This window comes from Halobacillus litoralis, from assembly GCF_020524085.2.
GTDB lineage: Bacteria > Bacillota > Bacilli > Bacillales > Halobacillaceae > Halobacillus > Halobacillus litoralis_E.
The window spans coordinates 1,758,217-1,873,559 of the sequence record NZ_CP129016.1; the positions used below are offsets into that span (position 1 = coordinate 1,758,217).

Consider the following 115,343-nt stretch of genomic DNA (forward strand, 5'->3'; position numbering starts at 1 on the left):
ACGCATCCTACAGCTGACGTTTTCGTATATAGTGATTCTGGTTATGGTCACGATCATCCTATACCCGATTCTATGGATTGTCGGATCATCCTTTAACCCGGGGAACAGCTTGTCAGGTTCCTCGATCATTCCTGAAAATGCAACGTTGAAACACTATAAAGAATTGTTCGACCCAGCACAGAGCGACTATCTGATCTGGTATTGGAACACGATTAAGATCTGTGTTCTGACGATGCTGTTCTCCGTGGCGCTTGTGTGTATGACGGCTTATTCATTCTCAAGGTTCCGTTTCGTTGGTCGTAAAAATGGTTTGATGACTTTCTTGATTCTGCAAATGATCCCGAACTTTGCTGCCTTGATTGCTATTTATGCTTTAGCGAACTTGACGGGCTTGCTTGATACCCACCTAGCGTTGATTCTCGTTTACACAGGTGGAGCGATTCCAATGAATACGTACTTGATGAAAGGGTATTTGGATACCATCCCTAAAGAGCTGGACGAGTCGGCTCGTATGGACGGTGCAGGGAACTTCCGTATTTTCTGGCAGATTGTTATGCCACTTGCAAAGCCGATGATTGCGGTTATCTGCCTGTTTACGTTCATTACACCGTTCACAGATTTCATCCTGGCCCGTATTCTGCTGCGTTCGGAAGATAAATTCACACTCGCAGTAGGACTTTATGAAATGATTGCCGATCAGTTCGGGAATGAGTTCACACTGTTTGCTGCCGGTTCTGTATTGATTGCGGTGCCGATTTCCTTGCTTTTCTTATCCTTACAGAAATATTTCGTTACTGGATTGACAGCAGGGGGGACGAAGGGATAACCTTGAAGACATATGTATGGAAGGAGAAGCGGAGCAGCCCTCCGGTTCTCCTTTTTTAATAAAAGAGAGATGAAAGCGTCCACATGATACAATGAACATAGTATGCAAATAGAAGGTGAAAGTTATGGCGGTAACCATTAAAGAAGTGGCCAAAGCGGCAGGGGTAGCTCCTTCCACCGTGTCCCGTGTCATTGCAGACCATCCAAGAATAAGCCCGGCTACGAAAAAACGAGTGAAAAAAGCCATGAAAGAGATGGGGTACCATCCGAATGCCAATGCAAGGAACCTGGCGAACCGTTCGACACAATCGCTCGGTGTTGTCATGCCTTCGAGCGCAGACAAAGCGCTTCAAAACCCCTTCTTTCCAGAGGTTTTGCGTGGAATCAGTGCGGTCGCTCATGAGCTTGATTACTCGATGCTCTTATGTACAGGAGAGACAGATGAAGAAATGCTTGAGGCCGTCAAGCGCATGGTGTTCAGTAATCGTACCGATGGCATTATTCTTCTTTATTCACAAGTGGATGATCCGATCATGGAATTTTTATTGGAACAGAATTTTCCTTTTGTCATCGTCGGAAAACCGGCGACACGTGTGGATGAAATTACGCACGTGGATAACGATAATATCCGGGCCGGTAAAGAAATTACCAATCATCTGATTGATATTGGACACGAACGCATTGCATTCATCGGTGGTTCTGAGGACCGTATTGTAACCATTGACCGTATGCGCGGGTATGAATTGGCTCTAGAAGAGGCTGGACTTTCGTACTTGGATGAGTACCGGATTCACACGGAATTCTTAAAATCCGGCGGACGTCAGGCGGTGCATGAGTTGTTCGCCCTTCCTAAACCACCGACAGGCATTGTGATCGCCGATGATCTCATGAGCATTGGTGTGGTGAACATGCTGGAGGAATTTGGGAAGCGCGTACCTGACGATATATCGATCGTCAGTTTCAACAATGTGTATTTATCCGAAATTACCCGTCCTCCTTTGACGACTGTTGATATTCACATTCATGGCCTAGGCAGCCAGGCAGCCAAGTGTCTGATCGAAAAGGTGAAAAACAAAGAGGAACCAGCGAAACGGATTATTGTGCCATTCGATATCAAATATCGTTCCTCCACAAAAAGAAATCAAACCACAGCTGGAAGGCTAACCTTCCGGCTGTGGTTTTTTTGTTGGAAAGAGAAAAGTTGTACGGTAATAATGTAAGAAAATGTAAGACCTAGTCACCTATGTCTTATATCCCTCCGCACTTGGCTGTGGTTTGTGTGGCACTCAGTATCGGTGTGGCCATGCTATCCGGTCTCAAGCCAGCCAAAAAAGCAACGCGCATTGATGTAGTGAGCGCTTTAAGAAGAGATGTATAAGTGTGGATTTTACATCCATTTATTGTAAGGCCTATTGTAAGACCAGGTCATCCAAATATTGGATGACCTGGTCTGTATATAATTTCCTCCTTCTTTTTTCCTTGATTTTTTGCATGTTTGCTCAATCTTCGGTACTCTAGTAGAGTTGAACGTTTATGAATTAAGAGAGGGATTTATATGAGTAAGGTAAAAAGAAATGACCCATGTCCGTGTGGAAGTGGGAAGAAATATAAGAAATGCTGCATGAATAAAACAAATGAAGGTGTGGGGTCAACAAGCCTTCATGAAGAGTTGAAAGGGCACTATAGTCACTTTATGGCCTATGTGAACCGTAACTATCCGAATGTTACGCCTAACGAAGAGCGTGAAACGCATGAGGAAGAAGTAGAAGCGGCTTTCCGTATGGTACAAGGTGTATTTATGGAGCGGCAAGAAGATGGAACAACGCTTTACGACGAATTCTTTGAAAAGAAACAGGACAAAATCGTCCGTCCAGCCACTCTAGCGTCTATGGAAGCATGGAAATCACCACTTGCAAGTGTTTTCCGTATCCAGGAGATTCAGTCCGAGCAAACCGTTATGGTTGAAGATGTGTGGAGCGGTCTAACGTACGAAGTGAAGCGTGACGGTATTCCATTGAAAGAAGAAAATTATTCGCACATGCCGTATGTGATTGGAGTTGTTCTTAAATGGGGACCAATCTTCAATTTTGTACCGCTTGCGATTCCAAACTATGAGGAATCCTACCAAACTTTCAAACAGACGATCGAGGAGAAATTCCAACAAGCTGGATATGAATCCATCCACGCCTACATGCAGGCAACACTTATTGAGCAGTTGAAAAACTGGATGTATATGAATAGTTCTGAAGAATCCTCGGAAGACCAAGAGGTGCAGGAAACAGAAACTCCAGCTACCGGGGAGGATGAAGTGCTCGGCCTTGTCGACAATGAGCTGAAAACAGAACCAACTTTTGAGAGGTTGCGTGAAGCTTGGCTTTCTTATAAACAGGAAGAAGATCCGACGTTCCGCAAACCGGAAGTGGTGTCTGCTGCGCTTGAACACATCTATCGTACTTCTGAAGAGTTCCGCACAGAACCCGAGAAGGTGACGAAAAAAGCAGTAGCGACGAAATATGATGTTAGTCCGAGCAGCATGAGTAAGCGGATTACTCAGCTGAAAGAATTTATCGAAGGTTGATCATTTTTAAGCTTAGAGCAAAGTGCTCTAAGCTTTTTTTGTAGGGATGCTGATAAATGTTTGAAACTCACTGTTAAAAGTTCGAAAGTCACTGTTAAAAGGCTAAAACTCACTGATAAAATTCATGAAGCCACCGATAAATTCTCAAAGTCGCTAATAAAATTCCAAAACCCGCGAATATAATCCTGAAAGTCGCTAATAAACCTCTGAAAGGTGCTAATAAATTCCCGAAACCTGCTAATATCCTTCCACCCAAGATTCATTTCCTCTTTTGGAATAAAAAACCTGAACTCAGCAAAAACTCTTCCTATACAAAAGAGGAGGGAAAGGTATGGATAAACATGAGCAAGGACCAGGAGGAGCAGAGGATCAGCGTTTTTCTGAAGAAGAAAACGAAAAGACATTAACGACGAGACAGGGGCATCCTGTCCGCACCAATCAAAATTTGCGTACGGTCGGTAATCGCGGACCAGCGACGCTTGAGAATTATGATTTTATAGAGAAAATCTCTCACTTTGATCGTGAGCGGGTTCCTGAGCGAGTCGTGCATGCCCGGGGTACCGGAGCGCATGGATACTTTGAGACGTATGGGAAAGTAGGGGAGGAGCCTGTGGAGAAATATACGCGGGCGAAGGTGTTCTCTGGTGCTGGAAAACAAACGCCTGTCCTCGTGCGTTTTTCTACCGTGACGCATTCAGCCGGGTCTCCGGAGACGTTACGTGATCCGCGTGGGTTTGCGGTGAAGTTTTATACAGAAGACGGGAACTGGGATTTGGTGGGAAACAACTTGAAGGTCTTCTTCATCCGTGATGCGATGAAGTTTCCGGATCTGATTCATTCCTTCAAGCCGGACCCTGTCACGAACATCCAGGATAGTGAGCGGATTTTCGACTTCATCAGTCAAACGCCTGAGGCGATGCATATGGTGACATTCCTTTTCTCCCCGTGGGGAATTCCGGCAAATTACCGGCAGATGCAAGGTTCGGGTGTAAATACGTATCGCTGGGTGAATGAAGAGGGCAAAGCTGTCCTCGTGAAATACCACTGGGAGCCTCTGAAGCACGGAATCAAAAATCTGACGCAGGAAGAGGCGAACGAAATCCAGGGTGAAAATTTCAATCACGCTACACAGGATTTGTACGAAGCGATTGAAAGTGGAGATTTTCCAGAGTGGGAACTTTGTGTTCAAATCATGGATGATCATGAGCATCCGGAACTCGATTTTGATCCTCTTGATGATACGAAAATCTGGCCGGAGGATCAGTTTCCATTTTTGAAGGTAGGAAAAATGGTGCTTAATAAAAATCCGGACAATCACTTCAATGAAATCGAGCAGGCGGCCTTCGGTACAGGGGTGCTCGTGGACGGGCTCGACTTTTCCGATGACAAAATGCTTCAAGGCCGTACGTTCTCTTATTCCGATACGCAGCGCTATCGGGTGGGGGCGAACTATCAGCAGCTGCCGGTGAACGCACCGAAGAAACATGTGGCCACTAACTATGAAGGTGGGAACATGTCTTATTTTACAGATCGTCCAAAAGACGCGAATCCACATGTGAATTATGAACCTTCGTCACTAAATGGGTTGGAAGAAGCCACACCGAAAGCGAAACCGCATCAGCCTTATACAGAAGGCAAGTTGAAGAAAGAGCCGATCGATCGCGAAAATAACTTCAAGCAAGCTGGCGAGCGTTACCGCCTTTTCAAAGACTGGGAGCGGGATGATTTGATCATGAACCTCGTTACTTCCCTCAAACCATGCCAGCCTCACATCCAGAAGAAAATGATTTCTCTTTTCTCCCAATGTGATGAGGATTATGGTAAAAGAGTAGCCGAAGGGCTTGGGATGAATGCAGGGAATATGAACGCAGAAGTAGCGGATGAAATAACTCCGACCAAAGGAAAGCTGCCGAAAAAAGGAGGCTCTCCAATCGGAAGTGCAGGAGCTGCGGATGCTGTTGAGCAAGCGCAGGAAAAAGGACACGAAGCGGATCCGTATTGATCTTGTAAGCCTGACTCAAATAAGAGTCAGGCTTTTCTTTTTTTCTACTCCCGTGCATAAGGTAAGTAGGGGAGGGGATCACATGAAACGCAGCCGTTCACCAATGATAATCATCTTTGTTTTAGGCTTGATTCTTATCCTTGCCATTGTCCTCACCATTTTCTTCATGACACGACCTGGCCAGCGTGCAGAAAGTACCATTGAGCAGTTTTATCTGCATGAACAACAAGGGAAGTTCTCCGATTCGTGGGAGCTTTTTCACTCCCAAATGAAAGAGAAATTTACAAAAGGACACTACATACAAGACCGTGCGCACGTGTTCATGAATCACTTCGGCGTCGAAAGCTTTGAATTTGTGATGGGGGATTTGAAAAAAATTGATCAATGGACCATGGAGAAAGGGGCTAAGCCTCTATCGCCCGTTTATCAAACGACTGTGATTCAAACCTATAAAGGAAAGTACGGTCTTTTCCGCCTGCATCAAGATGTTTATGTGGCCGAAGAGAAAGGGGAGTGGAAGATACTATGGGATTATCATAAATAACAAAAAGCTTCCTACGCTTAAGTAGGAAGCTTTTTTGTCATGCGGCTTCGTTCATGGCTTGCATCCGTTTCACCGTTATTTGGTATTCGTTTTGGGGGTCAAAAATGAAAATATATTCCCCGTCTGCTTCGGGTGTGAAGCGGAGGTTATCGCCTTCGAGCCATTCACCGTCACGGACAAATTTATATTCCACCGTTTCTCCTGCTGTCAGTTCAATCGGCTCACTTTTCCAAAGGGCATCCTGTTCATCGAAGGTCAGCATGTTGTCATCACTGGACCAATCGAACGGGGCAGATCCACGCAAGACGACCTTGTTGTATTTCTTTTCTTCTGAAGGCGCCTCATAGCGCAGCTTCCCTTTGACATCATAAATGGCAACAGAAGCTGCTTCGCTTGTCATCTCAAGCTTGCCTTTATGACTCTTCAGTTTTTCTTTTTCAAGAAGGGAAGTGAGTTGCACTTTGTTTGGTGTCTGTTGATTGTAAAGGTCAATGATATCCAGCTTCCGTTCCTCTTCGCCGAGGTTCATGACGACAAGCACTTTGTCCTGTGGCACGGAACGTTCAAACACGAGGACGTCATCATCAGAGTAGATGATGTTGAAATCTCCATGCGTTAAGGCAGGCTGGTCATTTCTTGCATCAATCAACGTCTTGTAATGGGAGAGAATATCCTCGTTCTGTTTTTCTTCCTCCCAAATCATCATCTCACGGTAATAGCGGTCTTTCCATTCGTCCACACTGTTATGATCAGCGCTTTGGGACAAGCCGACCTCATCTCCATAGTAGATGATTGGTGCGCCAGGTAACGTAAACTGAAGAGCAGCCGCGTTTTTCAATGTGTCTTCGTTCCCATCCGCTTCGAACAAAAAGCGCGGCATGTCGTGACTATCTAAGAAGGTTGCCGCAACGAATTCATCCCCATAAGTCCCGAAGGTCTCTTCGAGTGAGGACGCTAGTGCGTTTACGGAACCATTTTGAATGAAGGCATTCGTCATAGCTGAATGCGTCTCAAAATCGATCGCTCCATCCAATTTCCCTTTGTAAGAAGAAATGGTGTCAAGATTGTCCCACACTTCTCCGAAGATGAAGGCATCTTCATCGAGCGATTTTACTTTATGACGGAAATCAACCCAGAAGCTTTGGCTTGGACCTTTGGCATAATCCAGGCGGAACCCGTCAACTCCGATTTCATTCATCCAGAACGGAACGACTTCATCGAGCATATATGCGCGCGTTTCCGGGTTGTCGTTGTTCAACTCAGGAAGCTCTTGAATCCCGTAAAATGTCTCATATTCATTCGGGTAATTCGTAAATGTGTACCAATCATAGTAAGGGCTGTCCGGACCTTTTTCTAAAGCATCCTGGAAAAAGTCGTGCTGATCGGATGTGTGGTTTGGCACAAGGTCATAAACAACTTTCATGTCACGTTTGTGCGCTTCAGTGACAAGTTCCTTCATGAGCTGGTTGCTGCCAAAACGAGGATCGATGTTCATAAAGTCTGTCGGATGATACCCGTGAGAGTAGGGGCCTTCATAAATCGGTGAAATCCACAGTGTATTCACACCAAGATCCTCGATATAATCCATTTTTTCAAGAACACCTTGAAGGTCGCCGCCCATCCAGCCTTTCAGCTGCTCATCGTAGGGCTGTTCAGGGTTTACAGACGTATTGTTCTCTGTACTTCCATCACGGAAACGATCCACGAACACTTGATAAATGACCGCTTCTTTCGCCCATTCCGGAGATTCATAAGTGTCTACATAATAAGCGAACTCTGTAGCTTCATCAGAACTCAACACATTGTTATCGGCAAATTGAGAGCCGTCACTGTTGGAGTTCCAAACATCGAGTTTATATTTTACGCGAGTTTCTTTTTTCTGAGAGGGAATAACACCTTCCATGATTGATGTTTTCAATCCATCGGCATTCTCAAACGTATCTGTCACTTGTAAAGGAACGGTTTGTCCATTAAAAGCTTCTCCTCGTTTTCCATCAGGAGTGGTACCGTCCATCGTGTAATAGATCGCCCCTTTGTCGATCGGTCCAAAGTGCTGGACTTCGACTTTAACCGTTACATCATCACGATGATCCGGAACGTATGGGGTATGGTTATAATCGTGAGTGACCGATTGGGCGACAGGTACTTTCTTCCACTGGGTGACCGTGTCTTCTTTGGTATCGCCGGATGTGGATAATGTTACTGTTCGAGGTTCGTCGAGGTCTTCCTTATAAGACTCCCCGGCAAGGCTGTAAAAATAAGAAACTTCTTCGCCTGATTGTCCTACAATTTTAGTCGTGTACGTATTTTCAGAGGTTTTCGTCATAGGCGCGGCTGTGTAATGAAAGCCATTTTTGCTTGAAGCGACTGTAGGTGTTACCCACTCAGGGGTTCCCTCAGGTGCGGTTAGCTCAAGCTCCACACTGGCTTCGTAAGTATCAGCGAGACGGATGTCCACTTTGCGTTCGTCTTCCGGGTGAAAAGCAAAAATGTACTCCGCATCTTGAGGAGCAGTGTATGTCAAATTCGCTCCAGGCATCCAATTTCCATCATAAACAAACTTGAACTCTGTTACTTTTCCACCTTCCAAAGGAATCGGCTCACTGAGCCATACTCCCTCCTCGGCATTGTAAGTCAGAGGGTTGTTATCCGAACTCCAATCTAAGGTTTCAGCGTTTCCTCGCAAAACAACATCATCGTACGTCTTTGCATCTGCATAGGTTAATGCAACCGGTTGCGCAAATGACAAAAATAAAAGCGCGATACCGATCAGCCATATCCAACGTTTTTGAATCAAACGAATCCCATCCTTTCAAAATTTTAAGTGAAATCGCTTTCATATTAAAGGAGTGGATAAAGATTGTCTATAGGGCGATAGGATTAATTGTCTGAAAAGAAAGAAAAGTCCCGCTTACTCCAAGAGCAAACGGAACAAGTAGACCCCTATTTTTACATATTCGGTAAACGTCATTCTGCTTTCATCTTCTGTCATTCCATCAGAAGGATTGAAGAAAGAAGAGTCAAAGGAGTAGCCCAACTCTATTTGGTCGTCATAAATATCATCAAATGTCATTTTCGTACGCCGGGAATGGTAATCGCTGGTCACAACCAGGGCAGAACTAAAACCTTCTTCTTCCATTATATTTTTAGATAGAGTGGCATTTTCGTATGTACTGGTAGCAGAAGGTTCTTCAAAAATCGCGCCTTGAGGGACTCCCATACTCATGGCTTCCTCTGGTGTTGTTCCACTTTCCGTCGAATTCGTTAAAATCATATGATCTGCCAAACCTTCATTGAATAGATCGACCGCATGCTCAAGGCGTTCCCCATTTCCACTCAAAACAACAATCGCATCATATTCTGAAGAGGAGTCCAGGGAATCTTCAGCCATAAGAAATTCTGGTCCCAACAGAAGAGGTGTCATCACTCCTGCTGATAGGAATAGAATGAATATTAGGAAGGACGTAAGGATGATCTTTTTCGTTTTCTTTATATGAGATGCCATAAAAAACCCCCAATTTTTGTATAACTCCATAATCTTGTATATATCTCTGGAGAAATTTATTAAACCTACTATTGTTTTACTTGTATAATCTTGTCGAATTTAGTAACATATATTGTAAAAGTTTTGTTTGAATTGTTTGTTAATTTATTGTAAAGTTTATTCAAAATACGAGGAAGAGAAAGGGTAGAGAGATATGATACAACCTGATGATCGCATTGCCACTCCAGGGCAAATCGTAACGTTTGAGAGAAATGACATCATTTTCAAAGGAAGGGTCATTCCGAGTCAATGTCAGCAATCCGTTATTGTAGATTTGACGATTATGGATAACTTAGATGAAATCGATTTCGAGTATGATCGAACGGTTGTGGCTCATACCAATTATCGTATTATAGAAGAATAGCACAAATACCCTTTCCTATAAATGGAAAGGGTATTATTTTGGTTAAATTACTTGGTTAAATATTCCTTTATAATTAATAATTACTAGTCCCATGTGCTGTTTCGGGCATACGGATTTACAGATATATTAATAGAAGGAAAAGAAATTGCGTACGATTGATGAGAGGGTGTAGTCATTTGCCGCAATTAACCAAACTATTATTAGAACATAAAGAATTGACATTACGTGCACGTTACAGTGTTCGTATCGATCGAACGATTGTGATTGAACCTTTGAGACAGTTGACCGAAGATACGTTTAGAAATGTACTGAACAAGAAAAGTGTACATAAGATTGCCATTATGAACGCAGATAATGCATCTATAGAAAAGTATGAAGGGCCATTTCGATTCTGCCGAATGAATGGCATCCTCATTTTTAAACCAATGGCATGAAAAAAGGACTTCCTCTAATGGAAGTCCTTTTTTTTGACTCAATTGAAAGAGTCATCATAGGTTTTGTCTTCAGCTTCAGGTACGGGTAGATCTAATGATTTCTTCAACTCGCGTTTCGTTTCTTCAAGACTTTCTTCATTGGGGACAAAATAATACAATCCGTCATTAAGACGTTTATTTTCACCGTCTATTTCCGAAGTGTCCACGGAAGTACGATCGGAAGAGAAGGCTTTTCTTAAACTGAGCATCTCACCAGGGGTTAGGTTTGTGCTTACGTTTTCTCCTATGACATCTTTCATTTCGCCTACTTTAAATAGTGTACCTGGAGACAAAGCTTCATTAATGCTGGCCTTAATAAACTGTCTTTGCCTTTCATCTCTCGTATAGGATACGGCTACATCACGCTTTCTCATCCTTACAAAAGCGAGTGCTTCTTCCCCATCCATTTTCATTGGACCTTCTTCAAATTCGATCTTTTTATAGTAATCTATGCTGCTTCGTTCCCAGAAACCTTCTTTGACATCAACCGTCACTCCACCGAGGAGATTGACAATTTCAATGAAACCCTCAAAGTTGACGGTGGCATATTTATCAATAGGGATCTCTAACAAATCTTCGACGGTTTCTACGGTCAATTTTTCTGAGCCGTACCCTGTCACTTCACCTAATGTGTAGGCAGCGTTGATTTTGTGAGAACCGGCATATTTCTGGCGTACTTTTGAAGCGGGGATCTCCACGAGTGTGTCCCTTGGGATGCTCGTCATCGTCATTTTATTTGTGTCAGGATCAAGGGTTAATACAATTTGGGTATCTGCGCGACCGGCTTTTCCGTCTGTGGAATAATCCTCTACGCCCATCAAAAGGATGGAAATCGGATCTTCCAGGGCATCAACCGCTTCTTCTCGTAGATCTGATTTATCTCCTCGATCCAGACCTTCATAGGCAGCGGTGTACACTTGGGTCACATAGTAAAAACCTCCGCCAGCTATTAAGGTTATTAAAAACAATAGAGCCGCGATCAGACGTATCTTCTTCTTCTTTTTACGTCTGCGCACTCGTATGATTCTTTTCGTCAAAATAGAACACCTCAATTTCTAACCTCTCGATTATCTATTTTACCACAGTTGGAAACATCCGATAGATACGCATCTTTTGTCGGATAATTTGTAAAACAGCTGTTATAAATAGTCGTTTTTTCACGTGTCATTGGGAACATTTACATTTTTTTACGGAAAATAAATATAAAATCTATTCTGAATTTTATATACTAGACCTGATTGATATTAAAGACAAAGGGGATGCCTTGTGAAAAAACTATTACATTTGTTGTTAATCGTATCATTAGTTTTCAGCTATGCTGTTATACCTACTTCTTCAGCAAAAGCTGAAGGGATGGACGACCTGATTATTTCTGAATACGTAGAAGGTTCGGGTTTTAACAAAGCATTGGAGATCTACAATGGTACCGGTGAAGATGTTGACCTATCCGCGTACACATTGGAGCTATATTCCAATGGTAGTGTGGAATCATCTCGAATGGAATCTCTAACTGGAACACTGGCTTCAGGAGATGTGTATGTGGTGTCTGATAGTCAGGCTGGCGAAGAAATTCAGTCTGTTACAGATCTGACTAGTAGTGTGACAAGCTTTAATGGGGATGATGTCTTAGTTTTAAAAAATGAGAATGGCGTCACACGGACAGCATTGGACAGGTAGGCGGTAGTGATATTTTTGGTAAAGATGTCACCCTCGTAAGGCAGCCGGAAGTGATGACTGGCGACCAGGACCCTAACGATGCCTTTCAGGTAAGTGAAGAATGGGATACGTACGCAAAAGACACCTTCGACTATCTTGGAAGCTACGACGTACCTGAGGAAGAAGAAGTCGAGTTACAAACGATAGCCGAAGCTCGTGCTATGGATACCGGAGCAACTGTACGCGTGGAAGGAATCGCAACAGCAGCTTTCGAAGCGGGTGGACAGACGAACCTTTACATACAAGATGAAACAGCTGGCATCATCGTCCGTGCCCCAGGTCTCAATATCCAGGTGGGGGACCGTGTAGAAGCTCAAGGGGAAAATAGCGATTATTATGGAATGGCTCAAATTTTATCTTCTTCAGCTAATGTAGAAGTTGTAGAAAGTTCAGCCGGAGTTCCTGATGCTCAAGAAGTCAACAGCTCTGCCTTCACCGGTTCCAATGGAGAAGCAATTGAAGGGGAGTTTGTACAAGTAAATCAAGTAGAAGTTATCGACAAAAATGAATTTGGTGATTTTACTGTTCAAGATGAACAAGGAACTTTTGTGGTTCAACCTCAAAACGAAGACTTGTTAAGCGTAGGGGATACGTTTGAACAAGTAAAAGGTGTAGTGGATTACAATTACGGGGAGTATAAGCTGCTTCCTCGTTCACAATCTGATTTGATTGAAAAAGTATTCGCTGTTACCGCAAATCCTGCTTCAGGATCAGTGGTGCAGGGAACAGAAGTTACGTTGAATACAGCAGAGCCAGACGCCACTATTCATTATACGGTAGATGGTTCTGAGCCAACTGCCGAAAGTACGGAATATGAATCACCGATTTTGATTACGCAAGATACCGTCGTTCAAGCAGTTGTTGTTCGGGCAAACGGCGAAACGAGTGAAGTCGCTTCTTTTGAATACAAGGCATTAAAAGCATTGGATGACGTTGAGATCCATGATATTCAGGGAGCCGCTCACACGTCTCCGTATGAAGGACAAAACGTTAAAGGTGTTGAAGGAGTTGTTACGAAGCTCGATGGAAACAACGGTTTCTATGTTCAATCTTTGAATCCTGATGACGATATTGCCACATCAGAAGGAATTTATGTGTATAAGCGTTCCTCTGGTGTAGAAACCGGTGATGTCGTATCTGTGAACGGAAAAGTTACCGAATGGCGTGAAGATGGCTACTCTGATGCAGCCGATCTACTAACGACACAAATGAGCGCCAGTGAGGTTACGGTTCTCTCTTCTGGGCAGTCTTTACCTGATCCTGTTGTCATCGGTGTGGACCGTGAACAACCGACAAAAGTGATTGAAGATGATGGACTGGAATCCTTCGATCCTACTCAGGATGGTCTTGATTTTTATGAAAGTCTGGAAGGGATGCTTATTGAGCTGCCAGAACCTAAGGTCACTGGCCCTGTTAAATATGATGAACTGCCTGTTTATGTAGAAACAAGCGAGGACCAGGATTTCACTAGAGCCGGAGGGTTGTTGATTTCACCGGAAGACTACAATCCTGAACGAATGCTTGTTGACGTCGATGGATTCGATGTCGATGCGAAGACAGGAGATTATTTCAAACAATCGATTACGGGTGTTGTCAGCTATGACTACAGCAATTTCAAGATTCGTGTCACTGGTGAGCTTCCAGAACTTCAAGATGGAGGAACAGACAGGCAGTCCGCAGAGCTTGAAGGTTTAAAACCGAAAATGACGGTGGCCACTTATAACATGGAAAACTTCCATGCAGGTACAGATCCTGAAAAGGTTCAGCGCATTGCTGAGTCGATGGTTGAAAACTTGAACACTCCAGACGTTGTAGGGCTTGTAGAAGTTCAAGACAACACGGGTCCGACAGATGATGGAACGGTCGAAGCGGACGAAAGCTATCAAACATTGATTGATGCGATTGTAGAAGCTGGTGGTCCGGAATATGAATTCACAGACATTGCACCACTTGATAAAACAGATGGTGGGCAGCCTGGCGGAAACATCCGCGTCGGTTTCATTTATAATCCTGATCGTGTCACGTTGACAGACAAGCCGAGTGGAGATGCTACAACGGCTGTAGATGTGAATGAAGACGGATTGACGATGAACCCTGGACGCATTGATCCGACAAACGAAGCTTTTGACGATTCCAGAAAATCGTTGGCTGCAGAATTCGAGTTCAACGGTGAGAAAGTGGTTGTCGTTGCGAACCACTTCAACTCCAAAGGCGGCGATGATGGGTTGTTTGGTGCCAATCAACCAGTCGTGCTCGGAAGTGAAGTGCAGCGTTTGAAGCAAGCAGAAGTGATCAATGGTTTTGTTGAAAAAGTAGAGGAACGTATGGACCATGCTAACGTCGTGGTTCTAGGCGACCTGAATGACTTCGAATTCTCAGCACCTGTTGAGACCTTGAAAGGGGACGATCTCACGAACATGATGGAGGAGCTTCCGGAAGAAGAACGATACACGTACATCTACCAAGGAAATTCTCAAGTGCTGGATCATATTCTTGTCAGCAATCACCTGGCCAAGCGTACGAAAGTGGAAACTGTAAATATTAATGCTGACTTTTCTGAAGCGGATGGTCGTGCGAGTGACCATGATCCGGTCCTTGCACAAATTCATTTGAAAAAGTCGAAGCAAGGTCCCCCTGCATGGGCGAAAAAAACGAAGCATCATAAACATCATTAAAACAAATTCCCCCCGCTAGAGATAGCGGGGGAATTTTTATATTTCTTCTTTTTCTAATATCAGATAGTTCATTTCTTTCCGGTCGATACTGTTGTATCGTTTGGCGTTGAAAGCGTAGAAAGCAAAACCCAATGCGACCCAAATCAGGAGAGCAATATAAGACTCTTTCCCGAGTGAAGCGGGGGAGAATGGGAGTAAAAGTAAAGCTAGGAACCCTACAGCACTAATCATGCCGATCAGCGAGAACAATTTCTTCCAAGGGGCAGCCGTACGTGATGATTCGGCATTTGTTTCTTTCCAAGAGAAGAACTTGTAAGCAGTTGCCGTACAAAAGAAATAGGCGATGGCTACACCTGTGGAAGACATATCTACTACCCATAACAATGCTTCTCTTCCAAACCATGGAGCAATCAGACAAATGAGCATTGTGAAAAGGATTCCAACGTAAGGGGTATTGTATTTCGGGTGCAATCTTCTGAACAAGTCTGGTAAAATCCTTGCTCTTCCCATCGCAAACGTCAGTCGGCTTGCGGATATGTAAAATCCATTCAGCCCTGTGAAAATCCCCATACAAACAGCTACAGCAATAATCCACACACCTGCTCTACCGAGGTAACTTTCAATGGCGTCTCCTGTGCCCCACACAGACTGGTTTTCCGATATGTTCAATAGAAGCTCCTGCCACGGCATCGTGCTTGCGGTAATGAGGATCATCGCACTATAAGCAAGCCCTGCAGCAAGGAGAGACCAAATGATCAGTCCGAATGCTTTTTTCGCTTCGAATTTAAACTCCTCAGCTGCCTGAGGGATGTTATCAAAACCGACGTAAGCAAAAGGAGCAATCGCTAAAATCGTCAGTATGGAAGCGAGCATAGACTGATCCGGATGGAAAGCAGGTCTAATGTTTGCTATCTGCGGCCCCTCTGCAATGATGGCTCCGATCGCTAATAGCACAATGCCTGCAATTAAAATTAAACTGAAGATAAATTGAGTCTGCCCTGAAAAACTGGCTCCGCGAATATTCAAAACCGCAAAAGCAATCAGAGCAAGGCTTGCGATCGCGATTTGAATGATGGACACTTCATAACCAGCTACCGTATAGAGGTTACCTGTCCGAACTAAGTCAGGGAATAAAAATTTCGTAAGTAATGCCAATGCCGAGGCATTTAATGCGACGATACAGATGTAGCCAAGCGTCAAAAACCATCCCGCCACAAATGCGAATTGTCTTCCGAAACCTATATAAGCATACGCGAATTCCCCGCCGGTGACCGGGAATTTTTCAATAAGGAATCCGTAACTGACCCCAATAATCATCATAAGAATGGCCCCGAGTAAAAGGCCGGTCACTACGCCTAGAGGCCCGGCCTGACTGATCCAGTCTGTCGGCAGAACAAAAGCCCCCCAGCCAATCGCTGATCCAAATGCGATGGCCCATACCCAATGGGGCTTCAGTGATCGCTCTAATTTTCGTCTCTCTCTCAAATCCATGACCTCCCTTTTTGAAAAAAGATTGTAAATTTTCATATATGTGTAAAATTTTCCAATCCTATCTGTTATGATGAGAAAAGCTGTAAATGCTTGATGAATTTTGCATGATTATAGCGACTTTTGTCAATTTTTTCGTCTTATCGGTGGTTGGATTTTGGAGGAATTTAGCGTTACTTTACATTGAAATGTTTCAAAAAGTGGGGGTTTGGCTAAAGAAAAGTAAATAAATCGTTACAATCAAAACCGGATTCTTGTGATATAATTTTTCACGGTTAATATGTAGCAAAACCGATGTAACTATACAGACAAATATGGAAATTATATATCAGCTTATGACCTCTGGGAGAGGACATAATAAACCTGAGGAGGATCTTTATGGAGTACAAGGCCTTGCTATTTTGCTTGATCGCTTCGATTTTAATTACACCCCTGGTCAAGAAAATAGCCGTGAAAATTGGTGCCACCGATCAACCGAATCACCGTAAAGTTCATAAAAATGTGATGCCACGGTTAGGCGGCTTGGCGATTTATCTGAGCTTTGCTTTAGGAATTTTATTTTTCTTTCCAGAGAGCGATTATACCTGGCCGGTATTTATAGGGGCAACGATCATTATCATTACTGGTGTCCTTGATGATCTTAAAGAGTTATCTGCCAAAGTAAAACTCGGCGGACAGTTATTGGCTACCTTGGTTGTTGTTTTAGGTGGCGTTCAAATTGATTTCATCAACCTGCCTTTTGGCGGTCAGATCGAATTTGGATATTTGAGCATTCCTATTACGATATTGTGGATCGTTGGGATTACAAATGCCATTAACTTGATTGATGGCCTTGATGGATTAGCTGCAGGGGTATCAGCGATTGCCTTGCTGACAATCTCTGGTATGGCGATTACCATGGGGAACGTATTCGTCGTCTTTGCTGGTTTAATGATGCTTGGAAGTACAATTGGGTTCCTTGTTTATAACTTTTACCCAGCGAAGATTTTCATGGGGGATACAGGCGCGTTATTCTTAGGGTTCATGATTAGTGTGCTCGCCCTTCTTGGTTTTAAAAATGTCACATTGTTTTCCTTCATCATCCCGGTCATTATATTGGGGGTACCTATTTCTGATACCTTGTTTGCGATTGTGAGACGAGTGATTCACCGAAAGCCGTTATCAGCTCCTGATAAATCACATTTGCATCACTGCTTATTGAATTTAGGTTACAGCCATCCTGAATCTGTCCTGATGATTTATGCAGTCAGCGCTTTGTTTAGTCTGGCAGCCGTTATTTTCTCGCAAGCGACGATGTATGGTGCAGTCATTGTACTTGCCATGTTGGTGTTGATGATCGAAATGATCGTAGAAATGACAGGATTAATCGGCAAAGATTACAAACCGATCTTGAATATGATTAAGGGTCCAAAAGAAAAATAAAAAAACGGCTTCCTATTTGGAAGCCGTTTTTTCTTTACATGGATTCTTCAACTTCATCCGGTTGGCTTGTGGTAGAGGATGGATCTTCAGATGCAAGAGGATTTCCTAATCCAAGGTGATTCTTTAATTCGTTACTGGTGTTTTGAATATCTTCCTTTGCTACTTGATAATACCATCCTTTATCTGTAAAGCCGCCCTCACCATCCAGTTGCATTTTCTCGAAAGTGAAGCCTTCTTTTTGTAGGAAGTAATCTTTAAAGGTGATGATTTCTTCAAACGTTAAGTTTGTGCTCATGTTTTCACTGACCGATGACAGTATATCATCGAAATTATTTAAGCCACGGGTTGAAGCTGTTTCACGGAAAATTTTTTGTATAATCTCCATCTGTCTCTCTCCGCGCGCCAAGTCACTATCGTATTTACGGGTTCTCGCTAAAGCCAGAGCCTCTTCTCCGTTCAACGTTTGTTGTCCTTCCTCAAGCTCAATTGCACCTGCGAGGTCAGAGCTGTTTTGTTCCGTAATAGGAAAAGGTACGTCATAGGTGATTCCGCCAATAGAATCAACGATCTCTACGAAAGACTGGAAGTTCAAACGCACATAATAATCGACAGGCACGTCAAGCATCCGCTCCACCGTTTGGACAGTAGCGTCAATTCCACCGAAAGCATGGGCATGAGCGATTTTATCCTCGTAGCCTACTTCCGGGATGTAGGTCAATGAATCGCGGGGGATGTTCAGCATTTTGATGGATTTATCATCATCGTTGAAGGTGGCTAGAACGAGGGCGTCCGAGCGGGATGCATTTTCAGACCGTACCTCACTATCATCAATTCCTACAAAAAGAACCGATGTGTGGTCTTTGGCTGGATTTACATCTTCCACACGCTTTTCCGATTTGTCGCCCCGGTCAAGTTCATGGTGGGATTCCGAAGCTGTTTCTTTCACTTGATCGGTAAGGTAGACGGCATAGCCAGTGGCAGCGCCAACACCGATTAACACGATGAAAGCCACGGACCACATGAAGATCGCAAGCTTGCTGTGTTTCATGTTGATGTGAGCTCCTTTACTCAGGTGTGACATCAAATTCCACGTAGGAAGCGTCTCCTCTTTCAAGTGTGGTTTGACCACTAGTCAAGTCAGTCATCCAATGTTCGAACTCTTCTTCAAGACCGCTTTCTACATATACTATTAATTCCACATTCTCCAAGTAATTAATCGTCTCCAATGTGTAGGTTGAATTTCTTACTGCGTTTTCTACTTTACCGAGCAGGTGGTATTCAATCTTCACTTTCATCTCCTGCATCAATTGGCGCTTCACAACACCCGTCGTATCAATTGCAGCTGATGTTGTTGATCCATAGGCACGAATCAGCCCTCCAGCTCCCAGCTTGATTCCGCCAAAGTAACGGGTGACGACTACAGCCGTGTCCTTAAGGCCTCTTTTTTTCAAAACTTCAAGCATCGGAACGCCAGCAGTGCCGCTCGGTTCTCCATCATCGTTCGCTTTTTGTATAAGGTCATTTTCACCAATCATGTAGGCGGAGCAGTTGTGGGTAGCGTCATGGTGCTTCTTTTTTATTTGTGCGATAAAGTCCTGGGCTTCTTCTTCGGTTTCACAGCGTTTAACATAGCCGATGAAGCGGGACTTCTGGATCGTCACTTCTTCTGATCCTTCTGGTTTTACGGTATAATAGCTTTCTAACATGGTCTTAAAAACCTCCTAAGGTTTTATTATATCGATGGGTAAAAAATTCGGCAAACGCTTGAATTCCCTGTTCATTATTTTACAATTTTTACTGAAAAACACCCCCATAAATGGACATGGGACTTACGAATGAGTATGTGAATATTGATGGAGGGACTAATGATGAGTGTACAAAAGACTGGGGATATCGCCCTTGACCATATCATTGATGAAATGGTCGATACGGTCACCAATAGCAAGGATGAAATTTTCCAAATTGGTGAAGAATCCCGCAATGAGTTTGAAAAGTTGAACAGTGAGCTAGCTGACACCAAAAAGCAGGTCATCTCCCTTATTGATGAAGGGGACAAGCTTGAACAGAAAGTCCGTTTTTCAAGGGTGCGCTTATCAGAAGTCAGCAAACAGTTCCAGACGTATTCAGAAGAAGAAATCCGTAAAGTGTATGAACAAACGCATGGCCTCCAAATGGAGTTATCCATGAAGCGTGAAAAGGAAAAACAGCTGCGGGAACGAAGAGATGATTTAGAGATAAGACTTCGCAATTTAGAAGAGACGATCGGCCGTGCAGAAGCTCTTGGTGGCAAGATTTCTGTCGTTCTCAACTATTTGACAGAAGATTTCAAGCACGTCAGCGATGCGCTTGAAGATGCTAAAGAAAAGCAGGAGTTCGGTCTTCAGATTATTGAAGCACAAGAAGAAGAGCGGAGGCGACTCTCTAGGGAAATCCATGATGGTCCTGCACAAATGCTCGCAAACGTCATGCTTCGGTCTGACCTCGTTGACCGCACCTACCGTGAGCGTGGTGTGGAAGAGGCGATGCAGGAAGTGAAAAGCGTAAGAGCGCTCGTACGATCAGCATTATACGAAGTGAGAAGGATCATTTACGATCTACGTCCGATGGCTCTTGATGACCTTGGACTTATTCCTACGCTGAAGAAATACTTAGCGACCATCGAAGATTACAATAAAAGCATTCACATTTCCTTTGCTTCGTTTGGAAAAGAACGACGGTTAGACACAAAATACGAAGTTGCTCTTTTCCGTCTGGTACAGGAAGCCGTACAAAATGCGGTCAAACATGCAGAGCCAAAGGAAATTAAAGTGAAAGTGGAGCTGAAGTCGAACGCAGTCATGATTGTCGTTAAGGATGATGGAAAAGGCTTCGACACGACGCAAAAGAAAGAGAAATCCTTCGGTTTGGTCGGAATGAGGGAGCGCGTCGATATGTTAGACGGCGAACTTAACATCGACTCAAGTGTAGGAGAAGGGACAATTGTCACGATTCATTTACCAATAAATTGATATTGCAACGAAAAACTATGTAAATGGACTTGAATCGTTTATAATAGGGAATAGGATTAGGGTAGATTCACATTTCTAAAAAATAGAGAAATAATAATAGAGAGATAGAGAATAGGTTAGGGGAACAAAATCCCATTCTATGTATGAGAAACAGGAGGAAATGACCATGACGACCAGAATAGTCCTAATTGATGATCATAAATTATTTCGTGAAGGCGTAAAGAGAATTTTGGATTTTGAATCAAGCTTTGAAGTTGTAGCTGAAGGTGATGATGGGGATACAGCGGTTAACCTGATCGAAGAACATATGCCGGATGTTGTCCTGATGGATATCAACATGCCGAGCATGAACGGAGTCGAGGCGACAGCTGAAATCACGAAACGATATCCAGAAATGAAAGTGATCATTCTATCTATTCACGATGATGAGAACTATGTAACACACGCACTGAAGACAGGGGCGCAGGGTTACCTTCTTAAAGAAATGGACTCAGATGCCTTGATTGATGCAATTAAAGTTGTAGGTGCTGGTGGTTCTTACTTGCATCCGAAAGTCACACACAACTTAGTGGCTGAATATCGTCGTCTGGCAGATAGCAAAGGTGGCAGTGCGTATCGTACGATCGAATATCGTAAGCCATTGCACCTTCTGACGCGTCGTGAATGTGAAGTGCTGCAACTGTTGGCGGACGGAAACAGCAACCGTGGTGTAGCAGAATCTCTTTATATTAGTGAAAAGACTGTAAAAAACCACGTTAGTAACATCCTACAGAAAATGAACGTTAACGACCGTACCCAAGCTGTAGTAACAGCAATCAAAAACGGCTGGGTCGAAGTCATCTAAATAAAATATTCTTAAAAAGAAGGGCTGTTTTTTTAGGGTGCAGAAATGTATACCTAAAAAAACAGCCCTTTTTGGTGTGTGGATTTGCTGTTGAAATGGAGTTGAGTTGGGATTATTTGGTGTACCAGGTCATCCAGAATCTGGATGACCTGGTACACCAAATATAGACATGCGGACAACTGTTTTCGTATTAGTTGGTGCATTGTGGGTGGGGTTCATGTAAAATAGATAGAGAGAATATCGGAAATTATTTTACATATATTCATAGAAAAACGATAAAGAAAACAAGGAGTTGGATCGGATGAAAACAGCGGTAATCACAGACAGCACAGCTTACCTTCCGAGAAATGTACGTAAAGCCAACAACATACATATGGTTCCGTTGAACGTGATTTTTGGTCATGAATCCTATCAGGAAGAAGTAGATATCAACGCCGATGACTTTTACGATATGGTGAAAGAAGGCGGAGAACTTCCAAAAACTTCCCAACCCTCGATCGGCAACATGACTCAGAAGCTCGAGGAACTTTCTAAGGACTATGATGCGGTCATTTCTATTCATTTATCCAGCGGCATCAGTGGGACTTACCAAGCGATGGTCACTGCAGGCGAGATGGTCGAAGAGATCGATGTTCACGTGTTTGATTCAGAAATCAGCTGTCACATGCAGGGATTTTATGCACTGGAAGCTGCTGAATTAGCGGACAACGGGGCAACGCCTGATCAAATCATCAGTCGACTCAATGAAATGAAAGAATCGATGAGTGCTTACTTCATGGTCGATGACCTCAGCCACCTACAAAGAGGTGGTCGATTGAATGGTGCTCAGGCCTTTGTCGGTAGTCTTCTTCAAGTGAAGCCTGTTCTTCATTTTGTGGATACTAAAATCGTACCTTTTGAAAAAATCCGTACACGGAAAAAAGCGATCAAGAAGATTGTTTCCCTTTTTGAAGAAAAGGTGCAGGAAGGCGGAACGTACAAAGCCTGCTTGATTCATGCCAATCGACCGGAAGAAGCGGCTGAACTGAAAAAAGAATTGGAAGAAAAACATGATAACGTCGAGGTCGTCCTCAGTTACTTCGGTCCCGTTATCGGTACTCACCTCGGTGAAGGGGCCATGGGCCTTGGGTGGTATCGTCAATCCTAAATAGAAAAGAGCCTGTTTGTGAGACTCAAACAGGCTCTACTTTTCTATAGGATGGTGGTTGCATGTTCAAAACGGTTAAGAAATACCTTCGAAAAGACTTCTCCTGGATTCCTCATGAAAATCCCACTCATAACTACGCTACTCTTGCCGGAAAACTCCTTCTGCGTCACGAAATCCCTTATGAAGATGAAAAAGTAAATCAGCTCATAGCCCAATCTATTCTGACAAAAGTAACCAGCATCGAGTCCTATCCCTGGGGGCATCGCTGCAGGCGTTGCGGAAACACGAAATCCTACCTTTTTGCGAAAATGCCCCACGCGACATGCGGTCAAACGTGTGTATATTGTCGTTCCTGCATACAAATGGGCCGGGTGATTGAATGTGAACCGTTATACTATGGAAGTTCTGGTTATGAGTGGATTTTCCATGAACATCCCTGCCAATGGAAAGGGGAATTGACGGTACATCAACAAAAAGCGGCAGATGAACTTGTGGCACTCGTCCGATCAGGTAGTGGTGAAAAACTAGTGTGGGCGGTTTGTGGAGCCGGAAAGACAGAGATTCTTTTTCCTGCCCTAACGGAAGCACTGGAAAAGGGGAAGCGCATTTGTCTTGCTACGCCTAGAACGGATGTTGTGAGAGAGCTGCTCCCTCGACTGCAAAAGTCATTCCCTGAGGTGAACATCCAGGCTCTATACGGAGATAGTCCGGATAAAGCTGGCGATGCTCCGTTTATTATAGCAACTACACATCAGCTCCTGCGTTTTGCGCATGCCTTTGATGTTATGGTTATTGATGAAGTCGATGCCTTCCCTTTTCATAACGATCCATCTCTTCATTATGCCAGTGAACGAGCGGCCAAGCCCCAAGCCGCTATCATCTATTTGACGGCCACACCAAGGAAGAAGCAGAAGCGGAGGATTCGTTCCAAAGACCTTCCTGTCGTTTTCATCCCTCAACGTTTCCACGGGCACCCTCTACCCGTTCCTCAACTGAAGCTTGCTCCTACCCTTCATCGTTATTTACAAAAAGCAGAACTCCCACCAAAAACTCTTCAACAAATTGTCCATCAGCAACAGACACCGAGGCAACTGCTTCTTTTTCTTCCCTCGATAAAAATGGCTGAACAAATCGCTGACTACTTAAAAGAACGGAACTATGAGGTGCAATCCGTTCATGCGGAAGATAGTCAGCGGGCAGAGAAGATCCAGGCATTTCGAAAAAAAGAATACCGTGTACTCATCACAACGACTATTTTAGAGCGGGGAGTGACTTTTCCTTCTGTCGATGTTTATGTGATTGACGCGGGGCACGTTGTTTTCGATGAGGCAGCGCTCGTTCAGATCGCAGGAAGAGCGGGTAGAAGTCCAGATGATCCTACGGGAGATGTGGTTTTCTATCATATAGGAAAAACGGATGAAATGCTGGATGCTGTGGAGTCGATCCGTTATATGAACAAACTGGGGCGGAAACTATGAGGTGTCTCATCTGTCAGATTGAAACCATTCCTGATGTCACGTGGGGAACGTTTTGGAAGCCCCCTGTACAGAAAAAAATATGCCAAGAGTGTGAGGAACAAATGGATAAAATAGGCCCCCCTTTTTGCCCTGGATGTCATCGTCCAGGGCATGAAGGAGTGTGTCACGACTGTGAAAAATGGGAGAAAACAAACCCTGGCCTATTAGAACGGAATGTTGCTGCTTTTCCATACAATGCTTTCAATAAAGACCTTGTAGCCCGCTTGAAATACAGAGGAGACTATGCGGTGTTGGATGCTTACAAGGAACACCTGCAAAACGTGTGGTTAGCTTCAGGATATGAAGGGAAGCTGGTTTTGAGTGTCCCACTCAGTAGCAGGCGTCTTCATGAGCGTGGATTCAACCAGTCAGAAGCCATTATCCACGTGTTGGAGGAAGTACCTCTCTCCATTTTTGAACGGTCGCATAGTGAAAAACAGTCGAAAAGAGGAAGGAAAGACCGCATGCAATCTGAGAACCCATTCCGTCTTTCGAATCCAGTTACAGACCCTGTCGTCATTGTTGATGATATTTACACGACAGGGAGAACGGTCCGTCATATGGCTTCGTTACTAAAGGAACAAGGGTGTCCCTCTGTGTCTTCGTTTACTATTTTTCGCTGAATGGGCGATAGGACTTTTGAATCTCTCTTCTTGTGCCGATATAATAGATAAATAGAGAACATGGAGGACGATGAAGATGGGGGAATTAGCGAATTGTTCACGTTGTAACGGACTTTTCTTGAAAGGGTCGAACACCGTTTGCCCTGAGTGTAGGAAGCGGGAAGAAAAGGACTTTCAAACGGTCTACGCCTTCTTAAGAAGAAAACAAAACCGGACAGCCACAGTAGAGGAAATTGAGGCAGAGACAGGGGTTTCTGAACGGCAGATCCGTAAGTTTGTCAAAGAGAAACGCCTTCACCCTGCTCACTTTCCGAATGTGAGCTATTCTTGTGAGAAGTGTGGAGCGTCCATCAGAGAAGACCGTTTATGCGTGGCCTGTAAAGAATCGATCCAAAAAGGACTCGATGTGCAAGAACGTAATGAATCTTTGGAAGCTAGAAAAGAAGAGAAGGAACGGGAAAAAGCAAACAGGACTTATTATTCATGGTGAAATGAATCTTAAGCATGATTTATATCTTCATGAGCCTTGTCGATATAAGGAGTAATAGACAATCGGAAGGAAATGAGGTGCCAAAATTGAAAATCAACGGCCCGAATCAGACGAATTTAAATCCATATCAAAAGCAGATGAATAAACAGGCAGATCCTGGACCGAAAAAACAAATGACCGATAAAATCGAGATTTCTGAGACCGCCAAACAGATGCAGGAATCCGGGAAGAGCGATTCTGTACGAAAAAAAACTGGTTAATCAAGTGAAATCAGAAGTACAGCAAGGAAATTACCAGGTGGACGCCAAGGCGACCGCTAAAAAGATGCTTGATTTTTGGTCGAAGTAATTATAGAGGAGAATCATCATGACGATCGATCCGGTCATCAATCATATGAAACAGCTTCAGCAGTTGCATGAGAGTCTTTTGTCTTTGTCTAAAAGGAAGACAGAGGCATTAAAAACGAACGATGTAACAGGAATTCAACAGCTGTTGATTCAAGAAAAGAAGCATGTGCAGGCGATTGAAAAAATCGAAAAACAAAGAGAGCATTCTGTGACTCAGTGGGCATCGGAAAAAGGGATCCCTCCACGTGAGCGGACTGTATCCGAACTTATTGAAATTCTTAATGGAGAGGAAAAAGAGAGGCTTCAGAACGCGTATGAAGCTCTCATTCTCGTGTTAGCTGACTTGAAGCAACAGGAGAAGTTGAACACAGAACTGACACAGCAATCGCTGCAGTTCATCAACATGTCGCTCGACCTTCTCCAACCATCGATTCAGTCTGTGAATTATGGTGGAAAAGAAGCTAATAATGGGAGCACAGTTAAACGTTCCATCTTCGATTCAAAAGCATAAAGCAGAGGAGTAACCATCATGGGATCAACGTTTCACGGATTGGAAGTAGCGAAGCGCGGGCTTTTCACTCAACAATCCGCTTTATATACGACAGGACATAACATTGCCAATGCGAATACAGAAGGATACACAAGGCAGCGTGTCAATTTTGAACAGACGGGACCCTATCCGCCGGCTTCACGAAACCGGCCAGAAATACCAGGACAGGTCGGGAGCGGTGTGGAAGCGGGTTCGATTGAACGGGTAAGAGTCGGGTTCATGGATCAGCAGTATCGTGGCGAAAGCAGTAAATCCGGCTACTATGACACTCGCTCTAATGCTTTAGGAAGGTTAGAGAGTGTCATGAATGAACCTTCTGAAGATGGTCTTGCGCGAACGATGGATCGTTTTTGGCAATCTTTACAAGACTTGTCTGTTAATCCGGAAGACTCTGGTGCGCGCTCTGTCGTACGTCAACGTGGGCAAGCTGTAGCAGAAACATTCAACTACCTATCAAACACAATTCAATCGATGCAGAAAGACGTCAAAACACAGGTTGGTGTCACAGAAAAAGAGATCAATTCATTGGCGAACCAAATCAATAACATTAATCAGCAAATCGCTGAAGTGGAACCACACGGCATGGTTCCGAACGATTTGTATGATGAACGTGATCGATTGGTCGATCAATTATCACAGCATGTGAATATTGAAGTGAAATACGAAGATACACCATCCTCCGCTGATCCACTGGCAATGGGTAAGGCGAGCATTTCGATTGTAGGTAACAATGGGCAGCCACTGGATCCACCGGCCACGCTTGTGGATGGAGCAGCGAATGAAGTGAACACCCTAAAAGTCAATTATGACGAGGGAGAAGTTCACGCAAGCAGTATCCAAGTCGGTGACAGTGCTTCCTATGCGATAGAAGACTTTTCTTCCAAAGGTAAATTGAAGGGTTTGCTTGATTCCGGGGGATATATGCAAGGTGATGAGAAAAAAGGAAGCTATTCACAAATACTCTCGGATCTGGATAGGATGGCGACAGGATTTGCCCGTGAGTTCAACAATGTCCATACACAAGGGGAATCTTTAAATAGTATCAAAAACGGGGATGAGGTTCCTAACTTTTTCAATATTGATATGGAAGCAGAAGGAGTCATCGAAGGTGTAGCAGGCACCATTGGTTTGACTGATGAAATTAAAGCAGATGGGGACAATATTGCCGCAGCTGTATCAGATAAAGCCGGAGACGGAGAAAATGCTTCGAATTTAGCGGATGTCCAAAGTGAATCGAATGCAGTTTTTGGTGAAGAAACTTCTATGGACAGTTTTTATGAATCGATGATTGGTTCGATGGCTGTAGAGACACAGGAAGCTGAAAGGATGTCACGAAATGCAGGAACACTCAAAAGCTCTGTAGATGAGCAAAGGCAATCCGTCAGTTCTGTGTCATTGGATGAAGAAATGTCGAACATGATTAAATTCCAGCATGCTTATAATGCCGCAGCTAGGAATATTACCGTCGTCGATGAAATGCTTGAACGGGTCATTGATCAAATGGGGCGAGTGGGAAGGTAGGTGAATGACTAATGCGTGTAACTCAAAGTATGCTTTCAAATAATATGCTGCGAAACTTGAGTGATAGTTACGGAAATATGGGGAAGTACCAGGAGCAATTGTCGACAGGGAAGAAAATTTCCCGCCCTTCCCAGGATCCTGTGGTAGCTATGAAAGGAATCAACTATCGCCAGCAAGTAACCGAAGTGGAGCAATTTCAGCGTAATATCGGCGAAGTCCATAACTGGATGGACAATAGTGATGCAGCCCTTGATAAAGCGACACAGGCGATGCAGCGAGTTCGTGAACTGACCGTTCAGGCGAGTAATGATACATATGATGAAGGTCAACGTGAAAATATAGCTAAGGAAATTCGTCAGCTGAAGGAACATATCGGATCAATCGCTAATACGAAAGTGAATGATAAGTATATTTTCAATGGATCGAATACAACGGAAGCTCCTTTTGATATGGAAGATTTAGAAGGTTCCGTACCACCTGGGAACGATCCGGTCAATATCGAGGTTTCATCTGGGGTTAAGCTTCAGACGAATGTTACACCTGGGAATGTGTTCAATCAGAAACTTTTTGAAGATCTCGAGAATTTCGCATCTGCACTCGAGGGTGATACAACCCAGGGAGATCTCGGGGGTTTTATTGAATCATTCGACGGTCATATCGGAAATATCGTTAACGAACGCGCTGATTTGGGGGGCACGGATGAACCGTGTGGAGTTAATTGAGGATCGTTTGGAATCACAAAAAGTAAGTGCGACAAGAATGATGTCCGACAACGAAGATGCAGATATTGAAAAAGTGATCACGGACTTAAAAACACAGGAAAGTGTCCATAGAGCGGCGATGGGCGTCGGAGCCCGGATCATCCAGCCGACGTTGATGGATTTTCTTAGATAAGGCTGTCTCGATTTGAGACAGTCTTGTTTTTTGAATAAGCCTTTCATTGCAAGGCACCTTCATGAGGAGGGACAAGGATGAATTTCCCTAAGCTTCAGATGCAGTCCACTCCAGGACGGATTGGGCTGAGGATTAATAAGCCGGAGCAAACGATCAAGCAGCATCAAGTAGAGCAGTCGATTCAACAACCAAAAGCGGATATGAAAATTGAACAAAAGCCTAGGAAGCTAACGATTGATCAGACAAATGCCTGGCATAACCTTGATTTAAAAAATGTATTGGTACGTACAGAAGAACTTGTTGGGATTGCGAGGAATCTATGGATGGAAGGTCTTGCTCGTGTCTCTCGCGAAGGTGACGAGCTCATGCGCATCGAAAATGGCGGAAATCCCATTGCTGCCCAGGCGAAACGGAATGCAGGGTTTGATTTTACTTTTTCACCTGGGGGCCGTCCTACATATGACCTCATTCAGATGAACTATCAGTCAGGAGAAGCAAAAATTGATATTCAACGGCGTGAACCGATGATTGAAAATAAGATACACGCCCCTGAACATCACTACCGTCCCGGTAAAGTTGATGTGAGGGTGGAACAGATGCCAGATATGAAGATAGATTGGAAGGTGTAATCATGAGGATCGAAACGAAGTACTTTGGTGCGATTGAGATTGAGAAGGAGGATTGTATTGAATTCCCTGCTGGACTACCAGGGTTTGAAAGCTATCATTCTTTTGTTCTTTTACCTGTGGATGAGTTAGGTACATATTTTGCGTTACAGTCTGTGGAAGAAGCAGGTCTGTCGCTCATCGTCACAAACCCTTATCATTTTTATAAAGACTATGAGTTTGACATCGATGAAGAAAAGTTGGAAATTAAACATCCAGAAGATGTCGCGGTCTATAATGTGGTGACATTGCGAGACCCATTTTATTCGTCTACGTTGAATTTGCAGGCTCCCATAGTTATGAACACGGATGTAGGGACTGCGATGCAGTTGATTTTAAATCAAACAGAATACAAAACGAAGCATCCATTGATTCCTTCCGGGAAAGGTGATTCTCATGCTCGTCCTTAATCGCAAAGAAGGAGAAACTGTTAGAGTAGGAGATGATATCACCATTACAGTGGTCGGTGTAGAAGGTGGACAGGTGAAATTGGGTATAGAAGCCCCTAAAAGTGTGGGAATTCATCGTCAGGAAGTGTATATGGCGATTGAGAAAGAGAATGCAGAAGCGGCGAATGTATCTGGAGATTTGCTGAATCTATTAAAAAATGCAAAAAAAGATTAAAAATTTAAGAAGTCGGTCGATATAAGTAATGTAAAACATTACATAAGTCGGCCGACTTTTTGTTTTGTAACTAGAGGATGCCACAAGGATGTGGGGTCACTTATTTCAAGGAGGAATTTTTAAGATGAGAATTAATCACAACATCGCGGCGCTTAATACGCACCGTCAACTATCAAGTGCTAATAATGCCAATCAAAATTCAATGGAAAAGCTTTCTTCAGGTCTTCGTATTAACAATGCATCTGATGATGCAGCAGGTCTAGCAATTTCAGAGAAAATGCGTGGACAAATTCGTGGACTTGAGCAAGCACAAACCAATGCTCAAGATGGTATTTCTATGATTCAAACAGCTGAAGGTGCATTGAATGAAACGCACGATATTCTTCAACGTATGCGTGAACTAGCAGTACAATCTGCCAACGATACGAACACTGATACAGACCGTGGTGAACTTCAAAAAGAGGTAGATCAATTATCTAAAGAACTTACACGTATTGGTGACAATACGGAGTTCAATACTCAGAACCTTCTGGATGGATCTTTAAAGAGTACATTCCAGATTGGTGCTAATGAAGGTCAAAATCTATCATTAGATGTTAGTGATATGAGAGCATTAAGTTTAGGAGTAGTTAGTGATATCTCAACAACGATTGATTCAAGTATTGCTGCTGCTCCTGGAACTACTTCAGATGTGCAAGATGGAACTTATACAGTAGCTAAAGATGGTGATACTTATCAACTTAAAGATACTGATGGTAACGTGGTTGCTACAGGAACTGATGGAAAAACATTCACGGGTACTGGAGCAGATAACGATGGTTCTACTTTTGGAGATGATGCAATTACCTTAACGGATACAGCTAAAATTGGAGGTAAGGTCGAGATTGCCTCTGCAACAGTTGAGTCATTTGATGCAGAGCTTTCCAATACTACGCTTGAAGCGGGAGACTATACGGCTTCTACTACTGAATTAACTGATTCTAGTGGGAATGTTATTGCAACTTCAACAGATGCAACAAGTTTTACCAATTCATCAGGAGATACAGTGTTATCATTTGGAACTGCTATTACAGCAGATACTTCACTGTCAGTTGGTGGTATAGATATTTCTAGTCAATCTGCAGCAGATTCTTCCATAACTAAAATCAACGAAGCTATTGAAACGGTATCTGCTGAACGTTCTAAGCTAGGTGCAGTACAAAACCGTTTAGATCACACAATCAATAACTTAGGTACATCTTCTGAAAACCTAACTGCTGCGGAATCTCGTATCCGTGACGTAGATTATGCTTTAGCTGCATAAGCTAAGCACAGTCGTCCTGGCTGGTAACGGCCAGCGATTATAATCGGGTGAATTGCTGGAAACCCCTGAGAACTTTTCTTACCACAACGAAGTTGGAAACGACAAGCGTGAAGGTTGAAAAAAGAAGAGATTGGGCAATCAGCAGCCAAGCTCCTGTCTTGAAAAAGTGGAGAAGGTTCAACGACTAGGATAGACCACCGTTTTAGGTGATGAAATCCGTAGGTGAAACAATGGTCATCAGCATTGTGAATCCGAAGTGCCCGACCCCTTTCTGTAAAAGGGTGAAGATATAGTCTGGTCATTTATGAAAGTAAATGTTCGCGCGATGGCGAAGGAAATGATGAACCAAACGAAACAAAGTATTCTTTCACAAGCTTCTCAAGCTATGCTTGCAAAAGCAAATCAACAACCACAAGGAGTTCTTCAACTTCTACGTTAATAAAGTTAAAAAGGCCCTCAATTTTGAGGGTCTTTTTCTATGTACAGAGATAGTTTCATTAATAAACTGTAAATGTTAAAGGGATCTTATGTGCTGTTGTTAGTTATTATTATTACAGTGTCCATAATTAGTGATAAATCCCCTTAATACGTTTAATTATTATCTCCTCTAACCGATATAAAAAGAAACTACATAGCAATTAGGAGTTGTTGAAGGTGGATGTAAGAGATCTTATTACCCAATCACAACTTCTGCAGAGAAATAATTTACAACTTGGTGTCCGTTCAACTGTTCAGAAGAATGAGTCAGTAAAGACTGAGAGAATGAATGAAGACTTTAAAGAATACACGACCGATAATCAAAAAGAAAATCTGAAACAGGCAGCAGAAGATATGAATGTGTTTTTCAAAGCTGTAAATACCTCCTTACGATTTCAGTTTCATGATAAATTAGAAGAATACTATGTAACCATCGTAGATAGTGATACAGAGGAAATAGTGAAGGAGATCCCTCCGAAAAAGCTGTTGGATATGTATGCTTCGATTGCCGAGCGACTTGGATTTATTGTTGATGAAAAAATATAAGCAGGTGATAGAATGAGTGATATGCGCATTGGTGGTCTTGCTTCAGGTATGAATACGGATCAGATTATTAAAGATCTGATGAATGCTGAGAAGCAGCCGCTTAATAAAATGGAGCAGGATCGTGAATGGCTTACATACAAAAGAGACGCTTACCGTGATGTGAATAAACAGCTTTCAGAGTTAGATACAATGGCTTTTGACATGAAACTAGAGCGTTCTTATAACTCAAAAGATGTCAGCTCTTCAGGTTCAGCTGTATCTGCGACGGCGCTGTCGAGTTCTGATGAAGGCAGCTACAAGATGGAAGTTTTAGAACTCGCAGAGGCTGCTTATAATTACAGTCAAAATGGCATTAGTAACGGTGAGTTCGATCCAGACGATACTCTGGCTAATCAGAAAGATAATCTAATTAATGGAATAACTCTTGATGATACTTTTTCCCTTACCACGTATGGTGAGGGAGGAGAAGAAACAACCGTCTCTTTCAATGTTACTGGTAATAAATCTCTTAATGACATTCTGGGTGAGATTAACGACTCTGAACTAGGTGTACGTGCTTTCTATGATAAAGGAGCAGATAAAGTGATGCTCGAACGTACGGAAACAGGGGATTTTAATACAGATGAAAGTAAATTTCTCGGAGCGGAGATTGGCTTCAATGGAACGTCAGCGTCTTTCTTGGCTGATACACTCGATATCAAAAATGGTAAGAATGACGGAACGGGCTGGGTACTGAATGAAAAAGGTGGAACGGATGCCCGATTCACTTATAACAATTCATTCGAGATGACTTCCCGTAACAATGACTACTCTCTGAACGGTATGAATTTTACGTTCAATGAGGTTGGCACATCTACCATCTCAGTTTCTAACAATGTTGATGATTCCTTCGAAAAAGTGATGAAGTTTGTTGAAAAATACAATGAAGTAATTGAAGATTTGAATGGGAAAACAGAGGAGAAGCGGTACCGTAATTTCCAACCTTTGACTGCGGAACAAAAAAAGGATATGGAAGAGGAAGAAATTGAGCTTTGGGAAGAAAAGTCTAAAAGCGGAATGCTCAAAGGGGATTCAGTAGTCAGTGGTGTCCTGAGCAGCATGCGTCAAAATTGGTATGCCCCAGTAGAGACAACTGGGAAATATAACATGGCCTCTCAGATTGGAATTACCACCACATCCAATTACCGCGAGGGTGGGATGTTGGAAGTTGATGAGGATCAATTGCGTCAAGCATTAAGAGACAACCCAGATTCCGTTACCAAGCTTTTCTCAGGGACAGACACCAACCCAGGAATTGTCAGGCGTCTGGAAACCTCGATAGAAGAAGCGACTAAATCCATCGAACGTAAAGCCGGGAAACCTACCAGTTTAGATAACAATTTTATGTTGGGTAGGCAGATTGAAAGTATTAATGATGAAATGGATTCCTTTCAAGATCGCTTGAATGCTATTGAAAATCGCTACTGGCGTGAATTTGGGGCCATGGAAAAAGCTATACAAAAAATGAATTCGCAATCCGCTTTTATTATGCAAAACTTCAGCGGTGGAATGTAACGATAAAAGGAGTGCTGGCTAGATGTCTATTCAAGCCTATCAAAATAACTCAGTAGAAACAGCTTCCCCCGGGGAACTCACTTTAATGCTTTATAATGGATGTATTAAGTTCATTAGAATCGCTCGAAAAGCAATGGAGAATAATGAAATTGAGAAGAAAAATACAAACATTCAAAAGTCACAAAAGATCATTCAAGAGCTTATGATTACGATGGACCAGCAATATGCAGTTACACAGGAAATTATGCCATTGTATGATTATGTGAACCGTCGTTTAGTGGAAGCAAACACGAAAAATGATGTTGAGATTTTGGACGAGGTCGAAGGACTTGTGGTAGAGTTTCGTGATACTTGGAAGCAAGTCATTTTAGAGTCGAGAAAAATGCAATTTGGTCAAGGTGGAAATGCCTGATGGGTGTATGGACTGAGTTTACCTCTATTACAAAGAAGCTGGATGAGGTTGTCCATCAACCAGTTAATGAGAAGAATCGAACATCTGTATTAGAGGAAGTGGAGACTCTGTTAGATAAGCGGACAGCCATGCTTGAACAATTATCAGAACCTTCTCAGGAAGAGAAGTCGATGGTGAGAGAAGTTATGAAACGTGATTTAAAGATCAATCAAAAGCTCGAGTTCCTTTTTGACAGGTTGAAGAGCGACATGCGTAATGCAAAAAAACAAAAGTCCAGCAAACAGCGCTACGTCAATCCCTATCAAAGTGTTTCCGGCTACGACGGAATGTATTTAGACCATAAAAAGTAGAATAGGTGATTTTTTGTCAGAACTTACAGCAGAACAACATGAAATGCTAGAGCGGTATGATGAGCTGTTAAGTACCATCAGTGAAGGGCTCAAATATTTAGAGGACCATATGAAAATAGAAGAGACTCCAATGGCAAAGCAAGTGTTTCAGGACGTGCTCCTTAGCCTGGAACAAATCAGCCGCAGTCATGATCAAATGGAGGTCCTTTTTAAAGGGAACGAAGATCTTCAGACTTTAGTCATTGATTTTCACGGAATCGTCAATCATCTGCAAGGGTGGTTCGAGCATGACACCGCACAAGAAAAACATCATTTGTTGGTGGAGCATGTAGTCCCTGCATTTGAAAGTTGGCGGACGCGTATGGAAGCATTCGTGAAACCCTATACGGCTCATTAAAAGAAGCATCCATGACGGATGTTTCTTTATTATGGTAGATTTTGAGATAAATCTCCTATATGATCCCACAGTGGATGGGTGAATGAATCATTGGTAGGTTTACCGTTGCGAAGTACTTTGATATGGAGACGCAGTCCGTAAGTCTTGCAACAGGTTAAAACTTCGCAGATGCTTTAGCTGGGTCTGTACATGCAGTGAAAGAGCCATTGCTGCTGACACCGAAAAGTAAGCTTGATGAAGAAGTGAAGTAATATTTTATTGACCATCGAACGACATACTTACAAATCTTTGGCGGATCAGCAGCCGTTGGTAAGGGTGTAGAGGAAGATATTTGGTCGATATACGCATAAATATTTAAGGAGTCTATTTTACATAGGCTCCTTTTTTATCTAGTATATTGACAAAATATCATGTAGAAAAGACCTCCATTTCTATTCAAAGGTACACCTTCCAACAATTACCGACACAAATTAGACAAAATATTTCGAAAGTTTATGCAGGAAAGGCCGTGGGTATGATAGAATATATATCACATAAGGATGAAAGGAGGACACTTCTAATGCTACAATACAACATTCGTGGTGAAAACTTGGAAGTGACGGATTCTATTAAAGAATATGTGGAGAAAAAGGTGAGCAAGCTCGAACGCTACTTTGATACTCCGCCGTCTTCCGAGGTACACGTTAATTTAAGTGTCTATAATGATGAGCAGACAATCGAGGTCACAATTCCGATGAAGAATCTACTTCTTCGTGCTGAGGAACACAACACAGATCTATACGCTGCCATCGACCTTGTGGTAGATAAATTGGAACGACAAATTCGTAAGCATAAAACGAAAGTGAATCGTAAGTTCCGACAAGAGGGTGCTCCGAAACATGTCTTTGCCGAGCTTGAACGCGAGGCGCAACAATATCAAACGCAAACGATTGATGATGAATTTGATGTAGAAATCGTGAAAACGAAGCGATTTGACTTGAAACCGATGGATAGTGAAGAAGCGGCATTGCAGATGGATATGCTTGGTCACAACTTCTTCGTCTTTACAAACGCAAATACAGATGAAACGAACATTGTTTATAAACGTCGTGACGGCCGTTATGGTTTGATCGAAACTTGATAGCTTCATAGAGTAAACGCCTCTGCTTCGGCAGGGGCGTTTTTTGTATTTTTCCAAGTATCTGGGATGAATAAATGATTCTTTGCTAGAGAAAAATTAATTTTTCATCATTCATTAGGGTGTAAAATGGAATTTTGAGCGTTCGCTCATACTTAAGAAAAGTAGTATAAAGGATAGGACAGGAGGTGATGGCATGAATGGCAAGGAATGTGAGTACATTTATAAACGTTTAAATCAGCAGGAAGAAACGATTGCTCAGCTTGTGGAAATCATTGGAGTGACAAATCGTCGCATTACGGATTTGGACCGCAGGCAGCTCGGTGTTGAACACCAGATGATCCGTGAACGTCCCCTCTCTTTTACTCCTTCTACATAATTCTCTCATCGGTGTCCCTGGTCCTATGTAGTTGATTGTCAGGCCGCTTCTCTTAGTGTTATGATAATAGAGGATTAAACTATTCAACCGAAGTTCGGAAATCAACAGAGGAGCGGTTGCAATGCTTGGTACTATAAAAAAGATCTTTGGCGATGGAAATACACGTCAATTGAAGCGATTGGAGAAAATCGCAGATGACATCGAAGCGATGGAATCGCAAATCGAAAAAATGTCTGATGATGAATTAAAAAATAAGACAGAAGAATTCAAAGAACGCTATCAAAATGGCGAAGATTTAGATGATATGTTGGTCGAAGCTTTCGCGGTTGTACGTGAAGCTTCTAAACGTGTGCTTGAAATGCGCCCGTTCCGTGTCCAACTGCTGGGCGCTATATCCCTTCATGAAGGTAACATAGCCGAGATGAAAACTGGTGAAGGTAAAACACTGGCGTCTACGATGCCGGCTTACTTGAACGCAATTACTGGAAAAGGCGTGCACATCATCACGGTCAACGATTATTTGGCGAGCCGTGATGCTACAGAGATGGGCGAACTTTTCCAATTCCTTGGACTGACCGTCGGGCTAAACTCAAACGGTATGTCGAAGGACGAGAAGCGTGAGGCGTACAACGCGGATATTACGTATGGTACGAACAACGAGTTCGGTTTCGACTACTTGCGTGACAATATGGTGCTTTACAAGGAGCAGATGGTTCAACGTCCGCTTCACTTCGCGATCATTGACGAGGTTGACTCCATCTTGATTGACGAAGCTCGTACACCGTTAATCATCAGTGGTTCAGCTTCCAAATCCGCAGATCTTTATCAGGGAGCGAATTCTTTTGTCCGTTTGCTCGCGAATGAAGAAGATTACACGTACGACGAAAAGACGAAGAACGTACAGCTTACAGAAGAAGGAATCAACAAGGCCGAGCGCTTTTTCAAAATCGAGAACTTGTTTGATCTTTCCAACGTATCCTTGATTCACCACATCAATCAGGCGCTCAAAGCGCACACGTCGATGCAGAAGGATACCGACTATGTGGTCGAGGACGGCGAAGTGGTCATCGTCGACCAGTTCACCGGTCGTCTTATGAAAGGCCGCCGTTATAGTGACGGATTGCACCATGGCGATTGAAGCGAAAGAAGGACTCGAGATTCAGAACGAGAGCCAGACACTTGCTTCAATCACGTTCCAGAACCTTTTCCGTATGTATGAAAAGCTTTCTGGTATGACTGGTACAGCAAAGACCGAGGAAGAGGAATTCCTGAACATTTACAACATGCGTGTGATCGTTATTCCAACGAACCGTGATATCATCCGTGATGACAAGGCCGACCTTGTTTACAAGACGATGGACGGGAAGTTCAAAGCGGTTGTCGAGGATATTAAGGAGCGTCATGAAAATGGACAGCCGGTGCTTGTTGGTACCGTAGCCGTTGAAACGTCCGAAATCATTTCCCGTTACTTGACGAAAGCGGGGGTTCCGCATAACGTCTTGAACGCGAAAAACCACTTCCGTGAAGCGGAAATCATCGAGAACGCTGGCCAGAAAGGCGCGGTAACGATCGCAACAAACATGGCTGGTCGTGGTACCGACATCAAGCTCGGCGATGGTGTCAGAGAAGCCGGAGGCCTTGCTGTTATTGGTACGGAACGTCACGAATCCCGCCGAATCGATAACCAGCTTCGTGGTCGTTCGGGTCGTCAAGGAGACCCAGGAATGTCTCAGTTCTACCTGGCGACAGATGACGAATTGATGCGCCGTTTCGCTTCTGACAACATTCGCAGCATGATGGACCGACTTGGAATGGACGACTCTCAGCCGATCGAAAGTAAGATGATCTCTCGTGCTGTTGAATCCGCGCAGAAACGTGTGGAAGGAAACAACTTCGATGCGCGTAAGACGATTCTTTCTTATGATGATGTCCTGCGTCAGCAGCGTGAAGTTATTTACAAGCAGCGTTATGATGTGCTTACTTCCGAAAACTTGCGTGAAATTATTGAACAAATGATCGAGCGTACCGTTTCTAAAACGGTCGGCGCCCACACGAGTGAAGAGGAAGAAGAAAACTGGGAGCTTGAAAGCCTCGTTGAATACCTGCGTGCGAACTTGCTGCATGAAGGCGATGTAACAGTGGATGACTTGAAAGGAAAAGACCCTCAGGAAATGGAGGAGCTGATCCTTGAAAAAGTGAAACAGCGTTATGATGAGAAAGAAGAAGAATTGACGCCTGAACAGATGCGTGAGTTTGAAAAAGTCATTCTGCTTCGTACGGTTGACCAGAAGTGGATGGATCACATCGATCAGATGGACCAGCTGCGTCAGGGAATTCACCTGCGCGCCTACGGCCAAAACGATCCGCTTCGTGAATATAATTTCGAAGGGTTCCGTATGTTTGAACAGATGGTTACCAATATTGATGAAGAAGTCTCCCGCTACGTCATGAAGGCGCAGATCCGCAACAACCTGCAGCGTCAGGAAGTGGCTCAGGGAGCGCAGGCTGTCTCTGGAGGCAGCGAAAGCAAAGAGCCGAAGAAGAAAACCCCTGTCGTGAAAAAGGACCATGTTCGTCGTAACGACCCATGTCCTTGCGGAAGCGGGAAGAAATATAAAAATTGTCACGGAAAATAAGAGGTTGAGGCACTCTCTTTTTAGAGGGTGTCTTCCCTTGTTTTAAGAATCATATAGGAGTGATGGATATGGATATGGCAGAAATCCGCCATGCATTGGATAATACAGCTAAGCGATTAGCGGACTTCAGGGGGTCTCTTTGACGTCGATCAAAGAAAAACCCGTATTGCAGAACTAGAAGAACAAATGACAGAGCCAGGTTTCTGGGATGACCAGAATACGGCGCAGAAAGTCATTGACGAGGTGAATGGACTGAAAGGGTTGGTCCATACGCTTGAAGAGCATGAAGAAACGCATGAGAACCTGGAAGTTTCTTATGAGCTTGTTAAAGAAGAAGACGATGAAGAACTGCGTGAAGATCTTGAACAGGAAGTGCAGCAGCTGAAGAAGGACCTTGACCAATTCGAACTGAACATTCTCTTGAGTGAGCCATACGACAAGAACAACGCGATTCTTGAGCTTCACCCGGGTGCTGGTGGTACCGAATCCCAGGACTGGGCAAGCATGCTTCTTCGCATGTACACGCGCTGGGCTGAGAAGAAAGGTTTTTCTGTTTCGACGATGGACTACCTCCCAGGAGATGAAGCAGGTGTGAAAAGTGTGACCCTGCTCATTAAAGGGCACAACGCCTACGGCTATTTGAAAGCGGAAAAAGGGGTGCACCGTCTTGTCCGGATTTCTCCTTTCGATTCTTCAGGTCGTCGTCACACGTCCTTCGTATCGTGTGAAGTGATGCCAGAGTTTAACGATGAGATCGAGATTGATGTTCGGACAGAAGACTTGAAGATCGATACGTATCGTTCCAGTGGTGCCGGTGGACAGCACGTCAACACGACAGACTCTGCCGTTCGTATCACGCACTTGCCGACGAATACAGTCGTGACGTGTCAGTCTGAGCGTTCTCAGATTAAGAACCGTGAACAAGCGATGAAAATGTTGAAGGCGAAGCTTTACCAGCTGGAGATCGAGCGCCAACAGCAGCAGCTTGATGATATCCGCGGCGAGCAAAAAGAAATCGGATGGGGAAGCCAAATCCGTTCTTACGTATTCCACCCTTATTCCATGGTCAAAGACCACCGTACGAATGAAGAGGTCGGAAACACGCAAGGCGTCATGGATGGTGACCTTGATAAATTCATCAACTCTTACCTCCGCTCTAAAATGGATGGTTAATACGGGAAGACTCTCACGATGGTGGGGGTCTTTTTTTCTGTTCAGTATTCACTATTTTTGCTACTATGAAGTTATCTTACATACAAAGGGGCGAATAAAGAATGAAGGTGAAAAAAGCGATTATTCCTGCAGCTGGACTCGGCACACGTTTTCTACCCGCTACAAAAGCAATGCCGAAAGAAATGCTTCCGGTCGTGGATAAACCGACGATTCAATATATCGTGGAAGAAGCGATTCAATCCGGAATCGAGGATATTATCATCGTAACAGGAAAAGGGAAACGTGCGATTGAGGATCACTTTGATCATGCGTTTGAACTTGAGGATAATCTTTATAAAAAAGGAAAGCTTGATCTCCTTGAGGAAGTTCAGCAATCTGCTGAAGTTGACATTCATTATATTCGCCAAAAAGAACCGAAAGGACTTGGACATGCCGTCTGGTGTGCACGCAAGTTTATCGGGGACGAACCTTTTGCCGTCCTGCTTGGAGATGATATCGTTCGTTCGGATGAACCTTGCCTGAAGCAGTTGATTGACCAATATGAAGAAACGCAATCGTCAGTCATCGGTGTCAAACAAGTGCCGGAGGATGAAACCGATCGCTACGGAATCATTGCGCCTGAAAAACAAGAGGGGCGACGCTATCAAGTGAAGCATTTTGTAGAAAAGCCAGCCGTCGGAGAAGCACCGTCGAACTTGGCGATCATTGGCCGTTATGTTTTTGCACCGGAAATCATGGATCTACTTGCTACTCAGGAAGAAGGTAGAGGTGGAGAGATTCAATTGACAGATGCTATTGAGCGTCTGAACCTAGATCAGCCTGTGTACGGGTATGAGTTTGAAGGCGAGCGATTCGATGTCGGCGATCAGCTCGGCTTTATCAAAACGACCCTTGCCATTGCAATGGAACGGGAAAACATGCGGGACGATGTCCTTGCTCTATTAGCTGAAATTATGGAAAAACAAGAATCGATGAATTCCTAAAAGAAGCGGCGGGTCTTAGACTCGCCGCTTTTTGTATAGAAGTGCAGAGGAAACGAAAACTAATAGGAATACGAAGTCTTGCTCCTTTACCGTGTTAACACGTTATTCTACTCTCATTTACAGGAGAATGCCCTAGTGTTATACTCCTTACGGTTTAGGGAGAACGATACATAGGGAGAGTCGAACAGCATGATGATGATGGCAAAAAAATATCGACGGGAGCCGATGCCACCGGCACTCAGACAAACAATGGATTACGGCCTGGTCATTCTTGGGTCATTTTTTGTAGCTTTAGCCTTCAATTTATTTTTATTACCGAATAACATCGCCTCTGGAGGAGTAGCAGGTGTCAGTACGATCACGAAAGGCGTGTTCGGCTGGGAGCCTGGCGTCGTCCAGTGGGTATTGAATATTCCACTGTTCATCATGGGCGTGGCCATATTAGGAAAAAACTTCGGTCTCAAGTCATTCGTCGGCACCGTGACCCTGCCGCTCTTCGTCTTGATGACGAGTGACATGGCGCCGGCAACACCGAATCCGTTGCTTGGAGCCATATTCGGTGGAATGGGCGTCGGTCTCGGCCTTGGCATTGTTTTTAGAGGACGGGCATCGACAGGCGGGATCGACTTAGCCGCTCAAGTCCTGCACAAATTCACACACTTACCACTCGGCATCAGTGTTGCTTTATTGGACGGAATGATTGTCCTGACATCGGCGATTGTCTTCTCACTCGAAGAAGGATTGTATGCGCTGATCGGGTTATTTGCGACCAGTCGGACCATCGATTTTGTCCAAGTGGGATTGAACACTTCGAAAAACGTAATGATCATTACAGAGGACGTCGATGAAGTGCGTTCTGCTATTTTTGAACAAATCGATCGTGGGGTAACCGTATTAAGTGGAGCTGGTGGTTACACGGATCGGGAACGCCGGGTCGTCATGTGTGTCGTCCAGCAGAATGAATTCATCAAATTGACACAAACCGTAAAGACAGTTGACCCGGGGGCATTTGTCGTCGCTATGAACGCCACTGAAGTGCTTGGAGAGGGTTTCAAAACGTCGTGACTCGGTTATAATATCTCTATATCTCATCAAAATACGAGAGGGGATACAGGAATGAAAAAACTATTATCTGCTTTATTTTTAGGGCTGATCCTCGTCTTGAGTGCCTGTGGGGGCGGCGGAGACGAAGGAACGACGGATGACAGCGCGAACGATGAAACGACAGAAGAACAAACGGGTGAAGATTCCGGCGAAGGCACAGACGAAGGAACGTCAGACAGTGGTGACGGCGAGGCTGTTGACACAGCGGCCGCAGAAGAAGTGTACCAGAACAACTGTGCCAGCTGCCACGGCGGTGAACTTGGCGGAGGAATGGGACCATCTCTTACTGAAGTGGGTTCCAAGTATTCTGCAGAAGAGATCGTTGGCTTCATTAAAAATGGTAAGGGCGGCATGCCAGCTCAAGGTCAAGTATCTGATGACGATGCTCAACTGGTAGCAAGCTGGCTTACGACAATGGAATAAGCTTCTAGTGAAAAAGCCTGGTGACGTCACCAGGCTTTTTTTGTATCCTTCTCAATCAACTTCTTTAATATCTAGGCATCCTTTATATTGAAAGGGTGTTTACCGGTATACCCCTCCTATGAAAAACAAATGTAATAATTTCATGTCTAAATAAACCGAAAATTAATGTTATAATAAATGTGTTTGTAGACAAGAGAGAAGACAACTGACTTAACATTATGAGAGATACAGGTGATTTTACATGATTAAAATGCAAGGAGTATATAAAACATATCCGAATGGTGTCACGGCTTTGAATGGATTGGATATCCAAATCGACCAGGGAGAGTTCGTTTATGTCGTAGGGCCGAGTGGGGCTGGTAAATCAACATTTACGAAGCTGATCTACAGAGAAGAAAAGCCGACGACTGGAACGGTTCTTGTGAATGATATGGACACATCCACAATGAAACAGCGTCGCATTCCGATGCTGCGCCGTCAGATTGGTGTCGTTTATCAGGATTTCCGTCTATTGCCGACGCTGACCGTTTATGAGAACGTGGCATTTGCACTAGAAGTTATTGAAGAAAATCCACAAAACATCCGCCGCCGTGTGATGGACGTGCTTGATCAAGTTCGTTTGAAAAACAAAGCACGTTTCCTTCCGGATGAGCTTTCTGGAGGAGAGCAGCAGCGTGTATCGATTGCCCGCGCGATTGTGAACCATCCGAAAGTACTGATCGCTGATGAGCCGACAGGTAACCTCGATCCAGAAACATCGTGGGAGATCATGCACATCCTTGAGGAAATCAATACGGCAGGGACAACCGTATTAATGGCGACCCACAGCCAGGAAATTGTCAACACGATCCGTAAGCGTGTCATCGCGATTGAAGACGGCATGGTCGTCCGTGACCAGAGCAACGGAGAATATGGATACGAAATGTAAGTGCGTGAAGACTGTCTCAGTTAGGGGACGGTCTTTTTCTTTGTTTTTTGGTGAAGGGTGGCACTTGCACTTCTCCTTTTGTTGCGAGGCACTAGAAAGGCTCCTGACACCAAAAGGAAGCGAAGCGGTGCCAGGCGCGAATTTCTACGATTCTCGTTTCTGATCCAATTACAGGTAGATAGATAGGTGGGGATGTCCTATAATGAAATGGACATGCTATAGTCATTTCTGGCATATGTTAACTCATAGAACAATCGTTGATTTACGTTGAAGGAGCTTTTTTGCTAGTATAGAGGCAACATGAAATCCAAAATAGAAGGGTGAATGCGATGAATATAAAACCGCGCTACGTTGCGCTGTTGATGGCGCTAGCGGTCCTATTTGGAGCGGCAGGCTCGTACATAGGAATAGAATACTTCGCTGACGACACGAACGAACAAGCACAATCCGAACAGTATGCAGATAAAGATGCGGAGAACTTTGGGAGTCTGTCCGAAGAGGAACAAAAGGCATTCATACAAAATATGTCCGGGAACACCGATTTGAAAAAGGTGGAACAGGCATTCAGTACGATTCAAGAAAATTATGTAAAAGAAGTAGATAAAAACACCCTTGTTGAAGGGGCGATTCAGGGGATGCTCGATACGCTCGAGGATCCATACAGTGTGTATATGGACCCTGAAACGATGGAGCAGTTCAACCAGACGATTGAATCCTCTTTCCAGGGAATCGGCGCGGAAGTGAGTATGGTCAATGATAAGGTGACGATTGTCGCGCCCATTAAAGGCTCACCTGCGGAAGAAGCAGGCTTGAAGCCGAACGATCAAATTTTGAAGGTGGATGGCGACAGTGTCGAAGGTCTTGACCTTTATGAAGCCGTTCTGAAGATCCGCGGGGAAAAGGGGACGGAAGTGACGCTCCAAATCGACCGGCCTAGGGTCAGTGAACCACTGAACATCGATATCACCCGTGATGATATTCCATTAGAAACGGTTTACACAGATACGAAGGAGATCAATGGTAAAAAAGCCGGGGTTATCGAAATTACTTCTTTCTCAGAAAAGACTTCGGATGAATTCCACGAAGCATTAGAGAAGCTTGAAAAGGATGGGATGGACGGGCTTGTCATTGATGTCCGTGGAAACCCTGGTGGGTTGTTTACAGACGTTCAGGAGATTCTGAAAGAGTTCATTCCGAAAGATAAGCCGATTGTCCGGGTAGAAGACCGTAAAGGTGAGAAAACGCGTTATTTCTCTGAAAATGAGGAGAAAAAGCCGTATCCAATCACCGTCTTGATGGACGAAGGAAGTGCATCCGCTTCTGAAATCTTAGCTGCGACCATGCAGGAAGCGGGCGGTTATGATCTTGTCGGAACGAAGAGCTTCGGTAAAGGAACCGTTCAACAGGCGTTACCGATGGGCGACGGCAGTACAATCAAGCTGACCTTGTTCAAGTGGTTGACTCCTGACGGCAACTGGATTCACGAAAAAGGGATCGAACCTACGGTGAAAGTGAAACAACCGGAATACTTTTACACGAATCCAGTGGAAGTAGAAGAGTCGCTTCAATACAATGACAATGATGAGAAAGTGAAAAACATCCAAATCATGCTGAAAGGTCTAGGTCATGATCCTGACCGTACAGATGGATACTACAGCAAAGATACAGAAGCAGCAGTCCAAGCATTTCAGGAAGAAGCGGGGCTTGAAGCGACTGGCGTTGTGGACGAGACGACCGGTGGCAAGCTTGAAGAAGCGATAATAAAAGAAGTCAGAGATGAGAAAAACGACAAACAAATGCAAAAAGCGGTCGAGGTCTTGTTTCAATAAGCAGGAATTTGCCGCTGGATGACGAATTATATCCGTAGTCTGCGACTGCGGATTTTTTCGTTAATAGGTATAGACAACAGAGAGCGACACGACTTGAAAGGAGAATCATGTTGGACGTTTGGTTGATGGAATTTGCAAAAGGGCTTGGGATGATGTTCTCCCTCCCATTTTTATACATAACTTTAGCGATGATCTTCATCGTATCTGGAAAACGAGTGAAAGAGGAACGAGCGGCTTTCGGCACACGAATCTTTGATCGTTTCACCGAATGGAAAGGAACGTGGGGAACGGCACTCATCAGTGGCTTTATATTATCCGTGATGGCGGTTGGTGGAGGAATGGTATTCAGTTATCCGTTGCTTCTTCTCCTATCCGGTATTTTACTGATCATCAGTTTGACTGGCCGTCTGAGCTGGTATTCCTCTGCTTATACGCTGGGGTTGAGTTACCTGGTCCTGCTGGTTGTTCCGTATCTACCTGATTCTGTGCGTAGTCACGAATGGGTGGAAGTACTCCAGTAAACGCCTCTCCATACACTTGCGGTTGTGATGGCCGTTCTTTTATTAACCGAATCGATCCTGATGCTGCGCACGACAGCTGCTCATACATATCCCGAACGATTGAAAGGGACGCGGGGAATGTGGATCGGTCAGCATCGTTCCAGAAGAATGACGGTCGTTCCGTTTCTAGCGTTGTTCCCAGGGGGTATGATTGAACCGTTTGCCGCGTGGTGGCCAATGATTCCGCTTGGTGGAGAAACATACGGGCTGATTCTTATTCCTTTTGTTATCGGATGGGAATGGAAAGCTCGCGGTCAGTCTCCTGTCGTCGCAGCAAAGACGATGGGAAGGCACGTCTTTCTGTTGTCGATCATCGTCCTAGGGCTTGCTGTCGGGAGCTTTTTCATAGGTGTGTTGTCCCTGGCAGCTGTGATGATCGGATTGATTGGTCGTGAATGGATCTTCGTTCTGCACCGGATGCGTGAAGAGAAAACCCCGTTCTTTTCTTCTGCGAAAAAAGGCATTCGGATTCTTGGTGTCATACCTAGGAGCCCTGCCGATCAAATGGGACTCACACCAGGGGAGGTCATTGAACGAGTGAATGCGATTCCTGTACGAACGGAGAATCAATTTTATGAAGCGCTGCAAAATTCAGGAGCGTTTACGAAAATGGAAGTGCGTGATGAATGGGGAGAAAACCGCTACGTGCAGCGGGCGATGTATGAAGATGAACACTACGAACTCGGACTTGTTTTCGTGGAACCTGCCACCCATGAAGAGTCGGTGGGCTTTTTCTAAATAAATGGTATCGGAACGGTTATCTTCTCGGCTAAGGTTTTGGAAGATAACCGTTCTACTTTTTGGAGGGGGAGAATCCATGCAGAAGCTACATATTCTAAATGGTGAAGAAATGAATAAGGCCTTTAAAAGCCAGGGACTTTTCGAAGGGGAGCATATGATTCCTTTCAATGAAGCGATGTGTGCCGGTGAAACTTGTGAAACCATCTTCTCTGAAGAATTTATAAAAACAAGGGCTGTGACGCATGGAGTTTCTGAAGATGACTACAGGCGGATCACTGTAGAAAAACTGGAGGCTGTCTTCCGTGAAGGACGAGATCACCTCCAGCTATGGTTTGATGAAGATATGTTCTGCCAAATCAATCTTCTCACCTTACTGGCATGGCTGGAGCAAATCGGTTACGAAGGGAAAATTGAGCTATGTTTAACGACACAACAGTTCGAACCTCTCGCCTCATATCAGCTTCATGTAGCTGGTTACCGTGCCATGTATAAACAAGTTCTTATAAACCGGGCTCATCCTTCTGAAGTTCTTCTCCCTCCACTAAAAAAGGGCATTGAATTGTATTTGCATTACAAGGGGCTTGATAATGAACTGGTAACATTCATCAAACATCACCCTGTTTTATCGGAGGAGCAGCTTGTATCGTTGATGATTGAAACTTTTCAAAAATATGGACTGGGCGATGTTCAATATATGCAGTTGGTCAGGAGTGTAAGAGCTTCTGAGTTGTGAAGAGAAAGATCACTTCGTCGTATTCATAGAAAGTATTTACTGAAAGGGTCGCTCGTTATTTTCGGAAAGTGCTTCTACCCGAGGGAGAAGTTCTCATTTCCTAGTGCGATGCATACACTTTTCACAGCCCAGTGATGAAAATGATTCTCAAATTCATTGACAGAGTGGAACCGAGCCCATAAACTAGAAAGTAGAGAAAATATATAGATTTCGTGATTTTTCGTGTAGCTCCAACAGCGATAGATTTCGTGAGACATAAAGGAGAGGTCAGATTATGGATACCCTGTTGGCGAATAATTTAACTCTTGGCTATGGAGATTCCATCATCATAGATTCATTGGATATTACGATCCCGAAAGGCAAAGTCACTGTTCTCATCGGTGGAAACGGTTGCGGTAAGTCTACTTTGCTTCGTTCGATGGCTCGTTTATTGCGTCCAAAATCAGGAGAAGTTGTGCTGGATAGCGCGGATATTTCCAAGATGCGTACGAAAGATGTGGCGAAGAAGATGGCGATTCTTCCACAAAGCCCGACAACTCCTGAAGGTCTCAGCGTCTATCAGCTTGTAAAGCAAGGCCGTTATCCTTATCAAGGGTTCGCAAAACGCTGGTCGGACGAAGATGAGAAAGCTGTCACGCGTGCGCTTGAAGATACGAACTTGATGGAGTTGAAAGACAGGACGGTCGATTCTCTATCCGGCGGGCAGCGTCAACGTGCCTGGATTGCGATGACTCTGGCTCAGGATACCGATATTCTTCTATTGGATGAACCGACCACTTATTTAGATATGACGCACCAGATTGATATTCTTGATTTGCTCTTCGATTTGAATCAGGATAATGGACGTACGGTAGTCATGGTGCTTCATGATATTAACCTGGCCTGCCGTTATGCGGATCATATTATTGCAGTGAAAGATAAAACGGTCTTCGCACAAGGGAAGCCTGAAGATGTCGTGACTTGCGATATGATGCACCACGTATTTGAAATGCTTTGTGATGTCAGGGAGGATCCTCTTTTCGGTACTCCGATGTGCATTCCGCATGGAAAAGGACGCTGTTTGATCAAGCAAGCGCAGGCGGAAGCTCAGACTCAACAAAAACAAACGGTATAACTCTCAAAAGCAATGTGCGCTGCACATTGCTTTTTTATATATTTGGAAAGGATTTCTGACTTTTTGGTAGAAAGATACATAGAGAAGCAGGAACCAAACATGATAACATGGTATACATGTGTAAATACGATTATATGATTGAGGGGATAATCCATGGAACGAGTGAAAGAATGGATGGATCAGGGAATCATAGCAGGGATTGCTGAACGCATTCCTCATGAACACTTGTTACATATGCTTATGGATGGAATATCCGACTATATCTTTTTTATGGAAGTCGTCGGTGAGAGACGATTTAGATATGTATATATGAATGAATCTGCCAAAAACCATTCTCCAATTAAAGGAGCGGGATGGGAAGGCAAATACATAGAGGATCTTTTGGGTGAATCACAAGCGGAAGATTTAATTGAAGCCTATCAAACGGTTGTTAAGAAAAAAGAAGCCCTCACGTACGAAGATGAAATCATCATTAATGGAACACTTTTCAGAGGGCATTCCGTGCTTACCCCGACGATGAACGAGGCGGGAGAAGTCACCCACATTGTAGCGATTACGCGGAACATTACAGAAGTGATTGAAAAAGAGCGTGACCTCAGCCGGATCAATGCGATGTATCGCTCCTTAATGAAGGATACAACCGATGCGATTTTAATTGTCGATACAGCGGGTAATATTTTAGAAGCGAACCGTGCTATAGAAGAACTTTACGGCTACACGAAAGAAGAAATGCAGACGTCTTCGCTCCCTTTTGTCCCTTCGAACCGAAGAGAAGAAGCCCAGGAGCTTGTCCGTAAAGGAAAGGAAAGAGCGATCGCCCGATATGAAACGGTCCGCCAAAGAAAAGATGGAGGGCTTGTGGATGTTTCAATCAGCATTTCTCCGATTCAGAATGAAGACGGCGAAACGATCGGCATCAGTTCAATTGTTAGAGATATTTCGAACGATAAGGCCGCCCAGCGGAAGTTGGAAGCAAGCAGGTCCCGCTATCGATCGTTGTTCAAACATAACCCACAGCCAATCTTGACGCTGACGTTCGAGGGACTGATTAAGAAAGCGAACACAGCGACGCTGCGTCTTTTGGAAACCGAGGAAGATGCCCTGGTGCAAACGTCGATCATCGAGTGGGTGCCGGCAGAACAGAGAGGCTGGTTAAGGAAGCAGCTCTTAGAATCCTTTTTCCAAAAAGGTACCCGGTTTGAAACAAGTTTTTGGATGGATGGAGAAGAGCGTATTCTACGAGTCTCTCTCGTTCCGATTATTAATGAAGGTCAGAAAGAAGGAATTTATGCGATTCTTGAGGATCGGACGGAACAAGAGAGGGCTCATGAAGCTTTAAGGCAGAGTGAGGAGAAGTTCCGGCTGATTGCGGATCATTCTAATGATTTGATCTCTGTTTTCTCACCAATGGGAGAGCTGGTTTACGCATCTCCCTCACAAGAGAAATTCTTAGGCCGTGCCCCGCATGAGATGTCTTCAGAAGAACTACTGCAGCAGCTCGAGCCTGAGGATTTAACTAACCTTTCCTATGCATTTAAATGGAGTGAAGAGAGCAAAGAAGCGTTTACGGTTTCCTTGACATTGAAAAGTCAGAATGGAGAACCTGTCTGGTTTGAATGCAGAGGAACGCCGGTGGTCAGTGAACAGCATCAGGTCAGCCATTTCGTCATCGTAGCACGAGATATATCCGAACAAAAAAATTATGAAGAGAAGCTTGAGCGTTTTGCTTTTTACGATTATTTGACGGACTTGCCGAACCGGAGGCTTTTTGAAGACCGCGTCGAGCAGGCGATCGCAAAGGCTGAACGGTCCGGTGAATCATTCGCTCTCCTTTATTTAGATGGTGATGGCTTCAAGTATATCAATGATGAATACGGTCATGAAGTTGGAGATGAATTTCTATGCAATGTCGGGAAGCGGATGAAAGAATGCATCCGTTCGGGAGATTCTGTCGGACGGATTGGTGGGGATGAATTTGCGATTCTTTTGGAGGACATCGCGGATCGGGATCAAATCTATGAAGTCTCCATGCGTGCGCTTGAGAAATTGAGAGAACCTTATTTCGTCAAAGGCGAGGAAATCCGTTCCTCTTTCTCTATTGGTGTGGCCTGTTATCCGGAAGATGGACGAACTTTGGATGACTTATTCAGGTCAGCCGATAAGGCTCTTTACAAAGGAAAGCGAGACGGAAAAAATCAGGTGCGTTTATACGAGTAACCTCGATAAAAGACGGAGCCCCCAGGGGACTCCGTCTTTTCTATTCTGGGATTTCATTGAGGTTACGGATGATGTGTGTCGGGTTGATTCCAAGTTCCGGCCACTTTTGCTGTTTACGGTTCACCCAGGCCGTATGGAAGCCGTAAGAAGCTGCGCCCGTAATGTCCCAGGGGATTACTCGAAAAGAAGAGAATCTCTTCTTTTTCAAACCCTAACTTTTCGTGGGCGTAGCTGTAGGCATTCGGGTGAGGCTTGTAGACCTCAACGTCATCAGCGCTGAGTAAGTCAAAGTCTTCTTTCAGTTGATTATTTTCTAAAAGGGGCTCAAGCATGGAACGCGTCCCGTTTGAAAAAATGGTGAATGTCTTGTCTTGATGGTTCTGTTTTAATGAAGGGACCTCATCGTAAGGTTGAAGTTGTTCATATTCGTGCATCAGGTCTTCCACAACATCCGGTTTCACATCCACATCACTATAAGCAAGGGCATCTAAAAGCGCCCATCTGGTAATGTCGGTGAATGGCTTGTATCCTTGGATCAACTGGCGGACGAGAAAATAGTGAACCTGCCGGCTGCGCCACTCCTCGCTTACCTTGGGACCTTGATCAGGGAAAAATTGATGAATCTTTTTCATGACGCTATGAACGTCGAACAACGTTCCATACGCATCGAAAACATAGGCTTTATATGTCATAAGTTCAGACTCCTTTCCATGAATTAGGTTCCCCTTGGTGATTAGGGGTAAACAAGAAGTTAGGGGAGGAGAACAAAATGAATACACTGCACCATGGCTACTGGACATTTTTTGCAACAAGAAAACAAAGGTACACCGGTTGGTTTATTTTTGGGAGCCTTTCACCGGATATTGTGTATTATGTCATGTTCATTTATTTAAGTGTACGAAGACAGGCTTGGCAGGTGGTGAACGATATAGAACCGATGCGGTCTTTATTTCGTTTAGTCCATGATCTGTTTGAGCATCCTGTCGTTTTTATCCTGCGTCATGCGGGTCATTCCTTGTTTGTGTGGGGAATCTTTTTTGTTATTGTTCTGATTTGGAAAGGAAGAGGGCTCTCGAAGTGGACCGCTTTTTCCTATGGGTGGCTTGGGCATGTGGTTCTTGATATTCTTACCCACCATGATGATGCGGTTCCTATGTTTTATCCGGTAAGCAGCTATACGTTTAAAAGCCCAGTTTCCTACTGGGACGATGACCATTATGCGAACATTTTTTCTATGATCAATACCCTGCTGATTGCGGTTTCTCTTCTCTATTTGCTCATTAGTAAATTAAGGAAGAAACGCCGTTCACAAAAAGTTCATGACTCATGACGGCGCTTTCCTTTCTCTATCATCTAAAATTCATGATATGATTTACTTAGGAAACAAACAATATTCATGACACCATGATCATAGATAGAGAAAGGGTAAGACGATGAAGAAATTTTCAATTCTAACAACGTTCGTTACGTTTCTCGCGTTGATCCTCGGAAACCTGGTCGTTGCGACAAATTCAGGGGATGCGTGTGGGACGACGTGGCCGGTCTGTAATGGGAAGATTTTCCCTGATATTACGGACTATCACGTCATTATAGAGTATTCACACCGTTTGATGGTCCCATTGCTTATCATGTTAACCGGCCTCAATGCTCTAGGTGCGATCTATAAATACCGCAAAAACAAATCTGTATTTATTTTAGCTATTCTAAGTTTGGCACTGCTTGTCTTTCAGTCCATTGTTGGTGGATTGAACGTCCTTCTCGGTACACCACCAGGGTTTACGACGTTCGACGTTACGTTCAGTCAGCTGCTGTTAATCGTACTCGTGTTGTTGAGTTATAGTCTGCATGAGAAGAAGATCGAGCTGAACCGGACGAGCTGGGCATCGGTATCGATGAGTTACCGGGCTTTTCTGATCGGGTATATTGCCTACATTGCCCAGGTGATTCTCGGTGCCTTCTTTAAACACAGCCGCGCGAGCAATGTCATGATGGACATTCCAGCGATGGAGTACTTGATCACAAGTGAATCTGTTGCGAATGCCGTGTATTCTTTACACTGGGTCGCCACCTTTGTGGTCATTGTCGCAGCGATTTGGTTCGTGATCTATGCTTCAAGGTTCAAATATCACATCACGTTGTTGGGCCTATTTAATCTCTCTTCTGCTGAATGCAGTGGTAGGATTCATTATTGTCGTTACAGGCAATGTTGTTCTCGCTTCATCGATGCACATGCTCATTTCAACGGTGACGATGGTCATCGGAGCCTGCATCCTCGGAGGATACTGGTTCAAACTGCAAAAGAAAACAATGAAAGCATAAAAAAGGAAGCTGCCATATCTCGGCAGCTTCCTTTTTGGATGGGGATGGAAATTTCTGTATGACCCGGTCTTGAACTTTGTTCCAGACCGGGTCATACAGAAAATGCCAATTAAAACTTTAAAAAAGAAAAAGAGCCGTTTGGGAACGGCTCTTTATTGAAAGAGTTGTTTGATTTCTTCTTCACTTAGGGAAGTAAGCATGGATTCTCCAGGTTGGATGATTTGATCGACGAGGTCGCGTTTCTTTTGTTGGAGTTGATAAATGCGCTCTTCGATCGTACCTTCGGATATCATCCGGATGACCTGTACGACTTTTTCTTGACCGATGCGGTGGGCACGGCCGGCCGCCTGCTCTTCAATGGCCGGGTTCCACCAGAGGTCGTAGAGGATAACGGTGTCCGCGCCTGTGAGGTTCAGACCTGTACCTCCTGCTTTTAAGGAGATGAAGAACGCATCTTTTTCTCCTTCATTAAAAGCTTCAACCATTTCCATTCGTTTTTCTGTTTTTGTACTGCCATCTAAATAAAAGGCCTGTAATCCATCTTTGGCCAGTTCATCGTGCATCTTGGTCAGCATGCTCGAAAATTGAGAAAAGATCAACAGTCTGTGTCCGCTTTCTTTCAGCTCACGGGTCAGTTCTTTCAACTGTTCAAGCTTTCCGGACTGCCCTTCATAGTTTTCAAGGAACAATCCGGGGTGGCAGCAAATTTGCCGCAGTCTAGTAAGTCCCGCCAGAATCTCGAGCTTGCCTCGCTGAATGCCTTTGGTGGCAATTGTCTCTTGGATATCGTTTTGAATCCGCTCCAAGTAGGCGAGGTAGACCTCTTTCTGTTCCCGCGTCAGCTCTGAATATTGGACGGTATCAATCTTATCCGGCAGCTCATCGAGCACTTCTGTTTTCATCCGACGTAAAATGAACGGACGCGTCATCAGAGAGATTTTTTCCGGTTTCAATTGCAAAAACTTTTTCTTGCTCGTGAAAAATCCTGGCATGATTGTACGGAACAGTGACCATAGTTCCTGCAGGGAATTCTCAATTGGAGTACCACTTAAGGCAAAACGATGTCTTGATTTAATCGAACGAACAGCTACAGCTGTTTTCGTCGTTTCATTTTTAATCGCTTGTGATTCATCAAGGACCATCGCGTGAAACTTTTGCTCTTCATAAGAAGTGATATCCTGTCTGAGCAATGGATACGATGTAATCCATATATCTTTATCTGCTGCTTCGTTCAGCGCTTCTTGTCTTGCCATTGGGTCCCCAGTCAAAATCTGCACCGACAATTGGGGTGCGAATTTTTCAATCTCCTTTTTCCAATTGTAGACGAGTGAGGCAGGAGCGATGATGATGGCAGGGTCTGTCATGTTCCCTTTTATCTTTTCATCTAACAAAAAGGTGATCGTTTGGATGGTTTTCCCTAACCCCATATCGTCAGCGAGCACGCCGCCTAAACCGTAATGGCTGAGCATCTTCATCCAGCGAAAGCCGGTCAATTGGTATGGCCGTAAATCCGCCTGCAGACCTTCTGGAGGATCGATTTCAAAGGATTGAGGTGATTTCAATCGATCGACAAGCTCTTGGAAAAGCTGGTTTCTTTCTGCTTCATTCGGATTCAGGGCATCTTCCACCTGCAGGCTACGTGCAGTAGATACTTGGAAGTGGTTGTTCTCTAAATCTTTCGTGCTCAAGTCCAGATCATCAACAAGCTTTTGAAAACGGTCAAAGGATTCACTCGTTAACGCCATGAGTGCACCATCAGATAAACGGTAATACTTTTTCCGTTCAATGACGGCTTTTAGAGCTTCGGTCACATCGTCATCACTAATGCCATCGATGGTGAAATTAATATCCAGCCAATTGCCGTCGCTCTCAAGTTCAACCGATGTCTTCAGTTCGAGTGGTCGATCTTCTACAAGGGAACGGACGGAAGAAGAAAGGTAGACGTCACTGTGCTCTTTCAACTTAGGCAGGTAATGATAAAGGAATTGATCCAGTTTGTCCTCGTCTTCAATGTAGACCATCTCTCCATCAAACTTGAATTCGGCAAGCTCAATGATCTGCATGATTTCCTGTTCTGTCTGTCGATCCCGTCTTACAATCGTTTGATTGCTCAATGGCTGCTCATTGAACGGATCGATTGTTAAATCACCATATTGAAACTTCACATCAATCGTGAGTGTCCACTGTTGAAAATCCAAGTAGGCCTTAGCGACGAGCGACTCCTGCACAATTTTTTCTTGTGCGGATCGATCAAGCTGTACATCTGCGATGGTCTCAAGTTCAGGAAGAACATAGGATACAATCCCTTCCATATCATGATGGCTTACCGTGTGGTTGCCATTTGAATTGTAAGGAAGGATGGTGTAAAGCGTTTGAAGAACCTCTTCCTTCTGATTATCGACAGGATAAAAGCTTCCTTTTTTATAGAGAAGGTGGTAATCCGAAAGATAATCGTAATCTTTCAAATGGTTCATGTGCATATGAAAGTGACCTCGTTCTTCCGAAACATAAAAAGAAAGATTCGGAAACTCTTCTTCGAAACGAACAAGTCCCACGTTTTCCCCACGCTCCATGACCTCTGCCTGCTGCTTTTCTAAAAGAGGGAGCAGTTGAGTAGCAAGAGTTGGAGTGATTTTTAATACTTTCGGTTCGGCTGAATTCCACTGTTGCTCATAAAACTGCTCTTGTTCATACGCAAGCTGTAAAAGTCTTAAAATTTCCTTGTCATCAGCAGAAAAGGAGTGTTCTGCCGGATCGTATGTGAACTTTTTTGTAATGCGGTACGCCTGATCTTTACGTATATGGTCAAGCAAATCACGAATGTTTTTAATCACATAGGGATAATTTTCACCGAGCTTCATTTCCAATCCGAGACTTTTAGAACCGAGAATCGATTGGAGGTGGAGGTAATAATGGATTTGAAGAGGTTTCTTCAAATCCTGGGCTCCGCGATTTTCCTGCCGCTGCCTGAAAGCCTCGAACAAGCTGACCGCAAACATCCGGTCCTGGTTCGTCAAACCGGATTGTGATTTCCGCCCTTTTTCTGCTAGTTTCGGCGCCAGATCTTCTAACGTTTTTTCACGGATGGCGATCAGGACAGCCGCAATATGTTTGCAAGTGTAATAGGTGGAATACGCGGCACATTCACACGTTGCTTCGACATCTTCGTCCTCAAAAAAGAAAACACGGACTTCATAGTCGTGCGTACCTGCAACGACTGCCCGCCATGAACGAATCGCACTATTATGAGAAAGGCCGTACACTTTTCCACGGTCGAAATATTGCTTTCCACGTGTGTAAAAAGCCTGACCAGTAATTTTCTTTATATCGTTCGGTTGTAATAAGTAACTCTGCATAACTGGCATCCTTACTATCGTTTTTATCCCATTATAACAGGTTTGAACACCTAAAGAGAATGAGAGGAATTTAGGAAGAATTGTATGACCAGGTCATCCAGAATCTGGATGACCTGGCACACCAACATTTGGAAGGTGTTCGTTTTTGTGATTGATTTTACAAGTGGGTTATGCTAACTTTCAAAGTATAATCAAAAAATTCGACGAAGGCGCTTGAGTGTGTGAGCGCTTTTTTTATGGAGTGAATCTGCCAATGTAAAACGTATATCCTACCCAGCCTAATGTATTGAAATTCTTAATAAACGGAGGATATCACGATGAGTCTAATACAAAATGAAATGAAAAAACGCCGTACGTTTGCTATTATCTCCCACCCGGACGCCGGTAAAACAACGATGACGGAGAAAATGTTATTATTCGGAAACTTGATCCGATCCGCAGGTACGGTCAAAGGGAAAAAGTCTGGTAAGTTTGCAACTTCTGACTGGATGGAAATTGAGAAGCAGCGTGGAATTTCTGTCACGTCCAGTGTGATGAACTTCCCTTACAAAGATTATCAAGTGAATATTCTGGATACACCCGGACACGAAGATTTCAGTGAAGACACGTATCGCACATTGACTGCTGTTGACAGTGTTGTCATGGTCATTGATGGAACAAAAGGAATCGAGGCGCAGACGCTCAAGCTGTTTAAAGTTTGTAAAATGCGCGGCATCCCAATTTTCACTTTTATTAACAAAATGGACCGCGAAGGCCGTGAACCGCTGGAATTGATGGAAGAAATCGAAGAGACGTTGAATATCGAAACCTATCCAATGACCTGGCCGGCTGGAATGGGCAAGCGCTTCTTAGGCGTTTTCGACCGTGAAAATGAGCAGTTTGTTCAATACACAGGAAACGAGGAAGAAGAATACATTCCATACAGCGAACTTGATCAGCATCCTGAATTAACGGAGAATGCTACGTTCCGGGAATCGGAAGAAGAAATGGAAATGGTCGCTGAAGCTGGGGATACCTTCGATATGGAAAAAGTGATGCGCGGCGATCAGACGCCAGTCTTCTTCGGAAGTGCTCTGGCTCCATTCGGTGTGGAAACTTTCTTCAATTCATTCATTGATATGGCACCTGAACCGGCGCCGAGAAAATCGACAGAAGGTATTGTTTCTCCGGATCATGAGGAGTTCTCTGGTTTTATCTTTAAAATTCAGGCGAACATGAATCCGCAACACCGCGACCGAATTGCTTTTGTAAGAATCTGTTCCGGAAAATTCGAGCGCGGGATGAACGTTACACTTTCCCGTACAGGAAAAACGTTCAAGCTGGCACAATCCCAGCAATTTGTGGCTTCTTCCAGGGGAACCGTTGAGGAAGGGTATGCCGGGGATATTATCGGAATCTATGATCCGAACGTCTACCGAATCGGAGATACGATCGTAACTGGCAAATCCAACTTCGAGTACGATGAGCTTCCACAATTCCCACCTGAACTATTTAAGAAAGTAACGGCGAAGAACGTCATGAAATCCAAGCAGTTCAGAAAAGGGTTGGAACAGCTTGTGCAAGAAGGCGCAATCCAGTTGTTCAAACGCTATCGTTTCGAAGACTATATCATCGGAGCGGTTGGTGAGCTTCAATACGAAGTTTTTGAATACCGCATGAAGAACGAGTACAACGTAGATATCGAGTTGACTCCTCTTGGCGAACGCATCCCACGCTGGTTGAACGAAGACCAGGTCGATGAGTCGCTGTTTGATGAGCGAAACATGCTTGCGGAAGATCGTGAAGGCAACCCGCTTGTCCTCTTTAAGAACGACTTCTCTCTACGTTGGTTCCAAGATAAAAATCCAGACATCGAGCTGACCGACCTGTTCGAAGTCAACGAATACAACCAAACGTTGAATTCCTAATAAGCAAAGCACTTTGCATCCTGCAAAGTGCTTTTTTTATTGTGGGAAATGGGATAAACTGGATGACCTGGTGTGGAATTATCTTCCACACCAGGTCATCCAGTTATTTACAGAGAATATCCAAATACGAATGTTTGTTCGTTTGATGTTAGAATGGTAAACTGTTGTGGTAAACTAAAAAGTACGAGTATAGACAATGAACGGAGGTTTTCGTCGTGGAGGAGAAGTTTGAATTAGTTTCACAGTATTCACCTCAAGGGGATCAGCCGCGAGCAATTGAGGAACTTGTTCAAGGGATTGAACGAGGAGATAAGCATCAAACATTGCTCGGGGCCACAGGTACAGGAAAGACATTTACGATGTCCAATGTCATTGAGCGAGTGAATAAACCGACACTGATCATCGCCCATAATAAAACGCTTGCTGGACAGTTATATAGTGAGTTCAAAGAATTTTTCCCGAACAATGCTGTCGAGTATTTTGTCAGTTACTATGACTATTATCAGCCAGAAGCTTATGTGCCTTCGTCAGATACGTTTATTGAAAAAGATGCGAGCATCAATGATGAGATTGATAAATTACGTCACTCAGCGACTTCTGCTCTGTTTGAGCGGAACGATGTCATCATTGTTGCTAGTGTTTCTTGTATCTATGGTCTCGGTTCTCCCGACGAATACCGCAGCCAAGTGCTTTCCATAAGAACGGGTATGGAAAAAGACCGGGATGAGTTATTAAGAAATCTTGTAGATATCCAGTATGCGAGAAATGATATCGACTTTCAGCGCGGTACGTTCCGAGTCCGCGGGGATTCGGTTGAAATCATCCCCGCTTCAAGAGAGGAACATGCGATGCGGGTGGAATTCTTCGGAGATGAAATCGACCGCATCCGTGAAGTCGATGTACTGACTGGTGAAGTTGTCGGAGACCGGGACCACGTAGCGATTTTCCCAGCTTCACACTTCGTTACCCGTGAAGAAAAGCTGAAAAAAGCGATTAAGAATATAGAAAAAGAGTTAGAAGTCCGTCTGAAGGAATTGCGTGATCAAGATAAATTGCTGGAAGCCCAGCGTCTTGAACAACGGACAAATTATGATCTGGAAATGATGAACGAAATGGGCTTCTGCTCTGGAATTGAGAACTATTCAAGACACTTGACTTTCAGAGAAGAAGGAGCAACACCTTACACCTTGCTTGATTATTTTCCAGATGATTTCCTTATGATGATCGATGAGTCACACGTAACACTTCCTCAAGTCAGAGGGATGTACAACGGGGACCGAGCGCGAAAACAAGTACTGGTGGACCATGGGTTCCGACTGCCTTCAGCCATGGATAACCGGCCGCTCATGTTCCCTGAATTTGAAGAGCATATTAATCAGATTGCCTATGTTTCTGCGACCCCTGGCCCTTATGAAATTGAACATACACCGAAGATGGTTGAACAGATTATTCGACCTACAGGCTTATTGGATCCGGAAATTGATGTCCGCCCCATTCATGGTCAAATCGATGACCTTGTAGGGGAAATCAATAAACGGAAAGATAAAAATGAACGTGTCCTCGTAACGACATTAACGAAGAAGATGTCTGAGGATTTGACCGATTACCTTAAAGATTTAGGAATTAAGGTTGCTTATTTACACTCGGAAATTAAGACACTGGAACGTATTGAAATCATTCGTGATCTAAGGGTAGGGAAATACGATGTCATTGTTGGAATCAACCTGCTTCGTGAAGGACTGGATATTCCCGAAGTGTCACTCGTCACCATTTTGGATGCGGACAAAGAAGGGTTCCTGCGTTCCGACCGCTCCCTTATCCAGACGATTGGTCGAGCGGCACGTAATGAAAACGGTCGAGTGATTATGTATGCGGATAAGATGACGAAATCTATGCAGTTTGCGATTGATGAAACTTACAGACGCCGTGAAAAACAAATCGCTTATAACGAAGAGCATGGCGTCACACCGAAAACGATCAAGAAGGAAGTGCGTGACGTCATTAAAGCGACAAACGTTGCGGAGGACGAAGCTGGATATGATACAGGTAAGAAGCCTTCAGAAATGACGAAGAAAGAACGTCAGGAAATGATCGACAATCTAGAAACCGAAATGAAACAAGCCGCACGCGATCTCGATTTCGAACGGGCAGCCGAACTGCGTGATGTGCTGTTGGAATTAAAAGCGGAGGGATGAAAAGAGTATGGCCAGTAAACATATCAGTATTAGAGGAGCACGTGCTCACAATTTAAAAAATATCGATATCGACATCCCGAAAAACAAACTGGTCGTGATGACCGGTTTGTCCGGTTCAGGGAAGTCTTCTTTGGCCTTCGATACGATTTATGCAGAAGGACAGAGACGCTACGTTGAATCACTAAGTGCTTATGCACGCCAGTTTTTAGGACAAATGGACAAACCCGATGTGGATTCCATAGAAGGACTGTCACCGGCAATCTCCATTGACCAGAAAACAACGAGCCGTAACCCACGTTCAACTGTAGGTACCGTAACGGAAATCTATGACTATCTGCGTCTGTTGTTCGCCCGCATCGGACGTCCGACGTGTCCGAAACACGGAGTGGAAATCAGTTCACAAACCGTGCAGCAGATGGTCGACCGCGTGATGGAGTATCCGGAAAGGACGAAACTTCAAATCCTTGCGCCCGTTGTGTCTGGTAGAAAAGGTGAACACGCTAAAGTATTTGAGCAGCTCCAAAGAGAAGGCTATATACGCCTTCGAGTCGATGGGGAAATGCGCGAAATTTCCGAGGAAATAAATCTCGAGAAAAATAAAAAGCACTCGATTGAGGTCGTCATCGATCGAATTGTCGTGAAAGAAGGCGTGGAAGGCCGACTTTCTGACTCTATTGAGACAGCTCTTAAACTTGGCGGCGGTCATACGATTGTGGATGTTATCGGAGAAGAAGAGCTGATGTTCAGCGAACACCATGCATGTCCAATCTGTGGTTTTTCCGTTAGTGAATTAGAACCAAGAATGTTCTCATTCAACAGCCCTTATGGAGCTTGTAATCGCTGTGACGGGTTAGGGACACAGCTTGAAGTCGACATCGACCTTGTTATCCCGGATTGGAGCCGCTCCTTGAATGAACATGCGATTGCTGCATGGGAGCCGCAAAGTTCTCAATACTATCCACAGCTTCTGAAAAGTGTTTCCGATCATTACGGCATAGATATGGATAAACCATTCCGTGACCTGCCAGAAGAACATAAAGAAAAAGTGCTTTATGGCAGTGGTGAGGACAAAATCTACTTCCGCTATGAAAATGACTTTGGAAAAGTACGGGAAAACGATATTTTCTTTGAAGGTGTCATCCCGAACATTGCTCGTCGTTACCGTGAAACGAGCTCTGATTATATCCGTGAACAGATGGAAAAATACATGGCGCAAAAGCCGTGTCCGAAGTGTAAAGGAAATCGATTGAATGAAGAAGCGTTAGCGGTCTTGATCGACGGAAAGCACATCGGTATCACAACCGATTATTCTGTCACTGAAGCGAAGGAGTTCTTCGAGGCTCTTGAGTTGACCGAAAAAGAAGAAACGATCGCCCGTATGATTCTCAAAGAAATCTGTGAACGTCTCAGCTTCTTAGCGAACGTAGGGCTGGATTACTTAACACTCTCCCGTTCGGCCGGGACACTATCGGGTGGTGAGGCTCAGCGAATTCGCCTGGCGACTCAAATCGGTTCAGCACTCACCGGCGTGTTATATGTGCTTGATGAGCCATCCATTGGTCTTCACCAACGGGACAATGACCGGTTGATCAATACACTGAAGCGAATGCGTGATCTTGATAATACGCTGATTGTCGTCGAGCATGATGAAGATACAATGCTCGCCGCGGACTACCTGATCGACATTGGACCAGGAGCAGGGGCGCATGGTGGCGATATTGTCACTCAAGGAACACCGAAACAGGTGATGAAGAGCCGTAAATCCTTGACGGGTCAATATCTATCCGGTAAAAAGTTCATTCCTCTTCCAGCAGAACGTCGGAAGGCGGATGACCGCTTCCTGAGAATTAAAGGAGCCGAAGAGAACAACCTTAAAAAAGTGGATGCAGAGATTCCGCTCGGAGTGTTCACGGCCGTAACAGGCGTTTCCGGATCCGGTAAGAGTACGCTTATTAACGAGATCCTGTATAAGTCTCTTTCGATGAAGCTGCACAATGGAAAACAAAAACCTGGGAAGCATCAAACGATTGAAGGTATGGAACATCTGGATAAAGTGATTGATATCGATCAATCCCCGATCGGCCGGACTCCACGCTCCAATCCGGCTACTTACACGGGCGTGTTTGATGATATCCGTGATGTTTTCGCTCAAACCAATGAAGCGAAAATCAGAGGATATAAAAAAGGCCGGTTCAGCTTCAATGTCAAGGGGGGCCGCTGTGAGGCCTGCCGCGGGGATGGAATCATTAAGATTGAAATGCACTTCCTTCCTGACGTTTATGTCCCTTGTGAAGTTTGCGATGGAAAAAGGTATAATCGCGAAACATTGGAAGTGAAGTATAAAGGAAAGAGCATCGCTGATGTATTAGGGATGACCATTGAGGAAGCGCTCGACTTCTTTGCGAACATTCCTAAGATTAAGCGGAAACTTCAAACAGTCGCTGATGTGGGACTGGAGTATATTAAACTCGGTCAGCCCGCCACCACTCTCTCGGGAGGAGAAGCTCAGCGTGTGAAACTTGCAAGTGAACTCCATCGCCGCTCGAATGGAAAGTCCTTTTATATTTTGGATGAGCCGACAACGGGTCTGCATGTCGATGATATTTCAAGGTTATTGAAAGTGTTGCAAAGACTCGTAGATAACGGTGATTCTGTATTGATCATCGAGCATAACCTTGATGTCATTAAAGAAGCCGATCATATCATTGACCTCGGTCCAGAGGGTGGAGAAAACGGAGGTCGAATTATTGCCAGCGGCACTCCTGAGCATGTATCGGAGCAGGAAATCTCTTATACGGGACGTTATTTGAAACCGGTACTGGAACGTGACAGGGCACGGATGGATAAGAAAATGAATGCCCGTGAAAAAGTAGGGAACAAGTAGATGTTTTGACGCTTGCCTCTAAATTGAGTATCGTTAAACAAGAATCGTTTGACGGGAGGAATACGAGTGGATGCCATTCAACAGAAAGTTGTTCAAGAAAAAATTGATCAACTTGCGAATAAAGAAGTTTATGTACACTTAGAAACGACAAACGGGGCTTATGCCAGTCACTTCGATGAAAATGCCTACAACGTCGGGGCGTTTATCCGAAATGCGCAAGTCTCTTATCAACACGGAAAAATCGTCAGTACCGGAGGGTCTTACCGCGTAGGTCTGAAACTGGACATGGGCTGGGTGTATGCTGAAGGATTGACAGATTATGAAATTGATGAAAAGAATCGACTGCTCATGGCCGGTCATGACCGTGAGGGCCGTTTAATGGTTGCTCTTGAAATCAGTGAAACACCTTTTTCACATGAGGCGGATCCTGATGAGTAAAGAAAGAGTAGTTGTCATTTTCCCTCATCCGGACGATGAATCTTTCGGAGCATCCGGAACGATTTCTAAATTCCGTGATGAAGGGGTGCCGGTTACTTATCTATGCGGTACGCTCGGAGAAATGGGTAGAAACATGGGCAACCCAATATTCGCTAATCGCGAAACGCTTTCTTCTTTTCGAAAAAAGGAGCTGGCTGAAGCGGCGAAACAATTGGATATAGACGTTGAAATGCTTGGCTACAGGGATAAAACATTAGAGTTTGAACCCCGTCATCAAGTGGCTGAGCACCTGAAGGAACGTATCGAATCATTAGGAGCTACCATTATCATTACTCACTATCCGGGGTATGCTGTTCATCCGGATCATGATGCACTTGGGGCAGCAGTGATTGAGGCTGTGGAAAACATGCCTGAGGAGAATCGTCCTCAAATATGGATGCACGCCATATCCAATCAATCGGAACACGATCTAGGAAAGCCTGAGATCATTACGGATGTACGGCCTTACTGGGAAAGGAAATTGGCGGCTATCAAGGCCCATCTCTCCCAGGCTGACGGAATGATGAGTCTGATTGAAAATCATGATCAGGCTTCTGAACAATTAGAGCGGCTGAAAACAGAACGATTTTATATGTACAAATTTCAATGAACCCTTACACCTGAGAAACGAACCAAGTTTTCTCAGGTGTTTTTTAGTTTTTGAACCCTTTCGATAGGGAAAAACGTAAGAGATGAAAAGGAGCTGATTTTATGAATGAAGAACGTATGAAAATTCTACAAATGATCGAAAAAGGCACGATTTCTGCAGAAGAAGGAGCGAAACTATTAGAAGCTGTAGAAGAACCTTCTCCAAAAAGCTCAGAGCAACGCGAGAAGTCTAAATACGGGCTGAGAAATTTCATGGATGACGCGATGGAAAAGATTAAAAATGCCGATTTCGATTTTTCTTTTGGAGAATACGTTGAATTCAATGATGAAACGATTCTTCCTAATGAGGAGTTTCATGATGCCGACCTTTCTATATCCAACGGCTCTTTAAAAGTCCATACTTGGGACCAAGAGGATGTGAAAGCTTCCTATCAGGTCAAAGTCTATCAAGTGGAAACGGAAGAAGAGGCGCGGACAAGGTTTCACGATGAAACGCAAGTCGAGATTAAAAATGGTCTCCTACGCATCGCCAGCCCATCTAAAAAGATAAAAATGAATGTAGATATATTCATTCCTAATAAAAAATACGAATTCATCAAATCACAACTAACGAATGGAAATCTTAACCTAGAGAATATCAAAAGTGATCATTTCCAGATGAAAACATCAAATGGAGCCGTTAATGCGAAGCAGCTTTCTGGTGAGACGTGTAAAATGCAGACGGGTAACGGCGCGATTCACTTGCAAGAGGGTACTTTCGAAGAGTGTGAAACAGACACGATCAATGGAGCCATTACACTTTCAGGAGATATTGGAAAGACGGATGCTTCTTCAGTCAGCAGCAGTATAACGGTTGACTATAGCGGAGCTAAAGCACACACAGGTTTTTATAAGACAACGACTGGAAGAATACAAGTATCACTTCCGACGGAAAAGAAAATCGATGGTGTTCTAAGGACGAAATTCGGTCCAATACAATGTGAATTGGATAATTACAAAATTTTGAAAGATCGTAAAGATGTCGCCAACAAAATGTTGGAATTCGAAGCGTACGAACAATTCGAAGACGCATATCATATAGAAGCAGAGACGAAGACGGGTTCAGTGACCGTACAACCTCCTGTCCGGCTCTGAGAGGATATTGATTCACGAAAGGCAGGATGAAATTATGAAGAATTGGTTGATCCATATTGTCGTCAATGCCATCGCCATTATTGCGGTCGGAGCACTCTTTGATTCCGTAATTATTGATGGCGTTGGGGGCGCATTGCTCGCGGGACTCATTTTATCGATCCTCAATGCAATCGTAAGGCCGGTCTTAGTGATTCTTACTTTACCAATTACGATTTTATCGCTCGGTTTATTCCTATTCATCATCAACGCCATTACCTTGTGGCTGACGGATGCTTTCCTAGGAAGTACTTTTGAGATTGATGGCTTCGGAATGACGATCATCGCCGCCATTATCATATCTCTGATCAACCTTGTGTTGAACAGCTTAATCAAGGATATGAAAAAATAACCCCCGTACCGTATGAGACCGCTCATACGGTATTTTTATTGAATTACTTTCATCACTAACTCTTCCGATTGTTGAATACTCGTTTTCGAGATGAACAGGGGTCGTTTGCTGGTTAAGGAGTCAGGGGTGGTTGGGAAGAGAGTCATTCCCTGCAGCCCCATCCACTTAAAGAACATGTCGAAACTGAGTCTTACACAACCCTGCTAGATAGTTGAATAAACTCGCTACGATAGGGATTCTGGTAAAGGGAAATACTGCTAAAAAACCTCCCTATCCAAGATTTATTGAAAACATGCTACAATAGGGGACAGTGATTGATGAAAGAGGAGGTTGATGGACAAATGAGCAAGGTCCGTACACAAGATTTGTTAGAACAATTTGCGCTTGAACTCGTTGCCGGTGCTGACGGCGTCCACCGTGAAATACATATGAGTGATATTTCTCGTCCTGGAGTAGAAATGACTGGGTATTTCAAATTTTATCCGAAAGATCGTCTACAGCTGCTCGGCAAGACAGAGCTTTCTTACTTTAATGAACTGACGAAAGATCAGAGGAGAGAGCGGGCAGAAAAGCTTTGTACAGATGTGACACCTGGAATCGTTATTACCCGGGGAATGGATATTCCTGATGAACTTAGTGAAGCCGCGAATGAGGCGGGCGTTCCACTGATGTTGTCGCCATATAAGACGACAAGAGTGATTAGTCGCCTGACGAATTATCTGGAATCCAAGTTTGCTCCGTTTACGGCTATCCATGGTGTACTAGTCGACATTTACGGTATCGGTGTGTTGATCACTGGTCAAAGCGGTGTTGGTAAAAGTGAAACCGCTTTGGAACTAGTCAAGCGCGGTCACCGTCTTGTGGCTGATGATAGTGTTGAAATTCGACAGGAGGATTATGACACGTTAATCGGAAACAGCCCGCCACTGATTGAGCACCTTCTGGAAATTCGTGGACTAGGCATTATCAATGTGATGACATTGTTCGGTGCGGGAGCTGTTCGAAGCTATAAACGGATCACGCTCGTCATCAACCTTGAATTGTGGGATAAGAACAAAGCATACGACCGTCTTGGTTTAGAAGAAGAAACGATGAAGATCATGGATGTTCAAGTTCCGAAAGCAACGATTCCTGTTCGTCCTGGTCGTAACCTTGCTGTCATTATAGAAGTTGCAGCTATGAACTTCCGTTTGAAGCGTATGGGCGTCAATGCTGCTGAAGAGTTTTCAGAGCGTTTGACGAAAGTCATCGACCAAGATCAAACGCAGGAATAAGGGAGGAAACCGCAAATGATGTGTACACCTGAACCGTTGAACCCGGTCTTCCTCCAATTAGGTCCGCTGTCGATATACTGGTATGGCTTGATCATTGCCACAGGCGCATTTTTAGGACTATGGATTGCAACGCGAGAGACCGAACGTCTTGGTTTGAAAAAAGATTACATGGTCGATATCGTCGTATTTGCTATTCCGGCAGCCATCGTGTGTGCCAGGATTTATTATGTCATTTTTGAGTGGGATCGTTACGCTGGTGGACCATGGTGGAAGGTTTTTGCCGTGTGGGAAGGCGGAATCGCTATTCACGGAGCACTGATTGGATCAGTGCTCACCGCCTATATTTATACGAAAATTAAAGGATTGTCATTTTGGATGATGGCAGATATCGCTGCGCCAAGTATTATTCTTGGGCAGGCGATTGGACGCTGGGGAAACTTTATGAACCAGGAAGCCCACGGCGGCCCGGTATCCGAATCTTTTTATAATAACTTTATGCAGTATTTGCCTGGGTTCATCAATCAGCAAATGTGCATTGATGGTACGGTTTATCATCCGACCTTCTTATATGAATCGGTGTGGAACATCGTCGGATTTGTTTTACTGTTAGTATTGCGTCATAAGTTTAACCCTCGCCGGGGAGAAGTGTTCTTAAGCTATGTCATATGGTATTCTGTGGGCCGTTTCTTTGTAGAAGGCATGAGGACAGACAGCCTTTATCTATTCGGTGAGATCCGTACAGCGCAATTTATCTCAATCGTGCTTGTCATTGGAGCGGTTATTGCGATCATTTACCGCAGAAAGAATGGCATGGCGAATAAATATTATAACGGAAAGAAAGTAAAATAAGGGAGCAGGTAGCATGAAGGGGATTCTAAAACGCGGGAGTAAAAAGGGATTAGAGTTGACGTGGACGCTCGGGAAAGTCATTTTTCCTGTAACGTTAATTGTTACGATCCTTCAATACACGCCGGTCCTTCCTTGGGTCATGGAGAAGCTGGAACCTTTGATGGAATGGATTGGACTATCCGGTGAAGCGGCTGTTCCTCTTGTTGTTGGTAACTTTTTGAACCTTTATGCAGGGATTGCGGCCATCATATCATTCGACTTCACGGTGAAAGAAGTGTTCATTCTTGCCGTGATGCTCTCCTTTTCCCATAACTTACTGATTGAATCGACCGTGGCTAAAAGGGTAGGCGTGAGCTGGTGGTTTGTAGCCGGGGTCCGGTTGAGTCTCGCATTGGTTTCAGCTGCCCTTATCAATGTTTTTTGGAAAGGCGGAGGCGAAACAGCGAAATATGGCTTTGCACCTGAGAAGACAGCTGATCCAAATGGGTGGGCAGATATTATTTTCCGGGGCGTGCAAACCGCATTTATGGGGATCGTGCAGCTAGCATTGATTGTCATTCCTTTAATGATTTTCATGCAGTATCTACGTGAAAAAGGTTGGCTTGATCGTTTTTCAGGCTGGGTCGCTCCTGCAACAAGGTTACTTGGGATGGAACGTAACACATCCATGACCCTTGCCGCCGGGCTGACGATCGGGCTCGCTTACGGTGCAGGCTTGATGATTCAGGCTGTGGAAGAGGATGGCGTTTCCAGAAAAGATATGTATTTAGCCATTCTTTTTCTCGTTTCCTGTCACGCGGTCGTTGAGGATACACTGATCTTCATCCCGCTCGGTATTCCCGTTTGGCCCCTGCTCTTGATCCGTCTATTAACGGCAATTGTATTAACGGCAGCCGTCGGCTTCGTTTGGAACAGACTACAACAGAAAAGAAAGGATCCTTCCAATGAGCATACGTACCATTCTCTTTGATTTAGATGGAACGTTGATTGATACAAACGAATTGATCATCGCTTCCTTTACCCATACGATTGAACAATATTCTGATCGCACATATGAGCGTGAAGAAATTCTCGACTTTATCGGGCCCCCTTTAAAGGAAAGCCTGCACAAGGTGAACCCTGATAAAGTAGAAGAAATGGTCGAGACTTACCGTAAACATAACATTGAAAATCATAACCGATACGTAAAAGCCTATGAAGGCGTGGTAGAAACGATTGAAACGCTGAAGGGCCAAGGATATAAATTGGGCATTGTAACGACGAAGATGCGGAACACCGTTCACATGGGGCTTGAATTGACGAATTTGGATGGACTATTTGAAACAGTCGTCACTCTGGATGATGTCACAAATGCGAAGCCGCACCCGGAGCCGATTGTGAAGGCTTTGAACCAATTGGACTCGCAAGCTTCGGAAGCAATGATGGTCGGAGACAACACCCATGATATCGAAGCGGGGCAGAATGCTGGAACGAAAACGGCCGGGGTCGCTTGGACGGTTAAAGGAAGAAAAGTACTCGACGACTTGAACCCTGACTATATGCTTGATAATATGCGTGACCTATTAAAAATTACAGGAGGATGACTGTATGAGGAAAACGGAACGCTATCCGGTCAAAGGAGCCAATTCGCTTTGGCACATTTATAAGACGGTCCCGTTTTTCAAAGTGGTCAAAAACTTCATTGTGATTCAAATGGCCCGGTACACTCCGTTTCTTTCGATGAAGAATTGGTTGTACCGGACTTTTCTCCATATGAAGGTGGGGGATCAAACGGCCTTTGCCTTGATGGTCATGGTCGATATTATGTTTCCCGAAAAAATCAAAGTCGGGCGGAATTCGGTTATTGGTTATAATACAACGATTCTCGCTCATGAATATTTGATCGAAGAGTACCGACTAGGGAATGTTATGATCGGGAATGAAGTTTTGATTGGTGCGAATACGACGATACTTCATGGTGTTACGATCGGTGACCATGCGGTTGTATCTGCTGGTACGCTTGTGCATAAAGATGTGCCCGCAGGAGCGTTCGTCGGAGGAAACCCGATGCAGCTCATTTATACGAAAGAGCAGATGGAAGAACGGAGAAAGAACGGGGGAGAAGAATGACTTTGACACAGTCGGTTCTGCCTGCAGTAAAAAAAATCAAAGAATTTGAAGCCTTGTTAGAGAGTGAAACGGATTATATTATCCTCTTGGAGAGCCGGTTAGGTTTATTAAGGAAACTTGTCAAAATTGGACAAAAAGCTGGCAAAAAAGTTTTTGTCCATGTAGACTTGATTCAAGGTTTGAAAGCGGATGATTATGGTATGGAATACATAGGGCAGGAAGTGAAGCCGGATGGTGTCATTTCCACGAGAGCTCATGTTATTCAACAAGCAAAAAAGTATCACCTTGTTTCTGTGCAGCGGTTGTTTTTAATCGACAGCCAGGCGATTGAACATAATGTGAAGATCATTCGTAAAACGGAGCCGGACTTTGTTGAAGTTTTACCAGGGGTTTTACCGGGAATGATAAAAGAGATCAAGGAGCATATCGGCATTCCTGTCATTGCGGGAGGCTTGATTCGTTCTAAGGAAGAAGTGGATCAAGCGCTTGCCTCAGGTGCTTCTGCAGTCTCTACTTCACGTTCTGAATTATGGCGTTTTAACAGCGAGAATACATAAACACCTTTCGTGAAGAGGCTGACGATCCACACAATGATTAGATCATACTAATGTTGTGTGGTTTTTTGTACGTCAATCGTGGTACACAGAAAGGAGATCACATCATGACTGAATTCATGGGTGAGCTGATTGGCACCATGATCCTCATCATTTTCGGGGGAGGCGTTATCGCAGGTGCAAATTTAAAAGCAACTAAAGCAGAAGGGAACTGGGTGCTGATTACCATTGCCTGGGGACTTGCTGTAGCCATGGGTGTTTACGCCGTAGGGAGAGTGACAGGGGCTCATATCAATCCTGCCGTTACACTTGGACTTGCAACGGTGGGGGATTTTCCCCTGGAGCAAAGTCCCCATGTATATGACCGCGCAGATGGCCGGGGCATTCTTGGGAGCTGTCATCGTCTTCTTTCACTACCTTCCCCACTGGAAGGATACAGAAGATCAGTTGGCGATCAAGTCGATTTTTTGTACAGATCCTGCCATCCGCAGCCCGATTTCAAACCTTGTAAGTGAGATCATTGGAACATTTGTATTAGTCATGGGAATCTTATTTATCGGCGCTAACGATTTCACACAGGGGTTGAACCCGCTCATTGTTGGTTTGCTGATTGTAGCAATCGGGATGTCACTCGGTGCCACAACAGGGTATGCGATCAACCCAGCTCGTGATTTAGGTCCTCGACTGGCTCATGCTCTTTTACCGATTCCCGGAAAAGGGGGCTCGGACTGGGGGTACTCCTGGATCCCTGTATTCGGCCCGATCATCGGCGGCGTTTATGGCGGGTTATTTTATCAGGCCATTTTCGAAGCTGAAGCGAACGGCTGGTTCTGGATGGGCACCATTATCGTTTTACTTATTTTACTTTCCTCCATGCGTGTGGAGCTGAAAAAAGTGCATCAATCTGAAAAAGGAGTGGAATCATGAAGCAGTACATTTTATCAATCGATCAGGGTACAACAAGTTCAAGAGCGATTTTGTTCAATTATGAAGGGCAGATCGTAGAAACCGCTCAAAAAGAATTCGAGCAGCATTTTCCTAAGCCAGGCTGGGTAGAACATGATGCAAACGAAATTTGGACATCTGTTCTTGCATGTATTGCGGATGTTCTAAGAAAATCAGATATTGAAGCGAGTCAGGTCGCAGGCATTGGAATTACGAACCAACGTGAAACGACTGTTGTTTGGGACAAAAACACGGGCAAACCGATTTATAAAGCAATCGTATGGCAGTCCCGTCAAACACAAAGCATCTGTAATGAATTGAAAGAGCAAGGGTTGGAAGATACATTCAGAGATAAAACAGGTCTCCTGCTTGACCCATACTTTGCAGGAACTAAGGTGAAGTGGATTTTAGACAATGTTGACGGAGCAAGAGAAAAAGCAGAAAACGGAGATCTCATGTTCGGAACGATCGACACGTGGCTCGTTTACAAGCTTTCTGGCCAGAAAACACATGTGACCGACTATTCCAATGCTTCCCGGACATTGATGTATAACATCCATGACCTGAAGTGGGACGATGAACTGCTTGATATCTTAGATGTACCGAAAAGCATGTTGCCGGAGGTGAAGCCTTCATCTGAAGTTTATGCAAATACGGTAGATTACCACTTTTTCGGAAAAGAAGTGCCAATCGCCGGAATCGCCGGCGATCAACAGGCAGCCCTTTTCGGACAAGCGTGTTTTGAAAAAGGAATGGGCAAGAACACTTACGGAACCGGTGGTTTCATGTTATTGAACACAGGAGAAGAAGCAGTCAAGTCCGAGAACGGACTGTTGACGACACTTGCCTGGGGTATTGATGGAAAAGTCGAATACGCCCTGGAAGGAAGCATTTTCGTATCAGGTTCTGCCATTCAATGGCTTCGTGACGGTTTAAATATGGTTGAATCTTCTCCGCAGAGTGAGGAAATCGCTGGACAGGTGAAATCTACGGACGGCGTTTACGTTGTTCCTGCATTCGTTGGTCTTGGCACGCCTTATTGGGATAGCGAAGCTCGTGGAGCTGTCTTCGGTCTGACGCGTGGAACGACCAAAGCTCACTTCGTACGAGCCACGCTTGAATCTCTTGCATACCAGACGAAAGATGTGGTGGATGCGATGGTCGAAGATTCCGGCATCGAAGTGAAAAAACTTCGTGTCGATGGAGGTGCCGTCAAAAACAACCTCTTGATGCAGTTCCAAAGTGACTTGCTTGATGTGACCGTCGAGCGTCCAGAGGTCAATGAAACAACGGCTCTTGGTGCGGCTTACCTTGCGGGTCTTGCTGTAGGTTTCTGGGAAGATCGAAAAGAAATCGCAAATCAATGGAAAGTGGAAAGAGAGTTTGAGCCTAGTATGAATGAGGAGAAAAGTAAGAAACTATACAAAGGCTGGCAAAAAGCTGTGGAAGCAACAAGGGTATTCAAGCAAGAAGAATAATTCCTTGAAAACATCTCCCTCTCTGATATAATAGTGTTACAAGTTAATGAAAACGGTCGGAGATACGGAGAGACCACGAAGCTTTATGCGATCCGCATAAGAGTTTTCGTGGTCTCTTTTTTTATGACATGAATGAGCACTCAATGAGTAATACGACACATATTCTTTGCCGGAAAAGGGAATACCCGTATCAGACCATGAATTAGAAGACAACGGAAGAAGGAGAGATAACATGCAAACATTTTCTAGTTACGAAAGACAAAATCAGTTCAACCGTTTAACTCAGGAAGAGTGGGATGTCCTCGTCATAGGCGGTGGAATCACAGGTTCTGGAATCGCTCTCGATGCCGCAAGCCGTGGCATGAAAACAGCGGTTGTGGAAATGCAGGATTATGCAGCAGGTACGTCCAGTCGTTCCACAAAATTGGTGCACGGCGGATTGAGATATTTGAAACAGTTCGAAGTGAAAATGGTCGCTGAAGTAGGGAAAGAACGAGAAATAGTTTATGAAAATGGTCCCCATGTAACGACACCGGAATGGATGATGCTCCCATTCCATGAGGGCGGAAACTTCGGGCCGTTCTCTACAAATGTCGGTCTTCGTGTATATGACTACCTTGCAGGAGTAAAAAAAGCGGAGCGTCGAACGATGATGAGCGCAGAGGAAGCCTTAGAACGTGAACCACTAGTGAAAAAAGAAGGCTTGAAAGGCGCAGGGTATTATGTTGAATACAAAACAGATGATGCGCGTCTGACGCTTGAAGTAATGAAAAAAGCCGTAGAGTATGGTGCATGTTCAACCAACTACGCGAGGGTCGTGGACTTCATTTATGATGACAACGGATCCATGGTTGGCGCGAAAGTGGAAGATACCGTTTCAGGGGAACAGTATCACGTCAAAGCGAAAAAAATCATCAACGCAGGTGGACCGTGGGTTGATGAATTGCGTGAGATCGACGGATCGAAAAAAGGAAAAACGCTGCAGTTGACGAAAGGCGTCCATCTCGTCTTCGATCAATCTGTCTTTCCTTTAAGACAAGCGATTTATTTCGACAGCCCGGACGGTCGCATGATATTCGCTATCCCACGTGATGGCAAAACTTATGTGGGGACGACCGATACGACCTATGATCAGGAAATTGCTCATCCGACAATGACGGAAGACGATCGTGATTATATTCTGGACGCGATGAAAACGATGTTCCCAACGGTCGATGTCACCGCTGACGATGTAGAATCAAGTTGGGCAGGACTGCGTCCACTTATCCATGAAGAAGGGAAAGATCCATCTGAGATTTCTCGTAAAGACGAAATCTTTGTTTCAGACTCTGGCCTGATTTCCATGGCTGGTGGAAAACTTACCGGGTATCGAAAAATGGCACAAACGGCCATTGACCTCGTTCGTGATCAGTTGATGGAAGAGTATGGCATTCGTTATTCTGACTCCGAAACGAAAAACATGCCAATCTCTGGTGGCGATGTTGGAGGTTCCAAAGGCTTCAAGAAATATAAAGAAGAGCGGATTCAAATTGGCGAATCTCTAGGAGTAACGAAAGAAGATGCCGACAAATTGATTCAGCTGTATGGTTCAAATGTCGACAAAGTCTTCAACAACTTCAAGGATCGTAAAGAAGAAGCCGTGCAAGAAGGGGTGGACCCAGTCGTCTTTGCTCAACTCGTATATGCGTTGGAAGAAGAAATGACGTACAAACCTGTTGATTTCTTTGTACGACGAACCGCCGCTCTATTCTTCAACATTCAGTGGGTACGGGATCATAAAACATCCGTCATCAATTATATGGCGAAAGCCCTGAATTATAGTGAGCAGCAAAAACAAGAGTACACGGAACAGCTTGATCAACTTTTAGAAGAAGCTGTCACACCAATTGAATACGTATAAATCAAAAAGACTTCCCCTCATCTGGGAAGTCTTTTTTTACATATTCTTGTAACTTTTCTCCTTATCGTTCGTATTTATATCAAAGCTTTTTTTGAGGAGGATATAAGGTGTCGCTTGTTCAGAGTATGATTTATCAAGATGCTAGAAGACAATTATGGACCGGAGCTCTTCTTTCATTTATTTCCATAATATTCATTATCGGGATGTTTAGCTTTAATCCCAGCAGTTTTATTATTTCTCTCATGTACGCAGTGATTTTTTCCATTACGGGAACTGGGCTTCTAAAAACAGGGTATACGGACCTTCAAAAATCAAAAAACGTTTTGAGTTTTAAACAGGACCTCACCCAATACTCAATAGAAAGAGTGCCGGCGCGGATGTATATGGGACAAAAAGCTCTTAAATCCTTCCAAGCAGGAATTTATGATATGGACGGAGAGAGTTATGGAGAAATTCAAGAAAACCTTCAATGGAAACATAAAGCGTTAGTCATGGTCACAACCTTGTTCTCCTATGACCAGTTCAGACCGGCGGTATATACAGTTAAAAACCAGAACGGGCAAGCGCTCTATCACATGGAAAAAAAGGGTGGATTCACATGGCGGGGATATATCCAACATACAGAAGGTGCTTATGTGGCATACACAAAGCAGACAAAAAATAAAGCGAAAGGGCAGCGTATCACGCATTATATAGAAGCGGATCAGTGTCGCTGGAGTGCAGAAGGTGACCCCTTCATCGGGCATTACAAAATCAAGGACAATGATGAGAAGGTATGGGCCGTCATAAAAAGAGGAGCCATTCCTCTTGAAGCGCCCGATCGATTTGATCAAATGCCTGGCTATTTGGTGGAATGGAAGATCCGCGACAACATCCCCGCCTCCCTCCTGGCGTTCCTATTCCTCCTGCAGACCAAAGAAAGATAATTTGTGCAAGACACGATTTCGATATGTTTTGTGGTTCGTTTGCTTTGCTGATAGTCAGGGGTGGCTGGGAAGCAGCTCGTCTAGCTTTATAACCCAGACACTACCGTTATTCGCAGAATAGCAAAGGAATGAAAGGCCCATTTCTTTGGTGTGCTTATGCCAGTCGTGTCTACCAGGGCGGTCTAAGGGGATGATGAAGAGCTTCCTCACGCTAGAGCTTTTGGTAGCTGTTCCAGACAATCCATTCCACGCGGGAGTATCGTAGCTCCCCGACCGTCCCCATCGACCTCACAAAATGTCTCGAATCGGAGTCTTCCATAAATGGAGATATACATGAAGGACCTTATCAAGTAAGGGTCTTTTTTTGTATGGGAATTACATATTTTTTACAGTTGAACTTTACGTTAACGTTAATGGTATAGTTGAATTGTTAGAATTTTCATTCAGTTAGAGGGGATCGAATGACAGGACATTTATCTATACAACAAGTGGCCGAAAAATTTGATGTCACCCAGCGGACCATCCGATACTATGAAGAATTGGGACTGATCAGACCTTCCCGTAACTCGGGCGGGCACCGCTCTTTTTCTCCGAAGGATCTGACACGTCTCGGGCTTGTTTTTCGTGGGAAAAAGTATGGTTTCCAGCTTAATGAAATCAAAGAAATGATCCATCTTTTCGACCAGGACCCCTCAGGCGTCCGTCAGCTTGAACGGACGCTTGCCTATGGCAGAGGAAAAATGCAGGAGGTGGACGACCGGATCCGGGAATTGGAACAGTTAAGAGCGGAAATGGGTCAGTGGCTCGACAAATTCGAGGAAGAATTAAAGGAACGGAGAGGAGATCCTATATGAATCTTTCTGAATTATTAGCTTATCAGTCTCGTAAATATCCGGGAAAAGAAGGGATTGTTACACCTGAAGAACGGCTGACTTATCAGGAGTGGAACAGTCAGGTGAATCAGCTTGCCAGAGGTTTGATGAGGTTGGGGATTCAGGCTGGAGATAAGGTGATCATCCATATGCCGAACACAAAAGAGTTCGTCATCAGTTACTTTGCCATTCACAGGCTGGGTGCCATCGTTGTTCCAATTAATGCCCGACTAGTATTGAATGAAATTACTTATATATATGATCACAGTGATGCTGTTGCTTTGCTCACCCATGATTTGCTCATCGATCAGGTGAAAGGGCTTGCCGATGAAAGGGTGGGTACATTTATAAAAACCGGGGATGTCGACGGAGCCTGGCACTCGTTTTCAGATATCCTCTCCAAAGAAGAACCGCTTGAAATGATCAACGATGCGCATGAAGATGAAGAAGCTTCGATTTTATATACATCAGGGACCACCGGGCAGCCAAAAGGCGTTGTCTTTACTCACAAAAACATTTTGACGGTCTCTTCGATGATGGCTGTGGAACTGGAAATGAAACCATCCAGCCGTATGCTTCATATGATGCCATTCAGTCATTCCGCACCATTACATCTCTTTTTAGCAGGGGGCACGTTCGTCGGTGCTACCCACATCATTGCTCCTACTTTCACTCCCGATTTATTATTAGAACTTGCTTCGACCGAACGGGCGTCACACTTTTTCGGAGCACCTGTCGCTTATTTAATGACCGCTAAACATCCAAAAGTGAAGGAAACGGATTTGAGCTGGGTGAAATATTGGACCTACGGAGGGGCACCTCTGTCTAAGAAGGAAGTCCAGTTTGTGCGAGAGCAGTTTGAAACGGACAGCCTCTGCTGTTTATATGGTCTGACGGAAGCAGGACCAAGCGGGACATTGCTGCTTCCACAGGAGCATGATGAAAAAGCTGGCAGTGTAGGAAAGCGGGCAGCGCTTCATTGTGAAGTGTGTCTTGTTGATGAAAATGGACAAGAGGTAGGGAGCGGGAAAGTGGGTGAAATCGCTCTTAAAGGTGAAGGGATTATGAAAGGTTACTATAAAGATGAAGAAAAAACCGCAGCCACCTTCCGTGATGGATGGCTGCTTACTGGAGATATGGGTGAGAAGGATGAAGACGGCTACTTGTGGGTCATAGACCGGAAAAAGGATATGATCATATCAGGTGGTGTCAACATTTATCCTCGTGAAGTAGAAGAACTTTTGCTCCAGCACCCACATATTGAAGATGTGGCTGTCGTAGGCGTTCCGCATCCGGATTGGGGCGAAACCGTCAAAGCACATATCGTTCAAACCGGGCAAATGAAAGAGGTGGAAAACGAATGCCGCCGCTTTTTGCAGGAGCACCTGGCGGATTATAAGATCCCGAAGCTCTATGAGGAAATGGAAGAGCTCCCAAGGAACGCGACGGGGAAATTGCTGAAGCATCGTTTGCGTGAACAGGCGCGTCAAGTTTAGGGGGGAGTAAAATGAACTTTTACGAAAGAGATGAGAATCTCCAGGATCTTCTGAAGGAAGCGTGGGACGATTCTTTTTCCCAATGGGCAAATGATCGGCTCCTATTCTTCGGTGAGAAGTGTGCTAAGGAGATCGATGAACGGGCGGCTCACACCGATCGTGAGGGTCAACCAAAGTTGATCAAATACGACAAGATGGGCAACGACATATCAGAGGTATGGTTAAACGAAGGGTACAAAAAAACAATAGAAGAAACGTATGGCGAAGGAATCGTCGGTTATCTTCATAAAGACATCCCTGAGCTTGGACAAAAAGGCGACTACTTGTATTCGTTCGCTCAAGGTTATCTGCTCTCCCAGGCAGAGCCTGGTTTTTACTGCCCGGTGACGTTAACGATGGCCACTGCCTATTTGATCGACCATTATGCAGATGAACCATTGAAAGAAAAATATTTGCCACATGTGTTGTCGACGGGAGATGTGGAACTGTATGAAGGCGCGACTTTTCTAACGGAGCGCCAAGGCGGTTCAGATGTGGGCGCCAATGAAGTGAAAGCCATTAAAGAAGGCGAGCATTACAGAATTCATGGTGAAAAGTATTTTGCCAGTAATGCCGGCGCTTGTGGCGTGGCGATGGTTCTGGCCCGTACAGAAGGCGCACCATCAGGGACGAGAGGTCTCAGCTTGTTTCTCATTCCCTGGAGAAACGAGGAAGGATCCTTGAATGGTATTCAAATCCGCCGACTGAAAGATAAACTGGGCGTTCGTGCTGTTCCATCCGCTGAGGTCGAATTTACCGGAGCAAAAGCATATATGGTTGGAGAAGCGGAACGGGGATTCTATTATATGATGGAAGCCTTGAACCTTTCCCGTGTTTGTAATGCGGTCGCTTCTATTGGAATTATGCGTCGTTCTTTAACAGAAGCCCAGGATTATGCTAAAAAAAGAAATGCGTTCGGCCACTCGTTGATCGAATATCCGATGGTGAAAGATACGCTCGTTTCCATGACAGTGAAGCAGGAAGTGGAAACGAGAGCAGTTTTTGACTTGATCCAAGCGTTTGAAAAAGTCGCTCGTAAGCCAGAAGAAACGAGGATAGAAGAACATATCCTGAACCGCCTCCGGATTGCGATTATGAAAAAGGAAACAGCCGAACAGGCCGTCGATTTCACACATGAAGCGATTGAAATGCATGGGGGAAATGGTTACATCGAAGACTTCATTACCCCACGTCTCTTGCGTGATGCTCAAGTGTTGACGGTATGGGAAGGGACAGCAAACATTCTCGGCCTTGAAGTCTTGAAACTTTTCAATAAATATCAAGGCCATGAGTTGTTTGTCCAACATATTCTAGAGCGTTTGGACAAAGCTAAGAATAAAGGGAAAGAGTTCATACTCGTGAAAGAGGCGATCCAGAATTTCGTTCCGTATGTAGACGAAGTATTAAAACAGCCGGCTGATGTACAAACCTATTACAGCAAATCTATGGCTGAAAAAATGGCCGTGCTTTATGAAGCCGTCATTGCTCTTGAGATGATGGAAAAAGGGGCAAGGTTTGAAAAGGTTGGCAAACTGTTCATCTATCAACAGATGCAAACAGAGGCACCGAGTGCAGAACCACTGGCTCTTCGTTACGCTGATGAAATCCTTCACTTGAATAAAGCGTTAACCTGACTAAACGGGCGCACATTTGTGCGTCTGTTTTTTTATGGTAGCTGTAAAGGTTAGTGTCCTCGACCGGCAGTTTAACACTTTCTAAAACTCCTTCAATGTCCCCCGTCTAAAAAACACATCTTCACCTCCGAGTCCGTATTTATGAAACGGTTTCTGCTATGATAAGAAGGGGAACAATGCTAATGAGTTTCTTCATTGACGCTCTATCTTTATCATGTTAGCATATTAGCAAGCTAAAGGATTTGAGGAAAGGATGAATTCCATTGGTTAAACGCCTGATGTTTGAAAAACCACTGGGAATGCGGGACACGCTTCCCTTTTTTTATAATCAAAAATCAAAAGCACGGCAGCAATTATCGAATGCGATTCTTTCGTTCGGATATTCGTTCATGGATACGCCGATCATGGAATATCACGAAACGGTAGGAAAAGTAAGTGCGACCCTTGATCAGCAATTGTTCAAGCTTTTGGACCAGCAAGGGCACACACTTGTATTAAGACCGGACATGACCGCACCGATCGCCAGGGTGGCTGCTTCTCAGTTGAAAGACGCTGAGTTCCCGCTTCGACTCGCTTATGAAGGTCCAGTATTCCGTGCCCAACAGACCGAAGGAGGGAAGCCGGCTCAGTTTGAACAGGTCGGAACGGAATTGATTGGTGACCATTCCTCTTATGGAGATGCGGAAGTCATCGCTCTGCTCGTCGAATCTTTGAAACAGACCGGACTCGATGATTTTGTCATTACGGTTGGTCATATTGGCTATGTAAAAGCTTTTTTCACAGATTTGCTCGGTGACGATGAGGATACGATTGAATACCTTCTAAATTACTTATATCGCAAAAATTACGTTGGTTACAGGGAAGCAGTGAAAGAGCTCTCTGTTCCAAAGGATAAGAAAGATGCTCTCCTTCAGCTGCTCGCACTGAAAGGCGGCGAAGAAATCTTCGAAAGCAGCCGTTCGCTTGCGCGGAATCAAGCATGCATGCAGGCTGTGAATGAATTGAAGCAATTGTATCGTCTGCTGCAACAGTATGAGGTCGAAAAGTATATTCACTTTGATTTGAACTTGATCAGCCACATGGACTATTATACCGGGATTTTGTTCGAAGGTTATGCTCCGAATCTTGGGGCACTGCTTTGTAACGGAGGGCGCTATGATACGTTGCTGCCTTCTTTCCAACTCAGTGCATCAGCCACTGGTTTTGCTGTCCACCTTGAACGTCTGGTAGAAGCATTGAATGAACAGGAATCGGATGATGGGCGCATCGGTGTGATCGTCGACGATGATAGTTACGGAAAGGGATTGAAAGAAGCGAAACGCTACCGTGAGGATGGGCAGGCGGTTCTTTTACAACACGTGGACCAAATCCCGGACTTGCAGGCATTCAAAGCAGAATTATCAGAAACGATTGATTTGACAAAAGGCGGAGGTGAGCGTGATGAGTAAGCCGTTGACCATTGCCATGCCGAAGGGCCGTATTTACGAAGAAGCGGCGGAACTGATGAAAAGAGCGGGGTATGAGCTTGAAGCGGACATGGATGAGTCAAGAAAGTTAATCTTGGAGTTCCCTGAACAGAACATCCGCGTCATGATGGCTAAACCGATGGATGTTGTCACTTATGTAGAATATGGAGCGGCGGATATTGGGATTGCCGGCAAAGACGTCCTGCTTGAACAAGATCGTGATGTGTACGAAGTGCTTGATTTAAAAATAAGCCCTTGTTATGTGGCCGTTGCTGGATTACCTGATCAACCGCTGAGCCGGATTGCGCCTAAGATCGCTACGAAATATCCGAAAGTCGCCTCTGACTATTTCCGGGAGCAGGGTGAACAGATTGAAATCATTCCATTGAATGGATCGATTGAGCTTGCGCCGTTGATTGGGTTGGCAGATCGAATCGTCGATATCGTGTCGACAGGCCGTACGTTAAAGGAGAACGGACTGGTCGAGTATGAGAAGATTACAGAAATTACTTCGCGTTTGATCGTGAACCCGGTCAGTTATCGTTTGAAGAGTACGGAGATTGAGGAAATGGTAAGCAAACTAAGCGAAGTGATGGAAGGGGAGCGCTGATGAAGTTCATGAATAAGTCCGACTTAAAGTCATTGAAGCGTTCCGTCGACCAAGGAACAGAGGAACAGCGGAAATCTGTTCAGGAGATTATTTCGCAGGTGAAGACCCGAGGCGATGAGGCAGTCAAAGAATACACCGAGCGTTTTGACAAAGCCACTATGGAATCATCCAAAGTGTCAAAAGAAGAGTTCGAACAAGCGTATGCCTCTCTAGATGGAGAGTTCGTCCAAATCTTACAGGAGGCTGCGGACAACATCCGTGCTTTCCACGAAAAGCAAAAAAGCTCATCTTGGTTTGATAGTTCAGAAGACGGCACTCTCTTGGGACAAAAAATCACACCGATTGATGCCGCAGGGGTGTACGTGCCGGGCGGAACTGCTGCCTATCCTTCCTCTGTTTTTATGAATGTGATTCCCGCACAAGTAGCAGGCGTGGAGCGGATCGTGATGGTGACCCCTCCCGGACAGAATGGGAAAGTACCAGATGGTGTCCTGCTTGCAGCGCAGATTCTTGGCGTGGAAGATGTGTTCAAAGTAGGAGGGGCACAGGCAATCGCTGCTCTAGCTTATGGCACAGAAACGATTCCATCTGTTGATAAAATTACAGGGCCTGGAAACGTCTTTGTCGCTCTTGCAAAGCGTGAAGTTTTCGGAGATGTCGATATCGATATGATTGCCGGCCCAAGTGAGATTGCCGTTCTTGCTGATGAAACCGCGCGTGCGGAAGAAATCGCTGCCGACCTCCTTTCTCAAGCGGAACACGATGCCCGTTCCTCAAGTGTACTTGTGACAACGAGTGAGACGCTTGCGAAGGCTGTGAAGAAAGAAGTGCAGGTACAGCTTGATTCTTTGCCTCGTGCTGATATCGCAAGGAAGAGCGTGGAAGACTATGGAATGATCGTCCTTTGCGAGACATGGGCAGAAGCGGTCGACACCATCAATGAAATAGCACCCGAACACCTCGAAATTGTGACGGAAGACCCTTTTCAGGAGCTGGGAAAGATCAAGCATGCGGGCGCGATTTTCCTAGGGCCCTACAGCAGTGAGCCTGTCGGGGACTACTTTGCAGGACCAAACCATGTGCTGCCAACGAATGGGACGGCGCGTTTCTCCAGTCCTCTTAACGTCGATGACTTTGTGAAAAAATCGAGCGTTATTTCATACAGTAGACAAGCCCTAGAAACGAATGTCGACAAAATTGCCCGGTTCGCCCGGTTGGAAGGGTTGGAAGCCCATGCGCGCGCAGTAGAGACACGTAAGGAGCGATGGAAATGACAGAAACGAGAACCGCAAGAATTGAACGCAAAACAAGAGAAACAGATATACAGCTTGAACTTGGGATTGATGGAGGTGGAAAAGCGGACTTGGATGTCCAGGTTCCTTTTCTTTCTCACATGTTGGAATTGTTCACAAAACACGGTCTCTTTGATTTAGACGTTGTCGGACGAGGCGATGTAGAAGTGGATGATCACCATTTAACGGAAGATATCGGGATATGTCTTGGTCAGGCGTTACGAGAAGCGGTCGGAGATAAATACGGCATGAAGCGTTATGGCTCTATGACTCTGCCGATGGATGAGACGCTTGTCACGGTAGCGGTTGATTTGAGTGATCGTCCGCACCTGGAATGGCGTGCAGAGCTTCCTAAAGATCGTGTGGGTACCTTTGACACCGAAAATGTCCACGAATTTTTCTGGAAGCTTGCTGTAGAAGCTCGGATGAACCTACATATCGTCTTACACCATGGGCATAACACCCATCATATTATTGAGGCGATGTTCAAAGCCTTCGCACGTGCTTTGGATGAAGCGACTCAAATCGATCCACGTGTCAAAGGAGTTCCGAGTACGAAAGGAAGTTTATAATGATAGGCATCATCGATTATGGAATGGGCAATTTATTCAGTGTTTCAAAAGCACTTGAACGACTTGGAGTGAACTATAAAATCGGGGACCGGCCGCAGGCATTGGGAGGCTGTGATGGATACATCCTTCCAGGGGTGGGCGCGTTTCCGGATGCGATGAAAGCCCTTCAAGAACATGGATTCATAGATTTTATAAAAGATAAAGTGGCTGAAGGTACACCGGTCTACGGCATATGTCTAGGGATGCAGCTGTTATTCGAGAGCAGTGAAGAAGGCGGACTGACTGAAGGGTTAGGGTTGTTCCCTGGTACCATTTCTCGCTTTCCGGGGATTGATGAACAAGGACGTTCGTACAAAGTTCCGCATATGGGATGGAACCAGCTTGAGATCCATCAGCCGGATAAACCTCTGATGACAGACGTAAACGAAGACCAGGTCTATTTCGTCCACTCTTTTGTTGTGAAGACGAATGATCCCTCAATCCTTTATGCGACTTCTGACTATCATATGGAAGTTCCCGCAATCATTGGAAAAGGAAACCTTGTAGCCAGCCAGTTCCACCCGGAAAAAAGTGGGACAGCCGGCATGCAGTTATTAGAGAATTTTTGTAAAGTAATGTGCAAACAGTGAGGAGTTATAACGATGAGCTTTACGATCTATCCAGCGATTGATATGCGTGACGGAAAATGTGTGCGTCTTGAACAAGGTGATTTTGAAAAAGAAACCGTCTATGGGGAGAATCCTTTTGAGGTGGCAAAGGAATTTGCTGAAGCAGGGGCATCATGGATTCATATGGTCGACCTTGATGGAGCGAAGCAAGGTTCCAAGCAAAATGCGGAGCATGTGTTGCGAGTGGCAAAGGAATTGAACTGCCGCGTGCAGATTGGCGGCGGGATCCGATCGGAAGAAGATGTCCGTTTTTACTTGGACGCGGGTGTCGATCGTGTCATTATCGGTTCTCTCGCTGTCCGCGATGTGGAGGCAACCAAACAGCTTCTTTCAAATTATGGAGAACGGATTGCCATCGGTCTGGACGCTCGTGACGGTTTTGTTTCCACAGCCGGATGGCTGGAACAATCCGAAGTGAAGGCTGTGGATTTAGGAAAAGACCTGGCATCCGCGGGAGCGAAAACGTTCATTTATACGGATATCGCGAAAGACGGCATGCTTTCAGGTCCGAATACGAAGGAAATCGTTCGCTTGGCAGAAGAAACGGGAGTGGACGTGATTGCATCTGGAGGCATTAAAGGCTTGGATGATCTTGTCAAGCTGAAAGAATATAAGGATCGGAATGTCGTTGGTTCGATTGTCGGGAAAGCATTGTACACGAACCAATTCTCTTTACAAGAAGCACTTGCTGTGGAGGTGGACTGAATGCTTTCCAAACGAATCATTCCCTGTCTGGATGTGAAAGAAGGCCGTGTCGTTAAAGGTATCCAGTTCGTTGATATCCGCGATGCCGGCGACCCTGTTGAACTTGCGAAAGTGTACGACGAACAAGGGGCGGATGAGCTTGTGTTCCTCGATATCTCCGCCAGTCACGAAGGAAAGAAAACGATGATTGATGTTGTCCGATCCGTAGCCTCTGAACTTGCCATTCCTTTTACAGTCGGCGGTGGGATCAGGACACTTGAAGACATTAAGGAAACGCTGCGGAATGGAGCAGATAAAGTATCTCTGAATTCCTCCGCTGTGAAAAGACCGGCTTTGATCACAGAAGGTGCGGATTATTTTGGAAGTCAGTGCATCGTCGTTGCGATTGATGCGAAGTACGATGAAGAGGCAGCGAACTGGCGTGTTTATACACATGGGGGACGGACACCGACCGATTGGCTCGTGACTGACTGGGCGGAAGAAGCGGTCAAGCTTGGAGCGGGAGAAATTCTGCTTACGTCCATGAATAAAGATGGAGAAAAATCCGGTTTTGACCTGCCTTTATTGAAAGCCGTGCAGCAAGTGGTGAGTGTTCCTGTCATTGCTTCCGGCGGGGCGGGGGCCAGTGAACATTTTTATGACGTATTTACTGAAGTTGAAGCAGATGCCGCGCTTGCCGCTTCCATTTTTCACTATAAAGAAACGTCTGTGCAAAACGTGAAAGCTTATTTAAAGGAAAAAGGAGTGCCTGTCCGATGAATTTAGATGACATTCAATTCGATGAACAAGGTCTCGTTCCAGCGATCGTCCAGGATGCCAAGTCAAAAGCTGTCCTGACTTTAGCCTATATGAACGAAGAATCTTTGAAAAAAACGTTGGAGATCGGTGAAACCGTATTCTACAGCCGATCCCGTCAAGAGTTGTGGCACAAAGGGGAGACTTCCGGGAACACGCAGGAAGTAAGAAGCATCCATTACGATTGTGACCAGGATGCCTTGCTTGTTCAAGTGGTACCCTCTGGCCCAGCGTGCCATAAAGGGGAGTATAGTTGTTTTTCTGAAGAACTGACAGATTCAGAAACTAAGCCCAAAGAAAATCGCTATCAAATTCTGGATGAGCTTCAAACCGTACTGGCTGATCGAAAAGCAACCCTTCCTGAAGGATCTTACACATCCACACTGTTCCGGGAAGGGGTCGACCGGATTGCGAAGAAGATCGGTGAAGAAGCTGGTGAAGTCATCATTGCTGCAAAAAATGATGATCCAGAAGAAATTGCTTTGGAATCCGCGGATCTTTTATTCCATCTCTTATTAATCCTGACTGATCGTCAAGTTCCACTGGATGATGTCTTGGATGTTTTGGAAAAACGTCATTCCTGAATGGATTACATTTTTCTCCTATTTCTCTGTGAGCATTTATGTTATACTGCATAATTAGTGAGATTTGAAACGGAAATAGGGGGACAGTCATGACGACAACACTTAAAGGAACTACAGCACAACAGGATACGAACATTATCCCATTTGTACCTACTGGGTCATTTTATTTTTCCCATGGGATTCAGGCTTTTCAAAAGCGTCGTTTCAGTGCTGCTGTCAAGTGGCTGAAAAAGGCGATTGAAGCTTCTCCCGAGGAACCATTATATCCATGCCAACTTTCTGTCGTTTATACGGAAGTTGGCTCTTATCATGCCGCAAATCAGGTACTGACCGAGGTATTAGCTGAACACGGCAAAGAATACGTCGATTGTTACTATCTGATGGCGAATAATTACGCACACCTCGGTCTTCTTAATGATGCCAAAAAATATGTCGACACCTATTTAGAACAACCGGGAGACGGCGAATTTGAAGAAGCAGCGAAGCAATTGAGAGATATGCTGGATTCATTAGAGGAAGAAGATGAAGACGATGATTGGGCATTTGAGGATGAAGATGAGCTCATCATCTACCAGGAAACAGCCTTTTATCATTTGGAGCACGAGGAGTGGGAGGAAGCCTTAAGTGTTCTCGATGAAATGATGGAGCTATTCCCAGAATTCAAAATCGCCAAACATCGATACGCGTACGCGTTGTTCATGAACGGGGACCGTGACGACGCGATTCAGCTTGAAAAAGAGACCCTGGACGATGAACCGACGAACATTCACTGTGATGTGAATTTGGCTACTTTTTATTTGAAGCAGGGCATGAAGGAAGAAGCGGCTTTTCACATTGAACGGCTCCGCAATGTATTTCCTATGCATGAACAGCAAAAACTAGCCGTAGCTGAAACTCTTGCTAGGGCTGGCCATTACCAGGAAGCGGTTGAACGGTTCAGGTCGCTTCGTGATAAGCAGGTCACTCGCCGGAGAATTTACTACAAGTGGTACAGCATCTCCGTTTATCATACGGGCAATCCCTCTAAAGCGTTGCAGCTATGGGAAGAAGGATGCAAGCAGTTCCCTAAGATGGGGAACGAAGGCGGCCCCTGGGAGCAGGAATAGGTAAAGATGCATTTCTCTCTTCTGTAAGCACATTAATGGACGGTTTTCGTATGATTTACTATGATATGTACAGGAATTGCAACTGAGATTATTCGGATTCATAAGGAGTGAAGATTGATGAGTGAAGATCGCATTTATGATGTCATTATTGCCGGGGCAGGTCCTGCTGGCATGACAGCAGCAGTTTACACCTCCCGAGCTAACTTGGATACGCTGATGATTGAGCGTGGCATTCCAGGTGGTCAAATGGCGAACACGGAAGATGTTGAAAACTATCCGGGCTTTGAAAGCATTCTTGGACCAGACCTTTCCAATAAAATGTTCGATCACGCGAAAAAATTCGGTGCAGAATATGCCTATGGTGACATTAAAGAAGTCGTAGAAGGCAAGGAATACAAGACGGTCAAAGCCGGTAACAAAGAATACAAAGCACGCGCCGTCATCATAACGACAGGTGCTCAATATAAAGAACTTGGTGTGCAGGGTGAAAAAGAACTTGGCGGCCGCGGTGTTTCTTACTGCGCCGTTTGTGATGGAGCATTCTTCCGAGATAAAGAACTCGTCGTTGTAGGCGGTGGAGATTCTGCAGTCGAAGAAGGTGTCTACCTAACACGCTTTGCAAGCAAAGTAACGATTGTTCACCGTCGTGATGAATTACGCGCACAAAAGATTCTTCAGGATCGCGCTTTTGATAACGATAAAATCGACTTCATCTGGGATACTGTCGTCAAATCCATCAACGAGAAAGATGGAAAAGTAGGAAGTGTTACGCTTCACAATAAAAAAACCGATGAAGTATACGACTTTGATACCAATGGTACGTTCATTTATATCGGAATGATTCCATTGTCCACACCGTTCGAAAGCCTAGGCATCACGAATGAACAAGGGTATATCGAAACAGATGAAAACATGGAAACGAGAGTACCGGGCGTATTCGCTGCCGGGGACATCCGTGAAAAAGAATTGCGTCAAATTGTGACAGCAACTGGCGATGGAAGTATCGCCGCACAATCTGCCCAGCACTATATTGAAAATCTTTTAGAGGAATTGAAGGTCGTCAATTAAAAAAAGAAACAGCATTTTAACTCCGGTGTAACACCCATGAAATATTTTCCTGTTACGATGGAAATGATTAATTGACCCCCTTTTAATAGATTAATCTCTATGAGGCACAGGTGCTCGTCATCTGTGTCTTTTTTTTGTTTTAGTCTGTTAAACCGGGATGTTTGAATAGGCAGGATTGTAAGAAGTGAGTTGATTTCGAGATGTATAGGGAGAGGAGCGTGTCGGCGGGGAATGACTCGTTTTTCCAGCCATCGTCCGCTCACACAAAATCTTGAAACTGGGTCATCTCAACGAACCTGTTTAGATTACAAATAAGTTTAAGGAAATAGTTTTCAATCCAGTCTGTGGAACATAATATTGTAGCAACCTGTGAATTCATTGTATAATGGGTGGAGATGCCCTCTAGAAAGAAAATGAGGTGACCATAACGATGCAGCGTGTAGCGAATTGTATTTTGAAAGTTGATGATTCCGTATTGATGTTAAAAAAACCACGAAGAGGCTGGTATGTAGCTCCTGGTGGCAAGATGGAAGCTGGAGAGAATATTAAAGATTCCGTTGTCCGTGAGTTTAAAGAAGAAACGGGACTTTCCATTGAAAATCCAGAGCTTCGTGGGTCATTTACATTCGTCATGCGGGAAGAAGAGAAAACCGCTCAAGAATGGATGATGTTTACTTTTTACAGTACGAGCTATTCGGGGGGATTTGCTTGATGAAAGTGAAGAAGGTGAACTGGAATGGGTTCCGGTTGAAGAAGTTCTTCAAAAGCCGATGGCAGAGGGAGATCGGAGGATTTTCAAGCACATCTTAAGTAGTGAAGAGCAAGTATATGGAACATTTGTATATACGACGGACTTCCGCTTGATCGATGAAGATTTGGATCCGTCACGACCTGACTAATGGGGAGCGATGTAAGATGCCAGTAAATGCCAACGAAACTCAGTTAGTAATCATCACAGGAATGTCAGGGGCAGGGAAAACCGTAGCTGTTCAAAGCTTTGAAGATCTCGGTTTTTTTTGTGTCGATAACTTACCGCCGGCCCTGCTTCCAAAGTTTCTTGAACTGATGAAAGATTCCAGCAACGACATTCAAAATGTGGCTCTAGTGATGGATTTACGTGGACGGGAATTCTTCGATGCACTCTTTGATTCTCTTGACCGTCTTGGTAAAGAGGAATGGCTGCAAGAACATATTCTTTTCCTTGATTCAGAAGATCAAGCGCTTGTTTCCCGTTATAAAGAAACACGTAGGTCCCATCCCCTTGCTAAAGAAGGGCTGCCACTTGAAGGTATCCGCAGAGAGAGAAAAATGCTGGATGAGCTGAGAGGCCGTTCGCAAACGATCATTGATACAACATCATTGAAGCCGAAAGAACTGAGGGAGCGGATTATTGAGAAGTACCGTCAGAAGGAACAACAGGTGTTCTCCATTCAGATGGTATCCTTCGGTTTTAAATACGGCGTACCCATTGATGCAGACTTAATGTTTGATGTACGTTTCCTGCCGAACCCGCATTATGTTGAACATATGCGCCCGTTGACAGGGTTGAACACAGAAGTATCCTCCTATGTTTTTAAATGGACAGATACACAGAAGTTCCTTGAAAAGCTGAAAGACTTGCTGCAATTCATGCTGCCTCAATACAAACGTGAAGGAAAAAGTCAGCTTGTCGTTGCTGTCGGCTGTACAGGCGGTCAGCATCGCTCTGTAGCGCTTGCTGAGCATTTATCGGAATATTTCTCTACCGACTTCGTGACCCATGTCACTCACAGAGACATTGATAAAAGAAAGGGTTTGTAACGGATGGATCATAAGACCAAGCCGCGTGTCGTCGTCGTAGGTGGCGGGACCGGGATGCCTGTGCTTTTGCGCGGGTTAAAAAATTTACCGATTGACCTGTCAGCCATTGTCACGGTTGCTGATGACGGTGGGAGTTCCGGCCGCTTACGTAATGAGATGGCCATTCCCGCTCCAGGGGATATCAGGAATGTTGTCGCTGCCCTATCTGATGCTGAACCTATGCTCCTTGAGCTTTTTCAACACCGGTTTGCAGCGGGTAACGGCCTGTCCGGCCATTCCATGGGAAATCTCTTGCTAGCTGCGATGGCATCCATGACGGGGGATTTCTATCAAGGAATCAAAGAAATCTCCAGAGTCTTGAACGTGCGTGGTCATATTTATCCGATTGCCAATCATTCAATGAACCTCCATGCGGAAATGGAGGATGGGACGGTTGTGACCGGTGAGTCTAGTATTCCTAAGCAGAATAAGAAAATAAAAAGGGTGTACGTAAGCCCTACGCCGGTCCAGCCTTTGCCGGAAGCCGTAGAGGCGATCAAATCAGCAGATTTGATTGTCATCTCTCCAGGAAGTCTTTACACTAGTATATTACCGAACATCATCATTCCGGAAATCGGTCAGGCATTGAAAGAAACGAAAGCGATGGTCACTTATATATGCAACGTGATGACGCAGGAGGGGGAAACTTCTGGTTACACGGCAGCTGATCATATCCAGGCATTATTTGATCATATCGGTGAAGATGTGTTACAGTCAGTGATTGTGCATAATCAACCGATTGATCAAGGGGTAAGAGCTGCATATGCTGAAGAAAATGCAGAGCCCGTCGTTTACGATATTGAAAGAATAAAATCCATGGGATTGAAAGTCATAGAAGAAGATATCATCGACCATAGCAAGCCTATGTTACGTCATGACACAGATAAATTAGCAAAGTTACTGCACTCCATGCTTTAGGTGTTGCGTGGTAGGTAGAAGGGGGTGTACATCATGTCATTTGCATCAGAGATCAAAAAAGAATTAACCAATGTAGAAGCAGATACTTGCTGTATGGAATCGGAGCTAGCTGCCCTTGTGCGCATGAACGGCACCTTTTCCCTTTCCAACCGTGAATATATTCTGGATGTACAAACAGAGAATGCAGCGATTGCCAGAAGAATCTACACGTTAATAAAAAAGCTTTATCCCTACCCGGTAGAACTTCTTGTTCGGAAAAAGATGAGGTTGAAAAAAAACAATGTCTATATTGTAAGGATGACAGAGAAAGCGAATGTTGTTCTTGAAGATTTGGAAATTCTGAAAGGTCCTCTATCCATTAATCCAGACATCCCTCAAAAGTATTTGAACGATACGTGTTGTAAAAGAGCTTATTTACGAGGAGCATTTCTTGCGGGTGGTTCAGTCAATAACCCGGAAACTTCTTCCTATCATCTAGAAATTCATTCTTCTGATGAGGAACACAACGAGGCGTTGTGTAAGCTTATGAATAGTTTCGGGTTGCACGCAAGGACACTCAGCCGTAAAAAAGGTTACATTACCTACTTGAAAGAAGCGGATAAAATCACGGAGCTCATTAGTAATATAGGAGCACACCAAGCGCTTTTCAAGTTTGAAGATGTGAGGATCGTTCGCGATATGAGGAACTCCGTCAATCGTCTCGTCAATTGTGAGACTGCGAATTTAAATAAGACGATCGGTGCCGCTTTCCGTCAAGTGGAGAACATAAAATTCATTAAACGGACAGTAGGTTTAGAGGCCCTGCCAGATAAATTGCAAGAGATTGCATCTTTAAGGCTGCAGCACCAGGAAGTTTCTTTGAAAGAGCTTGGTGAGTATGTTTCTGGTGGATCGATCAGTAAATCAGGGATCAATCACCGCCTGCGTAAAATCGATGAGTTCGCCGAAAAAGTTAGAAAAGGTGAAGTCACAGAAAACACAAGAAACTAATGTTTCCTTAACAAATTCATGCTATAATGAAATACAATTATAAACGCTTTCTACAAGAGAGCGTTCTTTTTTCTAAGTATTGAATCCGCTTACAAAGAAGTTGAAATATAGAATGAGAGGAGAATGACAGGTGATTGAAAGGACGATAACGATTGAGCTCGAAACAGGTTTACAGGCAAGACCAGCAGCACAATTCGTACAAGAAGCGAACAAGTTCACCGCAGATGTTTTTATTGAAAAAGGTGAGAAGCGTGTGAATGCCAAAAGTATTATGGGGTTAATGAGCCTTGCTGTCGGAACCGATGAAGAAATCAAATTGATTGCAGATGGTTCTGATGAGGAAGAAGCGGTTCAGGTACTTACCGATTTTGTGAAGAATGAGTAATAGGTGTTTATGTGAAAAAATGAACGTTCTCCAATGAGGGAACGTTTTCATAAAGCACAAAAAAATCCGCTGTGATTACACAGCGGATTTCGTGTTTTTATTGTTCGTTTTTCTCCATTACTTTATCAATCAAGCCGTAGTCAACAGCTTCGTGGGCAGACATGAAGTTATCTCGGTCCGTGTCGCGTTCGATGACTTCCATTGGTTGTCCAGTACGCTCAGCAAGGATCTGGTTCAGCTTCTCACGCATCTTAATGATACGCTTCGCGTGAATTTCGATATCTGAAGCCTGACCTTGGGTGCCTCCAAGTGGTTGGTGAATCATAACTTCACTGTTTGGTAGTGCATAACGTTTACCTGGTTCACCGGCGTTCAGCAGGAATGCACCCATAGATGCAGCCATACCTGTGCAGATTGTGGATACGTTCGGTTTGATGAACTGCATCGTATCATAAATCGCCATACCTGCCGTGATCGATCCACCAGGGGAGTTGATGTATAGGGAAATGTCTTTATCTGGGTCGTCAGCAGCAAGGAAAAGCAACTGCGCTACAACAGAGTTTGAGATGTTATCATCGATCGGGCTTCCCAGCATGATGATACGGTCTTTAAGTAAGCGGGAGTAAATATCATAAGCACGTTCTCCGCGGTTTGTTTGTTCAATAACTGTAGGGACTAAATTCATTTGTAATTCCTCCTTAACATCAAATTAATAATGATGGAATACATTCATCATACCTATAAGGTCAATAAAGGTCAAACAAAAACAATCGACCTTTTATCCTTTATTTCAGCAAGGTTTGTTATGCCTTTTAAGTATGAAAAACGGTTATTCTTATTCGTTCTATGTGATGTGTTCCAATTCCTTCTACCATCATACCCTAATTTTACCTATATAAACGTCCAAACCTATAATAAAGCTACATGGCAAGATGGACATTATATTGAGATGTTTTGAGGGTTCGTTACTGAATTGAGCGTCAGTGGTGGGTGGGAAGCGAATCTTTACCCGTAGCCCTAAGCTCTTATAAAAGCTTCGAAACAGATTCTTCACAAGGGAGCTTTTCTGGAAGATCATAAAAATGGGTTGCGTTTTTTGGTGATTCTACTTATAATATTAAATGCATGTCGCTTTTGCGCCCGTAGCTCAGTTGGATAGAGCGGTAGATTCCGGTTCTACGTCAGTCGGGGGTTCGAATCCTCTCGGGCGCGCTAAATAAAAGGACCTTCCTTGAAAGTAAGGAAGGTCCTTTTTTTACAAAAATATCATTATATTAATATATAAAAATCTCTTTGAATTTTAGTAGTTACAATAGTGTTATTTAAATATTAATTGAACAGAAATCTCACAGGAATTATACGAACGTTTATTTGGTTTTATTATCGTCATGTAGGTTCTTTTTGCCTTATTTGTGTGTTATGATTGAATAAATAAAGTCAGACTTTTCGCTTTATTTAGAAGAGGGGTATTTATGACAAACCTAATCCGTTACAAAATGTTGTCGACCGAAGAGGTTTCTGAAGACAGGCGGATTCACTTGTTCGATATGCAGGAACAGCAAAAGTTATCCTTCAACTATAAGTCATTGAAGCGAACACCTGAAAATTATGTAGGTGAAGAATTAGCTCATTTCTTGGATAAGCGTAAGTTGAAAATCGATAATGGTTTTTATGATAAAAAAGGACATGCTTCCTGAAGCGTGTCTTTTTTTGTGTAAGAAGTTCTGGAGGAGGATGGATGTTGGAGCGTATCCTTTGGTATGATGAAGATGAAAAATTCAGGGAGGCTTGTGCATGTCTGAAGTCATATTATATGTAAAAGAAAACTGTGGATTATGTGAAGAAGTCAAAGATCTAATATCACTGTTCGACGTCAAAGTAGTAATGGTGGATATTGAAAAAGATCCAGAACTATTAGAGAAGTATATGCTTGAGGTACCGGTGTTAAAAATCGGTGCGGAAGAGTTGGATTACCGTGAAATTGATTACATAAAACTAATGAAGCGTTTACAATGAAAAACGTCTAGGTTTTCACTTGCACGAGGACTACCCCACTGTTAATATAAAGTTGAAATAAGATATTTTTTTGCTCCGAGCGGGACATAATATGACTAGCTGGGACGTAATACATCCCGGTTGGTACCATTTCAAAGAAGGGGCTTTTTCCATGAGAGCGTTCATCGACTTACAAAAAAAATTATTCCCGGATGTCCTGGACGTTATACAGCGCCGTTATCAGCTGTTGTATTACATCCAGATCATGCAGCCTGTAGGCCGAAGAGCGTTAGCTGAAAGTGTTGAGCTGGCTGAACGTACGGTCCGAAGCGAAGTGGACTTTCTGAATAAACAAGGGGCTGTAGAGATTACCTCAAGAGGCATGCACTTAAGTTATGAAGGGCAGAACATTCTTGAGCAGTTAGCTGAGTTTATTAAAGAGGTCTCTGGGATTAAGGTTTTAGAACAACAATTAAAGGATAAATTAAATTTAGACTATGTCGTTGTTGTTCATGGTGATAGTGATGAGCTTAATTGGGTAAAACAAGAGATGGGAAAAGCATGTGTCCAGTATTTGAAAGAACATATGTCGCCTGACCAGGCGATAGCCATTACAGGCGGAACAACGATGGCATCCGTCGCACAAGTAATGACGCCGCTGTCCGGAGCTGATCAGTGCTTATACGTACCTGCGCGTGGAGGCTTAGGTGAAAGAGTTGAAACCAGGCCAACACAATCTGTGCGGAAATGGCGAAAAAAGCACGTGGTGACTATCGTCTTTTATATGTACCCGATCCTCTCAGTGAGGAATCCTATCAGACGATAAAAGAAGAGCCTTCGATTAAAGAAGTGCTGGATATCATCCGTAACGCTGAAATCGTTATCCACGGAGTAGGCGATGCGCTTACGATGGCAGAACGGAGAAAGACTTCCCCCTGAGCAGTTGGAATTAATCAAAAAGCATAACGCAGTAGGCGAAGCTTTTGGTTACTATTTCAATGTAGAGGGTGAGATCGTTCACAAAGTTCGTACGGTCGGTCTTCAATTAGAAGATCTGAAGCGTGCGAAACATGTCATTGCTGTTGCAGGTGGACGTTCGAAAGCACAAGCCATCTCATCTTATTTCCAACCGGGCCAGAGTAATGTCCTGATCACTGATGAAGGGGCAGCCCAAGAGTTAATAAGGGATTTATCCCTTTAAATAAATATGATTTCAATCATCCTAAGGAGGAATTTTGCATGACAGTAAGAATTGGTATTAACGGATTTGGACGTATTGGACGTAATGTTTTCCGTGCTGCTTTGAACAACAATGAAGTAGAGGTAGTAGCGGTTAACGACTTGACTGATGCAAACATGCTTGCACACTTGCTTCAATACGATACTGTACACGGTAAGCTTGAGCAAGAAGTGACAACAAACGGTGACAACCTGATTGTCGGCGGAAAAGAAGTCAAAGTACTTTCTGAAAAAGATCCAGCTCAACTTGGTTGGGGAGATCTTGGTGTAGATATCGTGATCGAATCTACAGGTCGCTTCACTCAGCGTGACGATGCGAAGAAACACTTGGATGCAGGTGCTAAGAAAGTCGTTATCTCTGCTCCAGCGAAGCAAGAAGACCTTACAGTCGTTATGGGTGTAAACGAAGATCAGTACGACAAAGATTCTCACCACGTCATCTCTAACGCATCTTGCACAACGAACTGCTTGGCTCCATACGCAAAAGTTCTTGACGAGAAGTTCGGACTTAAGCGCGGTATGATGACAACTGTTCACTCTTACACGAACGACCAACAGATCCTTGATCTTCCACACAAAGATTACCGTCGTGCTCGTGCAGCTGCTGAGAACATCATCCCAACGACAACTGGTGCTGCACAAGCCGTTGCAAAAGTTCTTCCACACCTTGATGGCAAGCTTAGCGGTATGGCGATGCGTGTACCAACATCCAACGTTTCCATCGTAGACTTGGTTGCTGAACTTGATAAAGATGTAACAGCTGAAGAAGTGAACGAAGCTCTTCGCGCAGAAGCTGAAGGTAACCTTAAAGGAATCCTTGGCTACAGTGACGAGCCACTTGTTTCCACGGACTACAATGGCAACACTCACTCTTCTATCATTGATGGTCTTTCTACACTAATCCTTGAAAACAACATGGTTAAAATCGTTTCTTGGTATGACAACGAAACTGGTTACTCTAACCGTTGTGTAGACTTGGCTGTATACCTTAAAAACCAAGGCTTGTAATATCTGAGCCTTTTTAGAAAATACTATGAAAAAGCTGGAAAGGAGGAGGTCTCAGGTCCTCCTCCTTTATCCATGTTTTTTCGCATCCTGCTTATCGGCGTTTCTGCACAATGAAACTGTGGAAACGTACATAAGGGCAGGCGATGAACCTGACCACAAACCAAGGAGGTTGTCATTCTATGAATAAGAAAACAATCCGCGATGTTGAAGTGCAAGGAAAAACGGTCTTTTGCCGTGTGGACTTCAACGTACCGATGAGTGAGGGAGAAGTCACAGACGACACTCGAATCAAAGCTGCCCTCCCTACAATCAAGCACCTGACTGGAAACGGTGCGAAAGTCATTCTTGCCAGTCACCTTGGACGCCCTAAAGGGGAAGTTGTCGAAGACCTTCGTCTTGATCCTGTAGCCAATCGTCTGAGCGATGTTCTTGGACAAACCGTTACAAAAACGGATGAAGTTCACGGGGCTGAAGTGAACAAAGCCATTTCTCAAATGGAAAACGGTGATGTTCTTCTGATTGAAAACGTTCGCTTCCATCCTGGTGAAGAGAAGAATGATGCGGAATTGGCCAAGGCTTTTGCAGACATGGCTGACCTCTATGTAAATGATGCATTCGGTGCTGCTCACCGTGCCCATGCTTCTACAGCAGGTGTTGCGGAGCATATCCCAGCCGTTGCTGGTTTCCTGATGGAGAAAGAAATCAATGTTCTAGGTAAGGCTTTGTCTAACCCTGAGCGTCCATTCACAGCCATCATTGGTGGTGCGAAAGTAAAAGATAAAATCGGTGTCATTGACAACTTAATCGATAAAGTTGATAACTTGATTATCGGTGGAGGTCTTGCTTACACATTCGTAAAAGCACTAGGTCATGAAATCGGTAAATCACTTCTAGAAGAAGATAAAATCGATCTAGCTAAAGAATATATGAAGAAAGCAGAAGAGAAAGGCGTCAACTTCCTAATGCCGGAAGATGTTGTTGTTGCTGATGATTTCTCTGATTCTGCGAACAAGGAAGAAGTCGGAATCGACAGCATCCCATCCGATTGGGAAGCCCTTGATATCGGTCCGAAAACGAGAGAAAAATATGCGAAAGTTATTAAAGATTCCAAATTGGTTATCTGGAACGGACCTATGGGCGTCTTTGAAATCGAATCTTTTGCTAACGGTACAAAAGCTGTAGCGAATGCTCTTTCCGAAACAGATGGCTACACGGTCATCGGTGGAGGCGACTCTGCAGCAGCCGTTGAGAAATTCGGATACGCAAATGACATGGACCACGTCTCCACAGGTGGCGGTGCTTCCTTGGAATTCATGGAAGGTAAAGATCTTCATGGTGTATCCTTGTTGAACGATAAATAAAAAGGAGAGGTGAAACCATATGCGTAAAAAAGTAATCGCTGGTAACTGGAAAATGAATAAAAACCACCGTGAAGCGGAAGATTTTATTCAAACAGCTAAAAACGAAGTACCTTCCTCTGAGCAGGTAGAATCGGTTGTTTGTGCTCCATTTCCTTTTCTACAAAAACTTGTAGAGGAAACAGAAGGCACAAGCCTTAAAATCGGTGCTCAAAACATGCACTTTGAGGAAAGCGGTGCGTTCACTGGTGAAGTAAGCCCGGTCATGCTGAAAGAACTTGGAGTTTCTTACGTCGTACTTGGTCACTCCGAGCGTCGTGAAATCTTCAAGGAAACGGATGAAGAGGTAAACAAAAAAGTTCATGCTGCATTCAACCATGGCTTAACACCAATTATTTGTGTAGGGGAATCTCTAGAACAGCGTGAAGCAAATGAAACGATGGACGTTGTTGAGACACAAGTGAAAAAAGCATTGGACGGTCTTACAAATGATCAATGTGCAGAAACAATCATTGCTTATGAGCCGATCTGGGCGATTGGTACAGGGCGTACAGCTACGTCTGAACAAGCGAATGAAGTATGTACACACATCCGTAAAGTCGTCAGTGATTATGTCAGTGCAGATGCAGCGGAAGCTGTCCGCATTCAATACGGTGGCAGCGTGAAGCCTGCAAACGTTGATGAACTACTATCTCAGTCCGACATTGATGGTGCTCTAGTAGGAGGGGCCAGCCTTGAAGCTGATTCCTTCCTAAAACTAGTGGAGGCAGGTAAGAATGAGTAATAAAAACCTGGCTGCCTTAATCATCCTTGATGGCTACGCTCTTCGTGATGAAGAGAAAGGGAATGCTGTCAAACAAGCGAACACGCCAAACTTTGATCGTTACTGGAACCAATTTCCGCATTCTCAATTAACGGCATGCGGGGAAGCTGTCGGACTGCCAGAAGGTCAAATGGGCAACTCTGAAGTTGGTCACTTGAACATCGGCGCAGGCCGTGTCGTTTATCAAAGTCTGACAAGAATCAACCTTTCCATTCGTGAAGGGGACTTCTTTGAGAATGAAGTGCTGCTGAACGCGGTTCGTGAAGCGAAAACAAAAGATAAAGCTCTTCATATTTTCGGCCTGTTATCTGATGGTGGTATCCATAGTCATATCGACCATATGATCGCTACCTTGAAGCTGGCGAAAGAAGAAGGACTCGAGAGAGTTTTCATCCATGCATTCCTAGATGGCCGTGATGTAGGTCAGAAATCGGCTAAGACTTATATCAAACAGACACAGGAAGCGATTGAAGAAGTGGGCGTTGGTCAAATTGCTACCCTTTCTGGTCGTTACTACGCGATGGACCGTGACAATCGCTGGGAGCGTGTCAAGAAAGCTTATGATGCCATTGCCTACGGTGAGGGGCCGACGTACAAGGATCCAATCAAAGCAATCGACGATTCTTATGAGCAGGAAGTGTATGATGAGTTTGTGGAGCCTGTTGTTCTAACAGATGAGGACAACAACCCGATCGGAAAAGTAGAAGATGAAGACAGTATCATTTTCTTCAATTTCCGACCAGACCGCGCCATTCAGCTTTCTCGTACATTTGCAAATGACGATTTTGATGGTTATGATCGTGGTGAAAACGCACCGAAAAACCTTCACTTTGTTGGAATGACGCAATACAGCGACCAGGTCAGAAGTAAGATTGCTTTCCCTCCGAATGACTTGAAAAATACAGTCGGGGAAGTCCTTGCTGACAATGACATGAAGCAGTTGCGTATCGCTGAAACAGAAAAGTATCCACACGTGACGTTTTTCATGAGCGGCGGCCGCGAAAAAGAATTCGAAGGGGAAGAGCGCATCCTCATCGATTCTCCAAAAGTAGCGACGTATGATCAGAAACCAGAAATGAGTGCTTATGAAGTCACAGATGCTCTTCTTGAGGCACTGGATGCTGAAAAGCACAACGCCATCATTCTAAACTTTGCCAATCCTGATATGGTTGGACACTCAGGGATGCTTGAGCCGACCATTAAAGCGATTGAAGCAGTGGACGAATGCTTAGGCAAGATCGTAGATAAGATCCACGAAAAAGGTGGACACGCGATCATTACGGCTGATCATGGTAACTCTGATGAGGTGACGACCTTGGATGGAGACGCTATGACAGCTCATACAACAAACCCTGTGCCCGTCATTGTGACGAAGGATGGGGCGGAACTCCGTGATGGAGGAATTCTTGGTGATCTTTCACCCACATTGCTTGAGCTCTTGAACGTTGAACAACCTGAAGAAATGACAGGAAAATCACTAATTAAAAAATAAGGGAGAGATATTCATGCCTTACATTACTGACGTATATGCACGTGAAGTCCTTGACTCTCGTGGTAACCCAACTGTTGAAGTAGAAGTTTACACAGAATCCGGAGCTTTCGGTACAGCACTTGTTCCAAGTGGTGCTTCCACTGGTGAATACGAAGCTGTAGAACTTCGTGATGGTGACAAAGAACGTTACCTTGGCAAAGGCGTACAAAACGCTGTTGATAACGTAAACGAAAAGATTGCTCCAAACCTTCTAGGTATGGACGTAACGCAGCAAGTAATCATTGACCAAATGATGAGAGAGCTTGACGGTACAGAAAACAAAGGAAACCTTGGTGCGAACGCTATTCTTGGCGTATCCATGGCTGTTGCACATGCGGCTGCAGACGTTGTAGGTCTTCCACTTTACAAGTATCTTGGAGGCTTCACAGCAGCTACACTTCCAACACCAATGATGAACATTGTAAACGGTGGAGAGCACGCGGATAACAATGTAGATATCCAGGAATTCATGATCATGCCTGTTGGCGCGCCGACATTCAAAGAAGCGCTTCGTATGGGTGCTGAGATTTTCCACGCTCTTAAGAAGGTACTTGGCGGCAAAGGCTACAACACAGCTGTAGGTGACGAAGGCGGATTCGCTCCTGACCTTGGTTCAAACGAAGAAGCTCTATCTACAATCATCGAAGCGATCGAAGCGGCTGGTTACAAGCCAGGCGAAGAAGTGCAGCTTGCGATGGACGTTGCATCGTCTGAGATTTATGAAGATGGCAAGTACAACCTGAAAGGTGAAGGTGTGGTACGTACGTCTGAAGAAATGGTTGATTGGTATGAAGAGCTTGTGAACAAGTATCCAATCGTTTCCATTGAAGATGGTCTTGATGAAAACGACTGGGAAGGTACAAAACTTCTTACAGACCGTATCGGAGACCGCGTCCAGCTTGTCGGTGACGATTTGTTCGTAACAAACACTGAGAAACTAAGCCGTGCGATTGAAGAAGGCGTTGGCAACTCCATCCTAATCAAAGTGAACCAAATCGGTACACTTACTGAAACCTTCGAAGCAATCGAAATGGCGAAGCGTGCTGGTTACACAGCTGTCATCTCTCACCGTTCTGGTGAAACAGAAGACGCGACAATTGCAGACATCGCTGTTGCGACGAATGCGGGTCAAATCAAAACAGGTGCTCCATCCCGTACCGACCGCGTAGCGAAGTACAACCAGCTTCTTCGTATCGAAGACCAGCTGCTTGGAACTGCAACATATGCAGGTAAGAAAGCATTCTACAACTTGAATAAATAAGTTTTAAAATGAGCCTCTCTGATGATTCAGAGAGGCTTTTTTCTATGATATGATGGAACATATATTCAGGGAGTAGGAGAACCAAGAGATATGAAAAGATTCATTCAGATCATTTTATTCTTGATGATAGGTTATGCATTATACACCGGGTATTCCGTGTGGACCTATGGTGATGAAAAAGTATCGGAAGCCGATGCAGCCATCGTCCTCGGTGCTGCGCAATGGAATGGAAAGCCAAGCCCTGTCTTTGAGGGGCGGTTGAAGCAGGGCATTGAATTATATAAAGAAGGACATGTCGAATATTTGATTCTTACGGGTGGTAAAAGTGAGCAGGCCGCTTCCTCTGAAGCAGAAGTAGGAAAAGACTATGCGATGGAACATGGAGTAAAAGAAGAAGATATTCTGTTTGAGGATCGATCACTCATCACCGCGGATAATTTGAGTAATGCGAAAGAAGTCAGTCTTGAAAAAGGCATTCGTTCCTTTCTAATTGTCAGTGACCAATTTCATTTAAAAAGAGCTGTGGCTATGGCCAAGCATCTGGATATGAATGTTGAAGGTGTCCCGACTCAGTATTCGGCCTATAAAAGCATGGAAACGAAAGTACCATTTTTCTTGCGTGAATGGGGCTATTGGATGGGACAGCCTGTGACAAAGTTGATCATGTTGTGAGGTGTACGAGATGGAGTTGTTGGAAGCAATACAAAGCCGCCGCTCGATTCATGAGTATAAAGAGGAGAAAGTGGATCGTGAAGTGTTGGAACGTATCTTCGCTGAGTCTTCATGGGCGCCTAACCATCGGATGAAAGAACCGTGGCAGATCCGTCTATATCAAGATCAAGGAAAAGAAGCGTATGCTGAAGCAGTAATGGAAAGTTATCGAAGGCAAGGATTCTTTGATGGGTATGACGTAAACAAAACCTCTCGACTCGAAGAAGGAATCCGTGATTTCTTATTGAATATTCCTCACCATGCCTTGATTTACATGGAAAGAGATGAGGATGTTCGTAAATATGAAGAAGATTATGCCGCTGTTTGCGCTTATATACAAAATGTGCAGCTTCTAGCGTGGGAAGAGGGAGTTGGCGTTCTTTGGACGACGAGTCCCTATTTACATGATGACCAATTTTCTGAAGCTATAGGGCTCGATAGCCAGCGTTTCAAGTTGGTTTCTGTGTTGCAGATGGGTTACCCAAAACGGATCCCGAAGCCAAAGGTTCGTACACCTATCCAACAGAAACTTGACTTATGCGATGGAAATAAAAAAAGCTGACGCAATCTTTAAGCGTCAGCTTTTTTGTGTTCATCTTTATGTCGTTTGTCGTCTGGTAATGGGTCAATGGTGTGTTTGTAATCGTAGCCTTTAGAGACAGCCATGCCAAACATGGCGGCAATCCCCAAAACAATCGCGATACATACGATCATGATCACAGTAAATGTCATGGAAACACATCTCTTTCTCGTCTAGAACTTGAGCCGAAAGTAGATCGGCATACATCTATTTTCCCACACTCATCAAACAAATACTACTTTGTTTGTGTTTTTTCTTTGACAAAAGCGACAACTTCTTCTGCTGTACCCATAGAAAGGATATCTTCTTTGTAAGAAGTCCATTCCTTTCTGGATAGATCTCTGATCTGCGTACGAGCAGGAAGGATGGATGTCGCACTCATGCTGAATTCATCCAAACCAAGTCCAAGTAGAAGAGGGATGGCAATCTCATCTCCAGCCATTTCTCCACACATGCCGGCCCATTTGCCTTCCGCATGTGCTGCTTCAATCACGTTGTTAACCAGGTTAAGAATCGCCGGGTTGTACGGCTGATACAAGTAGGACACGCGCTCGTTCATGCGGTCAGCGGCCATTGTATATTGAATAAGGTCATTGGTACCGATACTGAAGAAATCGACTTCTTTAGCGAACTGACGGGCGATTACTGCTGTTGCAGGAATTTCAACCATCATTCCGACTTCGATTTCATCTGATACATTCTGGCCTTCTTCTTTAAGGTTCGCACGCTCTTCTTCAAGGATCGCTTTAGCTTGGCGGAATTCTTCAAGCGTAGCAATCATCGGGAACATGATTTTTAAGTTGCCGTGGACGCTGGCACGCAGCAATGCACGGAGCTGAACGCGGAAAATATCGTCGCGCTCCAGACAAAGGCGGATCGCACGGTACCCAAGGAATGGGTTCATTTCTTCAGGAAGATCCAAGTAGTCAAGCTCCTTGTCTCCACCGATATCCAGTGTACGTACAACGACTGGCTTGTCTCCCATTTGCTTCAGTACAGAAGAGTAAGCATCAAACTGTTCATCTTCTGTCGGTAGCTGGTTTTTACCCATGTAAAGGAACTCTGTTCGATAAAGACCGACACCTTCGCCACCATTGTTCAAAACGCCTTCAACGTCGTCAGGAGTTCCGATATTCGCTACAAGCTCTACGTGGTCGCCTTCAGAAGTGACAGTCGCTTCATCTTTAAGCTTCGCCCACTCTTGTTTTTGTTTCTCGAAGTCCTCCTGCTTTTGCTTGTATTCAGCAATTTGATCTTCACTCGGATCAATGATGACGTCACCATTGATTCCATCAACGATGATCATGGTATCCTTCCCAGCCTGGGAAGTGATATTTTTTGTTCCGACAACTGCAGGAATCTCAAGAGAACGAGCCATGATGGCAGAGTGAGACGTACGACCGCCGATATCAGTTGTGAACCCTTTTACGTATTGTTTGTTCAATTGAGCGGTATCAGAAGGCGTCAGATCGTCAGCGACGATGACAACTTCTTCGTTGATTAGTGCAGGATCCGGGAATGTCACCCCAAGAAGGTGAGCCATTACTCGTTTTGTTACGTCCTGGATGTCTGCCGCACGCTCACGCATGTATTCATTGTCCATACCTTTGAACATGTCGATGAACATGTTTGCCGTCTCAGAAAGAGCGGCTTCTGCGTTAACGTTTTCGCTCTTGATCTTATCTTCGATCGGTTGGATCAATTCTGGATCGCTTAAGACCAGTAGGTGAGCAGAAAAGATTTCTGCGTGTTCGTCACCTAAAGATTTTCTTGTATGTTCTTTAATTTTTTCAAGCTCTGACTTTGATGTTTCCAGAGCCTCATGTAGGCGTTTGACTTCTTGTTCCGGCTGTTCGATCTCTTTCTTATCGAAAGAAAGATCCGGAGCTTCCAAGCGGTAAACCTTTGCAATCGCAATTCCGCTGGAAGCTGCAATACCTTGAAGCTGTGTCATGCTGTTATTCCCCCAAGCCTTCGTTCTTCATAGTTGTTTCCAAATGGTCGATCGCTTCTTGTTCGTCACTGCCTTCTGCTGTGATTTTGACATCAGCGTCTGCAGGGATCCCAAGACTCATGATTCCCATGATGGATTTAAGATTAACGGATTTTTCTTTGTAATGTAGGTTAATATCAGACTCGTACTTTCCTGCATTTTGTACAAGTACTGTTGCTGGACGCGCGTGAACACCGTCGGACGATGTAATTTTAAAAGTTTTCTCTACCATTATAATTCCTCCTTAAACATGCTATTGTTTATGACTTACCCTAACTTTATTATTTTAAGCCTTTTGGAGGTCTTTTTTCAAGAATCCTACAACAATTGCTGCAAGAATTGTACCGGCAATGATTGCCACTAGATAAAGGAGGATTTGCATGAATCCACCTTCTACGAGCGGTGCAACGATAATACCGCCGTGCGGGGCGCGTAGACCGATTCCGAATAACATTGTCAGCATACCTGTCAATGCACTACCTGCGACCATAGAAGGTATCACACGGGCCGGGTCAGCTGCTGCGAAAGGAATGGCTCCTTCTGTGATGAAGAAAGCTCCAAGTGGATAAGCGGCTTTCCCTGTTTCGCGCTCTTGTTTCGTGAATTTATTTTTGAAAATAGTCGTGGCTAAGCCCATTGCAAGAGGGGGAACCATGCCGCCAGCCATCGCAGCTGCTATAAATGTATAGTTCCCTGCATCAAGAGCTGCAATACCGAATGTGTAGGCCGCCTTGTTTATTGGACCTCCCATATCGACAGCCATCATGCCACCGACAATCAGGCCGAGGAGAGCAAGGTTTGATCCACTCATGTTTTCAAGAAATCCAAATAACGCTGTATAAACGCTTGTCAGTGCTGGGTTAATCAGTAACATAATCATACCGGTGGCGAAGATTGTAATGACAGGATAGAAGAGCACGGTCTTCATACCATCTAATATAGCTGGTAAACCTTCTAGCCATTTTTTAACGAGTAACGTTAAATAACCGGCTAAGAAACCTGCAATTAATCCACCAAGGAATCCAGAACCGTTCGATGCATTTTCATTGGCCGTTTGTGTAATAGCAATCAGTCCACCAACCATTCCCGGTGCAAAACCTGGTCTGTCTGCGATACTTGAAGCAATAAAACCTGCAAGGACTGGAACGAGTAGGTAGAAGGCATTTCCGCCACCTATGATGTTCAACATTTCTGCGAAGCGGTTGTATTCCTCGTGTGTTGGATCCGCAGAATTGATACCCCAGAAGAAGGAAATCGCAATTAAAATTCCTCCACCAACGACGAAAGGCAGCATGTTTGATACACCATTCATCAGATGTTTGTAAAAACCTGTGCGCTGCCCTTTATCCTGAGAACCTTCCTTTTTCTCACCAGTGCCTTGATAGACAGGCGCATCCTTTTTGGTTGCTTTTTCGATCAATTCTTTTGGTTCATGAATTGCTTTAGCGACAGGTACTTCAATGACCGGCTTCCCTTGGAAAGGTTCCATTTCAACTTTTGTATCCGCGGCAACGATGATTGCATCTGCCTCGGCAATGTCTTCACTTGTCAGTCGGTTTTTGACTCCGCTTGAACCATTGGTTTGAACTTTTATGTTCACACCCATCTCTTTCGCTGTCGCTTTTAGTTTATCTGCTGCCATATACGTATGGGCAATTCCGGTAGGACACGCAGTAACCGCAAGAATCTTACCAGTGTTTTGTTCTTCCGTTTCTTCTTCATCTTCTTCCGCTTCTTTAGCATTAATCGCTTCAATTACGTCAGCTTCTGTCTTTGCTTCTTCCAACTGCTGGCGGAATTTGTTATCCATTAAAAAGGAAGAAAGGCGGGACAGTGTTTCTAAATGCGTGTTGTTAGCGCCTTCAGAAGCTGCGATCATGAAAAATAGGTTTGTCGGCTGTCCATCTAGGGATTCATAATCTAATCCATCCTGCGATCTTCCGAAAGCGATGGCAGGATCCTTTACAGCAGAAGTTTTTGCGTGCGGGATGGCGATTCCTTCGCCAATCCCTGTGGTACTTTGTTGTTCACGTGCCTCAATGGCTTGCTTGAAATCATCGCGATCATTCAGCTTACCGGCACGATCCAGTTGACCGACAAGCTCATCGATTGCCTCTGGCTTGGAAGAGGCAGACATATTCAATACGATGGTTTCTTTCGTCAGTAAATCTGTAATTTTCATAGTGATTCACTCCCCTTAGTTTATATTGGAAACGTGGATATCAGATAGTAATCGTTCTACATCATCTTTTTGACAAAGATCATCCTGAAAAGCAGTGGCACTTCCTGAAGCCACGCCATAACGGAAAGCTTGTTGGATTGATTCCTCTTTTTCCAGTGCGGCTAGAAAACCGGAGACAACGGAATCTCCAGCTCCAACAGAGTTTTTCACATGACCTTTAGGGACATTAGCGAACATTTCGTGGTTTCTGCCTACATACACAGCACCTTCACCGCCCATCGATACAATCACGTGCTCAACACCTTGATCAATCAACTTCCTTCCGTATTGAGCCGCTTTTTCTTTTGTATCAATTTCTACATTGAAAAGCTCACCCAATTCATGATGGTTCGGCTTCAATAGGAAGAGTGGGTGGCCAAGGAGTTGCTCCAATGCTTCCCCTGATGTATCGGCAACGACTTTTACTCCATTTTCAGCACAGATCGAAGCCATGGTTATATAAAAATCGGAAGGCAGGGACGAAGGAAGACTTCCAGCAAGAACGAGAGTGTCTCTATTGGAAAGATCCCTCACTTGCTCTAAGAGCTTCTCCTGTAGAGGTGCTGTTATTTCCGCTCCAGGGCCGTTGATTTCTGTTTCCATGTTACTTTTCAGTTTTACGTTCACTCTTGTCGTTTGAGATGTTTGAATAAAAGCGTGATCGATGGTTTCTTCGTCGAGAAACTGTTGAACAAAGGTGCCGGTAAAGCCGCCGATATACCCGAGCGCTTTTGTTTTGACACCAAGACGGTTCATGACACGAGAAACGTTGATGCCTTTCCCTCCAGGATAATAGAAGGTTTCTTTTGCACGGTTCAAACCCCCGGGCTCAAAATCTTCGACGTTCATAACGTAGTCAATGGAAGGGTTTAATGTACAAGTATAAATCATGTTGTCACAACCTTTATATTCGTTTTCTTACGATAGTCATCAATAGCTGTTCCGTTGTAGTTTGTAATGATTTCTGCTTCCGATAGATCAGAAAATTTCATGAAAGAAACATTTTCAAATTTGGAATGATCGACAAGTACGTAACGATTCTTCGATAAATTCAATGTCATTTGTTTGATTGCAGCTTCTTCGGGATCCGGTGTTGTGTATCCATCATCTATTGTGACTCCGTTTGCACCCATAAAGCATTGATCAAAGCGGTATTGTTGTAAGTTTTGAATCGCACCGGCACCGACGACTGCTCCTGTCTGGTGTTTGACCAGTCCACCTAGGATGTAGGTTTTGATATGGTGAGTGTTTAAGGCATCCAGATGACTTAATCCATTCGTTACAACGATGATATTTTTCTCTTTAAGGAGTGGAATCATCTCATAAGTCGTTGATCCAGCATCGATGAAAATACAATCCCCATCTTGGACGAGAGAGGCTGCGAATTGAGCGATTGCCTGCTTTTCACTGTGGAACTTCGTGATTTTTTCACCCATGGTTGGTTCTTCACTTGCTGAGCTTGGTAGCGATGCACCCCCATGGACGCGTCTTAAAAGACCTTGTTCCTCCAGCTGGTCCAGATCACGGCGGATTGTTGATTCTGAGGCCCCTGTCACTTCGACTAAACGTTTAATTTTTGCTGTATGATTGTTTTTGACAGTTTTTAGTATGAGTTGTTGGCGTTCTGGTGTAAGCATGTTCCTACACTCCTTGCTTGTTGTCTATATCCATAATAAAAGAAAACCCTTACAAAAATCAACCATAAACTATCAAAAACAATCAAATTCAATCATTAGTATTCATTAAGGCTGAGAATAAATAGGGAGAGTTTGTTTTGTGGGGTCTTGCAGACGTGCATGTCCCGCGCATTCAATGACATAAGGACTTACGAATTCTCTCATTTAATATGTTCAAAACAACCAATGAATAATTCCTTCTTTAAATTATTCCATCACTTGAGTCATACCCTATTGGGATAAAGAATTAGCTTGCTGAGGAAAGGCTTTTATGCTACATTTAAACTAGTTATCTGTACGTTTTTAGGAGGTGTGGGCACATCATGGAAACACTTGCGATTACTTTATTAACCATCAATACGATTGCAATGATCGTCCTTGTACTATTGCAATCTGGAAAAAGTGCCGGTCTTTCAGGAGCGATTTCTGGCGGAGCGGAACAACTATTTGGGAAGCAGAAAGCGCGGGGAATTGACGCAGTGTTGCACAAAGCAACGGTAGTAACAGGCGTTCTTTTCTTTGTATTAGCTTTCTTAACTGCATATGTCCTCGGTTAATCCAAAAACTGCGCTTCATAAAATGAAGCGCAGTTTTTTTATGCTCACTTACTCGAACCTATCCTGCTCAATAGCTCCCGATTGTGGAAGACTCAGTTTCGAGACTTTTGATGAGTGGATGGGGCTGCGGGGAATAACTCGCTTTCCGCGGGAGCGCGGTGAGCCTCCTCGGACTGCGTCCTGTGGGGTCTCACCCTGCACTTTTTTCCCGCAGGAGTCTCGCCATTCCCCTCCGCCATATAAGTATATTGAAACCACTTACGGGAAAAGGAGCTTTTTTCTACAAGGAAAGTAAAGCAACATCCATATTTTAACCGCTATTATGAATGAAAAAGCTTGTTATAGAGTCTTTAGCTTTTATGACTATAAAATTAGAATTCATCAAAGATACTTTTAATCAGCAAGGGGTTCGTTTCTCTCCTACGTCGAAAGGGGTGGCTGGGAAGCTGCGAGACTCCCGTGGGGAGAAAGGAGATAGACGAGATCCCGCAGGGCGGTAGCCCGAGGAAGCTCGGCGCTCCCCCACAGGAAAGCGAGTTGCTTCCCGACCACCCCTGACGCTCAACGCAGTGAACGAACCACGGAACATCTCCAAATCGAGTCTTACACAATCCTGCTATTCAGCTGAAAAACAGGGGGAGACGCTTGTTCAGGTTCAAAATGTGCCAGGGGAACTTAATTTTGGTAAAATAGAATACATTGCACTTTAGAATGAAATCTTAAAAACAGGACATAGATGAAGTAAGGAGAGAATGACATGAAAATTAAACAACCTCAGCCATTTACGTTTGAGGAAGGAGAACGTGCGGTATTATTACTACATGGATTTACTGGCCATTCTGCCGATGTGCGGATGCTTGGCCGTTTTTTACAAAAGCACGGCTATACATCTCACGCTCCGATTTATGCTGGGCATGGAAAAGAGCTTGAAGCATTGATCGAAGCAAGGCCCGAGGACTGGTGGGCGGATGTTCAGAATGCCTTGAATCATTTGCGTGAACTCGGCTATCAGAAAATTGCCGTCGCAGGCTTGTCCCTTGGAGGTGTCCTTGGCTTAAAGCTTGCTTATTCGGAGCCTATTAAAGGAATCATTACCATGTGTTCGCCGATGTTTTTTGATAATGAGAAACAATTGACCCAAGGGTTTGAATTTAAAGCGAGACAGTACAAACAATTAGAAGGAAAAGATAAAGAAACCATTGATCGCGAAGTACAGGAACTTCTCAGTGAATCAGAAGAGATGTTTAAGCAGTTGGGCGGGTTCATTACGGAAGTCCATGATGAAGTCGATCAAATTTACACGCCCACTTTTGTTGTACAAGCAGAAAATGATGAAATGATTAACACAGAAAGTGCAAACTATATTTATGAACAAGTAGAAGCCGATAAAAAAAGATATTAAATGGTACAAAAACTCTGGCCATGTAATCACGATGGATAAGGAAAAAGAGCAGTTGCACGAAGACGTCCTCGCTTTCCTTGAGTCTCTGGACTGGTCATGACCATAGAGTGTTGTCCTTCATTTAAGAGGAGGTATGTCAATTGAGTATAGAATTGAAACAGCAAATTTTAGACTTTTTCAAAGAAACAGCATCAAAACCACTATCTGTACAAGAGCTTGAAGATACGTTGGAACTTGGGAGTTCTGATGAATTCAAGGACCTCATGAAGGCATTGAATGAGCTTGAGGAAGAGGGAGAGCTTGTCCGGACGCGTAAAAACCGCTTTGGTCTTCCGGAAAAAATGAACCTGATTCGTGGGCGTATTCAAATGCATGCGAAAGGGTTCGCTTTTCTGATTCCTGATGAGGAGGATAAGGATGATGTGTATATTCATCATTCCGATCTTCATTCAGCCATGAACAATGATAAAGTCCTCGTTCGTATTGAGAAACGGAAAGAGGATGGGACGCGGCCGGAAGGTACAGTTATCCGTATTTTGGAAAGAGCTACGACGCGTGTCGTTGGAACATACGAATCCAGCCGCAATTTCGGTTTTGTTATTGCCGATGATAAGCGGATTCCAAATGATATCTTTATTCCGAAGAGCCAGAATAACGGGGCGATTGATGGACATAAAGTCATTGTTAATATTACGAAGTTCCCTGAAGATAGAATGAGTGCTGAAGGGGAAATCGTAGAAATCCTTGGTCATAAAAATGATCCGGGCATTGATATCATCTCCATCATTTATAAACATGGCATTAAAGTGGACTTTCCTGAGGAAGTATTGCAGCAAGCGGCAGACACGCCGGATGAAATTCACCCAGACGAAATCAAGAACCGCCGCGATCTGCGTGATGAAATGATCGTGACAATCGATGGAGCAGACGCTAAGGACCTTGATGATGCCGTCATGGTCAAAAAGCTTGATAATGGAAACTATAAGCTCGGCGTTTCCATTGCCGACGTCACCTATTATGTGAAAGAAGGCTCTCCTATTGATCAGGAAGCGAGAGAACGTGCAACGAGTGTGTATTTAGTGGATCGTGTGATTCCGATGATTCCGCACCGTTTATCCAATGGGATCTGTTCCTTGAATCCTCAAGTGGATCGACTGACATTGACCTGTGAAATGGAAATCAACAGCCATGGAGAAGTCGTGAACCACGAAATATTCCAAAGTGTCATTAAGACTAATGAACGAATGACCTATAAAGATGTGAACAGCATTCTACAGGACGAAGATCCTGAATTGATTAAAAGATATGAAGAACTTGTGCCGATGTTCAGAGATATGGAGAAGCTTGCAAGTATCTTAAGAGGAAAAAGAATGGGGCGCGGCGCCATTGATTTTGACTTTAAAGAAGCTGGCGTTGTCGTTGATGAAGAAGGTAAAGCAGTCGACGTCCGCTTGCGTGAGCGTTCTGTCGCCGAACGTTTAATTGAAGAATTTATGTTGGCTGCGAACGAAACCGTAGCGGAGCATTTCCACTGGATGGATGTTCCGTTCATTCACCGTATCCACCAGGACCCGGATGAAGATAAGCTTCAGAACTTTTTCGAATTTGTTGCCAATATGGGGTATTCAGTTAAAGGAACGGCGGACAATGTTCATCCGCAGGCTTTGCAGAAGGTGTTAGAAGAAGTGAAGGGTACACAGGAAGATATGATTATTTCGAAGTTGATGCTGCGTTCCATGCAGCAGGCGAAGTATGACCCTCAAGGTCTCGGTCACTTCGGACTGGCAACAGATTTCTACACACATTTCACGTCTCCAATCAGACGATATCCCGACTTGATCGTCCACCGTCTGATCCGTACTTATTTGGTTGAAGAAAAGTTGGATTATAAGACGCGGAAACACTGGAAAGATCAAATGCCTGAAATCGCCCGCCATTCTTCCGAAATGGAGCGAGCTGCAGTTGATGCCGAACGGGAAACGGATGACCTGAAGAAGGCTGAATTCATGCAGGATAAAATCGGTGAAGAATATGAAGGGGTCATCAGCTCAGTGACCAGTTTCGGAATGTTTGTTGAACTTCCGAATACGGTTGAAGGACTGGTTCACGTGAGTACATTGACTGACGATTATTATCACTATCATGAAAAACAGTATGCCATGATTGGTGAACGTACCGGCAATGTTTACCGTATCGGTGATGAAGTAACCATCAAGGTGACGAACGTCAATATTGAAGAGCGGGTCGTGGATTTCGAAATTGATGGGATGAAACCGAGAAAAGAGCGGAAACGCCCAGAGCGTCCGAAACAGATCAAGTCCAAAGGTCCGGATCGGAAAAAAGATAAAAAGAAAAACAAACAAAAAGGAAACAAACCTTTTTACAGAAACAAAGGCGTCCCTAAAAAAGGAAGCAAAAAGAAAAAATAAAAAAAACGCGCGAATGATTTCGCGCGTTTTTTTAGTGATGTTTTATGCACTAATTGTATTTTGAACAGTGGCTACATCCTGCTCATTCAAGTACCGTGCGGAATTAGCAAGGTCCAGATTTACGAAACGGGCCCATTGAGATAATTCATCTTCTTCCACCAGGTGATTGTTCATGATGCTGCCTTTGTTTTCAGAGCAAATGTGATAAGAAACAAAAAGTTTCCCCTGCATCAATTCGCGATCATGAGAGACAGAAACAATCGTCCATTGATCTTTATTTGTTTGTTCCCAATCAGAAGCGAGAGCATCCTCTGTGGTTAAAGAGTAAAAAGTTGGTTCATTATGATCAAAGAAAACAATCTTACCTTTTTCATCTTTTACAATATATCCGGAATTCTTCCATGTATGACGTTCCAAAGCATGACCTTCATCTAGTAGCTGTACGGCTTGCATAAAGTTCATAGTCTTTAATCCTTTCTTGCGTTAAAATTTTTCCTTTAGAGGATTCTAAATACTATGAAGGAGCTTGTCAATATATGCTGGAGATTTCTTATAATTATGCCTTTTTCCAAGTGCCGTAAAGGATCCATGGTTCCTGGACATCATAGGGGGAGAGTTCAGGTATGTTCTTGAAGCCCTGGTCCGAAAAGTCAATCCAGCAACCGACATTATCCGGGTTGTTGTTCCAATGGTGGAGGACAGTTTCAAAAAAGCCCGGTTGATCATAATGATCGTCCCAGAAGTATTTGACATGAGAGTAATCGTATTTTTTTGTATCATTTTTTATAATGACGAACCGACTTTGATCAGGATTCTCAAAAAAAGGAACATGCCTGCAAATAATCATCGGTGAAAAGCGCCTCATCAAAAGGGAAGGGGTAGTAGCATTCGTATGGAAATGTATCCAAGGCGTTTTCTTTTAAACCTGTCAGCAGGTCCCGCTTCCTTTTCAAACCATCGACTGGCTTCCATACAGGACCTGGCGTATGTCCTGCCAATAAATCAGGGTGTTTTAAAGTCAGGTAGTGAATAATTGGTCCTTGATCGATCCCGAGTTTTTCAAGGACACGTCGTGCAGATAGATTTCCAAGGTGTGTGTTCGCGCCGATCCAGCTAACTCTAGGGTCTTTTTTTAATTGATCAACCACAGGTTTGAGCAGTTCCGTGGCATTTCCTTTCAATTGAAAACGTCGATCACTTCTCAGACGGCCGAGCATAGCGAATTTATCCTTACCGAATAAGCTGTAGCCGCCAACCGCAAGCATTTGTCCATTTTGAAAAAGACCGAAGAGTTCATGACTGTCAGAAGTGACGAGTCGGTCAAAAATCCGAACCACATAGTCGTCTTCAATCCCTGTATCCATTTCTTTGAGGGTCGG

107 protein-coding genes, 1 tRNA gene and 6 pseudogenes (2 of these 114 only partly in view) are annotated in these 115,343 nt (G+C 44.3%); 96 read left to right on the top strand and 18 right to left on the bottom strand.

Annotation, left to right across the window (positions count from 1 at the left end; all coding sequences use genetic code 11):
• The 5 genes from LC065_RS08810 to LC065_RS08830 form a co-directional block, all read left to right on the top strand.
• A protein-coding gene (locus LC065_RS08810) for a sugar ABC transporter permease (protein ID WP_226592108.1) crosses the window boundary here: on the top strand, positions 1-826 show its 3' portion. Its footprint begins 14 nt before the window's first position; only the last 826 of its 840 coding nucleotides appear in the window; its start codon lies beyond the left edge, outside the window; the stop codon is at positions 824-826.
• Positions 827-950: 124 nt separating this feature from the next.
• The gene (locus tag LC065_RS08815; RefSeq protein ID WP_306163901.1) at positions 951-2,045 is read left to right on the top strand and encodes a LacI family DNA-binding transcriptional regulator; all 1,095 of its coding nucleotides are present in this window, start codon (positions 951-953) and stop codon (positions 2,043-2,045) included.
• A 335-nt stretch (positions 2,046-2,380) separates the two neighbouring features.
• Positions 2,381-3,403 (top strand): SEC-C metal-binding domain-containing protein, encoded by a 1,023-nt coding sequence (locus LC065_RS08820; RefSeq protein WP_226592104.1) that lies wholly within the window; start codon positions 2,381-2,383, stop codon positions 3,401-3,403.
• Between the two features lie 331 nt (positions 3,404-3,734).
• Entirely contained in the window at positions 3,735-5,405 is a 1,671-nt protein-coding gene (locus LC065_RS08825; protein ID WP_226592102.1) for a catalase, read from the top strand.
• A gap of 82 nt (positions 5,406-5,487) precedes the next feature.
• Complete coding sequence (locus tag LC065_RS08830; RefSeq protein WP_226592100.1) at positions 5,488-5,949, top strand: hypothetical protein; 462 nt, start codon at positions 5,488-5,490, stop codon at positions 5,947-5,949.
• Positions 5,950-5,986: 37 nt separating this feature from the next.
• Here the strand turns inward: LC065_RS08830 and LC065_RS08835 are convergent, their stop codons facing one another.
• Both LC065_RS08835 and LC065_RS08840 read right to left on the bottom strand, forming a co-directional pair.
• Positions 5,987-8,746 carry an alpha-amylase family glycosyl hydrolase gene (locus LC065_RS08835; RefSeq protein ID WP_226592099.1) on the bottom strand — a complete coding sequence of 920 codons (2,760 nt, stop codon included), beginning with the start codon at positions 8,744-8,746 and terminating at the stop codon, positions 5,987-5,989.
• 114 nt (positions 8,747-8,860) lie between these two features.
• On the bottom strand, positions 8,861-9,454 hold the full coding sequence (locus LC065_RS08840; RefSeq protein WP_226592097.1) for a YdcF family protein: 594 nt from the start codon (positions 9,452-9,454) through the stop codon (positions 8,861-8,863).
• A 193-nt stretch (positions 9,455-9,647) separates the two neighbouring features.
• On the opposite strand from LC065_RS08840, the gene LC065_RS08845 reads away from it, so the two are divergent.
• Positions 9,648-9,857 (top strand): YkvS family protein, encoded by a 210-nt coding sequence (locus LC065_RS08845; RefSeq protein ID WP_226592095.1) that lies wholly within the window; start codon positions 9,648-9,650, stop codon positions 9,855-9,857.
• Between the two features lie 176 nt (positions 9,858-10,033).
• A complete protein-coding gene (locus tag LC065_RS08850; RefSeq protein ID WP_226592093.1) occupies positions 10,034-10,291 on the top strand; it encodes a hypothetical protein in 258 nt (85 codons plus the stop codon).
• Between the two features lie 38 nt (positions 10,292-10,329).
• Here the strand turns inward: LC065_RS08850 and LC065_RS08855 are convergent, their stop codons facing one another.
• Positions 10,330-11,367 (bottom strand): LCP family protein, encoded by a 1,038-nt coding sequence (locus tag LC065_RS08855; protein ID WP_306163902.1) that lies wholly within the window; start codon positions 11,365-11,367, stop codon positions 10,330-10,332.
• 229 nt (positions 11,368-11,596) lie between these two features.
• On the opposite strand from LC065_RS08855, the gene LC065_RS08860 reads away from it, so the two are divergent.
• Together LC065_RS08860 and LC065_RS08865 are read left to right on the top strand one after the other, a co-directional pair.
• Positions 11,597-12,007 carry a lamin tail domain-containing protein gene (locus LC065_RS08860; protein ID WP_306163903.1) on the top strand — a complete coding sequence of 137 codons (411 nt, stop codon included), beginning with the start codon at positions 11,597-11,599 and terminating at the stop codon, positions 12,005-12,007.
• A 53-nt stretch (positions 12,008-12,060) separates the two neighbouring features.
• Positions 12,061-14,721: a chitobiase/beta-hexosaminidase C-terminal domain-containing protein gene (locus LC065_RS08865; RefSeq protein WP_306163904.1), complete on the top strand. Its 2,661-nt coding sequence runs from the start codon at positions 12,061-12,063 to the stop codon at positions 14,719-14,721.
• Positions 14,722-14,757: 36 nt separating this feature from the next.
• Here the strand turns inward: LC065_RS08865 and LC065_RS08870 are convergent, their stop codons facing one another.
• Positions 14,758-16,212: an APC family permease gene (locus LC065_RS08870; RefSeq protein ID WP_226592087.1), complete on the bottom strand. Its 1,455-nt coding sequence runs from the start codon at positions 16,210-16,212 to the stop codon at positions 14,758-14,760.
• A 375-nt stretch (positions 16,213-16,587) separates the two neighbouring features.
• Here LC065_RS08870 and LC065_RS08875 point away from each other — a divergent pair, with 375 nt between their 5' ends.
• A complete protein-coding gene (locus LC065_RS08875) occupies positions 16,588-17,631 on the top strand; it encodes a glycosyltransferase family 4 protein (protein ID WP_226592086.1) in 1,044 nt (347 codons plus the stop codon).
• A 34-nt stretch (positions 17,632-17,665) separates the two neighbouring features.
• On the opposite strand, the gene LC065_RS08880 is transcribed toward LC065_RS08875, so the two are convergent.
• Both LC065_RS08880 and LC065_RS08885 read right to left on the bottom strand, forming a co-directional pair.
• The gene (locus LC065_RS08880) at positions 17,666-18,679 is read right to left on the bottom strand and encodes an LCP family protein (RefSeq protein ID WP_306163905.1); all 1,014 of its coding nucleotides are present in this window, start codon (positions 18,677-18,679) and stop codon (positions 17,666-17,668) included.
• 16 nt (positions 18,680-18,695) lie between these two features.
• Positions 18,696-19,337 (bottom strand): YigZ family protein, encoded by a 642-nt coding sequence (locus LC065_RS08885; RefSeq protein ID WP_226592082.1) that lies wholly within the window; start codon positions 19,335-19,337, stop codon positions 18,696-18,698.
• Between the two features lie 162 nt (positions 19,338-19,499).
• Between LC065_RS08885 and LC065_RS08890 the strand changes: the two genes are divergently transcribed.
• The 35 genes and pseudogenes from LC065_RS08890 to LC065_RS09060 all read left to right on the top strand — a co-directional run bounded on the left by LC065_RS08890 (position 19,500) and on the right by LC065_RS09060 (position 50,837).
• A complete protein-coding gene (locus LC065_RS08890) occupies positions 19,500-20,639 on the top strand; it encodes a sensor histidine kinase (RefSeq protein ID WP_226592080.1) in 1,140 nt (379 codons plus the stop codon).
• 166 nt (positions 20,640-20,805) lie between these two features.
• Positions 20,806-21,483 carry a response regulator gene (locus LC065_RS08895; RefSeq protein ID WP_226592078.1) on the top strand — a complete coding sequence of 226 codons (678 nt, stop codon included), beginning with the start codon at positions 20,806-20,808 and terminating at the stop codon, positions 21,481-21,483.
• Between the two features lie 301 nt (positions 21,484-21,784).
• Positions 21,785-22,630, top strand: coding sequence for a DegV family protein (locus tag LC065_RS08900; protein WP_226592076.1), 846 nt, complete (start codon positions 21,785-21,787; stop codon positions 22,628-22,630).
• Between the two features lie 62 nt (positions 22,631-22,692).
• The gene (locus tag LC065_RS08905; protein WP_226592074.1) at positions 22,693-24,108 is read left to right on the top strand and encodes an ATP-dependent helicase ComFA; all 1,416 of its coding nucleotides are present in this window, start codon (positions 22,693-22,695) and stop codon (positions 24,106-24,108) included.
• Positions 24,109-24,266: 158 nt separating this feature from the next.
• A complete protein-coding gene (locus LC065_RS08910) occupies positions 24,267-24,770 on the top strand; it encodes a ComF family protein (protein ID WP_226592072.1) in 504 nt (167 codons plus the stop codon).
• Positions 24,771-24,846: 76 nt separating this feature from the next.
• Complete coding sequence (locus LC065_RS08915; protein WP_226592070.1) at positions 24,847-25,260, top strand: TIGR03826 family flagellar region protein; 414 nt, start codon at positions 24,847-24,849, stop codon at positions 25,258-25,260.
• Positions 25,261-25,337: 77 nt separating this feature from the next.
• A complete protein-coding gene (locus LC065_RS08920; protein ID WP_306163906.1) occupies positions 25,338-25,520 on the top strand; it encodes a hypothetical protein in 183 nt (60 codons plus the stop codon).
• Between the two features lie 4 nt (positions 25,521-25,524).
• Complete coding sequence (locus LC065_RS08925) at positions 25,525-25,608, top strand: flagellar biosynthesis anti-sigma factor FlgM (RefSeq protein WP_306163947.1); 84 nt, start codon at positions 25,525-25,527, stop codon at positions 25,606-25,608.
• Positions 25,609-25,626: 18 nt separating this feature from the next.
• Positions 25,627-26,118, top strand: coding sequence for a flagellar protein FlgN (locus LC065_RS08930; protein WP_226592065.1), 492 nt, complete (start codon positions 25,627-25,629; stop codon positions 26,116-26,118).
• 18 nt (positions 26,119-26,136) lie between these two features.
• Complete coding sequence (flgK, locus tag LC065_RS08935) at positions 26,137-27,678, top strand: flagellar hook-associated protein FlgK (protein ID WP_306163907.1); 1,542 nt, start codon at positions 26,137-26,139, stop codon at positions 27,676-27,678.
• An 11-nt stretch (positions 27,679-27,689) separates the two neighbouring features.
• Positions 27,690-28,572: pseudogene (gene flgL, locus LC065_RS08940) on the top strand (flagellar hook-associated protein FlgL).
• A 77-nt stretch (positions 28,573-28,649) separates the two neighbouring features.
• Positions 28,650-29,201, top strand: coding sequence for a DUF6470 family protein (locus LC065_RS08945; RefSeq protein ID WP_306163908.1), 552 nt, complete (start codon positions 28,650-28,652; stop codon positions 29,199-29,201).
• Between the two features lie 2 nt (positions 29,202-29,203).
• Complete coding sequence (gene fliW / locus LC065_RS08950) at positions 29,204-29,647, top strand: flagellar assembly protein FliW (RefSeq protein WP_226592057.1); 444 nt, start codon at positions 29,204-29,206, stop codon at positions 29,645-29,647.
• Positions 29,634-29,861: a carbon storage regulator CsrA gene (gene csrA / locus LC065_RS08955; protein WP_226592055.1), complete on the top strand. Its 228-nt coding sequence runs from the start codon at positions 29,634-29,636 to the stop codon at positions 29,859-29,861. The genes fliW and csrA overlap by 14 nt, the downstream gene beginning before the upstream one ends.
• Positions 29,862-29,985: 124 nt before the next feature.
• Positions 29,986-31,164 carry a flagellin N-terminal helical domain-containing protein gene (locus LC065_RS08960; RefSeq protein ID WP_226592053.1) on the top strand — a complete coding sequence of 393 codons (1,179 nt, stop codon included), beginning with the start codon at positions 29,986-29,988 and terminating at the stop codon, positions 31,162-31,164.
• A 337-nt stretch (positions 31,165-31,501) separates the two neighbouring features.
• Positions 31,502-31,603: a flagellin gene (locus LC065_RS08965; RefSeq protein ID WP_272482804.1), complete on the top strand. Its 102-nt coding sequence runs from the start codon at positions 31,502-31,504 to the stop codon at positions 31,601-31,603.
• A gap of 215 nt (positions 31,604-31,818) precedes the next feature.
• Positions 31,819-32,187: a flagellar protein FlaG gene (gene flaG / locus LC065_RS08970; protein WP_226592051.1), complete on the top strand. Its 369-nt coding sequence runs from the start codon at positions 31,819-31,821 to the stop codon at positions 32,185-32,187.
• A gap of 12 nt (positions 32,188-32,199) precedes the next feature.
• Positions 32,200-33,741 (top strand): flagellar hook-associated protein 2, encoded by a 1,542-nt coding sequence (locus tag LC065_RS08975; protein WP_306163909.1) that lies wholly within the window; start codon positions 32,200-32,202, stop codon positions 33,739-33,741.
• Between the two features lie 22 nt (positions 33,742-33,763).
• Complete coding sequence (gene fliS, locus LC065_RS08980; RefSeq protein WP_226592047.1) at positions 33,764-34,153, top strand: flagellar export chaperone FliS; 390 nt, start codon at positions 33,764-33,766, stop codon at positions 34,151-34,153.
• A complete protein-coding gene (locus LC065_RS08985; protein ID WP_226592045.1) occupies positions 34,153-34,503 on the top strand; it encodes a flagellar protein FliT in 351 nt (116 codons plus the stop codon). The genes fliS and LC065_RS08985 overlap by 1 nt, the downstream gene beginning before the upstream one ends.
• 13 nt (positions 34,504-34,516) lie before the next feature.
• Complete coding sequence (locus LC065_RS08990; protein WP_226592044.1) at positions 34,517-34,900, top strand: DUF8042 domain-containing protein; 384 nt, start codon at positions 34,517-34,519, stop codon at positions 34,898-34,900.
• Between the two features lie 559 nt (positions 34,901-35,459).
• Positions 35,460-36,020 carry a ribosome hibernation-promoting factor, HPF/YfiA family gene (gene hpf, locus LC065_RS08995; RefSeq protein WP_146816972.1) on the top strand — a complete coding sequence of 187 codons (561 nt, stop codon included), beginning with the start codon at positions 35,460-35,462 and terminating at the stop codon, positions 36,018-36,020.
• A 193-nt stretch (positions 36,021-36,213) separates the two neighbouring features.
• Entirely contained in the window at positions 36,214-36,396 is a 183-nt protein-coding gene (locus tag LC065_RS09000; protein WP_226592042.1) for a hypothetical protein, read from the top strand.
• A gap of 121 nt (positions 36,397-36,517) precedes the next feature.
• Positions 36,518-39,032: pseudogene (gene secA / locus LC065_RS09005) on the top strand (preprotein translocase subunit SecA).
• 68 nt (positions 39,033-39,100) lie between these two features.
• A protein-coding gene (gene prfB, locus LC065_RS09010) for a peptide chain release factor 2 (protein WP_226592038.1) occupies positions 39,101-40,205 on the top strand; the annotation gives its coding sequence in 2 pieces (ribosomal slippage) (positions 39,101-39,172 and positions 39,174-40,205; 1,104 coding nt in all).
• A gap of 101 nt (positions 40,206-40,306) precedes the next feature.
• Positions 40,307-41,188: a UTP--glucose-1-phosphate uridylyltransferase GalU gene (gene galU, locus LC065_RS09015; protein ID WP_146816962.1), complete on the top strand. Its 882-nt coding sequence runs from the start codon at positions 40,307-40,309 to the stop codon at positions 41,186-41,188.
• A gap of 225 nt (positions 41,189-41,413) precedes the next feature.
• Positions 41,414-42,253: a YitT family protein gene (locus LC065_RS09020; protein WP_371933450.1), complete on the top strand. Its 840-nt coding sequence runs from the start codon at positions 41,414-41,416 to the stop codon at positions 42,251-42,253.
• Positions 42,254-42,304: 51 nt separating this feature from the next.
• Positions 42,305-42,715 (top strand): c-type cytochrome, encoded by a 411-nt coding sequence (locus LC065_RS09025; RefSeq protein ID WP_226592036.1) that lies wholly within the window; start codon positions 42,305-42,307, stop codon positions 42,713-42,715.
• Between the two features lie 241 nt (positions 42,716-42,956).
• Positions 42,957-43,643, top strand: coding sequence for a cell division ATP-binding protein FtsE (ftsE, locus tag LC065_RS09030; protein ID WP_226592034.1), 687 nt, complete (start codon positions 42,957-42,959; stop codon positions 43,641-43,643).
• 329 nt (positions 43,644-43,972) lie between these two features.
• Positions 43,973-45,472, top strand: a complete 1,500-nt coding sequence (locus LC065_RS09035) for a S41 family peptidase (RefSeq protein WP_306163910.1) — start codon at positions 43,973-43,975, stop codon at positions 45,470-45,472.
• 110 nt (positions 45,473-45,582) lie between these two features.
• A complete protein-coding gene (locus LC065_RS09040; RefSeq protein ID WP_306163911.1) occupies positions 45,583-45,993 on the top strand; it encodes a hypothetical protein in 411 nt (136 codons plus the stop codon).
• Positions 45,994-46,020: 27 nt separating this feature from the next.
• On the top strand, positions 46,021-46,770 hold the full coding sequence (locus tag LC065_RS09045; RefSeq protein WP_306163912.1) for a PDZ domain-containing protein: 750 nt from the start codon (positions 46,021-46,023) through the stop codon (positions 46,768-46,770).
• A gap of 79 nt (positions 46,771-46,849) precedes the next feature.
• On the top strand, positions 46,850-47,506 hold the full coding sequence (locus tag LC065_RS09050) for an AraC family transcriptional regulator (protein ID WP_226592029.1): 657 nt from the start codon (positions 46,850-46,852) through the stop codon (positions 47,504-47,506).
• A 274-nt stretch (positions 47,507-47,780) separates the two neighbouring features.
• A complete protein-coding gene (locus LC065_RS09055; protein ID WP_226592027.1) occupies positions 47,781-48,620 on the top strand; it encodes an ABC transporter ATP-binding protein in 840 nt (279 codons plus the stop codon).
• Positions 48,621-48,773: 153 nt separating this feature from the next.
• Entirely contained in the window at positions 48,774-50,837 is a 2,064-nt protein-coding gene (locus LC065_RS09060) for a sensor domain-containing diguanylate cyclase (RefSeq protein WP_226592025.1), read from the top strand.
• Between the two features lie 113 nt (positions 50,838-50,950).
• On the opposite strand, the gene LC065_RS09065 is transcribed toward LC065_RS09060, so the two are convergent.
• A complete protein-coding gene (locus LC065_RS09065; RefSeq protein ID WP_306163913.1) occupies positions 50,951-51,529 on the bottom strand; it encodes a haloacid dehalogenase type II in 579 nt (192 codons plus the stop codon).
• Positions 51,530-51,606: 77 nt separating this feature from the next.
• Here LC065_RS09065 and LC065_RS09070 point away from each other — a divergent pair, with 77 nt between their 5' ends.
• Positions 51,607-52,167 carry a zinc dependent phospholipase C family protein gene (locus LC065_RS09070; protein ID WP_226592021.1) on the top strand — a complete coding sequence of 187 codons (561 nt, stop codon included), beginning with the start codon at positions 51,607-51,609 and terminating at the stop codon, positions 52,165-52,167.
• Positions 52,168-52,270: 103 nt separating this feature from the next.
• Entirely contained in the window at positions 52,271-53,218 is a 948-nt protein-coding gene (locus LC065_RS09075; protein ID WP_306163914.1) for a COX15/CtaA family protein, read from the top strand.
• 90 nt (positions 53,219-53,308) lie between these two features.
• Here LC065_RS09075 and LC065_RS09080 read toward each other — a convergent pair whose 3' ends face one another.
• Positions 53,309-56,512, bottom strand: coding sequence for a DEAD/DEAH box helicase (locus tag LC065_RS09080; RefSeq protein WP_226592017.1), 3,204 nt, complete (start codon positions 56,510-56,512; stop codon positions 53,309-53,311).
• 317 nt (positions 56,513-56,829) lie between these two features.
• On the opposite strand from LC065_RS09080, the gene LC065_RS09085 reads away from it, so the two are divergent.
• The 35 genes and pseudogenes from LC065_RS09085 (at position 56,830) to LC065_RS09255 (ending at position 93,180) form a co-directional block, all read left to right on the top strand.
• A complete protein-coding gene (locus LC065_RS09085; protein WP_306163915.1) occupies positions 56,830-58,419 on the top strand; it encodes a peptide chain release factor 3 in 1,590 nt (529 codons plus the stop codon).
• Positions 58,420-58,634: 215 nt separating this feature from the next.
• Positions 58,635-60,614, top strand: a complete 1,980-nt coding sequence (gene uvrB / locus LC065_RS09090; protein ID WP_226592013.1) for an excinuclease ABC subunit UvrB — start codon at positions 58,635-58,637, stop codon at positions 60,612-60,614.
• Positions 60,615-60,621: 7 nt separating this feature from the next.
• Positions 60,622-63,498: an excinuclease ABC subunit UvrA gene (uvrA, locus tag LC065_RS09095; protein ID WP_226592011.1), complete on the top strand. Its 2,877-nt coding sequence runs from the start codon at positions 60,622-60,624 to the stop codon at positions 63,496-63,498.
• Between the two features lie 66 nt (positions 63,499-63,564).
• The gene (locus tag LC065_RS09100) at positions 63,565-63,936 is read left to right on the top strand and encodes a YojF family protein (RefSeq protein ID WP_306163916.1); all 372 of its coding nucleotides are present in this window, start codon (positions 63,565-63,567) and stop codon (positions 63,934-63,936) included.
• Positions 63,929-64,585 (top strand): bacillithiol biosynthesis deacetylase BshB2, encoded by a 657-nt coding sequence (gene bshB2 / locus LC065_RS09105; protein WP_226592010.1) that lies wholly within the window; start codon positions 63,929-63,931, stop codon positions 64,583-64,585. Before LC065_RS09100 ends, bshB2 begins: the two co-directional genes overlap by 8 nt.
• Before the next feature lie 101 nt (positions 64,586-64,686).
• Complete coding sequence (locus LC065_RS09110) at positions 64,687-65,718, top strand: DUF4097 family beta strand repeat-containing protein (protein ID WP_306163917.1); 1,032 nt, start codon at positions 64,687-64,689, stop codon at positions 65,716-65,718.
• A 34-nt stretch (positions 65,719-65,752) separates the two neighbouring features.
• A complete protein-coding gene (locus LC065_RS09115) occupies positions 65,753-66,106 on the top strand; it encodes a phage holin family protein (RefSeq protein WP_226592006.1) in 354 nt (117 codons plus the stop codon).
• A 341-nt stretch (positions 66,107-66,447) separates the two neighbouring features.
• Complete coding sequence (hprK, locus tag LC065_RS09120) at positions 66,448-67,380, top strand: HPr(Ser) kinase/phosphatase (RefSeq protein WP_226592797.1); 933 nt, start codon at positions 66,448-66,450, stop codon at positions 67,378-67,380.
• Between the two features lie 15 nt (positions 67,381-67,395).
• Complete coding sequence (gene lgt / locus LC065_RS09125) at positions 67,396-68,229, top strand: prolipoprotein diacylglyceryl transferase (protein ID WP_226592004.1); 834 nt, start codon at positions 67,396-67,398, stop codon at positions 68,227-68,229.
• Between the two features lie 13 nt (positions 68,230-68,242).
• Positions 68,243-69,199 (top strand): nucleoside recognition domain-containing protein, encoded by a 957-nt coding sequence (locus LC065_RS09130; RefSeq protein WP_306163918.1) that lies wholly within the window; start codon positions 68,243-68,245, stop codon positions 69,197-69,199.
• Positions 69,174-69,812: a pyrophosphatase PpaX gene (gene ppaX, locus LC065_RS09135; RefSeq protein ID WP_226592000.1), complete on the top strand. Its 639-nt coding sequence runs from the start codon at positions 69,174-69,176 to the stop codon at positions 69,810-69,812. Before LC065_RS09130 ends, ppaX begins: the two co-directional genes overlap by 26 nt.
• Positions 69,813-69,816: 4 nt before the next feature.
• Positions 69,817-70,338: an acyltransferase gene (locus LC065_RS09140; RefSeq protein ID WP_306163919.1), complete on the top strand. Its 522-nt coding sequence runs from the start codon at positions 69,817-69,819 to the stop codon at positions 70,336-70,338.
• On the top strand, positions 70,335-70,895 hold the full coding sequence (locus LC065_RS09145; protein ID WP_226591997.1) for a glycerol-3-phosphate responsive antiterminator: 561 nt from the start codon (positions 70,335-70,337) through the stop codon (positions 70,893-70,895). Before LC065_RS09140 ends, LC065_RS09145 begins: the two co-directional genes overlap by 4 nt.
• A 104-nt stretch (positions 70,896-70,999) precedes the next feature.
• Positions 71,000-71,819, top strand: a pseudogene (locus LC065_RS09150) (MIP/aquaporin family protein).
• Complete coding sequence (gene glpK / locus LC065_RS09155; protein ID WP_226591993.1) at positions 71,816-73,315, top strand: glycerol kinase GlpK; 1,500 nt, start codon at positions 71,816-71,818, stop codon at positions 73,313-73,315. Before LC065_RS09150 ends, glpK begins: the two are co-directional and overlap by 4 nt.
• A 232-nt stretch (positions 73,316-73,547) precedes the next feature.
• Complete coding sequence (locus LC065_RS09160) at positions 73,548-75,215, top strand: glycerol-3-phosphate dehydrogenase/oxidase (protein ID WP_226591991.1); 1,668 nt, start codon at positions 73,548-73,550, stop codon at positions 75,213-75,215.
• Positions 75,216-75,592: 377 nt separating this feature from the next.
• Positions 75,593-76,141 carry an LURP-one-related/scramblase family protein gene (locus LC065_RS09165; protein ID WP_226591989.1) on the top strand — a complete coding sequence of 183 codons (549 nt, stop codon included), beginning with the start codon at positions 75,593-75,595 and terminating at the stop codon, positions 76,139-76,141.
• 461 nt (positions 76,142-76,602) lie between these two features.
• Positions 76,603-76,995 (top strand): MerR family transcriptional regulator, encoded by a 393-nt coding sequence (locus LC065_RS09170; RefSeq protein WP_226591987.1) that lies wholly within the window; start codon positions 76,603-76,605, stop codon positions 76,993-76,995.
• Positions 76,992-78,509, top strand: a complete 1,518-nt coding sequence (locus tag LC065_RS09175) for a class I adenylate-forming enzyme family protein (RefSeq protein WP_226591986.1) — start codon at positions 76,992-76,994, stop codon at positions 78,507-78,509. Before LC065_RS09170 ends, LC065_RS09175 begins: the two co-directional genes overlap by 4 nt.
• Before the next feature lie 11 nt (positions 78,510-78,520).
• Positions 78,521-80,182 (top strand): acyl-CoA dehydrogenase family protein, encoded by a 1,662-nt coding sequence (locus LC065_RS09180; protein WP_226591984.1) that lies wholly within the window; start codon positions 78,521-78,523, stop codon positions 80,180-80,182.
• Positions 80,183-80,445: 263 nt separating this feature from the next.
• The gene (locus LC065_RS09185; protein ID WP_226591982.1) at positions 80,446-81,630 is read left to right on the top strand and encodes an ATP phosphoribosyltransferase regulatory subunit; all 1,185 of its coding nucleotides are present in this window, start codon (positions 80,446-80,448) and stop codon (positions 81,628-81,630) included.
• Complete coding sequence (gene hisG, locus LC065_RS09190; protein WP_226591980.1) at positions 81,623-82,258, top strand: ATP phosphoribosyltransferase; 636 nt, start codon at positions 81,623-81,625, stop codon at positions 82,256-82,258. The genes LC065_RS09185 and hisG overlap by 8 nt, the downstream gene beginning before the upstream one ends.
• Complete coding sequence (gene hisD, locus LC065_RS09195) at positions 82,258-83,532, top strand: histidinol dehydrogenase (RefSeq protein WP_226591978.1); 1,275 nt, start codon at positions 82,258-82,260, stop codon at positions 83,530-83,532. The genes hisG and hisD overlap by 1 nt, the downstream gene beginning before the upstream one ends.
• Positions 83,529-84,122, top strand: coding sequence for an imidazoleglycerol-phosphate dehydratase HisB (hisB, locus tag LC065_RS09200; RefSeq protein WP_226591977.1), 594 nt, complete (start codon positions 83,529-83,531; stop codon positions 84,120-84,122). Before hisD ends, hisB begins: the two co-directional genes overlap by 4 nt.
• Entirely contained in the window at positions 84,122-84,751 is a 630-nt protein-coding gene (gene hisH / locus LC065_RS09205; protein WP_226591975.1) for an imidazole glycerol phosphate synthase subunit HisH, read from the top strand. Before hisB ends, hisH begins: the two co-directional genes overlap by 1 nt.
• Positions 84,752-84,763: 12 nt before the next feature.
• Positions 84,764-85,495 carry a 1-(5-phosphoribosyl)-5-[(5-phosphoribosylamino)methylideneamino]imidazole-4-carboxamide isomerase gene (hisA, locus tag LC065_RS09210; RefSeq protein ID WP_226591972.1) on the top strand — a complete coding sequence of 244 codons (732 nt, stop codon included), beginning with the start codon at positions 84,764-84,766 and terminating at the stop codon, positions 85,493-85,495.
• Complete coding sequence (hisF, locus tag LC065_RS09215; protein ID WP_226591970.1) at positions 85,496-86,254, top strand: imidazole glycerol phosphate synthase subunit HisF; 759 nt, start codon at positions 85,496-85,498, stop codon at positions 86,252-86,254.
• A complete protein-coding gene (hisIE, locus tag LC065_RS09220; protein WP_306163920.1) occupies positions 86,251-86,874 on the top strand; it encodes a bifunctional phosphoribosyl-AMP cyclohydrolase/phosphoribosyl-ATP diphosphatase HisIE in 624 nt (207 codons plus the stop codon). Before hisF ends, hisIE begins: the two co-directional genes overlap by 4 nt.
• A gap of 89 nt (positions 86,875-86,963) precedes the next feature.
• Positions 86,964-87,980 carry a tetratricopeptide repeat protein gene (locus LC065_RS09225; RefSeq protein ID WP_226591966.1) on the top strand — a complete coding sequence of 339 codons (1,017 nt, stop codon included), beginning with the start codon at positions 86,964-86,966 and terminating at the stop codon, positions 87,978-87,980.
• 117 nt (positions 87,981-88,097) lie between these two features.
• Positions 88,098-89,048 carry a thioredoxin-disulfide reductase gene (gene trxB, locus LC065_RS09230; protein ID WP_226591964.1) on the top strand — a complete coding sequence of 317 codons (951 nt, stop codon included), beginning with the start codon at positions 88,098-88,100 and terminating at the stop codon, positions 89,046-89,048.
• A gap of 430 nt (positions 89,049-89,478) precedes the next feature.
• A pseudogene (locus LC065_RS09235) lies at positions 89,479-89,947 on the top strand (8-oxo-dGTP diphosphatase).
• Positions 89,948-89,963: 16 nt separating this feature from the next.
• Positions 89,964-90,848: an RNase adapter RapZ gene (gene rapZ, locus LC065_RS09240; protein ID WP_226591960.1), complete on the top strand. Its 885-nt coding sequence runs from the start codon at positions 89,964-89,966 to the stop codon at positions 90,846-90,848.
• Positions 90,849-90,851: 3 nt separating this feature from the next.
• A complete protein-coding gene (locus LC065_RS09245; RefSeq protein ID WP_226591958.1) occupies positions 90,852-91,805 on the top strand; it encodes a gluconeogenesis factor YvcK family protein in 954 nt (317 codons plus the stop codon).
• A 33-nt stretch (positions 91,806-91,838) separates the two neighbouring features.
• On the top strand, positions 91,839-92,795 hold the full coding sequence (gene whiA / locus LC065_RS09250; RefSeq protein WP_226591956.1) for a DNA-binding protein WhiA: 957 nt from the start codon (positions 91,839-91,841) through the stop codon (positions 92,793-92,795).
• A gap of 130 nt (positions 92,796-92,925) precedes the next feature.
• Positions 92,926-93,180: an HPr family phosphocarrier protein gene (locus LC065_RS09255; RefSeq protein WP_160913262.1), complete on the top strand. Its 255-nt coding sequence runs from the start codon at positions 92,926-92,928 to the stop codon at positions 93,178-93,180.
• Between the two features lie 97 nt (positions 93,181-93,277).
• On the opposite strand, the gene clpP is transcribed toward LC065_RS09255, so the two are convergent.
• Complete coding sequence (gene clpP / locus LC065_RS09260) at positions 93,278-93,865, bottom strand: ATP-dependent Clp endopeptidase proteolytic subunit ClpP (protein ID WP_226591954.1); 588 nt, start codon at positions 93,863-93,865, stop codon at positions 93,278-93,280.
• Between the two features lie 451 nt (positions 93,866-94,316).
• Here clpP and LC065_RS09265 point away from each other — a divergent pair.
• The 11 genes and pseudogenes from LC065_RS09265 to LC065_RS09315 all read left to right on the top strand — a co-directional run bounded on the left by LC065_RS09265 (position 94,317) and on the right by LC065_RS09315 (position 103,668).
• Positions 94,317-94,392 (top strand) — tRNA-Arg (locus LC065_RS09265).
• A gap of 260 nt (positions 94,393-94,652) precedes the next feature.
• Positions 94,653-94,877 carry a ubiquinone biosynthesis protein COQ4 gene (locus tag LC065_RS09270; protein ID WP_226591952.1) on the top strand — a complete coding sequence of 75 codons (225 nt, stop codon included), beginning with the start codon at positions 94,653-94,655 and terminating at the stop codon, positions 94,875-94,877.
• Positions 94,878-94,974: 97 nt separating this feature from the next.
• The gene (locus tag LC065_RS09275; protein ID WP_226591950.1) at positions 94,975-95,196 is read left to right on the top strand and encodes a glutaredoxin family protein; all 222 of its coding nucleotides are present in this window, start codon (positions 94,975-94,977) and stop codon (positions 95,194-95,196) included.
• Positions 95,197-95,347: 151 nt separating this feature from the next.
• Positions 95,348-96,376: pseudogene (locus LC065_RS09280) on the top strand (sugar-binding transcriptional regulator).
• A gap of 38 nt (positions 96,377-96,414) precedes the next feature.
• Positions 96,415-97,422, top strand: a complete 1,008-nt coding sequence (gene gap / locus LC065_RS09285; protein ID WP_089651368.1) for a type I glyceraldehyde-3-phosphate dehydrogenase — start codon at positions 96,415-96,417, stop codon at positions 97,420-97,422.
• Positions 97,423-97,601: 179 nt separating this feature from the next.
• Positions 97,602-98,783 (top strand): phosphoglycerate kinase, encoded by a 1,182-nt coding sequence (locus LC065_RS09290; RefSeq protein ID WP_306163921.1) that lies wholly within the window; start codon positions 97,602-97,604, stop codon positions 98,781-98,783.
• A 19-nt stretch (positions 98,784-98,802) separates the two neighbouring features.
• Positions 98,803-99,564, top strand: coding sequence for a triose-phosphate isomerase (gene tpiA, locus LC065_RS09295; protein WP_146816838.1), 762 nt, complete (start codon positions 98,803-98,805; stop codon positions 99,562-99,564).
• Positions 99,557-101,095, top strand: a complete 1,539-nt coding sequence (gene gpmI, locus LC065_RS09300; protein ID WP_226591944.1) for a 2,3-bisphosphoglycerate-independent phosphoglycerate mutase — start codon at positions 99,557-99,559, stop codon at positions 101,093-101,095. Before tpiA ends, gpmI begins: the two co-directional genes overlap by 8 nt.
• A gap of 13 nt (positions 101,096-101,108) precedes the next feature.
• Positions 101,109-102,395 carry a phosphopyruvate hydratase gene (gene eno / locus LC065_RS09305; protein ID WP_226591942.1) on the top strand — a complete coding sequence of 429 codons (1,287 nt, stop codon included), beginning with the start codon at positions 101,109-101,111 and terminating at the stop codon, positions 102,393-102,395.
• A 90-nt stretch (positions 102,396-102,485) separates the two neighbouring features.
• A complete protein-coding gene (locus LC065_RS09310) occupies positions 102,486-103,067 on the top strand; it encodes a YdcF family protein (protein WP_226591940.1) in 582 nt (193 codons plus the stop codon).
• Between the two features lie 10 nt (positions 103,068-103,077).
• A complete protein-coding gene (locus LC065_RS09315; protein ID WP_226591938.1) occupies positions 103,078-103,668 on the top strand; it encodes a nitroreductase family protein in 591 nt (196 codons plus the stop codon).
• A gap of 8 nt (positions 103,669-103,676) precedes the next feature.
• On the opposite strand, the gene ytzI is transcribed toward LC065_RS09315, so the two are convergent.
• From ytzI to LC065_RS09345, 6 genes are all read right to left on the bottom strand, one after another.
• Complete coding sequence (gene ytzI / locus LC065_RS09320) at positions 103,677-103,838, bottom strand: YtzI protein (RefSeq protein ID WP_226591936.1); 162 nt, start codon at positions 103,836-103,838, stop codon at positions 103,677-103,679.
• An 83-nt stretch (positions 103,839-103,921) separates the two neighbouring features.
• On the bottom strand, positions 103,922-105,640 hold the full coding sequence (gene ptsP, locus LC065_RS09325) for a phosphoenolpyruvate--protein phosphotransferase (RefSeq protein ID WP_226591934.1): 1,719 nt from the start codon (positions 105,638-105,640) through the stop codon (positions 103,922-103,924).
• A 4-nt stretch (positions 105,641-105,644) separates the two neighbouring features.
• A complete protein-coding gene (locus LC065_RS09330; RefSeq protein WP_226591933.1) occupies positions 105,645-105,911 on the bottom strand; it encodes a phosphocarrier protein HPr in 267 nt (88 codons plus the stop codon).
• A 54-nt stretch (positions 105,912-105,965) separates the two neighbouring features.
• The gene (locus LC065_RS09335; RefSeq protein WP_226591931.1) at positions 105,966-107,861 is read right to left on the bottom strand and encodes a PTS fructose transporter subunit IIABC; all 1,896 of its coding nucleotides are present in this window, start codon (positions 107,859-107,861) and stop codon (positions 105,966-105,968) included.
• A gap of 15 nt (positions 107,862-107,876) precedes the next feature.
• Positions 107,877-108,791 (bottom strand): 1-phosphofructokinase, encoded by a 915-nt coding sequence (gene pfkB / locus LC065_RS09340; RefSeq protein WP_226591929.1) that lies wholly within the window; start codon positions 108,789-108,791, stop codon positions 107,877-107,879.
• On the bottom strand, positions 108,788-109,537 hold the full coding sequence (locus LC065_RS09345) for a DeoR/GlpR family DNA-binding transcription regulator (RefSeq protein WP_226591928.1): 750 nt from the start codon (positions 109,535-109,537) through the stop codon (positions 108,788-108,790). Before LC065_RS09345 ends, pfkB begins: the two co-directional genes overlap by 4 nt.
• Before the next feature lie 362 nt (positions 109,538-109,899).
• Between LC065_RS09345 and secG the strand changes: the two genes are divergently transcribed.
• The 3 genes and pseudogenes from secG (at position 109,900) to rnr (ending at position 113,964) form a co-directional block, all read left to right on the top strand.
• The gene (gene secG / locus LC065_RS09350; RefSeq protein ID WP_220584122.1) at positions 109,900-110,133 is read left to right on the top strand and encodes a preprotein translocase subunit SecG; all 234 of its coding nucleotides are present in this window, start codon (positions 109,900-109,902) and stop codon (positions 110,131-110,133) included.
• Between the two features lie 757 nt (positions 110,134-110,890).
• A pseudogene (locus tag LC065_RS09355) lies at positions 110,891-111,635 on the top strand (alpha/beta hydrolase).
• A gap of 40 nt (positions 111,636-111,675) precedes the next feature.
• Positions 111,676-113,964: a ribonuclease R gene (rnr, locus tag LC065_RS09360; RefSeq protein ID WP_226591924.1), complete on the top strand. Its 2,289-nt coding sequence runs from the start codon at positions 111,676-111,678 to the stop codon at positions 113,962-113,964.
• 42 nt (positions 113,965-114,006) lie between these two features.
• On the opposite strand, the gene LC065_RS09365 is transcribed toward rnr, so the two are convergent.
• The 3 genes from LC065_RS09365 to LC065_RS09375 all read right to left on the bottom strand — a co-directional run.
• Positions 114,007-114,426, bottom strand: coding sequence for a Thoeris anti-defense Tad2 family protein (locus tag LC065_RS09365; protein ID WP_226591922.1), 420 nt, complete (start codon positions 114,424-114,426; stop codon positions 114,007-114,009).
• Positions 114,427-114,520: 94 nt separating this feature from the next.
• Positions 114,521-114,811, bottom strand: coding sequence for a hypothetical protein (locus tag LC065_RS09370; protein ID WP_306163922.1), 291 nt, complete (start codon positions 114,809-114,811; stop codon positions 114,521-114,523).
• On the bottom strand, positions 114,780-115,343 hold the 3' portion of the coding sequence (locus LC065_RS09375; RefSeq protein WP_306163923.1) for a GNAT family N-acetyltransferase. It continues 45 nt past the right edge of the window; only the last 564 of its 609 coding nucleotides appear in the window; its start codon lies off the right edge, out of view; the stop codon is at positions 114,780-114,782. The genes LC065_RS09370 and LC065_RS09375 overlap by 32 nt, the downstream gene beginning before the upstream one ends.

What these genes read in the sequence shown, in the direction of transcription:
- LC065_RS08880 (WP_306163905.1), bottom strand. Translation starts at nt 18,679, where the DNA reads ATGAAACACAGCAAGCTTGCGATCTTCATGTGGTCCGTGGCTTTCATC.
- tpiA (WP_146816838.1), top strand. Translation starts at nt 98,803, where the DNA reads ATGCGTAAAAAAGTAATCGCTGGTAACTGGAAAATGAATAAAAACCAC.
- LC065_RS09310 (WP_226591940.1), top strand. Translation starts at nt 102,486, where the DNA reads ATGAAAAGATTCATTCAGATCATTTTATTCTTGATGATAGGTTATGCA.
- trxB (WP_226591964.1), top strand. Translation starts at nt 88,098, where the DNA reads ATGAGTGAAGATCGCATTTATGATGTCATTATTGCCGGGGCAGGTCCT.
- LC065_RS08815 (WP_306163901.1), top strand. Translation starts at nt 951, where the DNA reads ATGGCGGTAACCATTAAAGAAGTGGCCAAAGCGGCAGGGGTAGCTCCT.
- gap (WP_089651368.1), top strand. Translation starts at nt 96,415, where the DNA reads ATGACAGTAAGAATTGGTATTAACGGATTTGGACGTATTGGACGTAAT.
- secG (WP_220584122.1), top strand. Translation starts at nt 109,900, where the DNA reads ATGGAAACACTTGCGATTACTTTATTAACCATCAATACGATTGCAATG.
- clpP (WP_226591954.1), bottom strand. Translation starts at nt 93,865, where the DNA reads ATGAATTTAGTCCCTACAGTTATTGAACAAACAAACCGCGGAGAACGT.
- LC065_RS09145 (WP_226591997.1), top strand. Translation starts at nt 70,335, where the DNA reads ATGACTTTGACACAGTCGGTTCTGCCTGCAGTAAAAAAAATCAAAGAA.
- LC065_RS09165 (WP_226591989.1), top strand. Translation starts at nt 75,593, where the DNA reads ATGTATATGGGACAAAAAGCTCTTAAATCCTTCCAAGCAGGAATTTAT.
- LC065_RS08875 (WP_226592086.1), top strand. Translation starts at nt 16,588, where the DNA reads ATGGAGTACAAGGCCTTGCTATTTTGCTTGATCGCTTCGATTTTAATT.
- LC065_RS09060 (WP_226592025.1), top strand. Translation starts at nt 48,774, where the DNA reads ATGGAACGAGTGAAAGAATGGATGGATCAGGGAATCATAGCAGGGATT.
- LC065_RS08930 (WP_226592065.1), top strand. Translation starts at nt 25,627, where the DNA reads ATGACGATCGATCCGGTCATCAATCATATGAAACAGCTTCAGCAGTTG.
- LC065_RS08825 (WP_226592102.1), top strand. Translation starts at nt 3,735, where the DNA reads ATGGATAAACATGAGCAAGGACCAGGAGGAGCAGAGGATCAGCGTTTT.
- LC065_RS09140 (WP_306163919.1), top strand. Translation starts at nt 69,817, where the DNA reads ATGAGGAAAACGGAACGCTATCCGGTCAAAGGAGCCAATTCGCTTTGG.
- LC065_RS09020 (WP_371933450.1), top strand. Translation starts at nt 41,414, where the DNA reads ATGCCACCGGCACTCAGACAAACAATGGATTACGGCCTGGTCATTCTT.
- LC065_RS09170 (WP_226591987.1), top strand. Translation starts at nt 76,603, where the DNA reads ATGACAGGACATTTATCTATACAACAAGTGGCCGAAAAATTTGATGTC.
- hisF (WP_226591970.1), top strand. Translation starts at nt 85,496, where the DNA reads ATGCTTTCCAAACGAATCATTCCCTGTCTGGATGTGAAAGAAGGCCGT.
- LC065_RS09275 (WP_226591950.1), top strand. Translation starts at nt 94,975, where the DNA reads ATGTCTGAAGTCATATTATATGTAAAAGAAAACTGTGGATTATGTGAA.
- LC065_RS09175 (WP_226591986.1), top strand. Translation starts at nt 76,992, where the DNA reads ATGAATCTTTCTGAATTATTAGCTTATCAGTCTCGTAAATATCCGGGA.
- LC065_RS09025 (WP_226592036.1), top strand. Translation starts at nt 42,305, where the DNA reads ATGAAAAAACTATTATCTGCTTTATTTTTAGGGCTGATCCTCGTCTTG.
- ptsP (WP_226591934.1), bottom strand. Translation starts at nt 105,640, where the DNA reads ATGACACAGCTTCAAGGTATTGCAGCTTCCAGCGGAATTGCGATTGCA.
- galU (WP_146816962.1), top strand. Translation starts at nt 40,307, where the DNA reads ATGAAGGTGAAAAAAGCGATTATTCCTGCAGCTGGACTCGGCACACGT.
- LC065_RS08865 (WP_306163904.1), top strand. Translation starts at nt 12,061, where the DNA reads ATGACTGGCGACCAGGACCCTAACGATGCCTTTCAGGTAAGTGAAGAA.
- lgt (WP_226592004.1), top strand. Translation starts at nt 67,396, where the DNA reads ATGATGTGTACACCTGAACCGTTGAACCCGGTCTTCCTCCAATTAGGT.
- hisG (WP_226591980.1), top strand. Translation starts at nt 81,623, where the DNA reads ATGAGTAAGCCGTTGACCATTGCCATGCCGAAGGGCCGTATTTACGAA.
- csrA (WP_226592055.1), top strand. Translation starts at nt 29,634, where the DNA reads ATGCTCGTCCTTAATCGCAAAGAAGGAGAAACTGTTAGAGTAGGAGAT.
- gpmI (WP_226591944.1), top strand. Translation starts at nt 99,557, where the DNA reads ATGAGTAATAAAAACCTGGCTGCCTTAATCATCCTTGATGGCTACGCT.
- ytzI (WP_226591936.1), bottom strand. Translation starts at nt 103,838, where the DNA reads ATGACATTTACTGTGATCATGATCGTATGTATCGCGATTGTTTTGGGG.
- LC065_RS09225 (WP_226591966.1), top strand. Translation starts at nt 86,964, where the DNA reads ATGACGACAACACTTAAAGGAACTACAGCACAACAGGATACGAACATT.
- eno (WP_226591942.1), top strand. Translation starts at nt 101,109, where the DNA reads ATGCCTTACATTACTGACGTATATGCACGTGAAGTCCTTGACTCTCGT.
- ftsE (WP_226592034.1), top strand. Translation starts at nt 42,957, where the DNA reads ATGATTAAAATGCAAGGAGTATATAAAACATATCCGAATGGTGTCACG.
- LC065_RS09000 (WP_226592042.1), top strand. Translation starts at nt 36,214, where the DNA reads ATGAATGGCAAGGAATGTGAGTACATTTATAAACGTTTAAATCAGCAG.
- hisH (WP_226591975.1), top strand. Translation starts at nt 84,122, where the DNA reads ATGATAGGCATCATCGATTATGGAATGGGCAATTTATTCAGTGTTTCA.
- LC065_RS09080 (WP_226592017.1), bottom strand. Translation starts at nt 56,512, where the DNA reads ATGCAGAGTTACTTATTACAACCGAACGATATAAAGAAAATTACTGGT.
- whiA (WP_226591956.1), top strand. Translation starts at nt 91,839, where the DNA reads ATGTCATTTGCATCAGAGATCAAAAAAGAATTAACCAATGTAGAAGCA.
- LC065_RS08845 (WP_226592095.1), top strand. Translation starts at nt 9,648, where the DNA reads ATGATACAACCTGATGATCGCATTGCCACTCCAGGGCAAATCGTAACG.
- LC065_RS09370 (WP_306163922.1), bottom strand. Translation starts at nt 114,811, where the DNA reads ATGATTATTTGCAGGCATGTTCCTTTTTTTGAGAATCCTGATCAAAGT.
- hisIE (WP_306163920.1), top strand. Translation starts at nt 86,251, where the DNA reads ATGAATTTAGATGACATTCAATTCGATGAACAAGGTCTCGTTCCAGCG.
- bshB2 (WP_226592010.1), top strand. Translation starts at nt 63,929, where the DNA reads ATGAGTAAAGAAAGAGTAGTTGTCATTTTCCCTCATCCGGACGATGAA.
- LC065_RS09245 (WP_226591958.1), top strand. Translation starts at nt 90,852, where the DNA reads ATGGATCATAAGACCAAGCCGCGTGTCGTCGTCGTAGGTGGCGGGACC.
- LC065_RS09315 (WP_226591938.1), top strand. Translation starts at nt 103,078, where the DNA reads ATGGAGTTGTTGGAAGCAATACAAAGCCGCCGCTCGATTCATGAGTAT.
- LC065_RS09075 (WP_306163914.1), top strand. Translation starts at nt 52,271, where the DNA reads ATGAAGAAATTTTCAATTCTAACAACGTTCGTTACGTTTCTCGCGTTG.
- LC065_RS09110 (WP_306163917.1), top strand. Translation starts at nt 64,687, where the DNA reads ATGAATGAAGAACGTATGAAAATTCTACAAATGATCGAAAAAGGCACG.
- glpK (WP_226591993.1), top strand. Translation starts at nt 71,816, where the DNA reads ATGAAGCAGTACATTTTATCAATCGATCAGGGTACAACAAGTTCAAGA.
- hisB (WP_226591977.1), top strand. Translation starts at nt 83,529, where the DNA reads ATGACAGAAACGAGAACCGCAAGAATTGAACGCAAAACAAGAGAAACA.
- LC065_RS09055 (WP_226592027.1), top strand. Translation starts at nt 47,781, where the DNA reads ATGGATACCCTGTTGGCGAATAATTTAACTCTTGGCTATGGAGATTCC.
- LC065_RS08840 (WP_226592097.1), bottom strand. Translation starts at nt 9,454, where the DNA reads ATGGCATCTCATATAAAGAAAACGAAAAAGATCATCCTTACGTCCTTC.
- LC065_RS09085 (WP_306163915.1), top strand. Translation starts at nt 56,830, where the DNA reads ATGAGTCTAATACAAAATGAAATGAAAAAACGCCGTACGTTTGCTATT.
- LC065_RS08820 (WP_226592104.1), top strand. Translation starts at nt 2,381, where the DNA reads ATGAGTAAGGTAAAAAGAAATGACCCATGTCCGTGTGGAAGTGGGAAG.
- LC065_RS09035 (WP_306163910.1), top strand. Translation starts at nt 43,973, where the DNA reads ATGAATATAAAACCGCGCTACGTTGCGCTGTTGATGGCGCTAGCGGTC.
- LC065_RS09345 (WP_226591928.1), bottom strand. Translation starts at nt 109,537, where the DNA reads ATGCTTACACCAGAACGCCAACAACTCATACTAAAAACTGTCAAAAAC.
- LC065_RS09115 (WP_226592006.1), top strand. Translation starts at nt 65,753, where the DNA reads ATGAAGAATTGGTTGATCCATATTGTCGTCAATGCCATCGCCATTATT.
- LC065_RS08895 (WP_226592078.1), top strand. Translation starts at nt 20,806, where the DNA reads ATGACGACCAGAATAGTCCTAATTGATGATCATAAATTATTTCGTGAA.
- LC065_RS09270 (WP_226591952.1), top strand. Translation starts at nt 94,653, where the DNA reads ATGACAAACCTAATCCGTTACAAAATGTTGTCGACCGAAGAGGTTTCT.
- hprK (WP_226592797.1), top strand. Translation starts at nt 66,448, where the DNA reads ATGAGCAAGGTCCGTACACAAGATTTGTTAGAACAATTTGCGCTTGAA.
- ppaX (WP_226592000.1), top strand. Translation starts at nt 69,174, where the DNA reads ATGAGCATACGTACCATTCTCTTTGATTTAGATGGAACGTTGATTGAT.
- LC065_RS08890 (WP_226592080.1), top strand. Translation starts at nt 19,500, where the DNA reads ATGAGTGTACAAAAGACTGGGGATATCGCCCTTGACCATATCATTGAT.
- pfkB (WP_226591929.1), bottom strand. Translation starts at nt 108,791, where the DNA reads ATGATTTATACTTGTACATTAAACCCTTCCATTGACTACGTTATGAAC.
- hpf (WP_146816972.1), top strand. Translation starts at nt 35,460, where the DNA reads ATGCTACAATACAACATTCGTGGTGAAAACTTGGAAGTGACGGATTCT.
- LC065_RS08830 (WP_226592100.1), top strand. Translation starts at nt 5,488, where the DNA reads ATGAAACGCAGCCGTTCACCAATGATAATCATCTTTGTTTTAGGCTTG.
- LC065_RS08945 (WP_306163908.1), top strand. Translation starts at nt 28,650, where the DNA reads ATGAATTTCCCTAAGCTTCAGATGCAGTCCACTCCAGGACGGATTGGG.
- LC065_RS08975 (WP_306163909.1), top strand. Translation starts at nt 32,200, where the DNA reads ATGAGTGATATGCGCATTGGTGGTCTTGCTTCAGGTATGAATACGGAT.
- LC065_RS08885 (WP_226592082.1), bottom strand. Translation starts at nt 19,337, where the DNA reads ATGTTAGAAAGCTATTATACCGTAAAACCAGAAGGATCAGAAGAAGTG.
- LC065_RS09070 (WP_226592021.1), top strand. Translation starts at nt 51,607, where the DNA reads ATGAATACACTGCACCATGGCTACTGGACATTTTTTGCAACAAGAAAA.
- LC065_RS09050 (WP_226592029.1), top strand. Translation starts at nt 46,850, where the DNA reads ATGCAGAAGCTACATATTCTAAATGGTGAAGAAATGAATAAGGCCTTT.
- LC065_RS09130 (WP_306163918.1), top strand. Translation starts at nt 68,243, where the DNA reads ATGAAGGGGATTCTAAAACGCGGGAGTAAAAAGGGATTAGAGTTGACG.
- LC065_RS08985 (WP_226592045.1), top strand. Translation starts at nt 34,153, where the DNA reads ATGGGTGTATGGACTGAGTTTACCTCTATTACAAAGAAGCTGGATGAG.
- LC065_RS08870 (WP_226592087.1), bottom strand. Translation starts at nt 16,212, where the DNA reads ATGGATTTGAGAGAGAGACGAAAATTAGAGCGATCACTGAAGCCCCAT.
- LC065_RS08965 (WP_272482804.1), top strand. Translation starts at nt 31,502, where the DNA reads ATGATGAACCAAACGAAACAAAGTATTCTTTCACAAGCTTCTCAAGCT.
- LC065_RS09160 (WP_226591991.1), top strand. Translation starts at nt 73,548, where the DNA reads ATGCAAACATTTTCTAGTTACGAAAGACAAAATCAGTTCAACCGTTTA.
- fliS (WP_226592047.1), top strand. Translation starts at nt 33,764, where the DNA reads ATGTCTATTCAAGCCTATCAAAATAACTCAGTAGAAACAGCTTCCCCC.
- LC065_RS08905 (WP_226592074.1), top strand. Translation starts at nt 22,693, where the DNA reads ATGTTCAAAACGGTTAAGAAATACCTTCGAAAAGACTTCTCCTGGATT.
- LC065_RS08915 (WP_226592070.1), top strand. Translation starts at nt 24,847, where the DNA reads ATGGGGGAATTAGCGAATTGTTCACGTTGTAACGGACTTTTCTTGAAA.
- LC065_RS09065 (WP_306163913.1), bottom strand. Translation starts at nt 51,529, where the DNA reads ATGACATATAAAGCCTATGTTTTCGATGCGTATGGAACGTTGTTCGAC.
- LC065_RS09290 (WP_306163921.1), top strand. Translation starts at nt 97,602, where the DNA reads ATGAATAAGAAAACAATCCGCGATGTTGAAGTGCAAGGAAAAACGGTC.
- LC065_RS09045 (WP_306163912.1), top strand. Translation starts at nt 46,021, where the DNA reads ATGGCCGTTCTTTTATTAACCGAATCGATCCTGATGCTGCGCACGACA.
- rapZ (WP_226591960.1), top strand. Translation starts at nt 89,964, where the DNA reads ATGCCAGTAAATGCCAACGAAACTCAGTTAGTAATCATCACAGGAATG.
- uvrA (WP_226592011.1), top strand. Translation starts at nt 60,622, where the DNA reads ATGGCCAGTAAACATATCAGTATTAGAGGAGCACGTGCTCACAATTTA.
- LC065_RS09365 (WP_226591922.1), bottom strand. Translation starts at nt 114,426, where the DNA reads ATGAACTTTATGCAAGCCGTACAGCTACTAGATGAAGGTCATGCTTTG.
- LC065_RS09330 (WP_226591933.1), bottom strand. Translation starts at nt 105,911, where the DNA reads ATGGTAGAGAAAACTTTTAAAATTACATCGTCCGACGGTGTTCACGCG.
- LC065_RS09335 (WP_226591931.1), bottom strand. Translation starts at nt 107,861, where the DNA reads ATGAAAATTACAGATTTACTGACGAAAGAAACCATCGTATTGAATATG.
- hisD (WP_226591978.1), top strand. Translation starts at nt 82,258, where the DNA reads ATGAAGTTCATGAATAAGTCCGACTTAAAGTCATTGAAGCGTTCCGTC.
- LC065_RS08960 (WP_226592053.1), top strand. Translation starts at nt 29,986, where the DNA reads ATGAGAATTAATCACAACATCGCGGCGCTTAATACGCACCGTCAACTA.
- LC065_RS09180 (WP_226591984.1), top strand. Translation starts at nt 78,521, where the DNA reads ATGAACTTTTACGAAAGAGATGAGAATCTCCAGGATCTTCTGAAGGAA.
- LC065_RS08900 (WP_226592076.1), top strand. Translation starts at nt 21,785, where the DNA reads ATGAAAACAGCGGTAATCACAGACAGCACAGCTTACCTTCCGAGAAAT.
- fliW (WP_226592057.1), top strand. Translation starts at nt 29,204, where the DNA reads ATGAGGATCGAAACGAAGTACTTTGGTGCGATTGAGATTGAGAAGGAG.
- flgK (WP_306163907.1), top strand. Translation starts at nt 26,137, where the DNA reads ATGGGATCAACGTTTCACGGATTGGAAGTAGCGAAGCGCGGGCTTTTC.
- hisA (WP_226591972.1), top strand. Translation starts at nt 84,764, where the DNA reads ATGAGCTTTACGATCTATCCAGCGATTGATATGCGTGACGGAAAATGT.